At 69.5% G+C, this 112,166-nt stretch carries 109 protein-coding genes, 2 tRNA genes and 1 pseudogene (2 of these 112 only partly in view); 40 read left to right on the top strand and 72 right to left on the bottom strand.

Annotated elements, in window-relative coordinates:
- The 8 genes in view from E4191_RS01555 to E4191_RS01520 are tightly spaced (at most 10 nt apart) and all read right to left on the bottom strand, a layout consistent with a single transcriptional unit that may run on beyond the window.
- Window positions 1-340 carry the start of an acyl-CoA dehydrogenase family protein gene (locus E4191_RS01555; RefSeq protein ID WP_135818114.1) on the bottom strand. 659 nt of this gene lie to the left of the window's left edge, so the window shows 340 of its 999 coding nt (coding positions 1-340); it begins with the start codon at window positions 338-340; its stop codon lies beyond the left edge, outside the window.
- 4 nt (window positions 341-344) lie between these two features.
- Window positions 345-1,526: an acyl-CoA dehydrogenase family protein gene (locus E4191_RS01550; RefSeq protein ID WP_135311847.1), complete on the bottom strand. Its 1,182-nt coding sequence runs from the start codon at window positions 1,524-1,526 to the stop codon at window positions 345-347.
- On the bottom strand, window positions 1,526-2,701 hold the full coding sequence (locus tag E4191_RS01545) for an acetyl-CoA C-acyltransferase (protein ID WP_135311846.1): 1,176 nt from the start codon (window positions 2,699-2,701) through the stop codon (window positions 1,526-1,528). The genes E4191_RS01550 and E4191_RS01545 overlap by 1 nt, the downstream gene beginning before the upstream one ends.
- Window positions 2,698-4,782 (bottom strand): FAD-dependent oxidoreductase, encoded by a 2,085-nt coding sequence (locus tag E4191_RS01540; protein WP_135311845.1) that lies wholly within the window; start codon window positions 4,780-4,782, stop codon window positions 2,698-2,700. The genes E4191_RS01545 and E4191_RS01540 overlap by 4 nt, the downstream gene beginning before the upstream one ends.
- Before the next feature lie 10 nt (window positions 4,783-4,792).
- Window positions 4,793-5,617 carry an IclR family transcriptional regulator gene (locus tag E4191_RS01535; protein WP_135311844.1) on the bottom strand — a complete coding sequence of 275 codons (825 nt, stop codon included), beginning with the start codon at window positions 5,615-5,617 and terminating at the stop codon, window positions 4,793-4,795.
- Entirely contained in the window at window positions 5,617-6,945 is a 1,329-nt protein-coding gene (locus E4191_RS01530; RefSeq protein WP_135311843.1) for a TRAP transporter large permease, read from the bottom strand. The genes E4191_RS01535 and E4191_RS01530 overlap by 1 nt, the downstream gene beginning before the upstream one ends.
- Entirely contained in the window at window positions 6,945-7,451 is a 507-nt protein-coding gene (locus tag E4191_RS01525; RefSeq protein ID WP_135311842.1) for a TRAP transporter small permease, read from the bottom strand. Before E4191_RS01525 ends, E4191_RS01530 begins: the two co-directional genes overlap by 1 nt.
- Before the next feature lie 4 nt (window positions 7,452-7,455).
- Window positions 7,456-8,511: a C4-dicarboxylate TRAP transporter substrate-binding protein gene (locus E4191_RS01520; RefSeq protein WP_228461446.1), complete on the bottom strand. Its 1,056-nt coding sequence runs from the start codon at window positions 8,509-8,511 to the stop codon at window positions 7,456-7,458.
- A gap of 146 nt (window positions 8,512-8,657) precedes the next feature.
- Here E4191_RS01520 and E4191_RS01515 point away from each other — a divergent pair, with 146 nt between their 5' ends.
- On the top strand, window positions 8,658-9,980 hold the full coding sequence (locus E4191_RS01515; RefSeq protein WP_228461444.1) for a L,D-transpeptidase family protein: 1,323 nt from the start codon (window positions 8,658-8,660) through the stop codon (window positions 9,978-9,980).
- Window positions 9,977-10,921: an extensin-like domain-containing protein gene (locus tag E4191_RS01510; RefSeq protein ID WP_135311841.1), complete on the top strand. Its 945-nt coding sequence runs from the start codon at window positions 9,977-9,979 to the stop codon at window positions 10,919-10,921. Before E4191_RS01515 ends, E4191_RS01510 begins: the two co-directional genes overlap by 4 nt.
- Window positions 10,922-10,928: 7 nt before the next feature.
- On the opposite strand, the gene E4191_RS01505 is transcribed toward E4191_RS01510, so the two are convergent.
- Both E4191_RS01505 and E4191_RS01500 read right to left on the bottom strand, forming a co-directional pair.
- Window positions 10,929-11,597, bottom strand: coding sequence for a Crp/Fnr family transcriptional regulator (locus tag E4191_RS01505; protein ID WP_228461442.1), 669 nt, complete (start codon window positions 11,595-11,597; stop codon window positions 10,929-10,931).
- Window positions 11,598-11,790: 193 nt separating this feature from the next.
- Window positions 11,791-13,113, bottom strand: coding sequence for a FliI/YscN family ATPase (locus tag E4191_RS01500; protein ID WP_135311839.1), 1,323 nt, complete (start codon window positions 13,111-13,113; stop codon window positions 11,791-11,793).
- A gap of 98 nt (window positions 13,114-13,211) precedes the next feature.
- Here E4191_RS01500 and E4191_RS01495 point away from each other — a divergent pair, with 98 nt between their 5' ends.
- From E4191_RS01495 to E4191_RS01450, 10 genes are all read left to right on the top strand, one after another.
- On the top strand, window positions 13,212-13,601 hold the full coding sequence (locus E4191_RS01495; RefSeq protein WP_135311838.1) for a FlgB family protein: 390 nt from the start codon (window positions 13,212-13,214) through the stop codon (window positions 13,599-13,601).
- Between the two features lie 12 nt (window positions 13,602-13,613).
- Complete coding sequence (flgC, locus tag E4191_RS01490; RefSeq protein WP_135311837.1) at window positions 13,614-14,006, top strand: flagellar basal body rod protein FlgC; 393 nt, start codon at window positions 13,614-13,616, stop codon at window positions 14,004-14,006.
- 12 nt (window positions 14,007-14,018) lie between these two features.
- Entirely contained in the window at window positions 14,019-14,309 is a 291-nt protein-coding gene (locus E4191_RS01485) for a flagellar hook-basal body complex protein FliE (RefSeq protein ID WP_135311836.1), read from the top strand.
- Window positions 14,309-14,575, top strand: a complete 267-nt coding sequence (locus E4191_RS01480) for a flagellar biosynthetic protein FliQ (protein ID WP_135311835.1) — start codon at window positions 14,309-14,311, stop codon at window positions 14,573-14,575. The genes E4191_RS01485 and E4191_RS01480 overlap by 1 nt, the downstream gene beginning before the upstream one ends.
- Window position 14,576: 1 nt before the next feature.
- Window positions 14,577-15,293: a flagellar hook-basal body complex protein gene (locus E4191_RS01475; protein ID WP_135311834.1), complete on the top strand. Its 717-nt coding sequence runs from the start codon at window positions 14,577-14,579 to the stop codon at window positions 15,291-15,293.
- A gap of 9 nt (window positions 15,294-15,302) precedes the next feature.
- The gene (gene flgG, locus E4191_RS01470) at window positions 15,303-16,088 is read left to right on the top strand and encodes a flagellar basal-body rod protein FlgG (protein WP_135311833.1); all 786 of its coding nucleotides are present in this window, start codon (window positions 15,303-15,305) and stop codon (window positions 16,086-16,088) included.
- Window positions 16,088-16,501, top strand: a complete 414-nt coding sequence (gene flgA, locus E4191_RS01465; RefSeq protein WP_135311832.1) for a flagellar basal body P-ring formation chaperone FlgA — start codon at window positions 16,088-16,090, stop codon at window positions 16,499-16,501. Before flgG ends, flgA begins: the two co-directional genes overlap by 1 nt.
- An 11-nt stretch (window positions 16,502-16,512) precedes the next feature.
- Entirely contained in the window at window positions 16,513-17,238 is a 726-nt protein-coding gene (gene flgH / locus E4191_RS01460; protein WP_135311831.1) for a flagellar basal body L-ring protein FlgH, read from the top strand.
- Window positions 17,239-17,247: 9 nt separating this feature from the next.
- Window positions 17,248-17,757 (top strand): hypothetical protein, encoded by a 510-nt coding sequence (locus tag E4191_RS01455; RefSeq protein ID WP_135311830.1) that lies wholly within the window; start codon window positions 17,248-17,250, stop codon window positions 17,755-17,757.
- Between the two features lie 98 nt (window positions 17,758-17,855).
- Window positions 17,856-18,782, top strand: coding sequence for a glycosyltransferase (locus E4191_RS01450; protein ID WP_135311829.1), 927 nt, complete (start codon window positions 17,856-17,858; stop codon window positions 18,780-18,782).
- A 3-nt stretch (window positions 18,783-18,785) separates the two neighbouring features.
- Here the strand turns inward: E4191_RS01450 and E4191_RS01445 are convergent, their stop codons facing one another.
- The 12 genes from E4191_RS01445 to E4191_RS01390 form a co-directional block, all read right to left on the bottom strand.
- Entirely contained in the window at window positions 18,786-19,886 is a 1,101-nt protein-coding gene (locus tag E4191_RS01445; RefSeq protein WP_135311828.1) for a flagellar basal body P-ring protein FlgI, read from the bottom strand.
- On the bottom strand, window positions 19,883-20,899 hold the full coding sequence (locus tag E4191_RS01440) for a hypothetical protein (RefSeq protein ID WP_135311827.1): 1,017 nt from the start codon (window positions 20,897-20,899) through the stop codon (window positions 19,883-19,885). The genes E4191_RS01445 and E4191_RS01440 overlap by 4 nt, the downstream gene beginning before the upstream one ends.
- Window positions 20,900-20,902: 3 nt before the next feature.
- The gene (flgK, locus tag E4191_RS01435; RefSeq protein ID WP_135311826.1) at window positions 20,903-22,348 is read right to left on the bottom strand and encodes a flagellar hook-associated protein FlgK; all 1,446 of its coding nucleotides are present in this window, start codon (window positions 22,346-22,348) and stop codon (window positions 20,903-20,905) included.
- Between the two features lie 37 nt (window positions 22,349-22,385).
- Window positions 22,386-23,687 (bottom strand): flagellar hook protein FlgE, encoded by a 1,302-nt coding sequence (locus E4191_RS01430; protein WP_135311825.1) that lies wholly within the window; start codon window positions 23,685-23,687, stop codon window positions 22,386-22,388.
- A gap of 76 nt (window positions 23,688-23,763) precedes the next feature.
- Window positions 23,764-24,540: a flagellar motor protein MotB gene (locus tag E4191_RS01425; RefSeq protein WP_228461441.1), complete on the bottom strand. Its 777-nt coding sequence runs from the start codon at window positions 24,538-24,540 to the stop codon at window positions 23,764-23,766.
- A gap of 90 nt (window positions 24,541-24,630) precedes the next feature.
- Window positions 24,631-25,845 (bottom strand): phenylacetate--CoA ligase family protein, encoded by a 1,215-nt coding sequence (locus E4191_RS01420; RefSeq protein WP_135311824.1) that lies wholly within the window; start codon window positions 25,843-25,845, stop codon window positions 24,631-24,633.
- A gap of 10 nt (window positions 25,846-25,855) precedes the next feature.
- Window positions 25,856-26,677: an ABC transporter ATP-binding protein gene (locus tag E4191_RS01415; protein ID WP_135311823.1), complete on the bottom strand. Its 822-nt coding sequence runs from the start codon at window positions 26,675-26,677 to the stop codon at window positions 25,856-25,858.
- A gap of 58 nt (window positions 26,678-26,735) precedes the next feature.
- The gene (locus E4191_RS01410) at window positions 26,736-28,019 is read right to left on the bottom strand and encodes an ABC transporter substrate-binding protein (protein ID WP_135311822.1); all 1,284 of its coding nucleotides are present in this window, start codon (window positions 28,017-28,019) and stop codon (window positions 26,736-26,738) included.
- 55 nt (window positions 28,020-28,074) lie between these two features.
- Window positions 28,075-29,151, bottom strand: coding sequence for a branched-chain amino acid ABC transporter permease (locus tag E4191_RS01405; protein WP_135311821.1), 1,077 nt, complete (start codon window positions 29,149-29,151; stop codon window positions 28,075-28,077).
- Window positions 29,152-29,284: 133 nt separating this feature from the next.
- On the bottom strand, window positions 29,285-30,271 hold the full coding sequence (locus E4191_RS01400; RefSeq protein WP_176562729.1) for a branched-chain amino acid ABC transporter permease: 987 nt from the start codon (window positions 30,269-30,271) through the stop codon (window positions 29,285-29,287).
- A gap of 21 nt (window positions 30,272-30,292) precedes the next feature.
- Entirely contained in the window at window positions 30,293-31,105 is an 813-nt protein-coding gene (locus tag E4191_RS01395; protein ID WP_135311819.1) for an ABC transporter ATP-binding protein, read from the bottom strand.
- A complete protein-coding gene (locus E4191_RS01390) occupies window positions 31,102-33,078 on the bottom strand; it encodes an AMP-binding protein (RefSeq protein ID WP_135311818.1) in 1,977 nt (658 codons plus the stop codon). Before E4191_RS01390 ends, E4191_RS01395 begins: the two co-directional genes overlap by 4 nt.
- Before the next feature lie 192 nt (window positions 33,079-33,270).
- On the opposite strand from E4191_RS01390, the gene E4191_RS01385 reads away from it, so the two are divergent.
- Both E4191_RS01385 and E4191_RS01380 read left to right on the top strand, forming a co-directional pair.
- A complete protein-coding gene (locus tag E4191_RS01385) occupies window positions 33,271-35,187 on the top strand; it encodes a PAS-domain containing protein (RefSeq protein ID WP_135311817.1) in 1,917 nt (638 codons plus the stop codon).
- Window positions 35,184-35,885, top strand: coding sequence for a response regulator transcription factor (locus E4191_RS01380; protein ID WP_135311816.1), 702 nt, complete (start codon window positions 35,184-35,186; stop codon window positions 35,883-35,885). Before E4191_RS01385 ends, E4191_RS01380 begins: the two co-directional genes overlap by 4 nt.
- 214 nt (window positions 35,886-36,099) lie before the next feature.
- Here the strand turns inward: E4191_RS01380 and E4191_RS01375 are convergent, their stop codons facing one another.
- Window positions 36,100-37,551: an aldehyde dehydrogenase family protein gene (locus E4191_RS01375; RefSeq protein WP_135311815.1), complete on the bottom strand. Its 1,452-nt coding sequence runs from the start codon at window positions 37,549-37,551 to the stop codon at window positions 36,100-36,102.
- A gap of 146 nt (window positions 37,552-37,697) precedes the next feature.
- Here E4191_RS01375 and E4191_RS01370 point away from each other — a divergent pair, with 146 nt between their 5' ends.
- Window positions 37,698-38,354 carry a peroxiredoxin gene (locus tag E4191_RS01370; RefSeq protein ID WP_135311814.1) on the top strand — a complete coding sequence of 219 codons (657 nt, stop codon included), beginning with the start codon at window positions 37,698-37,700 and terminating at the stop codon, window positions 38,352-38,354.
- Between the two features lie 18 nt (window positions 38,355-38,372).
- On the opposite strand, the gene E4191_RS01365 is transcribed toward E4191_RS01370, so the two are convergent.
- The 9 genes from E4191_RS01365 to E4191_RS01325 form a co-directional block, all read right to left on the bottom strand.
- Complete coding sequence (locus E4191_RS01365) at window positions 38,373-39,194, bottom strand: glycosyltransferase family 2 protein (protein WP_135311813.1); 822 nt, start codon at window positions 39,192-39,194, stop codon at window positions 38,373-38,375.
- A complete protein-coding gene (locus tag E4191_RS01360) occupies window positions 39,191-39,970 on the bottom strand; it encodes a hypothetical protein (protein WP_135311812.1) in 780 nt (259 codons plus the stop codon). The genes E4191_RS01365 and E4191_RS01360 overlap by 4 nt, the downstream gene beginning before the upstream one ends.
- Entirely contained in the window at window positions 39,967-41,112 is a 1,146-nt protein-coding gene (locus tag E4191_RS01355) for a rhamnan synthesis F family protein (RefSeq protein WP_176562610.1), read from the bottom strand. The genes E4191_RS01360 and E4191_RS01355 overlap by 4 nt, the downstream gene beginning before the upstream one ends.
- 102 nt (window positions 41,113-41,214) lie before the next feature.
- Complete coding sequence (gene pnp / locus E4191_RS01350) at window positions 41,215-43,359, bottom strand: polyribonucleotide nucleotidyltransferase (protein ID WP_135311810.1); 2,145 nt, start codon at window positions 43,357-43,359, stop codon at window positions 41,215-41,217.
- A 218-nt stretch (window positions 43,360-43,577) separates the two neighbouring features.
- Entirely contained in the window at window positions 43,578-44,015 is a 438-nt protein-coding gene (locus E4191_RS01345; protein WP_135311809.1) for an NUDIX hydrolase, read from the bottom strand.
- Window positions 44,016-44,131: 116 nt separating this feature from the next.
- A complete protein-coding gene (gene rpsO, locus E4191_RS01340; RefSeq protein WP_135311808.1) occupies window positions 44,132-44,401 on the bottom strand; it encodes a 30S ribosomal protein S15 in 270 nt (89 codons plus the stop codon).
- 136 nt (window positions 44,402-44,537) lie between these two features.
- The gene (locus tag E4191_RS01335; protein WP_135311807.1) at window positions 44,538-45,509 is read right to left on the bottom strand and encodes a calcium-binding protein; all 972 of its coding nucleotides are present in this window, start codon (window positions 45,507-45,509) and stop codon (window positions 44,538-44,540) included.
- A gap of 202 nt (window positions 45,510-45,711) precedes the next feature.
- Window positions 45,712-45,837 (bottom strand): type B 50S ribosomal protein L36, encoded by a 126-nt coding sequence (ykgO, locus tag E4191_RS01330; RefSeq protein WP_119747228.1) that lies wholly within the window; start codon window positions 45,835-45,837, stop codon window positions 45,712-45,714.
- 81 nt (window positions 45,838-45,918) lie between these two features.
- Window positions 45,919-45,993 (bottom strand) — tRNA-Val (locus E4191_RS01325).
- A 156-nt stretch (window positions 45,994-46,149) separates the two neighbouring features.
- Here E4191_RS01325 and E4191_RS01320 point away from each other — a divergent pair.
- Window positions 46,150-47,025: an N-formylglutamate amidohydrolase gene (locus tag E4191_RS01320; protein ID WP_228461439.1), complete on the top strand. Its 876-nt coding sequence runs from the start codon at window positions 46,150-46,152 to the stop codon at window positions 47,023-47,025.
- A gap of 5 nt (window positions 47,026-47,030) precedes the next feature.
- Window positions 47,031-47,441: an NUDIX hydrolase gene (locus tag E4191_RS01315; protein WP_228461437.1), complete on the top strand. Its 411-nt coding sequence runs from the start codon at window positions 47,031-47,033 to the stop codon at window positions 47,439-47,441.
- On the opposite strand, the gene E4191_RS01310 is transcribed toward E4191_RS01315, so the two are convergent.
- Together E4191_RS01310 and pyrF are read right to left on the bottom strand one after the other, a co-directional pair.
- Window positions 47,413-48,126, bottom strand: coding sequence for a DUF998 domain-containing protein (locus tag E4191_RS01310; protein WP_135311804.1), 714 nt, complete (start codon window positions 48,124-48,126; stop codon window positions 47,413-47,415). The genes E4191_RS01315 and E4191_RS01310 overlap by 29 nt on opposite strands.
- Before the next feature lie 101 nt (window positions 48,127-48,227).
- Window positions 48,228-48,908 (bottom strand): orotidine-5'-phosphate decarboxylase, encoded by a 681-nt coding sequence (gene pyrF / locus E4191_RS01305; protein WP_135311803.1) that lies wholly within the window; start codon window positions 48,906-48,908, stop codon window positions 48,228-48,230.
- A 157-nt stretch (window positions 48,909-49,065) separates the two neighbouring features.
- Here pyrF and clpB point away from each other — a divergent pair, with 157 nt between their 5' ends.
- Window positions 49,066-51,702: an ATP-dependent chaperone ClpB gene (gene clpB / locus E4191_RS01300; protein ID WP_135311802.1), complete on the top strand. Its 2,637-nt coding sequence runs from the start codon at window positions 49,066-49,068 to the stop codon at window positions 51,700-51,702.
- A gap of 46 nt (window positions 51,703-51,748) precedes the next feature.
- On the opposite strand, the gene mtnN is transcribed toward clpB, so the two are convergent.
- Window positions 51,749-52,657, bottom strand: a complete 909-nt coding sequence (gene mtnN, locus E4191_RS01295; protein ID WP_135311801.1) for a 5'-methylthioadenosine/S-adenosylhomocysteine nucleosidase — start codon at window positions 52,655-52,657, stop codon at window positions 51,749-51,751.
- Between the two features lie 146 nt (window positions 52,658-52,803).
- Between mtnN and E4191_RS01290 the strand changes: the two genes are divergently transcribed.
- From E4191_RS01290 to msrA, 3 genes are all read left to right on the top strand, one after another.
- The gene (locus E4191_RS01290) at window positions 52,804-53,772 is read left to right on the top strand and encodes an NAD(P)H-dependent flavin oxidoreductase (protein ID WP_135311800.1); all 969 of its coding nucleotides are present in this window, start codon (window positions 52,804-52,806) and stop codon (window positions 53,770-53,772) included.
- A 64-nt stretch (window positions 53,773-53,836) separates the two neighbouring features.
- On the top strand, window positions 53,837-54,286 hold the full coding sequence (msrB, locus tag E4191_RS01285) for a peptide-methionine (R)-S-oxide reductase MsrB (protein ID WP_135311799.1): 450 nt from the start codon (window positions 53,837-53,839) through the stop codon (window positions 54,284-54,286).
- The gene (gene msrA / locus E4191_RS01280; RefSeq protein WP_135311798.1) at window positions 54,279-54,785 is read left to right on the top strand and encodes a peptide-methionine (S)-S-oxide reductase MsrA; all 507 of its coding nucleotides are present in this window, start codon (window positions 54,279-54,281) and stop codon (window positions 54,783-54,785) included. Before msrB ends, msrA begins: the two co-directional genes overlap by 8 nt.
- A gap of 51 nt (window positions 54,786-54,836) precedes the next feature.
- Here the strand turns inward: msrA and E4191_RS01275 are convergent, their stop codons facing one another.
- From E4191_RS01275 to kynU, 4 genes are all read right to left on the bottom strand, one after another.
- Window positions 54,837-57,896, bottom strand: coding sequence for an efflux RND transporter permease subunit (locus E4191_RS01275; RefSeq protein WP_135311797.1), 3,060 nt, complete (start codon window positions 57,894-57,896; stop codon window positions 54,837-54,839).
- A complete protein-coding gene (locus E4191_RS01270) occupies window positions 57,893-58,993 on the bottom strand; it encodes an efflux RND transporter periplasmic adaptor subunit (protein WP_135311796.1) in 1,101 nt (366 codons plus the stop codon). Before E4191_RS01270 ends, E4191_RS01275 begins: the two co-directional genes overlap by 4 nt.
- Window positions 58,990-60,060, bottom strand: coding sequence for an efflux RND transporter periplasmic adaptor subunit (locus E4191_RS01265; RefSeq protein ID WP_135311795.1), 1,071 nt, complete (start codon window positions 60,058-60,060; stop codon window positions 58,990-58,992). Before E4191_RS01265 ends, E4191_RS01270 begins: the two co-directional genes overlap by 4 nt.
- A 70-nt stretch (window positions 60,061-60,130) precedes the next feature.
- Window positions 60,131-61,318, bottom strand: coding sequence for a kynureninase (kynU, locus tag E4191_RS01260; RefSeq protein WP_135311794.1), 1,188 nt, complete (start codon window positions 61,316-61,318; stop codon window positions 60,131-60,133).
- A gap of 61 nt (window positions 61,319-61,379) precedes the next feature.
- Here kynU and E4191_RS01255 point away from each other — a divergent pair, with 61 nt between their 5' ends.
- On the top strand, window positions 61,380-62,174 hold the full coding sequence (locus E4191_RS01255) for an alpha/beta hydrolase (protein ID WP_135311793.1): 795 nt from the start codon (window positions 61,380-61,382) through the stop codon (window positions 62,172-62,174).
- Here E4191_RS01255 and E4191_RS01250 read toward each other — a convergent pair.
- A complete protein-coding gene (locus tag E4191_RS01250; protein WP_228461435.1) occupies window positions 62,162-63,013 on the bottom strand; it encodes an aldo/keto reductase in 852 nt (283 codons plus the stop codon). The genes E4191_RS01255 and E4191_RS01250 overlap by 13 nt on opposite strands.
- A gap of 233 nt (window positions 63,014-63,246) precedes the next feature.
- Between E4191_RS01250 and E4191_RS01245 the strand changes: the two genes are divergently transcribed.
- The 4 genes from E4191_RS01245 to bluB all read left to right on the top strand — a co-directional run bounded on the left by E4191_RS01245 (window position 63,247) and on the right by bluB (window position 66,501).
- Entirely contained in the window at window positions 63,247-63,987 is a 741-nt protein-coding gene (locus tag E4191_RS01245) for a YetF domain-containing protein (protein ID WP_135311792.1), read from the top strand.
- 3 nt (window positions 63,988-63,990) lie between these two features.
- A complete protein-coding gene (locus tag E4191_RS01240; RefSeq protein ID WP_135311791.1) occupies window positions 63,991-64,323 on the top strand; it encodes a hypothetical protein in 333 nt (110 codons plus the stop codon).
- A 226-nt stretch (window positions 64,324-64,549) separates the two neighbouring features.
- The gene (locus E4191_RS01235) at window positions 64,550-65,818 is read left to right on the top strand and encodes a lytic murein transglycosylase (protein ID WP_135311790.1); all 1,269 of its coding nucleotides are present in this window, start codon (window positions 64,550-64,552) and stop codon (window positions 65,816-65,818) included.
- Entirely contained in the window at window positions 65,815-66,501 is a 687-nt protein-coding gene (gene bluB / locus E4191_RS01230) for a 5,6-dimethylbenzimidazole synthase (RefSeq protein ID WP_135311789.1), read from the top strand. The genes E4191_RS01235 and bluB overlap by 4 nt, the downstream gene beginning before the upstream one ends.
- A gap of 60 nt (window positions 66,502-66,561) precedes the next feature.
- On the opposite strand, the gene E4191_RS01225 is transcribed toward bluB, so the two are convergent.
- The 6 genes from E4191_RS01225 to rsfS form a co-directional block, all read right to left on the bottom strand.
- Window positions 66,562-67,077 carry an RNA pyrophosphohydrolase gene (locus E4191_RS01225; RefSeq protein ID WP_135311788.1) on the bottom strand — a complete coding sequence of 172 codons (516 nt, stop codon included), beginning with the start codon at window positions 67,075-67,077 and terminating at the stop codon, window positions 66,562-66,564.
- On the bottom strand, window positions 67,055-68,470 hold the full coding sequence (locus E4191_RS01220; RefSeq protein ID WP_135311787.1) for a S41 family peptidase: 1,416 nt from the start codon (window positions 68,468-68,470) through the stop codon (window positions 67,055-67,057). Before E4191_RS01220 ends, E4191_RS01225 begins: the two co-directional genes overlap by 23 nt.
- A gap of 15 nt (window positions 68,471-68,485) precedes the next feature.
- Window positions 68,486-69,673: a murein hydrolase activator EnvC family protein gene (locus E4191_RS01215; RefSeq protein ID WP_135311786.1), complete on the bottom strand. Its 1,188-nt coding sequence runs from the start codon at window positions 69,671-69,673 to the stop codon at window positions 68,486-68,488.
- Entirely contained in the window at window positions 69,670-71,184 is a 1,515-nt protein-coding gene (gene gpmI, locus E4191_RS01210; RefSeq protein ID WP_135311785.1) for a 2,3-bisphosphoglycerate-independent phosphoglycerate mutase, read from the bottom strand. The genes E4191_RS01215 and gpmI overlap by 4 nt, the downstream gene beginning before the upstream one ends.
- Before the next feature lie 209 nt (window positions 71,185-71,393).
- On the bottom strand, window positions 71,394-71,861 hold the full coding sequence (gene rlmH, locus E4191_RS01205) for a 23S rRNA (pseudouridine(1915)-N(3))-methyltransferase RlmH (RefSeq protein WP_135311784.1): 468 nt from the start codon (window positions 71,859-71,861) through the stop codon (window positions 71,394-71,396).
- A 13-nt stretch (window positions 71,862-71,874) separates the two neighbouring features.
- Entirely contained in the window at window positions 71,875-72,369 is a 495-nt protein-coding gene (gene rsfS, locus E4191_RS01200; protein WP_135311783.1) for a ribosome silencing factor, read from the bottom strand.
- 248 nt (window positions 72,370-72,617) lie between these two features.
- On the opposite strand from rsfS, the gene leuC reads away from it, so the two are divergent.
- Window positions 72,618-74,051 carry a 3-isopropylmalate dehydratase large subunit gene (gene leuC, locus E4191_RS01195; protein ID WP_135311782.1) on the top strand — a complete coding sequence of 478 codons (1,434 nt, stop codon included), beginning with the start codon at window positions 72,618-72,620 and terminating at the stop codon, window positions 74,049-74,051.
- 29 nt (window positions 74,052-74,080) lie between these two features.
- Here leuC and E4191_RS01190 read toward each other — a convergent pair whose 3' ends face one another.
- Window positions 74,081-74,665: a hypothetical protein gene (locus E4191_RS01190; RefSeq protein WP_135311781.1), complete on the bottom strand. Its 585-nt coding sequence runs from the start codon at window positions 74,663-74,665 to the stop codon at window positions 74,081-74,083.
- Window positions 74,666-74,729: 64 nt separating this feature from the next.
- On the opposite strand from E4191_RS01190, the gene leuD reads away from it, so the two are divergent.
- Together leuD and E4191_RS01180 are read left to right on the top strand one after the other, a co-directional pair.
- Window positions 74,730-75,335 carry a 3-isopropylmalate dehydratase small subunit gene (gene leuD / locus E4191_RS01185; RefSeq protein ID WP_135311780.1) on the top strand — a complete coding sequence of 202 codons (606 nt, stop codon included), beginning with the start codon at window positions 74,730-74,732 and terminating at the stop codon, window positions 75,333-75,335.
- Window positions 75,326-76,339 carry an endonuclease/exonuclease/phosphatase family protein gene (locus E4191_RS01180; RefSeq protein WP_228461433.1) on the top strand — a complete coding sequence of 338 codons (1,014 nt, stop codon included), beginning with the start codon at window positions 75,326-75,328 and terminating at the stop codon, window positions 76,337-76,339. Before leuD ends, E4191_RS01180 begins: the two co-directional genes overlap by 10 nt.
- Here E4191_RS01180 and E4191_RS01175 read toward each other — a convergent pair.
- The 14 genes from E4191_RS01175 to E4191_RS01115 form a co-directional block, all read right to left on the bottom strand.
- Window positions 76,325-77,560 (bottom strand): adenosylmethionine--8-amino-7-oxononanoate transaminase, encoded by a 1,236-nt coding sequence (locus E4191_RS01175; protein WP_135311779.1) that lies wholly within the window; start codon window positions 77,558-77,560, stop codon window positions 76,325-76,327. The genes E4191_RS01180 and E4191_RS01175 overlap by 15 nt on opposite strands.
- Window positions 77,557-78,273, bottom strand: coding sequence for an ATP-dependent dethiobiotin synthetase BioD (gene bioD, locus E4191_RS23605; protein ID WP_176562609.1), 717 nt, complete (start codon window positions 78,271-78,273; stop codon window positions 77,557-77,559). Before bioD ends, E4191_RS01175 begins: the two co-directional genes overlap by 4 nt.
- A complete protein-coding gene (locus tag E4191_RS24680) occupies window positions 78,258-78,764 on the bottom strand; it encodes an aminotransferase class I/II-fold pyridoxal phosphate-dependent enzyme (RefSeq protein WP_331459616.1) in 507 nt (168 codons plus the stop codon). Before E4191_RS24680 ends, bioD begins: the two co-directional genes overlap by 16 nt.
- On the bottom strand, window positions 78,728-79,414 hold the full coding sequence (locus tag E4191_RS24675; RefSeq protein ID WP_331459615.1) for an aminotransferase class I/II-fold pyridoxal phosphate-dependent enzyme: 687 nt from the start codon (window positions 79,412-79,414) through the stop codon (window positions 78,728-78,730). Before E4191_RS24675 ends, E4191_RS24680 begins: the two co-directional genes overlap by 37 nt.
- A gap of 40 nt (window positions 79,415-79,454) precedes the next feature.
- Complete coding sequence (bioB, locus tag E4191_RS01160) at window positions 79,455-80,483, bottom strand: biotin synthase BioB (protein ID WP_135311776.1); 1,029 nt, start codon at window positions 80,481-80,483, stop codon at window positions 79,455-79,457.
- A 70-nt stretch (window positions 80,484-80,553) separates the two neighbouring features.
- A complete protein-coding gene (locus E4191_RS01155; RefSeq protein ID WP_135311775.1) occupies window positions 80,554-80,925 on the bottom strand; it encodes a hypothetical protein in 372 nt (123 codons plus the stop codon).
- Window positions 80,919-81,977: a flagellar type III secretion system protein FlhB gene (gene flhB / locus E4191_RS01150; RefSeq protein ID WP_135311774.1), complete on the bottom strand. Its 1,059-nt coding sequence runs from the start codon at window positions 81,975-81,977 to the stop codon at window positions 80,919-80,921. The genes E4191_RS01155 and flhB overlap by 7 nt, the downstream gene beginning before the upstream one ends.
- A 10-nt stretch (window positions 81,978-81,987) precedes the next feature.
- Entirely contained in the window at window positions 81,988-82,746 is a 759-nt protein-coding gene (locus E4191_RS01145; protein WP_135311773.1) for a flagellar biosynthetic protein FliR, read from the bottom strand.
- Window positions 82,743-84,842 carry a flagellar biosynthesis protein FlhA gene (locus E4191_RS01140; protein ID WP_135311772.1) on the bottom strand — a complete coding sequence of 700 codons (2,100 nt, stop codon included), beginning with the start codon at window positions 84,840-84,842 and terminating at the stop codon, window positions 82,743-82,745. Before E4191_RS01140 ends, E4191_RS01145 begins: the two co-directional genes overlap by 4 nt.
- Window positions 84,839-85,114 carry a hypothetical protein gene (locus tag E4191_RS01135; RefSeq protein ID WP_135311771.1) on the bottom strand — a complete coding sequence of 92 codons (276 nt, stop codon included), beginning with the start codon at window positions 85,112-85,114 and terminating at the stop codon, window positions 84,839-84,841. Before E4191_RS01135 ends, E4191_RS01140 begins: the two co-directional genes overlap by 4 nt.
- Window positions 85,114-85,980 carry a flagellar motor stator protein MotA gene (gene motA, locus E4191_RS01130; RefSeq protein WP_135311770.1) on the bottom strand — a complete coding sequence of 289 codons (867 nt, stop codon included), beginning with the start codon at window positions 85,978-85,980 and terminating at the stop codon, window positions 85,114-85,116. The genes E4191_RS01135 and motA overlap by 1 nt, the downstream gene beginning before the upstream one ends.
- An 11-nt stretch (window positions 85,981-85,991) precedes the next feature.
- Window positions 85,992-86,540, bottom strand: a complete 549-nt coding sequence (locus E4191_RS01125) for a MotE family protein (protein ID WP_135311769.1) — start codon at window positions 86,538-86,540, stop codon at window positions 85,992-85,994.
- Window positions 86,533-86,886, bottom strand: a complete 354-nt coding sequence (locus tag E4191_RS01120) for a hypothetical protein (RefSeq protein ID WP_135311768.1) — start codon at window positions 86,884-86,886, stop codon at window positions 86,533-86,535. The genes E4191_RS01125 and E4191_RS01120 overlap by 8 nt, the downstream gene beginning before the upstream one ends.
- Window positions 86,883-87,359, bottom strand: a complete 477-nt coding sequence (locus E4191_RS01115; protein WP_135311767.1) for a flagellar basal body-associated FliL family protein — start codon at window positions 87,357-87,359, stop codon at window positions 86,883-86,885. Before E4191_RS01115 ends, E4191_RS01120 begins: the two co-directional genes overlap by 4 nt.
- Before the next feature lie 117 nt (window positions 87,360-87,476).
- Between E4191_RS01115 and fliF the strand changes: the two genes are divergently transcribed.
- From fliF to fliP, 4 genes are read left to right on the top strand one after another with little or no spacing between them, the layout of a single operon-like run.
- Window positions 87,477-89,090, top strand: coding sequence for a flagellar basal-body MS-ring/collar protein FliF (fliF, locus tag E4191_RS01110; RefSeq protein WP_135311766.1), 1,614 nt, complete (start codon window positions 87,477-87,479; stop codon window positions 89,088-89,090).
- Window positions 89,091-89,098: 8 nt separating this feature from the next.
- Window positions 89,099-89,662, top strand: a complete 564-nt coding sequence (locus E4191_RS01105; RefSeq protein WP_135311765.1) for a hypothetical protein — start codon at window positions 89,099-89,101, stop codon at window positions 89,660-89,662.
- Window positions 89,650-89,907, top strand: coding sequence for a FliM/FliN family flagellar motor switch protein (locus E4191_RS01100; protein ID WP_135311764.1), 258 nt, complete (start codon window positions 89,650-89,652; stop codon window positions 89,905-89,907). Before E4191_RS01105 ends, E4191_RS01100 begins: the two co-directional genes overlap by 13 nt.
- A gap of 29 nt (window positions 89,908-89,936) precedes the next feature.
- Window positions 89,937-90,605, top strand: a complete 669-nt coding sequence (gene fliP / locus E4191_RS01095; RefSeq protein WP_135314260.1) for a flagellar type III secretion system pore protein FliP — start codon at window positions 89,937-89,939, stop codon at window positions 90,603-90,605.
- A gap of 34 nt (window positions 90,606-90,639) precedes the next feature.
- Here fliP and dxs read toward each other — a convergent pair whose 3' ends face one another.
- The 6 genes from dxs to dapF form a co-directional block, all read right to left on the bottom strand.
- Window positions 90,640-92,556 carry a 1-deoxy-D-xylulose-5-phosphate synthase gene (gene dxs / locus E4191_RS01090; protein ID WP_135311763.1) on the bottom strand — a complete coding sequence of 639 codons (1,917 nt, stop codon included), beginning with the start codon at window positions 92,554-92,556 and terminating at the stop codon, window positions 90,640-90,642.
- Window positions 92,557-92,583: 27 nt separating this feature from the next.
- Window positions 92,584-93,447, bottom strand: a complete 864-nt coding sequence (locus E4191_RS01085; protein ID WP_135311762.1) for a polyprenyl synthetase family protein — start codon at window positions 93,445-93,447, stop codon at window positions 92,584-92,586.
- A complete protein-coding gene (locus tag E4191_RS01080) occupies window positions 93,447-93,683 on the bottom strand; it encodes an exodeoxyribonuclease VII small subunit (protein ID WP_135311761.1) in 237 nt (78 codons plus the stop codon). The genes E4191_RS01085 and E4191_RS01080 overlap by 1 nt, the downstream gene beginning before the upstream one ends.
- Window positions 93,680-94,600 carry a histone deacetylase family protein gene (locus tag E4191_RS01075; protein WP_135311760.1) on the bottom strand — a complete coding sequence of 307 codons (921 nt, stop codon included), beginning with the start codon at window positions 94,598-94,600 and terminating at the stop codon, window positions 93,680-93,682. Before E4191_RS01075 ends, E4191_RS01080 begins: the two co-directional genes overlap by 4 nt.
- A 180-nt stretch (window positions 94,601-94,780) precedes the next feature.
- Entirely contained in the window at window positions 94,781-96,034 is a 1,254-nt protein-coding gene (gene mtaB / locus E4191_RS01070) for a tRNA (N(6)-L-threonylcarbamoyladenosine(37)-C(2))-methylthiotransferase MtaB (RefSeq protein WP_135311759.1), read from the bottom strand.
- Complete coding sequence (dapF, locus tag E4191_RS01065; protein ID WP_135311758.1) at window positions 96,031-96,858, bottom strand: diaminopimelate epimerase; 828 nt, start codon at window positions 96,856-96,858, stop codon at window positions 96,031-96,033. Before dapF ends, mtaB begins: the two co-directional genes overlap by 4 nt.
- Before the next feature lie 96 nt (window positions 96,859-96,954).
- Here dapF and E4191_RS01060 point away from each other — a divergent pair.
- From E4191_RS01060 to E4191_RS24795, 7 genes and pseudogenes are all read left to right on the top strand, one after another.
- Window positions 96,955-97,030: transfer RNA gene (locus tag E4191_RS01060), tRNA-Lys, on the top strand.
- Window positions 97,031-97,186: 156 nt separating this feature from the next.
- Window positions 97,187-98,413: a glutathionylspermidine synthase family protein gene (locus E4191_RS01055; protein ID WP_135314259.1), complete on the top strand. Its 1,227-nt coding sequence runs from the start codon at window positions 97,187-97,189 to the stop codon at window positions 98,411-98,413.
- A gap of 21 nt (window positions 98,414-98,434) precedes the next feature.
- Window positions 98,435-99,022, top strand: coding sequence for a DUF1190 domain-containing protein (locus tag E4191_RS01050; RefSeq protein WP_135311757.1), 588 nt, complete (start codon window positions 98,435-98,437; stop codon window positions 99,020-99,022).
- Between the two features lie 215 nt (window positions 99,023-99,237).
- Window positions 99,238-100,143 (top strand): glycine betaine ABC transporter substrate-binding protein OsmF, encoded by a 906-nt coding sequence (gene osmF / locus E4191_RS01045; protein WP_135311756.1) that lies wholly within the window; start codon window positions 99,238-99,240, stop codon window positions 100,141-100,143.
- Complete coding sequence (locus E4191_RS01040; RefSeq protein ID WP_135311755.1) at window positions 100,143-101,300, top strand: ABC transporter permease; 1,158 nt, start codon at window positions 100,143-100,145, stop codon at window positions 101,298-101,300. The genes osmF and E4191_RS01040 overlap by 1 nt, the downstream gene beginning before the upstream one ends.
- A 1-nt stretch (window position 101,301) precedes the next feature.
- Window positions 101,302-102,237, top strand: coding sequence for an ABC transporter ATP-binding protein (locus E4191_RS01035; RefSeq protein ID WP_135311754.1), 936 nt, complete (start codon window positions 101,302-101,304; stop codon window positions 102,235-102,237).
- Window positions 102,132-102,970 (top strand): annotated as a pseudogene (locus E4191_RS24795) (ABC transporter permease). Before E4191_RS01035 ends, E4191_RS24795 begins: the two are co-directional and overlap by 106 nt.
- A 55-nt stretch (window positions 102,971-103,025) precedes the next feature.
- Here E4191_RS24795 and E4191_RS01025 read toward each other — a convergent pair.
- From E4191_RS01025 to glgB, 5 genes are all read right to left on the bottom strand, one after another.
- Window positions 103,026-105,413 carry a glycogen/starch/alpha-glucan phosphorylase gene (locus tag E4191_RS01025; protein ID WP_228461429.1) on the bottom strand — a complete coding sequence of 796 codons (2,388 nt, stop codon included), beginning with the start codon at window positions 105,411-105,413 and terminating at the stop codon, window positions 103,026-103,028.
- 179 nt (window positions 105,414-105,592) lie between these two features.
- Window positions 105,593-107,680: a glycogen debranching protein GlgX gene (glgX, locus tag E4191_RS01020; RefSeq protein ID WP_135311753.1), complete on the bottom strand. Its 2,088-nt coding sequence runs from the start codon at window positions 107,678-107,680 to the stop codon at window positions 105,593-105,595.
- Window positions 107,681-107,768: 88 nt separating this feature from the next.
- Window positions 107,769-109,193 carry a glycogen synthase GlgA gene (gene glgA, locus E4191_RS01015; protein ID WP_135311752.1) on the bottom strand — a complete coding sequence of 475 codons (1,425 nt, stop codon included), beginning with the start codon at window positions 109,191-109,193 and terminating at the stop codon, window positions 107,769-107,771.
- Window positions 109,193-110,452: a glucose-1-phosphate adenylyltransferase gene (gene glgC / locus E4191_RS01010; protein WP_135311751.1), complete on the bottom strand. Its 1,260-nt coding sequence runs from the start codon at window positions 110,450-110,452 to the stop codon at window positions 109,193-109,195. The genes glgA and glgC overlap by 1 nt, the downstream gene beginning before the upstream one ends.
- A 22-nt stretch (window positions 110,453-110,474) precedes the next feature.
- A protein-coding gene (gene glgB / locus E4191_RS01005; RefSeq protein WP_135311750.1) for a 1,4-alpha-glucan branching protein GlgB crosses the window boundary here: on the bottom strand, window positions 110,475-112,166 show its 3' portion. It continues 492 nt past the right edge of the window; only the last 1,692 of its 2,184 coding nucleotides appear in the window; its start codon lies beyond the right edge, outside the window — the gene reads right to left on this strand; it ends in the stop codon at window positions 110,475-110,477.

Below are 112,166 nucleotides of genomic sequence, written 5' to 3'. Positions count from 1 at the left end.
CCGAGATCGCGACGCCCCGGTCATGCCGCGTGCCGGGCTCGGCATCGGCGAAGGCCAGGGCCGCGCCGTCTTCGGCGGGCTGGCCCGCCTGCGCGAAGGCGGCGGCGGCGATCATGGCCGGGATCAGCGGCAGGGCCACCCCGGCCCGGCCCAGTTCCTGAAAGATCAGCGCGATGGCCGCGCCCGATCCGTCGAAGCCGCCCTCGTCCTCGGTCAGCAGGGCCGCCGGCACGCCGGCCTCGACCAGCGCGGGCCAGAGCGCCTCGCCGGTATGGCGGGTCAGGATGCCGCGCAGGCTGTCCTGCAGCATGCGGTGGTCGTCGGAAAGCTGGAAATCCACGGGATCATCCTTTCGCCAGGGCGCCGGCAATGATGCTGCGCTGGATCTCGTTCGAGCCGCCATAGATGGACAGCTTGCGGTTGTTCAGCCAGGTGGCCGTGGCCGACAGGGCCTCGTCGGCGCCGTCCGGGCCCTCGTTGCCGAGCGTCGGCAGGGCCGAAGCCTGGCCGCCATAGGCGCGGCGGGTCAGGGCATCCAGCCGCTGGCGGATCTGGGTACCCTTGATCTTGAGCATGCTGCTTTCGATGCCGGGCGCCTGCCCCTGCGCCGCTTGGGACAGCATCCGCAGGTTGGTCGTGGACATGGCCATCAGCTCGATCTCGACCTCGGCCAGCTGCGCGGCGAACAGGGGGTCCTGCGACAAAGGCTGGCCGCGATGGACCTGCGCGCGGGCCACGCGCTGCAGGTTGTCCAGCGCGGCGGTGGCAAAGCCCACGCCTGCGATGTTGGTGCGCTCGTGGGTCAGCAGGTACTTGGCATAGGTCCAGCCCTGGTTCTCCTCGCCCACCAGATTGGCCACGGGCACGCGGACCTCGTCGAACCAGACCTCGTTCACCTCGGCGGTGCCGTCCAGAAGGACGATGGGGCGGACGGTGACGCCGGGGCTGTCCATGTCGATCAGCAGGAAGCTGATCCCCTCCTGCTTCTTGCCCTCGGTCGAGGTGCGCACGAGGCAGAAGATCATGTTGGCGTGCTGGCCGAGCGTGGTCCAGGTCTTCTGCCCGGTCACGACGTAATGGTCGCCCTGCCGCACGGCGGCGCAGCGCAGGCCGGCCAGATCGGACCCGGCGCCGGGTTCGGAATAGCCCTGGCACCACCAGTCGTCGCCGTTCAGGATGCGCGGCAGCCAGTGGTCCTGCTGCTCTTTTGAGCCGAACTTCTGCAGGACCGGGCCCAGCATGGCGATGCCGAAGGGCACGATGCGCGGGGCATGGGCGCGGGCGGATTCCTCCTCGAAGATATGGCGCTGGATGGGGGTCCAGCCTGCGCCGCCGAATTCGGTGGGCCAGTTGCCGGCCAGCCAGCCGCGCGCCTGCAGCTTGGCGTGCCAGCCCTCCATCTCGGCCTTGGTCAGCTCGTCGTGCAGGCGGACCTTGCGGGCGAGGCCCGGGTCCAGCTCGGCCTTAAGGAAGGCGCGGACCTCGTCGCGGAAGGCCAGCTCGTCGGGGGTGAAACGCATGTCCATCAGAAGATCTCCAGAAGTCCGGCGGCACCCTGGCCGCCACCCACGCACATGGTGACGACGCCCCAATGGGCGCCCCTGCGGCGGCCTTCGCGCAGGATGTGGCCGGCGGTGCGGGCGCCGGTCATGCCGAAGGGATGGCCGATCGAGATCGCGCCGCCATTGACGTTGTATTTTTCCGGGTCGATGCCGAGCGTGTCGCGGCAATAGAGGCACTGGCTGGCGAAGGCCTCGTTCAGCTCCCACAGGTCGATGTCCTGGACCGTCAGCCCGTGGCGTTCCAACAGGCGCGGCACGGCATGGATCGGGCCGATGCCCATCTCGTCGGGCGCGCAGCCCGCGACGGCGAAGCCGTGAAAGGCGCCCAGGGGCTCGAGGTTCAGCGAGGCGGCCAGGGCGGCGTCCATCACCAAAAGGGCCGCGGCCCCGTCCGAGAGCTGCGAGGCGTTGCCCGCGGTGACGAACTGGCCCGCGCCGCGCACGGGCTCCAGCTTGGCCAAGGCCTCCAGCGCGGTGCCGGGGCGGTTGCCCTCGTCGGCGGTGATGGTCACCTGACGGTCGCTGCTCTCGCCGGTGGCCTTGTCGGTGACCGACATGGTGACGGTCATCGGAATGATCTCGTCGTCGAAGATCCCGGCGGCCTGGGCTGCGGCGGTGCGGGCCTGGGACTGGACGGCGTATGCGTCCTGCGCCGCGCGCGTGATGCCATAGCGGGCGGCCACGATGTCGGCGGTCTCGATCATCGGCATGTAGAGGTCGGGGCGGTTGGCCTCGATCCAGGCCTCGCGGGAATGGCGGACGGGGGGCTGGATCAGCGAGATGCTTTCCACGCCGCCCACCAGCACGGCGCGGGCGCCTTCCTGGACGACCATCTGCGCGCCCATGGCCAGCGCCTGCAGGCCCGAGGCGCAGAAGCGGTTGACCGTCGTGCCCGCCACGCTGTCGGGCAGGCCCGCGCGGATCACCGCCTGCCGGGCGATGTTGCCGCCGGTGACGTATTCGGGATAGCCGCAGCCCCAGATGCTGTCCTCGACCAGCGCGGGGTCGATGCCCGCGCGGTCGATGACGGCGCGGGCGGTGGCCCCTGCCAGCACCGCGCCATGGGTGCGGTTGAAGGCGCCGCGCCCGGCCCGGCCGATGGCGGTGCGGGCGGTCGAGACGATGACGGGTCGGTTCATGGCTTGGGTCCTTCGTTCAGCTCGGCCAGGCGGCGCCCTTCGGCCACCAGATCGCGCAACAGGGGCGCGGCCTGCCAGAAATGGTCATCCTCGGCGGCGAGGGCGTCGATCTGCGCCAGGATCTGGGGCAGGCCCTGCGCATCGGCCCAGTGCATCGGCCCGCCGCGCCAGCGCGGAAAGCCGTAGCCGTTCAGCATGACCACATCGACATCCAAGGGCCGCAGCGCGGTGCCGTCGGCGACGGTGCGGACGGCCTCGTTCACCAGCGCGGCCATCGTCCGGTCGACGATCTGGGCGTCGGTGAAGTCGCGCGGGGCGATGCCCAGATCGGCGCGGACCTGCGCCAGCAGGGGCTCCAGCTCGGGGTCGGGCTGCGGCTTGCCGCCGTCATAGAGGTAATAGCCGCGCCCGGACTTGCGCCCCAGGCGGCCCAGTTCATACAGGCGGTCGGCAAAGACCGGCACGCGGTCGCGGGGGTGGCGGGTGGCCGCCTTGCGCTGCCGGGTCATCCAGCCGATGTCCAAGCCCGCCAGGTCGCTGACCGCATAGGGGCCCATCGCGAAGCCGAAGCCGGTCAGCGCGCGGTCCACCTGATAGGGCGAGGCTCCGTCCAGCACCATCGCATCCACCGCCGCGCGATAATGCGACAGGATGCGGTTGCCGATGAAGCCGTCGCAGACGCCCGCGCGCACGGCGATCTTCTTCAGCCGCTTCGCCAGCGCGAAGCCGGTCGCGGTGACCTCGGGCGCGGTGCGGTCGGCCACGACCACCTCCAGCAGGCGCATGACATGGGCGGGCGAGAAGAAATGCAGCCCGATCACGTCCGCCGGGCGCGAGGTCGCGGCGGCGATGGCGTCCACGTCCAGATAGGAGGTGTTGGTGGCCAGCACCGCGCCGGGCCTGGCCACGCGGTCCAGTTCGGCAAAGACCTGGTGCTTGACCTCCATCGTCTCGAAAACCGCCTCGATGATCAGGTCGGCGTCGCTCAGCGCCGCATAGTCGGTGGCGGTGCGGAAGGTGTCGGCAAGGATCGCGTCGCGCGCGGGGGCGGCCAGCTTGCCGCGCGTCACGGCGCCGTCCAGCAGCTTGGCGACGGTGGCGCGGGCGGTGTCGGCGGCGGCCGCGTCGCGTTCGATCAGGGTCACGTCCAGCCCGGCCAGCAGGCAGGCCGCCGCGATCCCCGCCCCCATCGTGCCGCCGCCGATCACGCCGATGCGGTCGAGCGCGCGCGGATCGACGCCCCTGATCTGCGGCAGGTGGGCCACGGCGCGTTCTGCGAAGAAGGCATGGATCAGCGCGGCGCGCTGCGGGCTGTCCATCAGGGCGCGGAAGGCGGCACGCTCGACCTCCATCCCGTCCGCGAAGGGCAGGGCCAGCCCTTCGGTCGCGGCATCGACGGCGGCGCGTTGGGCGATCTGGCCGGGCAGCTTGGCCGCCAGCGTCGCAGTCAGCGCCTCGGTGGCCGCGGGATCGGCGGGCGGGGCGGGCAGATCGCAGGTGCGGCGCGGGGGCTGGCCTGCCAGGCGCTCGGCCATCTGCATCGCGGCATCGGTCAGATCATCCGGCGCCACGGCGTCGATCAGGCCCAGGTCGCGCGCCTCGGCGGCGCCCATCTGCCGGGCCGAGGTGATCATGTCCAGCGCGGGCATCAGCCCGATCAGGCGCGGCAGGCGCTGCGTGCCGCCCGCGCCGGGCAGCAGGCCCAACGTCACCTCGGGCAGGCCCATGCGGGCGCCGGGGGCGGCGATGCGGGCATGGCAGCCAAGCGCCAGCTCCAGCCCGCCGCCAAGCGCCGTGCCGTGGATCGCGGCCACGACGGGCTTTTCCAGCGCCTCGATGGCGGCAATGACGTCGGGCAGCGACGGATCCTGCGGGGGCTTGCCGAATTCCGAGATGTCGGCCCCCGCGACCCAGGTGCGGCCCGCGCAGAGGATCACGGCGGCCCGTGCGCCCTCGTCGGCGGCGAAGGCGCGGGCGGCTTCGATCAGCCCCGCGCGCACCGCCTGTCCGGTCGCGTTGACCGGCGGGTTGTCGATGGTGATGACGCCGGTGGCGCCGCTGCGGTGATAGGTGACGGGCATGGAATGTCCTTCAGTCGGTGGGCGTGCCGGGCCAGGCGGGGCTGCCTTGGGTGCCCACGAGGCGTTGCAGGCGGGCGACGGTGTCGCGCAGGGCGGGGCCGACCTCGGCCGTGATGCGGTCGTCGGGCAGCACGTCGTCCAGCGCCCCGCAGGAAAAGGCCACCGGCCCCGCTAGCCGGGGCGAGCGGAAGGGCACCGACACGGCCGAGATGGTGCGGGTGTGGCGCAGGTCGCGCCGCACCACGGTGTAGCCCTGCCCGACCAGCTGGGCGCGCGCCTCGAGCCGCAGGTCCTGCAGGGTGCCGCCGTCCAGGGGGTTCTCGGGGCGGTCCTCCAGCAGGCCCGCGAATTCGGCCTGCGTGGTGGCGCCCAGCACCGCAAGGCCCGAGGACGAGCCGCCCACCGGCAGGCGGTGCCCGACCTCCAGCCAGATCGAGGCCACGCGCTGCGGGCGCCAGGTGCGCATCAAGGCCACCTTGTCGCGGTCGCGCACGGCGAAGAGGACCAGCGTGCCGGTGCGGTCGGCCAGGGCCTGCATCATCTCTTGCGCGGGATCGAGGAAGGCCAGCGAGGCCGCCGCCACATGGCCCATCGCCAGAAGCGTGGGGCCGGGGCGATAGCGGTCGGCGCGCTGCGGCTGCGTCAGGTAGCCCAGGCAGCCCAGCGTGAAGGTCAGCCGCGAAACGGTGGATTTCGGCAGGCCCGTGCGTTCCGCGATCTGGGCATTGGTCAGCCCGTCATCCCCCGCCCGGAAGGCACGCAGCACCGACAGGCCCCGCGCCAGCGTGCTGGCGAAGGCGCGGTCCTGCTCGTAGGCCGGGCGGGGGTCGGACATCACATCGATCCGGGGATCAGAAGCGAGATCACGGGGAAGAGGATCAGCAGCACCAGGACCAGCATGTCGATGGCCAGGAAGCGCGTCACCCCCGCGAAGATCTTGTCGATCCCCACGGACTTGGTGACGTTGCTGACCACAAAGACGTTGAGGCCCACGGGCGGGGTGATCAGCCCGATCTCGAGCAGCTTGACGACGATGACGCCGAACCAGATCAGGTTCAGGCCATAGCCCTCGACCAGCGGGACCATGAAGGGCAGCGTCAGGACCATGATGCCGATCGGGTCCAGGAACATGCCCAGGACCAGATAGATCACCACCACCACGACCATCAGCATGGCGAAGGACAGTTCCGCATCCGCGACCCAGCCCACGACCGCGCCGGCCATGCCGGTCAGGGCCACGAAGCTGACGAAGATCTTGGCCGCCCCCGCGATCAGGAAGATCGCCGCCGTCTGCGTCAGGCTTTCGCGGATCGCGCGCCAGAAGACGTCCAGCGTCAGGCGGCGCTGCGCGAAGCCGATGATCGTGGTCAGCACGACGCTGACGGCGGCGGCCTCGGTCGCGGTGAAGATGCCGCCATAGATGCCGCCCACGATGACGACGAACAGCAGGACGGCGGGCCAGGCGGCCAGCGCGGCCTCCAGCCGGCTGGCATCGCTGGCCTCGCCGCGCGGGGCGGCGGCGGGGTCGCGGGCGACCCACCAGGCGATGACCAGCAGCATCCCCGCCAGCGACAGCAGCCCGGGCAGGATGCCCGCCAGGAACAGCTGCGCGATCGAGGTCTCGGTGAAGATGCCGTAGAGGATGAAGAGGACGGAGGGCGGGATCAGCGAGCCGAGCGTGCCGCCCACCGCCACCGAGGACGTGGCCAGGCGCGGGTCATAGCCCATGCGCAGCATCTCGGGCACGCAGATGCGGCCCATGGTCGAGGCGCAGGCGATGGACGAGCCCGAGATGGCCGAGAAGCCGCCGCAGCCCAGGACCGAGGCCATCGCCACGCCGCCGGGCAGCTGCCGCAGCCAGACGGCGGCGGCGTCGTAGATGCGCGTGGTGATGCCCGCGTAGAAGGCGATGTTGCCCAGGGCCACGAACAGCGGCACCATCGACAGGTCGTAGGAATGGACCAGGTCGAAGAAGTTCGAGAACAGGACCGAGCTAGTCGGGTTCAGCGCCCGGTCGGGCATCCAGCCGCCCGCGCGGGTGGCATAGATCAGGAAGGTGCCGACCCCCGCAACGCCCGCCAGGGCGAAGGCGATGGGGACGCGCGCGGCCAGCAGCACCAGGACCGCCGCCATCGCGACAAGTCCGATCGTCATGGCATCCATCAGATCACCTCGTTTCCGTCAGAGTCGAGGATCGCGTCGCCGCGCCGCAACTGGGCCAGGTCGCCCGCCAGCAGGATCGCCAGCCGCACCCAGGTCAGCACCAGCCCCGTCAGGAACAGGGCCACGCCGGGCCAGCGCAGCAGGTTCAGGTCGCCATAGTAGAACTCGCCCGAGCCGTAGGTCTGCGCCGTCACGCGCCACGAGGCGTAGATCAGCGGCGCCAGCGCCAGCAGGCCCACCACATGGCCCAGCACAATCAGCTGCGACCGGCGGCGCACGGGCAGCCGGTCGCTGACGAAGGTGACGGCGACGTGGCTGCGCGCCGCCGTCGCCGCCGCCACGGGCAGGATGATGGCCGCGACCATCAGCTCCCGCACGATGATGATCGCGTCGGGCACGCTGGAGCCCAGCACCGCGCGCATCGCCACATTGGCGAAGATCACCACGCCCAGGGCGATCAGGGCCAGGACGGCCAGGTCCAGCAGAGTCCGCTCGATCAGGCGCATGGGATCAGCCGCGATCCCAGGGATAGCCCTGGCTTTCCAGCTCTTCGGAATATTGCGCGATCAGGCCGCGATATTCCTCGAGCAGGGCGGCACCGTCCAGGCCCGCCGCATCGGCGCGGGCGGTCCAGTCGTCCAGATAGGGCTGGGCGGCCTCGGTCAGGCGGGCGCGGTCCTCGTCCGAGAAGCTGACGATCTCCTTGCCGGCCTCTTCCAGCATGGCGATCGATTCGGCGTTCGCCTCGCCGATGATGCGGCCAAACTCGTCCGCCAGGCCCTCGCCCGCGGTCATCACGACCTGCTGCTGTTCGGGCGACAGGTTGTCGTACATCGACTTGTTCATGACGATGCCCAGGGCGCCGACCTGGCCCCAGTCGATGAAGGTGTAGCTGTCGAAGACCTCGTCGAACTTCAGCGCCGCGACCAGATAGGAATAGGTCTGCGTGCAGTCGATCAGCCCGTTCTCGAGCCCCTGGTAGGCCTCGTAGACGGTCATGTCGACCAGCGTGGCGCCGAGGTCGCGGAAGGTCTGGCCATAGGCGCCCACGCCGCGGACCTTCTTGCCCGCCAGCTGGTCGACCGAGGTGACCGCCGGTCCCTTGCAGCCCATCTGCACCGCCGAGGTGGTGTAGGTGCCCACATAGACCAGGTTCTGCGCGGCCAGATTGGCCTGGATCTGCTCGTTGTTGCGCATCAGCGCGTCGGTGGCCTTCATGCCGACCCAGGGGTCGGGATTGTCCAGCGGCAGGTCGGCGATGCCATAGGCCACCAGGTCCTGCGGGAAATAGACACCGATGACGCTGCCCAGATCGGCCACCCCGTCGCGCAGCGACTGCACGGCGGCGCGTTCGGAAAACAGCGCGCCCCCCCAGGTGATGTCCAGGCGCAGGTCGCCCGCAGACTGTTCGGCCACCTGATCGGCGAACCATTGCGTGGCCTCGGCCCGCGCGCCCCGGTTGGGACCCGGCTCGCCATAGATGAGGACGGTTTCGGCGGCGGCGGACGTGGCCAGCGCGGCCATCAGCCCGCCCGCCATCAACGCCGTGAAAGACGGTGCAGTCATGGTGAAAACTCCTCCCAGTTCCACCATGCAGGCTGCCATTCCGCAGAGCGGAACGCAACATCCAATTGACCGAAACGTGAGGGATGGTTCATCTGGCGGATATCCGCCATATGCCCGATGCTGTCCTCCAGACAAATGGAGCTTTCATGACCTCCCCCTTCGCCCCCCGGTTCGCGCTGGCCGTGTGTCTTGCGCTCGGCTTCACCCTTCCCGCGGCGGCCCAGCAGGACCTGCCCTTCAGCGCCGACGACATCGAGGCGGCGCAATATGGCGGGGGCGACCTGCCCGGCGGACGCTCGGCGCTGACGGCCAAGGTGCAGCTGCTGCTGGACCGCTCGGGCACCTCGCCCGGGGTCATCGACGGGTTCAAGGGCGGCATGAGCCAGAGCGCGATCAAGGCGTTCGAGCGGCGCACCGGCCTGCCGCAGGACGGGGTGATGGACCCCCATGTCTGGAACCTGCTGCAGTCCTATGCGACGCGGCCCGTCACCCAGACCTACGTGATCACGCCCGAGGATGCGGCGGGGCTGGTCGCCGCGATCCCCACCGACTATGCCGAGAAGGCGCTGATGGCCGAGCTGTCCCATACCAGCGTGGCCGAGCGTCTGGGCGAGCGGTTCCACATGGACGAGCGCTTCATCGCCTTCCTGAACCCGGGCACGCCGCTGGCCCCCGGCGCGACGATCCGGGTCATGGCCCCCAACCCGCCGCTCCGCGGGTCGGTGGCGCGGATCATCATCGACAAGGACAACCGCCGCGTCGCGGGCTATGACGCGCGCGGGCAGATGGTGGTGGATTATCCCGCGACCATCGGCTCGACCGCGACGCCCTCGCCCGCGGGGACGCATCAGGTGCGCAACGTGGCGATCAACCCCAACTATACCTACAACCCGGACGTGAACTTCCGGCAGGAGGGCAACGACAGGCCGCTGGTCATCCCGCCCGGGCCGAACGGGCCGGTGGGATCCGTCTGGATCGGCCTGACCAAGCCCACCTACGGCATCCACGGCACGCCCACGCCCTCGCAGCTGTTCCACAACGCCTCGAATGGCTGCGTGCGGCTGACGAACTGGGATGCCGAGGAGCTGGCGCGCATGGTCGCGATCGGCGGGACCACGGTCGAGTTCCTCGATTCGGGCGTCACCATCGCCGAGGTCACCGGGGCGGGCCGCGCCACCACGCCGCCGGTCGCGGCCATCGCCCTGCCCGAGGGCACGGTGCAGACCGCCACCCCCGATCCGCAGCAGCCGCTGGCCCTGCCCGACCCGATGGCCCCGCCCGCGGCGGTGGCGCCTGCGGCCGCCAACCCCGCCACGGTCCTGCTGGACGGGCTGGAGACCCCGACCGAGCCCGCCGCGCCGGTGACGCCCGTCCCGGGCGATCCCGCCGCCGATCCGCTGAGCGAGGCGCTGACCGGCGCGCTGCCCGAGGGCTTCGTGGTCCCGCTGCCGGACGAGGCGCAGCCGTGAGCGCCGCCCGGCATCTGGCGCTGATCCTGGCGCTGGCCGTGGCCCTGCCCGCCGCCGCGCAGGACCGCCCGCCCGCCGAGGCGGCGGAGGTCCTGCCCGACGGCGACCGCCCGCCCGAGCGACCGTTAGAGCTGGGGCCGGAGGATGCCGGGGCGGAGGCCGAGGGGGGTGCCGAGGCGCCGGCCGATGTCACGGCCGCCGATCCGACGCCTCCCGAAGAGGGCGCCCCTGACGATGGGGCCGCCGAGGGCCGCACCGCCGCGGAGGTCGCCGGGGACGACGGCCCCGCCGACGACACCGCGCCCGAGACCGCCGCAATCGGCGAGCCTTTCGGCCCCCCGCCCCCGCCCGTCTGGTTCACCCTGGCGGAAAGCGATGGCGAGACCACCGCCTGCCGGATGGCGCTGAGCGTGCTGGGCACCCGCTTCACCCCCGAGCCGCCGGTCACCGATCCCGACCTGCGCGATTGCGGCATCGCCCGGCCGATCCGCGTGACAGAGATCCTGCCGGGGGTCGAGCTGACCGGCAGCCCGGTCATGCGCTGCGCCACGGCGCGGTCGCTGGCGCTGTGGGTGCAGGGTTTCCTGCGCCCGGCGGCGGCCGCCCTGCCCGAGGGCGGGCGGCTGGTCGCGCTGCAGACCGGCCCCGCCTATCAGTGCCGCGACCGGGTGGGCACGGGCGCGGCCGATCCCAAGCCCTCGGAACACGGCTACGGCAATGCGGTGGACGTGATGGGCTTCGTCTTCGAGGGGGCGGACCCGGTGCCGGTGCAGCCCCGGGTCGGCGACGGCAATCCCGAGGAGAGCTTTCTGGCGGCGGCGCGCGGCACGGCCTGCCTGATGTTCTCGACCGTGCTGGGGCCGGGATCGAACGCGGCCCATGACGACCACCTGCATCTGGACATCGCCGCCCGCAACGGCGGGTGGCGGCTGTGCGAATAGGGCCGCGTCAGCGGCTCTGCCGCTCCATGTCCAGATAGGTCGGGTCGAACCGCGCCAGCATCGCCAAGCCCTTCCAGTCGAGGATCCGGATGTCGGCCCCCGACCAGCGGATCAGCCCCCGGTCGCGCAGATCGCGCACCGCCCGGTTCACGTGGATGGGCGAATAGCCCAGGATGTCGGCCAGCTCGCGCTGCAGAAGCGGCAGCGAGAAGCGGTGATCGGCGGACGCCCCGACCGCGTTCAGGCGGCTGTAAAGCTCGCACAGAAGATGCGCCAGATGCGCGCTGGAGCGCAGCGAGGCGGCCGCGACCAGCCATTGCCGGTGCACCGCCGCGTCGATCAGCGTCGCCATCCACAGGAGCCGCGTCAGGTGGGGGAAGTTCTCGGTGATCTCGGTCAGCTCCTCGTGGTCGATGAACTCGACCTCGGCGGGGCCCACGGCGACCACGGCATGCTCCAGGCCGGCAAGCACGAATCCGTGCAGGTCCACGAAGTCGCCGGGCACGTGCAGGGCCGTGATCACGCGCTCGTCGGGGCGGCCCACCAGCCGGTGGGACCGGGCCGACATGCCGCGCAGCATCATGCAGCTGCGATGCGCCAGCCGGTCGGCGGGGACGATCACCTCTCCGGGGGCAAAGCTTACATGCTCGGTTCGCAGGGATCTCAGGCGGGCCAAGTCGCGCTCTGGCAGGGTGTCTCGCCGTTGAAGAAACCGAACAAAATACTCAGTAATTGCCATTCCGCCCCTACTTTCTCGGCAACCGGACAGTTGCAAATCGGGATTCCGGGCGCAATGCCCGGTGGAGGAATTCTAACATTCATTAGTCCTTCAAACGCGCCGAAATTCAAGTTGGTTTCATGGACAGGGCTCAGGCCCGCGACCGCACCGGCAGGCGCAAGGCCGCCTCCAGCGCGGCGAAACTGTCGGCGACCGAACCGCAGCGGCGGGTCACGAAATCGTCCAGCTGGGGAAACAGCCGCACCGCCTCGTCCAGCTTGGCATCCGATCCGGGCGCGTAGAGGCCCGCGCGGATCATCAGCTCCGACTCGGCATAGGCGCCCAGGGCGACGCGGGCGCGGGCGATCAGCGCATTCTCGACCGCGCTGGCGGCGTCGGGCAGAGAGCGGGACACCGACCGCACCACGTCCACCGCCGGATAGCGCCCGCGTTCGGCGATGGCGCGGTCCAGCACCACATGGCCGTCCAGCGTGCCGCGCAGGATGTCGGCCACCGGCTCGTCCATGTCCGACCCCGCCACCAGTACGCTGAAGATCCCGGTGATGTCCCCCGCCCCCTCGGGCCCCGGCCCGGCACGTTCCGCCAAGCCCATGATCAGGTTCGACACCGAGGGCGGAAAGCCGCGATAGCTGGGCGGCTCGCCCGCCGCCAGGGCGATCTCGCGATGCGCCTCGGCAAAGCGGGTGATCGAATCGGCCAGGAACAGCACGTGGCGGCCCTGGTCGCGGAAATGCTCGGCCACGGTCATCGCGGCCCAGGCACAGCGCCGCCGCACCAGGGGCGAGCGGTCCGAGGTCGCGGTGACGATCACCGCCCGCGCCATCCCCTCGGGGCCCAGGGTCTTGTCGACGAACTCGCGCAGCTCCCTCCCCCGCTCGCCGATCATGGCGATGACCACCACATCGGCCTGCACGCCGCGCGCCATCTGCGACAGAAGCGACGATTTCCCCACGCCCGAGCCCGCGAACAGCCCGATCCGCTGCCCCGCGACGACCGGCAGCAGCGTGTCGAAGACCGCCATCCCCGTGGCCAGCCGCCCCCCCAGCCGCCGGCGGGTGACGGCATCGGGCGCCTCGCTGCGAAAGCCGCGCGCGACCGGGCCGGGGCGCAGCGGGCGCCCGTCCAGCGGCTGGCCCAGCGGGTCGATGATCCGCCCGATCCAGTCGTCCGAGGGGGCGATTCGCGGCGCGAAGAGCAGCTCGACCGCGGCGCCGACCGACAGGCCCTCGATCGTGCCCTCGGGCAGGACCTGCGCGCTGCGCGGGGTCAGGCCCACGATCTCGCCGCCCAGATCGCCCCCGGCCAGCGCGATGCGCACCCGGTCGCCCACCGAGGCGCGGTCGTTGAGCCCCTCGACGCTGATCAGCCCTGCGCGGATCGACTGGACGCGGCCGTGATAGGTGACCAGCCGCAGCTGCGACAGGCGGCGGGCGATCGAGTCAAGTTTATCCATCGGGCGGTCCTTTTCGGGCGATGCGGGCGGCATCCTCGAAACGATTTCTAAACCTCTGCAGGTTAAGACCGGGTTTAGCGGAATTGAGGAGAAGCCTCATGTTTGACCAGATCGAGATGATGCGGATGGCCCGGGCGATGGGGCTGCACGTGCAGCAGCGCCATGTCGAGGTGGCGCGCAACATCGCCAATGCCGACACGCCCGGCTACCGGGCCACCGACCTGCAGGACTTTGCCCAGACCTATCGGCGCGACGACGGGTCGGGGCCGCTGAAGGTCAGCCATCCCCGCCATCTGGCCAGCCCGGACTGGTCGCCCGCCGAGGCGCGGGTGATCCAGGTCGCGGGTCCCGTCTCGCCCAACGGCAACTCGGTCTCGCTGGAGGAGGAGATGGTCCGCGCCGCCGAGGTCAAGCGCCATCACGACCTGTCGCTGGCCGTCTACCGCTCGGGGCTGGACCTGATGCGGGCCAGCCTGGGCCGCAGGTAGGGAGGGACGCCGATGACCGATCCGATCTCGCCCCTCAGGATGGCCGCCTCGGGCATGCGCGCGCAGACCGAACGCCTGCGCCACACGGCCGAGAACATCGCCAATGCCGACACGCCCGGCTATCGCCGCAAGATGGTCACCTTCGAGGAGGCGGTGCGTTTCGGCCGCCCGACCGGAGAGGTGGCGGCGGGGCGGATGCGGCTGGACCAGACGGTGCTGCCGCGCATCCACGACCCTGCCCATCCGATGGCCGACCCGGACGGGTATTACGACGGGTCCAACGTCGATCTGGTGATCGAGCTGGCCGACAGCCGCGAGGCGGGCCGCAGCTACGAGGCCAACCTGCGCATGTTCGAACAGACCCGCCAGATGGGCGCGTCGCTTCTTGATCTTCTTCGCCGCTAGAAAGGTGCCGCCATGCTGTCCGGACTGAACGCCGCCACTGCCTATTCCGCCGCCCGCCAGGCCGTCGCCCCCGAACCCGGGACCGGCGCGCGCACCTTGGAACGGGTGGGCCAGGCCGCCGAGGATTTCGCCGCCCAGATGGCGATGGTCGACGAGGTCTCGACCGGGGCGATGACCGGCAAGGTCACCACCCAGCAGCTGGTCCAGACCATCGCCGAGGCCGAACTGACGCTGAACACCGTCGTCGCCATCCGCGACAAGGTGGTCGAGGCCTATCAGGACATCCTGCGGATGCCCGTGTGATGGGCGAGACGGTCCTCTTCGACATGCTGCGCCAGGCGCTGCTGATCTCGGTCCGCATCTCGGCCCCGATGCTGGGCGTGGCGCTGGTCGCGGGCGTGGTGATCGGCCTCTTCCAGGCGCTGACCTCGGTGCAGGAGATGACGCTGACCTTCGTGCCCAAGGTGGGGCTGATGCTGGTCGTCTTCTGGGTCTCGATGAGCTTCATGACCACCGCCCTGTCGGATTTCTACCTGGGCGAGATCATTCCCCTGATCGCGGGCAGCTGACATGGACAACGCCGTCTATGCCAGCCTGTCCCGCCAGTCCGGCCTGATGGCCGAGATGCGCGTCGTGGCCAACAACATCGCCAACGCCAACACCGCGGGGTTCCGCCGCGAGGGCGTGATCTTCGCCGAGCATCTGGCCGCGCTGGACCGCCGGGGCGACACGCTGTCCATGGCCCATGCCCGCGGCCGCCTGCTGGACCTGACCCAGGGCGTGCTGACCCAGACGAACAACACCCTGGACCTGGCGATCGAGGGCGCCGGATTTTTCCTGGTCGAGGCGCCGGACGGCCTGCGCCTGACCCGCGCCGGCGCCTTCACCCCCTCGCCCGAGGGCGAGCTGATGACCTCGGAGGGCCACCGCCTGCTGGACGAGGGGCAGGGCCCGATCATCCTGCCGGCAGGCGCCGGCACGGTGGCGGTCGGGCCTGACGGGACCCTGTCCTCGAACGGGCTGCCCTTCGGGCGCATCGGCCTCTTCGCGCCCCCCGAGGGGGTCGACCTGACCCGGCAGGGCGGCACCGCCTTCACCCTTGAGGGCGAGCCCGAGCCGGTCCCCGACGGCCGCATCCGCCAGGGATTTCTGGAGGAGTCGAACGTCGACCCGGTCTTCGAGATCACCCGCATGATCGAGGTCCAGCGCGCCTACGAGCTGGGCCAGAGTTTCCTGGATCGCGAGGATCAGCGGATCCGCGGCGCGATCACCGCCATGACCCGATAAGGAGCCCCCATGAGAGCCCTGCAGATCGCCGCCACCGGCATGAGCGCCCAGCAGACCCGCGTCGAGGTCATCTCGAACAACCTCGCCAACATGTCCACCACCGGCTACAACGCCCGGCGCGCCGAATTCGCCGACCTGCATTACCAGCAGGCCGCCCGCCCCGGCAGCGTGACCGCCGCCGATGGCACCGTCATCCCGGCGGGCGTCCAGCTGGGCCTGGGCGTGCGCCCCACCGCCGTCAGCGTGAACCTGCAGCAGGGCGCCCTGACCCAGACCGGCGGCGATCTGGACCTGGCCATCGAGGGCGACGGCTATCTGGAGGTGACGCTGCCCTCCGGCATCTCGGGCTATACGCGCGACGGGGGGCTCAAACGCTCGGCCGAGGGGCAGGTCGTGACCTCGGACGGCTATCCGGTGGTGCCCGACATCACCATCCCCGACGATGCCCGCACCATCACGATCAGCGCGGGCGGCGAGGTCTATGCCTATTTCAGCGACCGGGTCGAGCCCGAGATGCTGGGCCAGTTGACCCTGGCCGGCTTTGCCAACGAGAAAGGGCTGGAGGCGATCGGATCGAACCTGTTCATCGAGACCGCCGCCTCGGGCGGGGCGCAGGTCGTGGCGCCGGGCCAGGACGGTCTGGGCACCCTGCGGCAGGGCTATCTGGAGGAAAGCTCGGTCGATGCCGTGCGCGAGATCACCGAACTGATCAAGGCGCAGCGCGGCTACGAGCTGAACGCCAAGGTCATCACCGCCGCCGACCAGATGCTCGGCGCCACCGCGCAGGTGCGGTGATGCGGGCCCTGATCCTGGCCTTGGCGCTGCTGCCCGGCGCGGTCGCCGCCGGCGGACTGGGCGCGGCACGGACCCTACCCGCCGGCAGTGTCATCGCCGCGGCCGACCTGACCGTCATCGACACTGACCGCCCTAGCCTGACCGACCCGTCCGCCGCCATCGGCATGCAGACCCGCATCACCGTCTACGAGGGCCGCCCGCTGCATGCCAACATGCTGCGACCGCCGCGGCTGATCACCCGCAACCAGATCGTCCGCCTGTCCTTCCAACGCGGCGCGCTGCGCATCGACACCGAGGGCCGGGCCCTGTCCGACGGCGCCGCCGGAGAGCTGATCCGGGTGATGAACATGGGCTCGCGCAGTACCGTCAGCGCGCAGGTGATGTCCGACGGCACGCTGGCGGTGACCCCGTGAAAGGAAGACCGATGAGACCCCTGCATCTGCTGTGCCTCGCCCTTGCCGTCTCGGGCTGCGCCCGCGCCGCCCATGTCGGCCGCCCGCCCGAGCTGAGCTCGCCGCGCGAGACCGAGGAGTTCTTGGCGATGACCAATCCGCCGCTGCACCTGCCGCTGGATTCGGGGCGTCCCGAGGCTGCCGCCTCGCTTTGGGCCGGAACGCAATCCTCGCTGATCAGCGACCGCCGGGCGGCCATCCGGGGCGACATCCTGACCGTGGTGATCGAGATCGACGACAGCGCCAATATTTCGAACAGCTCGGGCCGCAACCGGACCTCGGGGGAAAGCCTGTCAATCCCGCAGATGGTCGGCATCCCGCAACGCCTGTCCGACAAGCTGCCCGAAGGCGCCAGCTTCGACAATCTGGCCGATGCGTCGTCCTCGTCCTCGTATCGGGGCAACGGCACCATCACCCGCCGGGACGAGCTGACCCTGCGCGTGGCCGCGACGGTCGTCGACACCCTGCCCAACGGCACGCTGCAGATCGAGGGCACCCAGGAGGTCCGGGTGAACTTCGAGATCCGCGAGCTGACGGTCAGCGGCTTCGTGCGGCCCGCCGACATCGATCGCAGCAACGAGATCGCCTATGACCGCATCGCCGGGGCCCGCATCTCCTATGGCGGGCGCGGCCAGATCACCGATGTGCAGCAGCCGCGCTATGGCCAGCAGATCGCCGACATCATCCTGCCCTATTGAGGTGCGCCCGTGATCCGCAAACTCATCCCCCTCGCCCTGCCGGTCCTGGCCCTTGTCGGGGGCGCCTTCGGCGGCGACATGCTGCGCGGCCCCGCCCCGGTCGATGAGACCGGCGTGGATGCCGCCGCGGCGGGCGAGGACCCGGCCACCGGCGACCATGCGGCGGCCGGTGACGATGATCACGCCGTTCCCGCCGAGGCCGGCTGGTTCACCTTTCCGACCCAGTTCTTCGTGCCGCTGGTGCGCCAGGGGGACATGCGCGACATCATGATCCTGACGCTGACGCTGCAGACCGACGCCGCCAGCGCGCCCGCCCTTGCCAAGAAAGAGCACGCCCTGCGCGACGCCCTGCTGCGGGCCCTGATGATCCATGCCAATACCGGCGGGTTCGACGGCAACTATACGGCCGACCGGAACCTGGCCCTGCTGCGCGAAAGCCTGCGCGCGGCAGGCCAGGCGGTCACCGATCTGCCGCTGACCGCCGTCCTGATCGAGGATATCGCCCTGCAGCCCGGCTGACCCGTCTTGCCCTTGCCGGCCCGAGGGGCCAGAACCTGTCCGATCCCGGAGGCGCCCCGCCGCCTCCGGGTTTCGGCGTCGCCACGAAAGGGACCGTCATGCCGCAGCCCCATGTCGTGATCCTGCTGGCCAGCTATCAAGGCGCCCAACATCTGCAGGTGCAGCTGGACAGCATCGCGGCCCAGAGCCATGAGGCGTGGTCGCTGGTCGTGTCCGATGACGGCTCGACCGACGGGACGCTGGAGATCGTGCAACGCTTTGCCGCGGGCGGGGCAGCGGGTCGCGTCACCTTGGTCGAGGGTCCCCGGCGTGGCGCCACGCAGAATTTCCTGTCGCTGCTGAGCCACGTTCCCCCGAGGGCGCTGGCCGCCTTCTGCGATCAGGATGATCGGTGGCATCCCGACAAGCTGTCCCGCGCTGTCGAGGCCTTAGCGGCGACGAGTGGCCCGGTGCATTATGCCGCCCGCACGATCATCACCGATGCCGCCCTGCGTCCGATCGCCGGATCGCGCCACTTTCACCGCCCCCTGGGGTTCCGCAATGCCGTGGTGCAGGCCTGCATGGCGGGCAATACCTCGGTCTACAATCCGGCGGCTGTCCAACTGTTGCGGCAGGCCGCGCCGTATGCCCGGCGCGCCGAGGTTGTCGCCCATGACTGGTGGGCCTATCAGGTGACATCGGCCTTTGGCGCAAGGATGATCCACGACCCCCGACCCGCGCTGCTCTATCGTCAGCATCCCCGCAGCGAGGTCGGACGCAACGACACCCTGCCCGCCCTGACCGCCCGTCTGCGCAAGCTGCTGGCCGGAGATTTCGGGACCTGGCTGCAGGCCAACCATGCCAGCCTGGCCCCTCTGGACCTGCCCCCGGACAGCCGTGCCAGCCTGAACCATCTCCACCGCATGCTGACATGCCCGGGGCCGCAGGCATTGAGAGCCATGCGGCAGGGGCGCTTCTATCGGCAGACCAAGGCGGGAACGGCGGCCCTGGCCCTGTCGGCAGTGTCGGGCGCGCTGCGCGCCTGACCGTCACTCGACGATCAGGTCCGCATGCAGCGCCCCGGCCGAATGGATCGATTTCAGGATGTCGATCATGTCGCGCGGCCGCACCCCCAAGGCATTCAGCCCCTCGACCAGATCGCTCAGGCTGGTTTCCCCGGCCACCTCGACGAAACCGATCCCCGGCTCCTGGCGCAGTTCCACATCGGTGCGCGGCACCGTCACCGTCTCTCCCTCGGAAAAGGGATTGGGCTGGGCCACCACCGGCGCCTCGGCCACCCGCAGGGTCAGGTTGCCCTGAGACACCGCGACCCGAGAGATCCGCACCCGCTCTCCGACGACAATGGTGCCCGACTTGTGGTCGATCACGACCTTGGCGCGATCCTCCGGCTCGATCAGCAGGTTCTCAATCCGGCCCACGACGCGGGCGGGGTTCACGTCGCCCAAGCCGCGAAAGTTCACCACGACCGTGCCGCTGTCCAGGGTTACGGCCAGCTGGCGGTCGAAGTCGCGATTGATCGCATCCTCGACCCGCGTCGCGGTGGTGAAATCCGCGTTGCGCAGCGCGATCCGGATATTGTCGATGCCGGCGAAGTCGAACTCCACCTCGCGTTCGACCCGGGCGCCGACGGGGATGGTGCCGGTGGTGGGCACGCCCTCGACCACGCGGGCGGCGTCGCCTTGGGCGGCCGCACCGCCCGCGATGATCGACCCCTGCGCCACCGCATAAATATTGCCGTCCGCCGCTTTCAGGGGCGTCATGACCAAGGTGCCGCCCAGCAGGCTTTGCGCATCCCCGATGGCCGAGACATTCACGCCGATCCGGCTGCCCGACCGCGCGAAGGGCGGCAGCGCCGCCGTGACGATCACCGCGGCCACATTCTTGGACCGCAGGGCATCGTCGGTGACATTCACCCCGAGGCGTTCCAGCAGGCCGGCCAGCATTTCCTCGGTGAAGGGAGCGTTTCGCATGCCGTCTCCGGTACCATCCAAGCCAACCACGAGGCCGTAGCCCACCAGATCGTTGCCCCGGACGCCATCGAAATCGGCCAGATCCTTGATGCGCACCGGCACCGCGCCGGCCGAGATGCCGAAGGCCAGCCACAGGGCGAAAGCCAGCATCACCCTCATCGCAGGAACTCCGTCAGCCGCAGCTTGGACAGGCGCGCGGTCACGGCATAGATCGCCTCGAGCTGGTACTGGACCTCGGTCAATGCGGCGGTGGTTTCCATCGGATCGGCGCGCAGCAGGTCGCCGCGCCCCCGCTCCAGCGTGGTCAGGCTGGCACCGTTGACGACCAACGCCCGCTCGACCGTCTGCTGGGCCTGACCGACGCGGCCCATCTCGCCCAGCATGGCCGTGTCGGCCGAAACCATCACATTACCTCCCATGGCCAGCAGCTGGCGGCGCTGGTCGGGCGCCCCGTCCAGCACACCCCGCGCGACGATCGCGGTCGTGGCCAACCCCTTGAGAAGATCGCGGATGGCGGGAGAGGCGGCCGTCGTGGCCATCTCGACCGCGATGGTGTCGCTGACCGCGACGCGCTGCGCAGGCCCCAGGGTTCCGTGATAGGCCTCGTCCAGAAAGCCGCCCGCGCCTGCCGGGGCATCGAACCAGTCCGAGATGACCTGCGCGACGTCTGCCGCCGTCGTCAGGCCGGCGGTCAGCACCTCGAGCCTGTCCAGCATAGCTGCGGGCGAGGACAGGGGCACCGTGTCGGCGGCCTCGCCAGCCATCAGATAGCGGCTGCTGTTCATGCCGTTCAGGCGCCGGACCACCGCGTCCAGGGCGTTCGCCACGTCGGAGGCGCGGGTGTCGGGCAGCAGCGGATCCCCCAGGAAGGGGTCGGTGGCCAGGGCGATCCCGAGGTCCCTCGTTTCCGCGCGGATGCCCTCGAACATGTCCTGCACGGCCTGCAGGCGGATGTCGGCCTCGCGCCCGTTCTGGGACAGCTGATGGGTCATGGCGATCCGGTTCTTGATCTCGTTCAGGGCGCGGGTATTGCCGTCGAGGCGCTGGCCCAGATCGGCCACCTGCCCGGTCGCCAGTTCCTCGGTCAGCGTCGCCAGCGTCGTCCTGGTGCGGGTCGAGGCGGTCTGCAGCGCGTAGGCGCGGGCTTGATCGCCGATACTGTTCAGGGTCACGGGCTACATCCTCAGGATCTGGTTGATCATTTCGTCCACGGCGACCAGCACGCGGGCATTGGCGGCATAGGATTGTTCGTATTGCAGCAGGCGCTGCATCTCGGCGTCGCTGTCCACGCCCTCGGCCATCATGCTGGCGGTGATGGTCAAGTGGCGGCTGCTGCGCACGGCCATGTCGGCCAGCGCCTCGACCCGCCGCGACGAGACCTGCGATTCGATCAGCCCGAAGCGCGAGGACAAGCTGGTGCTGCCCGAGAACCCGCTGCCCGGCTGCCCGGGGCGGGCTCCGTCCAGCGCCTCGGCCAGCGCGACCAGGATCGCCGACTGGCCGACCGGGTCCGGCGCCGCGGCCTGCAGCCCGGCGCGCAGGCGCCAGGACTGGCCACCCTCTGCCGGATCGACGGCCGCGTTCAGGGCGATCCGGCCCGCCAGCCCGACCAGGCCCGCGGCATCGGCCCGCATCCCGGCATCGGTGAACAGGCCGGCATCACCCGCCCCCAGGCTGGGATCGACAAGGGGATCGGCCAGCCGCTGATGCAGATCGAAGGCCAGATGGTCCAGTTCGGACTGCATCCGGGGGGCAAGGTCGTCGCGGATCTTGAAGTTCGCGGACAGCGAGCCGCCGCCGAACAGCCGCATCTGACCGGCGGTCAGGGCAGTCCCGTTCAGCGCCAGCAGCTCAAGTGGTGCGCCCACGACCTGCCCCGCGACGACCTGATCGGCGCCGGCGAATTCCAGCCTTGCAGGCACGCTGCCATCCAGCAGCATCGCGCCCTCGGTCGTGAACAGCGCGACCCGGCCCGCCTCGCGCGTGACCTCCTGCAGGGGGACGATTTTGGCGATGCGGTCGATCAAGCGCTGGCGTTCGTCCATCAGGGGCGTGGAGTCCTTGCCGTCCGCGTCCAGGATCGAGATCCGCGTGTTCAGCTGCGCCACCCGGCCGAGCGACTGGTTCATCACCGCCACATCCGCCACGATCGCGCGTTGCGCGGTGCTGCGCGTGGCCTCGACCGCCTTTGATGCGTCGTTCAGCCGCGTGGCCAGCCGGTCGGCGGCGCCGACGACCTGGGCCAGGCGGATCTCGTCATCCGGGCGGGTGGCGGCGGAGCTGAGCGCGGTCTGCAGGTCGGTGAGCGCGGTCGACAGCGCCAGTGCCCCGCCGGGCAGGCCCACGACCTCTTCCATCCGCTCGTGGAAGGCGGCGCGCGTCCCGGCATCGCCCACCGCCGCCGTGGCAAGCCGCGATTCCGACACCAGGCTGGCATTGACGATTCGGGCGATCCCGTCGACCCGGACCCCGCCGCCCAAGGCATTGGCAACCACGACCGTGTCGCGCCGGGCATAGCCCGGCGTCATGGCATTGGCGAGGTTCGAGGCCACCGTCTCGGTCCCCCGCGCGGTCGCGCCCAGGCCCGACATGGCGTTCGATATCGCCTTGGCAATGCTCATGTCCGGCCTCCTTCAGGCGGGCTTCGGGGGATGCGGTTCAGCGCTTGATGTTGGTGGTTTCCTGCAGCATCTCGTCGACCGTCTGGATGATCTTGGCATTGGACGAATAGGCCCGCTGCGTGGTGATCAGATGGGTCAGCTCCTGCGCGATGTCTGTGGTGGAGGCCTCGCGGGAATAGCCCGCGATCTCGCCCGTGGGGCCGCTGCCGGCATCCCACAGGAAGAAGCTGCCCGATTCGCGCGACGGCTTGAAGGCCTGGCCCTCGATCGCCTCGAGGCCGTTGGGATTGGACACGTCGACGACCGGGATGCGGTAGAGCGTCTTGATGAAGCCCGTGTCATAGGTGGCGTTCACCTGGCCCTGGCCGTCGATCTCGACCGTGACCAGCTGGCCCGCCGGGGCGCCGTTGCGAATGATGCTGGAGGGCGAGAAGGGCGCGGCCAGCTGCTTCAGCCCGGTGGCCCCGCCCGGCACGCCGACGAACAGCTCGATCTCGCCGCCGCCCACATCCAGCGTGATGGTGCCGCTGGCCGCGTCATAGGGTTCGCCTGTCAGCGCGGCGACCCCGGCGATGGTGCCGCCCAGGGCCTGGGTGTCGTCGAAGGTCACCCGGAAGCTGGACACCATCGCGTCCGCCGAGGCGCTGTCGCGCACCTCGACCAGCCAGCTGTTGGACAGCCCCACAGGGTTGGTCTGTTCGGGGTTGAAGCTGATGTTGAGCGATTCGAGCGTGCCCAGATTGCCGAAATACTGCACCTGCACCGGCACCGCATCGCCGCTGCCGGTGGGCGCGGTCTCGGTCGCGGGCAGGTTCGCCCCGATCTCGACCCGGGTCGTGGGGTCGCCGACCGGGCGGTTCGATTCGATCACGATGGGGCGCAGGGCGGCGGGCGTGTCGCGCGGCACCAGCGGGATGGTGCCATCCGCCGCGGTGGGCCAGCCCATCAGCACCAGCCCGCCCGAGGTGCGCAGGATCCCGTCAGCGTCGGGGCGGAAGGATCCGGTGCGCGTCATCAGCAGCGTCGGCTCGACGCCGTTCTTGACGTCCATCAGGCTGGTCACCGGCAGCATGCCCCGCCCGGTCATCGCCAGGTCCAGCGGATGGGAGGTGGTCACGACCGCCCCGTCCTGGGTCACCACCCGCTGCGTCGAGGTGCGCACGCCGCCGGCCGTGTACAGCCCGCGGCCCTGGCCCACGATCATCGTCTCAAACTCGGCCTCGGCGCGCTTGTAGCCGAAGGTCGAGGCGTTCGCGATATTGTCCGAGATCGTGCCGAGCCGCGAGGAATTGGCCGACAGCCCGGCGACACCGGCATTCATCGCAGAGGAGATGGACATGGACGACACCCTTCATGTTGCGCTCTTGTCCGTCACCTTGGCCGACAACCTTTAAGATAAGGCTAACCCGCCCGTCCTAGCGCAGCAGAATCAGCTCGATCCGGTTGTTCTGCGGGTCCATCGGGTTGCCCCGGCGGTTCTTGCGGTCGGCATAGCCCGACACGCGCTGGATGCGGGCGGCATCGAAGCCCTCGGCCTCCAGCAGGTTGCGCACGGCATGGGCGCGGGCATCCGACAGCGGCCAGACCGGCGAGGCGACCAGCGTCTCGGGATAGGCGCGCACATGGCCCGAGATGGCTACATCGTTGCGCACGTGATGGGTCACGCGGGCGATGATGCCCATCAGGTCGGCCAGCGCGGGCTGGGGCTGGGCGGTATCCTCGACGAAGAGCGGTGCGGCGGTCAGATCGCTCAGCTCGATCACCAGCCCCTCGTCGGTCATGCGGGTGACGACATGCTGCAGCAGGTTGGTCAGCTGTGCCGATTCGCCCCCCGTCCCGGTCAGGCTGTCCTGCACGGCCTGGGCGACCTCGTCGAAATCGCCGGCGCTGTCGCTGTCGGGCAGCGGCGCCTCGATCGCGTGGCGCACGCCCTCGTCCGGGCCGTCGCCCGCGCCGCTCTGCTCGGCCGAGGGGGTCTGGACGATGGTCGGCGCGAAATAGTCGGCCAGCCCGTGGCGCTGTTCCTCGGTCGTGGCGCTCAGCAGCCACATCATCAGGAAGAAGGCCATCATCGCGGTCACGAAATCCGCATAGGCGACCTTCCAGGCCCCGCCGTGATGCCCGCCCTCGCCGGACGCCTCGGTCCGCCGGATGATGATCATCGGCTTGTTCAGTCCCTTGGTCGCGGCCATCTCAGACACCCCTTGTTCCGGTCTGTCGTCAATCTCGGCTCAACGAAGGTTTCAAACAAGTTAACGGGTCAAATGCCCGGCATTCGGTCCTCAGTCATAGCTGCGGCGGTCCTCGATGACCTTGCCGTCATTGGGCAGGCTGCCGGGCGCCACCAGCACCACGTCGCCGCGCAGCTTCAGCGTGTCGAGGACCGAGGCGGCGTAGTCGCCCCCCTGCCCCGCGGTCTCCAGCTGGACGGTCATCACGTCCATCTCGCCCTGCCGGTCGGCGATGACGCGGGCGCGGGCGATGTCGGGATGGCGCGCGACCAGTGCCGCGACCTGCTCGGGGCGCACGAACATGCCCTTGATCTTGGTCGTCTGGTCGGCGCGGCCCATCCATCCCTTGATGCGCATGTTCGTGCGGCCACAAGGACTGGTGCCCGCCAGCACGGCGGACAGGTCGCCCGTGGCAAAGCGCACCAGCGGATAGTCGGGGTTCAGCGTGGTCACCAGCACCTCGCCCACCTCGCCCTCGGGCACCGGATCGCCGGTGCCGGGGCGCACGATCTCGACGATGACGCCCTCGTCGACGATCATCCCCTCGACCGCCTCGGATTCGTAGGCGATGTTGCCCAGATCGGCGGTGGCATAGCATTGCCGCGTCACGATCCCCCGGTCAGCGTAAAGCTGGCGCAGCGAGGGAAACAGCGCGCCGCCGCCCACCACGGCGCGGGTGAAGGCCAGCGCCACGCCCATCTGGTCGGCCCGGTCCAGGATCACCTTGAGGAAATCGGGCGTGCCCGCATAGCAGGTCGAGCCGATATCGGCGGCCGCGCGCACCTGCAGGTCGGTCTGGCCCGTGCCCGCGGGCAGCACGGCGGCATCGACGGCCCGCGCACCGGATTCGAACATCATCCCCGCGGGCGTCAGGTGATAGCCGAAGCAGTTCTGCACGATGTCCCCGCGCCCCACGCCCGAGGCGTGCAGGAACCGCCCCAACCGCCACCAGTCGCCCTCGCGCCGCCCGGGCTCGTAGATCGGGCCGGGGCTCTGGAAGATGTGGTCGAACTCGGCGGCGCGGCGGGTGGTGAAGCCGCCGAAGGGAGGGTGCTTGGCCTGCGCCTCGGACAGCTCGGCCTTGCGGATCACCGGCAGCCGGGCCAGCGCGGCGCGGTCGGTCACCGCCTCGGGGTCCACGTCGCGCAGAAGCCGCGCCAGCGCAGGCGCCGTCCGGGCGCGGGCGATGGCCAGAGGCAGGGCGCGCGCCAGCGCCTCGTCGCGGTCCGCCGCCTCGCGGGTTTCCAGATCGTCATAGAATGTCATGATCGCCCCCTCAGGCCAGCCAGCGCTTGCGGCGGCGATAGCTGCGCACGTCGCGAAAGGATTTGCGGCCCGCATCCGACATGCCCAGGTAGAATTCCTTGACGTCGGGGTTCTCGCGCAGCTGGGCGGCGGGCCCCTCCATCACCACGCGACCGTTTTCCAGGATATAGCCCTGATGGGCAAAGCGCAGGGCGACGTTGGTGTTCTGCTCGGCCAAGAGGAAGGTCACGCCCTCGCCCTCGTTCACGGCTTTCACGATCTGGAAGATCTGTTCGACCAGCTGCGGGGCCAGCCCCATCGACGGCTCGTCCAGCAGGATCATCTGCGGCCGGCTCATCAGCGCGCGGCCCATCGCGGTCATCTGCTGCTCGCCGCCCGAGGTATAGCCCGCCTGGCTCTTCCGCCGCTCGCGCAGGCGCGGGAAATAGTCGTAGACCATCTCCAGGTCGCGCTTGATCGCGGCCGTGCCGTCGCGGCGGGTATAGGCGCCGGTCAAGAGGTTCTCCTCGACCGTCAGATGCTCGAAGCAGTGCCGACCCTCCATCACCTGGATGACGCCGCGGCGCACCAGCGCCGCCGGATCCAGCGCGGTGATGTCTTGGCCCTGATAGGTGATCGCCCCCTTGGTCACCTCGCCCCGTTCGGACGCCAGCAGGTTCGAGATCGCCTTCAGCGTCGTCGTCTTGCCCGCCCCGTTGCCGCCCAGCAGCGCGGTGATGCCGCCCTTGGGCACGGTCAGGCTGACGCCCTTCAGGACCAGGATGACATGGTTGTAGATCACCTCGATATTGTTGACGTCCAGCAGCGTCTCTTTGGTCTCGGCATCGAACATGGGCGGCCCCCTGTGGCGGGTGGGTCCCGGCGACGGGTGGTGCCGCCGGGACAGGATGTCAGCAGTCGCGCGGAGTGATCCCGGCCTCGGCGGCATAGGCGGCGCTGTCCTCCTCGATCAGTGCGCTCAGCACCTCCTGATCGGGCTCGGTGAACTCGGTGATCAGGTTCCACTGGCCGGCGGTGGCGTCCCATTGCTGCAGGCGGGCCATGCCGCTGCCGCCGTGGTTCTCGCAGCTCATCGCGATCTCGGGGCCGAAATCGGGCAGGCCGATCTCTTCCAGCCGCTCGGGCGTGATCGACAGGTTCTCGAACCCGTCGCGCAGCTGCTCGGGGGTGATCTCGTCGGTGCCGGACATCTCCTGAGCGGTGCGGATCGCCTCGGCGATGACCACGGCGGCGTACATGCCCCGCGAATAGACGGCCGAGCCCACATGCTGCCCGCCCTGGCTGGCCTTGCCCGGATCGATCACATGCGTCTGCAGGTCGTCATAGAGCGGATAGTCCATGCCCACGCCGTTGAAGGTCAGCGACTTGTAGCCGTCCGCCGCCGCCCCCGCGGGCTGCACGTCGATCTCCGATCCGGCCCACCAGATGCCGATGAAGTTCTCCATCGGGAAGCGGATGTTGGCGGCCTCCTGGATGGCGACCTGGTTCATCACGCCCCAGCCATACATGATGACGTAATCGGGCTGCTCGCGGCGGATCTGCAGCCATTGGCTCTTCTGCTCCTGGCCCGGCGCCTCGACGGGCAGCTCGGTCAGCGAGAAGCCGTGCTTCTCGCCCAGCTCCTGCAGGGTGCGGATCGGCTCCTTGCCATAGGCGCTGTTGTGATAGACCAGCGCGATGGTCTTGCCCTCCAGGCTGCCCTCGTTCTGGTCCAGCAGGTACTTGACCGCGACCGAGGCCCCGTCCCAGTAGTTCGCGGGCGCGTTGAAGACCCATTCGAAGACCCGCCCGTTCTTGGCCGAGGTCCGCCCGTAGCCCGGCGTGTAGAGCACCTTCTTGTCCACCGCGACCTTGGGGATCAGCTGATAGGTGATGCCGGTGGACAGCGGATTGTAGATCAGCGCGCCGGTGTCCTTGGTCGCCTCGTAGCACTCGACGCCCTTCTCGGTGTTGTAGGCCGTCTCGCATTCGGGGACCTGCACGATCTGCCCGCCGATGCCGCCGTCGCGTTCATTGAGCAGCGTGAAGTAGTCGTTGAACCCGTCGGCATATTGCGTGCCGTTGGCGCCGTAGGGCCCGGTCCGATAGCTGAGGTTCGGCACGACCAGATCGGCCAGAACCGGACCCGCGGCCATGACGGCGGCGGCGACGAGGGCGGGGAAAGTCAGTTTCATTGCAGGGTCTCCTCCCAGAGATGATGTGCCGGTTGCCCGGGTCGGGGCCGTGAACTCAGTGCGGGAACGGCCACAGCCGCAGTTTTTCCTTGGTCAGGCGCCACAGGCGGGCCAGCCCGTGCGGCTCGACGATCAGGAAGGTCACGATCAGCGCGCCCACGATCATCAGCTCGATATGGGCGGCCAAATCGGTGGGCCAGCCGAGGTTGCCGACCAGCACGTTCTTGAGCAGCACCGGCAGCAGGACCATGAAGGCCGCGCCCGCGAAGCTGCCGAAGATGCTGCCGAGGCCCCCGATGATGATCATGAAGAGGACGAGGAAGCTCTTGTTGATGCCAAAGGCCTCGCCCACCTCGGCCGCCCCCAGATAGACCGCGAACAGAAGCGCCCCCGCGATCCCGATGAAGAAGCTGCTGACCGCGAAGGCCGAAAGTTTGGCGCGCAGGGGGTCGACGCCGATGATCTCGGCGGCGATGTCCATATCGCGGATCGCCATCCACTTGCGCCCGATCGAGCCGCGCGTCAGGTTGCGCGCCACCCAAGCCAGAAGGAAGGCCAGGACCAGGCAGACCAGATACTTGGCCGGCGCGCTGGTCGTGGGGCCGGTGACGGCAAAGCCCAGGATCTCGCGCGTGGGCGCGGTGATCTGGCCCGAGGCGGAATAGTTGTAGAACCACGGCACCTTGTTGAAGAGCCAGACCAGGAAGAACTGCGCCGCCAGCGTCGCCACCGCCAGGTAGAACCCCTTGATGCGCAGGCTGGGCAGGCCGAACAGCACCCCCACCCCCGCCGTGATCCCCCCGGCCAGCAGGATGTGGATCAGGATGCTGACACCGGGAAACGAGGTCATCAGCTTGTAGACCGCATAGGCACCCACCGCCATGAAGCCCCCGGTCCCCAGGCTGACCTGCCCCGCATAGCCGGTCAGGATGTTCAGCCCCAGGGCCGCGATCGCATAGATCAGGAAGGGCACCAGCACCGCATTGGCCCAGTAGTCGTTGATGACGAAGGGAATGATCCCGAAGGCCACCGCCAGCACCGTGTAATAGCCCCACCGTTCCAGCCGGATCGGAAAGGTCTGGCCGTCCGCGCGGTAGCTGGTCTTGAAATCGCCCGCCTCACGATAGATCATCGCGTCTCTCCCTTCCGTGCCGTCGCAGCGGGGGCCAGCCCCCGCACCCCCGGGATATTTGTGCCAAGATGAAGACCAGCCGTGTTCATCTTGGCTGAAATATCCCCGCCGGAGGCATTCATGCCATCCATCGTCAGACCCTCTCGATGATGCGTTCGCCGAACAGGCCCTGGGGCCGGAAGACGAGGAAGATCAGGGCCAGGACATAGGCGAACCAGGTCTCGGTCGCGCCGCCGACCATGGGGCCGATGGTGAATTCGAACAGCTTCTCGCCCACGCCGATGATCAGCCCGCCGACGATGGCGCCGGGGATCGAGGTGAAGCCGCCCAGCATCAGGACCGGCAGCGCCTTGAGCGCGATGAGCGACAGGCTGAACTGCACCCCCGACTTCGTGCCCCACATGATGCCCGCGACCAGCGCCACGAAGCCCGCGATCGACCAGACCATCACCCAGATGAAGCGCAGCGAGATGCCGACCGACAGCGCCGCCTGATGGTCGTCGGCCACCGCCCGCATCGCGCGGCCCTGCTTGGTGTATTGCGCGAAGGCCACCAGCGCCGCGACCAGCACCACCGCGATCAGCGTGGCCCACAGGTCCAGCCGGTCGATGAAGAAGCCGTAGCCGAACCACTGGGCCGTCGCCGCCTCGATCCCGTCCGAGATGCCCTGCGGCAGGCCCACGTCCAGCGTCTTGATGTCGGCGCCCCACATCACGTCGCCCAAGCCCTCCAGGAAATAGGCCAGCCCGATGGTCGCCATGAAGAGGATGATCGGCTCCTGTCCCACCAGATGCTGCAGCACCAACTTCTCGATCAGGAAGGCCAGGCCCACCATCACCAGCGCGGTCAGCGCGATGGCCAGGGCCGCGGGCACCGTCCAGCCGAAATGGTGGATCTGCGTGCCGAGCGCCGCGTTGATCAGATGGGCGAAGGGCACCTGGCCGTTCTGGATCGACACCAGCGTCATCGCCGCGAACAGCGCCAGCACCCCCTGGGCATAGTTGAACACGCCCGAGGCCTTGAAGATCAGCACGAAGCCCAAGGCCACCAGCGCATACATCACGCCCGTCATCAGCCCGTTCAGCACCACCTCGGCGGCAAAGACAAACTGGTCCATCAGCGGCCCTCCCAAAGATCGCGATCAATCATGGGCCACCCCCAGATAGGCGTCGATCACCGCCTGGTTGCCGCGCACCTCGGCGGGGGTGCCGTCGCCGATCTTGCGGCCGTAATCCATCACCACCACCCGGTCGCTGAGGTCCATGACCACGCCCATGTCATGCTCGATCAGGCAGATCGTCGTGCCGAACTCGTCGTTCACGTCCAGGATGAAGCGGGACATGTCCTCCTTCTCCTCGACATTCATGCCGGCCATCGGCTCGTCCAGCAGCAGAAGCTGCGGCTCGGCGGCCAGGGCCCGGGCCAGCTCGACCCGCTTCTTCAGGCCGTAGGGCAGGCGCCCGACCGGGGTCTTGCGGATGTTCTGGATTTCCAGAAAGTCGATGATGCGCTCGACGGCGGCGCGGTTCTCGGTCTCCTCGCGCTCGGCCCTGCCCCACCACAGGGCCTGGGACAGGAACCCCGCCTTCATGCGGTTCAGCCGGCCGGTCATGATGTTGTCCAGCACCGTCATCCCCTCGAACAGGGCGATGTTCTGGAAGGTGCGGGCGATGCCGAGACGCGCCACCTGGAAGGGCTTCATCGGGCCGCGCGGGGCGCCCTTGAAGATCACCTCGCCCTCCTGCGGGTGATAGAAGCCCGAGATGACGTTCAGCATCGAGGACTTGCCCGCGCCGTTCGGGCCGATGATCGCGCGGATCTCGCCCTGCCGGATGTCGAAGCTGATGTCCTTGATCGCCACCACGCCGCCGAAGCGCAGGGTGATGTTCTTCAGCTCCATCACCACGGGGCCGATCTGCCGCGCGCCAGCTGCCAGGTTGTCCTGCATCATCATTCCGCCGCCGCCTTCCGGGCGCCCGCATCGCCGAAGACGCGCACGTCCTCGATCCGCAGGGTCGCGCTGATATGGCCCTTGCGGCCGTCCTCGTAGGTCACCTCGGTCCGGGTGTGGATGCTGGAGGCGCCGTCATAGAGCGCCGCCACCAGATCGTGGAACTTCTCGCCGATGACGGCGCGGCGGACCTTGCGGGTGCGCGTCATCTCTCCGTCGTCGGGGTCCAGCTCCTTGTGCAGCACCAGGAAGCGGTGGATCTGGCAGCCCGACAGCATCGGATCCTCGGCGACCGAGGCATTCACCGCCTCCACATGGTCGCGGATCTGGGCGTAGACCTGAGGGTGGCCCGCCAGCTCCTGATAGCTGCCATAGGCGATGTTGTTGCGCTCGGCCCAGTTGCCCACGGCCGTCAGGTCGATGTTGATCATCGCGGTGCAGAAGTCGCGGCCATTGCCCAGCACCACGGCCTCCAGGATGTTGGGATAGAACTTCAGCTTGTTCTCGACATATTTGGGCGCGAACATCGACCCGTCGGCCATCTTGCCCACGTCCTTGGCGCGGTCGATGATGCGCAGATGGCCCGTCTCGGGCTCGAAGAAGCCCGCGTCGCCCGTGGCCACCCAGCCCTCGGCATCCTTGGTGGAGGCGGTGCTGTCAGCGTTCTTGTAGTATTCGACGAAGGTGCCGGGGCTGCGGTAATAGACCTCGCCGTTCTCGCCGATGCGGACCTCGACCCCGGGGCTGGGCACGCCCACCGTGTCCGAGCGCACCTGCCCGTCGGGCTGCTGGGTGATGAAGACCGAGGCCTCGGTCTGGCCGTAGAGCTGCTTGAGGTTGATCCCGAGCGACCGGTAGAAGTCGAAGATCTCGGGCCCGATCGCCTCGCCCGCCGTATAGCCCACACGCACGCGGCTGAGGCCCAGGGTGTTCTTCAGCGGGCCGAAGACGAACAGCTTGCCGAAGGCATAGGCCAGCCGGTCGGCCATCCCCACGGGCTTGCCGTCCAGCAGCGCCGGGCCCGCGCGATGCGCGACCGCCATGCCGCGCCGGAACAGCCAGCGCTTGAGGCGCCCGGCATCCTCCATGCGGATCATCACGGATGTCAGCTGCCCCTCGAAGACGCGGGGCGGGGCGAAGAAATAGGTGGGCCCGATCTCGCGCATGTCGGTCATCATCGTATGCGCACCCTCGGGGCAGTTGACGGTGAAGCCCGACCACATCGCCTGCCCCACCGAGAAGATGAAATCGCCGACCCAGGCCATCGGCAGATAGGCCACGATCTCTTCGGCCTCGGTCAGGTGGTCGAACTGGGCGGTGTTCTTCGCCGTCTCGATGATGTTGCGGTTGGACAGCACGACGCCCTTGGGCTTGCCCGTGGTGCCGCTGGTGTACAGCATCACGCAGGTGCTGTCGTAATCCAGGCCCGCCACTATGGCATCCAGCCGGGGGCCAAGCTGGCCCGCCCCGGCGCGGCCCTGCGCCTGCACCTCGGCCAGCGAGGCCATGCGCGCGGCGTCATAGCTGCGCAGCCCGCGCGGGTCGGTATAGATGATGCGGGCCTCGGCCCCGGTCGTCTCCTCGACCTCGCGGACCTTGTCGACCTGCTCCTGATCGCCGCAGATGACGAAGCGGGCGCCGCAATGCTCCAGCACATAGGCCATCTCGGCGGCGACGGCGTCCTGATACAGCGGCACCGGGATCGCGCCGCACATCTGCGCGGCGATCATCGCCCAGTAATGCGCCGGACGGTTGCGCCCGATGATCGCCAGATGGTCGCCCGGCCCCAGCCCCTGCGCCATCAGCCCCATGGCCAGCGCCCGGATCTCGTCGGCGGCCTCGGCCCAGGTCCAGCTTTGCCAGATCCCGTATTCCTTCTCGCGATAGGCGGGCCTGCCGCCGAACCGCGCCACGTTGCGCGCCAGCAGCGCAGGCACGGATCGCAGATCGCCCGGGGGCGTCGTTGGCTGCGTCATCTTCCCTCTCCTCCCGACGCGCCCGGTCCCCGAAGGCCCCAAGGCGCGTGATCAGCCGGGACCTCCTCCGCCCCGGTGACCGCTTCACCATTGGCGCCAATCCTTGCGCCAGTTTTGCCCGAATCCAACAAAATGTTACGGCGCTTGCGCAGATCGTCCCCGATGCTACTGCTGAGACCCGGAGGACCACCCATGCACCAGCCCGAGGCCGATCCCGTCACCCGGGCCGAGATCCGCGCCGACCTGACCCGGTCGGGGCTGAACCTGATCGGTCAGGCGCTGTCGATCTTCGACGCCGACCTGCGGCTGGCCCTGTCGAACCGGCAGTATCAGGCGATGTTCGACCTGCCCGACGCGCTGACCCGGCCCGGCACCAGCTTCGACGACACCATCCGCTATCTGGTCCTGCGCGGCGAATACGGCACGCAGGACGACCCCGAGGCGGCGGTCGCCTTCCGCGTGGCGCAGGCCCGCACCTTCCAGCCCCATTACTTCGAACGCGAGCGGGCCGATGGCCGGTGGGTCGCGGTCGAGGGCGCGCCTCTGTCGCAGGGGGGCTGGGTCACCGTCTACACCGACATCACCGACATCAAGCGGCAGGAGGCGCTGCTGCGCGCCCGCTCGGACGCGCTGTCCCAGCAGGTGCTGCTGAACGCCGAACGCCTGGCCGCCGCCAACCGCAAGCTGGCCGCCACCAACGCCGCCCTCTCCGAGGCGCAGCGCATCCTGACCCGGACCGAGGCCCGCACCCGGCAGGTGACCGAGATGGTGCCCGCCCATATCGCCCATATGGATGCGCAGTACCGCTATACCTTCTCGAACCGCCGCCTGCCGGTGATCTTTCCGGGCGCGGCCGGCGACATCGTCGGCCTGACGCTGGAACAGGCCCTGGGCGCGGCCACCGCCCGCACCCTGCGCCCCTATATGGAGCGCGCGCTGGCGGGCGATCCGCAGGTGTTCGAGATCACACACCCGACCTCGGGCCGGCGCATCCGCATCGCTCTGACGCCCGACCGCGACGGCCAGGGCGTCTACATCCTGTCCACCGATGTCAGCGCCGAGGTGCAGTCGCGCGAGGCCCTGGCCCATGCCGCACGCCGCAATCTGGCCGCAAGGCTGACCTCGGGGATGGCGCATGATTTCGGCAACCTGCTGACGATCATCCTCGGCCTGCAGGGACGGCTGGCCGCCCGCGACCTGCCCCCCGAGGCCGCCGAGGACGTGCAGGCGACGCTGGCCGCCGCCCGGCGCGGCGCCGCGCTGCTGGACCGGCTGGCGCGGATCACCGGCGCGCGCGACCCGGCGCTGGAGCCGGTGGACCTGCCCGCCCTGCTGGCCGATCTGGCCACCCTGTCGCGCCCCTCGCTGGCCGAGGGCACGCGGCTGGACCTGGCGGTGGCCCTGCCGCCGGGGCAGCTGCTGCTGGACCCGGGCGCGCTGCAGGATTCGCTGCTGAACCTGGTCCTGAACGCCAATGCCGCGATCACCCCGCCCGGCCGCATCACGCTGAAGGCGCGCCGCAACGGCGACTGGCTGGAGCTGACCGTCGGCGATACCGGCCCCGGCTTCACGCCCGAGGCCCTGTCCCGCGCGACCGAGCCCTTCTTCACCACCAAGAAGGGCCAGGGCTCGGGCCTGGGGCTGTCGATGGTCTATGACCAGACCAAGATGGTCGGCGGCACGCTGCGCCTGTCCAACGGCCCGCGCGGCGCGCAGGTGGTGCTGCGCCTGCCCTGGCGCCCGGTCGCGCGCCGGATGGTGCTGCTGGTCGAGGATGACGATCTGATCCGCGCGCAGGTCCGCGACCAGCTGACGGGTCTGGGCCATGCGGTGATCGAGGCCGCCAGCCTGACCGAGGCCCGCGCCCTGACCGACCTGCCGGGGCTGGGACTGATCCTGTCCGACATCCAGCTGGGCGACGGGCTGGGCCCGGATCTGGCCGATGCCGTGCCCTCGGGTCCGGTGCCGCTGATCCTGATGACCTCGCTGCCGCAGGGCCACCCGCTGCGCGCCCGCGCGCCCGGCCCGGTGCTGACCAAGCCCTTCACCCAAGGTCGCCTCGCCGCCGTTCTGGCCACGGCTCTGGCGCCCCCCAAGGATCCCGCATGACCGATGCCCCTCTGATCGCCATCCTGGACGACGAGCCCCAGATCCGCCGCCTGCTGTCCCACGCGCTGGAACAGGCGGGGTTCCGCACCCAGTCCTTCGCCCGCGCCACGGAATTCGAGGCCGCCCTGCGCCGCATCACCCCGGATGCCTGCCTGATCGACCTGGGCCTGCCCGACCGAGACGGGCTGGCGCTGGTCCACCGGCTGGCCTCCGAATCCGGCGCGGTGATCATCATCGTCTCGGGCCGCGCGCAGGTGCAGGACCGGGTGACGGGGCTGGAGCTGGGCGCCGACGACTACATCACCAAGCCCTTCGAGCCCGCCGAGGTCGTGGCCCGCATCCGCGCCCGCCTGCGCCGCCCGGCCCAAGGCGCGGCCAGCCGCCCCCGGACCCTGCGCTTCGCCGGGTGGAGCGCCGATTTCGACCGCTACCTGCTGACCGCCCCCGACGGGACGGAAACTCCCCTCAGCCACGCCGAGGCCGAGGTGCTGCGCCTCTTCACCGACAACCCCCGCCGCCTGATCACCCGCGCCCAGATGCTGGAGACCCTGGGCGGCACGGCGGGCGACAGCTTCGACCGCGCGATGGATGTGCGCATCTCGCGCCTGCGCACGAAACTGGGCGAGGATCCCAAGAACCCCCGCCTGATCAAGACGATCTACGGCGCCGGCTACATCTTCCTGGCCGAGATCACCTGACCCCCCCGCACCCCCAAAGCCTTCCGGGCGACAGCGGCGAAAGCCGCCCCCCATCGAGGGGGCCGCCTTCCGCGCGGGCCCGTCGCCCCGCCGCAACATCGCGCCGGATGACCCCCGGGCCTTGCCAGCTTCGGTCCTCAAATATCCCGCAGGGGGGTCCGGGGGGACGTGACGTCCCCCCGACTGCCGCCTGCCCCCAGGGGCAGGCAGGATCTCAGGCCCCGCGATCCCATCCGCTGATGGCCTTGCTGTCCATGAACTCCTCCAGCCCCATCACGCCGCCCTCGCGCGCCCGGCCGGATTTCTTGACCCCGCCGAAGGGCGCCCCGGCGCCGCGCGACTCGCCGTTCATCTCGACCATGCCCGCCTGCAGCTGCCGGGCCAGGCGGTTGCGCCGCGCGCCGTCCTGCGACTGGACATAGTTCGTCAGCCCGTAGGGCGTGTCGTTGGCGATGGCCACCGCCTCGTCCTCGCTGTCGAAGGGGATGATCGCCAGCACCGGGCCGAAGACCTCCTGCTGCGCGATGGTCATGTCGTTGGTCACGTCGGCAAAGACCGTGGGCCGCACGAAATAGCCCCGGTTCACGCCCTCGGGCAGGCCGGTGCCGCCCGCGACCAGCCGCGCGCCCTCGTCGATGCCCGCCTGGATCAGCCCCTGGATCTTCTCCCACTGGGCCTTGGACACGACCGGCCCGATATGCCGGCCCGGACCATGGGCGCTGGCCACCGCCGTCTCCTGCGCCACCCTGGCCGCCACCTCGACCGCCCGCTCATAGGCCGAGCGTTCGACCAGCATCCGCGTCGGCGCGTTGCAGGACTGGCCGCTGTTGTAGAAGCAATGCCGCGCCCCGCGCACCACCGCCTTCTCGTCGGCATCGGCAAAAACCAGGTTGGCGCCCTTGCCGCCCAGCTCCAGGCAGACCTTCTTCAGGCTGTCGGCGGCCGCCTTGCTGATCGCGATGCCCGCGCGGCTGGAGCCGGTGAAGCTGATCATCTCGACATCGGGATGCACCGACATCTGGCTGCCCACGCCCGGCCCGTCGCCATTGACCAGGTTGAAGACCCCCGCCGGCACCCCGGCCTCGTCCAGGATCTCGGCGAAGACCATCGAGGACAGGGGCGCGATCTCGGAGGGTTTCAGCACGCAGGTATCGCCCGCCAGCAGCGCCGGGATCACCTTCAGCGTCACCTGGTTCATCGGCCAGTTCCAGGGCGTGATCAGGCCCACCACGCCCACCGGCTCCCATGCGATCATGGTGGTGGGGGCGTGATCGCCCAGGGGGCGGATGAACTCGAAGTTCCGGAACGCCGCGATGAAGTTGCGGGTGTGCCAGGCCCCGGCCTCGGCCTGATCCTCCAGCGCCATGTCCTGCGGCGCGCCCATCTCCAGGCTCATGGCGCGGGCCAGATCGAGCATGCGCCGCTCATAGACCGACAGGATCCTCTCGACCACCGCCAGCCGCTCGGCGGGGGGCGTCGCGGCCCAGGCCGGGAAGGCCCGCTTGGCCGCCGCCACCGCAGCATCCGTATCAGCCTGATCGCCAAGCGAGATCACCGCCACCGGTTCCTCGGTCGAGGGATCGATCACCTCCAGGTCGCGCGTCCCGGCAGGCGCGACCCACGCGCCGTCGATGTAGAATTTCCGCTGATCCAGCAAATCGGCCATCTCGCCCTCCTAGGTCGTCATCTGGGCCAAAGCCTGTCACCGCCGTCCGCGCTTCGCAAGACCCCCCTCATCTGGCAGGGGGCACTGGCAATCCGCCGCGGGCCGCTTATGTTTCCCCCTGAACCAACCCATCCGAAAGGACCCCCATGTCCCTGCGCATCAACGACATCGCCCCCGACTTCACCGCCAATTCCACCGAGGGGCAGATCAATTTCCACGACTGGCTGGGCGACAGCTATGCCGTCATCTTCAGCCATCCGCGCGACTTCACCCCGGTCTGCACGACCGAGTTCGGCGCCGTCGCGCAGCTGGTCCCCGAATTCGAGAAGCGCGGCACCAAGGTGCTGGGCGTGTCCGTGGACAGCGTGGACGATCACCAGAAATGGAAGGCCGATATCGGCAAGCTGGCGGGCGTTCCGGCCGATTTCGCCATGATCGACGACAGCGACCTGACGGTGGCCAAGGCCTATGACATGCTGCCCGCCGACTACTACCTGCCGACCGAGGGGCGCACGCCCGCCCATTCGGCGACCGTGCGCACGGTCTTCATCATCGGCCCCGACAGGAAGGTGCGCCTGACGATGACCTATCCCATGTCCGTGGGCCGCAACTTCGCCGAGATCCTGCGGGCGCTGGACGCGGTGCAGAAGACCGACGGCGTGCCCATCGCCACCCCCGCCAACTGGGTGCCGGGCCAGGACGTGATCGTCGCCCTGTCGCTGGACGACAAGGCGGCCGAGGACCGGTTCGGGCCCTTGGACATCAAGCTGCCCTATCTGCGCTATGCCAAGGATCCGGCGTAGTCGGCGCGCGGCCCGGCCTCAGCCGGGCCAGCCGTACTGCGCCAGCAGCGCGGCGATCGCCCGGTCGTTGCCCTGCCCCTGCCGGTTGGCGGCGCGCAGGGTGACGGCCTGGCTGCCCTGCCATTCGAAGATCCGGGCGCGGCCGCCGATCTTGCGCGGCTGCGATCCCGCCATCCGGTGCATCCAGTACAGCCAGACATCGTCCGCGCTCGGCGCCAGTCGGGTGAACAGATCCTCCCGCGTCACGTCAGGATGGAAGACCCCGGGCGCATAGATCACCCCGCTGACGCCCGTCGGAAAGACCGCAGGCCCCGCCTCGGGCGCGCGCAGGTTGTGATCCCAGTCCTCGTAGGGCGCGGGCCGGTCCGGGCCCGCCATCGCCACCCGATGCGCCCGCAGGCAGGCGATGCCGCCCCCCTTTCCCAGCCCCGCGACCAGCCGCTCCAGCCAGTCGGCGGGGTAATGCACGTCGTCATCCGCCGTCGCCAGATGCGCCTCCGGGTGGGCCAGCAGCACGGGGATGATCTTCTTGTAGGACCGCCAGTCCGGGCAGGTCCGGATCTCCAGCCCCGCCATGTCTTGGATGGCAGGTGGCAGGTGGGCGGCGTCGCCCTCGGCCAGCCACAGGATCACCCGGTCGGGCTGCACCGTCTGGCGCAGCAGCGATCGCAGCGTCGGCGCCAGCGTCGCGAAGCGCGGCGGATGGCTGGTCACCGACACGATCAGCGCTGAGGGCAGGCCATGCGCCCGCCCCGGTCCGGCGGGCCGCGCCTCGGTCTCGGCCAGGGCGTGCTTCAGGCGGCGGCGATGCTTGAAGCGGCGGAAGGCGTCGCGGATCACGGCTGCTGCCAGGCGCGGCGCAGCCAGCCGATATCGCCGATGCGGCGGTACCACTTGTGCCCGCGCCCGGCAAAGACGTCCTCCATCTTGGGCGCCCCCGCGAACAGCACGATCTTCGCCCCCGCCGGCAGCGAGGGGTCGCGCAGATAGCTGGCCAGATGGCGCGGCACGCAGTCGTTCTTGAAGCTGACGCACCAGCCCTTGGGCCAGTAATGCAGGTGCCCCGCCTTGGCCAGCTGCGCCGACTGGAACTGCTGGCTGATCTCATATCCCGCCGTCGCTGCCGCCGGATCGGACAGATAGGCGTCCAGCACATAGGCATGCGCCCCCACGCGATAGCGGAAGACGCTGGAATTGCCGACGCTGTGCAGGAACCGGTCACGCCCGGGATTGACCCGGCGCAGCGGCTTGGCGCGGAAGAGGTCGTCGTCGCGGATGATGAAGAAATCGCCCGGCAGATCGAAGAAGGGCGCCAGGTCGTCCACCACGACCAGATCCAGGTCCAGAAACAGCGCCGTCCCGCTGAGGCCGCCCAGATCGCGCCGGAACAGCGCCAGCTTGCGCCAGCGCGTGTCGGAATGCCCCTGGGGCAGGCCCAGCTCGGGCAGAGGCATCGCCTCGACACCCTCCTCCAGGCCCGCCGCATCGTCGGTGAAGCAGATGAACCGGTGCGGCCGGTCCAGATGCCGCCGCACCTGCGCCGCCAGCCGGTTGACATCGGCACTGCTGTAGAGCGTGCCCCATTTCATGGTGAGGATCAGAAGGGGGTCGCTCATGGCCGGGCATCCCCGCGGAACTCGGCATCCCATGTCTCGACCTCGCGCGCGATCGGGTCGGGGAAGTCATGATGCAGGCCGCTCTCGATGATCTTCGCGCGCTTGCCCACCATCATGGGAACCCTCTGCTTCTTGAGGAACGGAAACCCCAGGGCCGTCATGACCGCCGGGTGCAGCGCGGTCGAAAAGACCAGAATGTTCGTCCTGGAGATCTGGTCCCTCAGGGCATCCCGGACGTCCAGCGCGGACAGCCCGTCCTCGTGCAGAAGCGGCTCGATGACCGCGGCATCCTTGCGATTGACCTGGCATTGATGCCGCAGGATCTGACCCATGGTGTCCTCGTCGTCCAGTGTCAGCAGATAGTGGACCACCTGCTTCCAGCTGTGCAAGCCGCCCACGCGATAGCCCCTTTCCGCGAAATGCCGGGCCAGCCGCAATTCGCGCAGCTGGATGACGATCCGCTTCGAGCTGACCAGCGACATCTTGGTCCAGTACCGCCAGAACTCCGGATCCTCCAGAAGCCGCTGCGAGAAGCGGAAGAAATAGGACTGGATATGGGAGCCGTCCAGATTGCCGATCGTCCGTTGCCGCCAGTCCAGATCGACGAACAGCCCCCAGACATCCTCGGGGGCGGCGCGGCTGCGGTCCAGGATGTCCGAATCCTCGGACAGCGGGAACCACATGCTGTCGTTCATCACATAGAGGGCGCGGGGGCGGATGCCCCGCTCCGACAGCTGCAGGATCCCCTCGCGGTAGCCGCCGAAATCATATCCGACATTGGGCCGCTCGACCACCAGATGGGCGATGCCCGCCAGCGTCTGCCGATCATCGTCGCTCAGGGGGGCGTTCGAGACGACCACGGCGGCCACCCCCCGGGCGGCCATCCAGCGGATCTGCCAACGCGTCGATTCCAGCAGCCCCGCAGGCTGATAGATCACCAGCACCGAGATCTCGTCCAGCGCAGCCTGCGCGCCATCGGTCACGTGGACCGACCGGGCGCGGCGCCGATCATAGGCCACGCGCGCGACATGGCCCCAGGACGGCAGGACCAGCCCGGCCACCTGGCGGCCAAGCCGGCGGGTCTCCCGTGCCAGCTTCTGCGAGAGGGTCAGCTTTGGCGGCATGAAGGACTTTTGCGTCACGAAAGGACCTTGATGCAGAAGTCGCGCGACTGTCGGCATGACAACCTGCGCAACGGATGAGGGGGCGGTTGGCCCGCCCCCCGTCCAGAAAGTGCAGTCGGATCAGCCTTCGGCCGATTCCTGCTGCTTCTCGTCGATCTCGGCGCCGGTTTCCTGGTCGACCATCTTCATGCCAAGGCGGACCTTGCCACGGTCGTCGAAGCCCAGCAGCTTGACCTTGACCTCTTGACCCTCTTTGAGGATCTCGTTCGGGTGGGACAGGCGGCGGCCCGCGATCTGGCTGACATGGACCAGCCCGTCGCGCTTGCCGAAGAAGTTGACGAAGGCGCCGAAGTCGACCAGCTTGACGACCTTGCCGACATAGACCTTGCCCTCTTCCGGCTCGGCCACGATCGAATAGATCATGTCATAGGCCTTCTTGATGGACTCGGAATTGGCCGAGGCGATCTTGATGACGCCCTCGTCGTTGATGTCGACCTTGGCACCCGAGACCTCGACGATCTCGCGGATGACCTTGCCGCCCGAGCCGATGACCTCCCGGATCTTGTCGGTCGGGATCTGCATCGTCTCGATGCGCGGCGCATGCGCGCTGAACTCGCTGCGACCCTGGGTCAGGGCGTTGGCCATCTCGGCCAGGATGTGCAGACGACCGTCCTTGGCCTGGGCCAGGGCCTGCTCCATGATCTCGGGCGTGATGCCCGCGACCTTGATGTCCATCTGCAGCGAGGTGATCCCGTTCTGGGTGCCCGCCACCTTGAAGTCCATGTCGCCCAGGTGATCCTCGTCGCCCAGGATGTCGGTCAGCACCGCATAGCGGCCGTCGTCTTCCAGGATCAGGCCCATGGCCACACCCGCGACCGGCGCCTTCAGCGGCACGCCCGCATCCATCATCGACAGCGAGCCGCCGCAGACCGAGGCCATGCTGGACGAGCCGTTCGATTCCGTGATCTCGGACACGACGCGGATGGTGTAGGGGAAGTCGGTCGGTGCGGGCAGGACCGCCTGCAGCGCGCGCCATGCCAGCTTGCCATGGCCGATCTCGCGACGGCCGGGGCCCGCGACGCGGCCGACCTCGCCCACCGAATAGGGGGGGAAGTTGTAGTGCAGCAGGAAGTTCGAGCGCGAGTTGCCGTGCAGCGCGTCGATGATCTGCTCGTCATCGCCGGTGCCCAGCGTGGTCACGACCAGCGCCTGCGTCTCGCCGCGGGTGAACAGGGCCGAGCCGTGCGTGCGCGGCAGGATGCCCACTTCGGACACGATCGAGCGCACCGTCTTGGTGTCGCGACCGTCGATCCGGGCGCCGCCGCTGATGATGTCGCCGCGCAGGATGCCGGATTCCAGCTTTTTCAGCGCCGAACCCAGGTTGGCATCGGCCAGCTCGTCCTCGGACAGCTGCTCCTTCACCTTGGTCTTGGCCGCCGAGACGGCGTCCTGACGCTCGGCCTTGTCGCGGATCGCGTAGGCGGCGCGCATGTCGGCCTCGCCCAGGGTCTTCACGCGGGTGTAGAGCGCGCTGTAGTCGGGAGCCTGATAGTCGAAGGGCTCCTTGGCGGCGTCCTCGGCCAGCTCGATGATCAGGTCGATCACCGGCTTCAGCGCGTCATGGCCGAATTTCACGGCGCCCAGCATTTCCTCTTCGGTCAGCTCGTAGGCTTCCGATTCCACCATCATCACGGCGTCGCGGGTGCCGGCGACGACCAGATCCAGGCGCTGCTCGGGGTTCATGCGCAGCTTGTCCATGTCCTGAACTTCCGGGTTCAGCACATATTCGCCGTTCGAGAAGCCGACGCGGGCGGCCGCGATCGGGCCCATGAAGGGCACGCCCGAGATGGTCAGCGCGGCGCTCGTCGCGATCATCGCGACCATGTCGGGATCGTTGACCAGGTCGTGGCTCAGCACCGTGCACATCACCAGCACTTCATGCTTGAAGCCGGGGGCGAACAGCGGGCGGATCGGCCGGTCGATCAGGCGCGCGGTCAGCGTCTCCTTTTCCGACGGGCGCGCCTCGCGCTTGAAGAAACCGCCCGGGACCTTGCCGGCGGCATAGTATTTTTCCTGGTAATGCACCGTCAGCGGGAAGAAGTCCTGGCCCGGCTTCGGCGACTTGGCGAAGGTGACGTTGGCCATCACGCTGGTCTCGCCCAGGGTGGCGATGACGCTGCCGTCGGCCTGGCGGGCAACCTTGCCCGTTTCCAGAGTGAGGGTTTCCTGGCCCCACTGGATCGATTTCTTCACTTCATCAAACATCTGATTTCCTCAAAGGGTGCACCGGCCCTCCGGCCACCCATGTCATGTATCGCGGCCCCATTGCCGCCGCCCCTAATCCTTTGCATGTGCCCCGGGGCCGGGCCGCACGTCACAGATGTCAGGGGCAATACAGGAAATCCCCCCATTTGGGAAGTGTCGTGGCACCGGCCCGCAACCGCGGCCGCGACGGCCTCGGGACCCATCGCCGCAGGCCACGATCAGGGCGCCTCGGGCAGCCCCGCCGCCATCCCCGCCAGCGCAGCGACGTCGCGGCTGAGCCGCCGCCCGCAGGCCAGCCCCGCCAGCGGCACCCAGGCCGCGTCCAGCGCATCGTCGGCAGCACGGGGCTCGCCCGATTGCCAATGGCACAGCACCGCGACCAGCACGAAATGGTGGCGCAGTTCGCCCGTCCCGTCGCGGTCCAGCGCATCGAGGGCGGTCAGCACCCGGTCGGCGCGGGCGATGACGCCTGTCTCCTCGCGCAGCTCGCGTTCGGCGGCGGCCAGCAGGGTCTCTCCGGCGTCGACCTTGCCGCCGGGAAAGCCCCAGAACCCGGCATCGGGCGGATTGGCCCGTTGCACCAGCAGCGCATGGCCGTCGCGCAGGACGACGGCCAGAACGGCGACCACGGGTCTGTGCGGGGAAACGGGGGTCATCCCTCCGTTCTAGCGGTGGCCGCGCCGGGTGCAAGCCGGGGCCATCGCGGCGGCAGAACGCAAGACGCCCGCGACAGGGTCGCGGGCGGTGCGGCATCACGCCAAGGCGCGCAGGCTCAGCGACGCAGGCCCAGCTTGCCGATGAGGGCGGTGTAGCGCGCCTCTTCCTTGTTCTTCAGATAGTCCAGCAGCTTGCGGCGCTGCGCGACCATCATCAGAAGGCCACGACGCGAGTGGTTGTCCTTCTTGTGCGACTTGAAGTGCTCGGTCAGGGTGACGATGCGCGAGGTCAGGATCGCGACCTGCACCTCGGGCGAACCGGTATCGCCTTCCTTTGTGCCGAATTCCTTGATGACGCGGGCTTTTTCTTCGACGGTGATCGACATCGGGATCTCCTTTGGAAACAGGGGTGGGGGCGCAGGCCGGGATGTCGTCCAGCAAGGTCCATAGGATGCACCGCACGGGCCGGATGCCCGGCGGATGCGCGCGTCTAGCCGAACGGCGCGCGAAAGGAAAGCCCGTTCAGGCCGGGACCGGCTCGATGCGCACATCCTCCAGCCGCAGCCCGCCGCCGCCCAGGAAGCGGCCCACCGGGTCGCCGTTCATCTCCAGCAGATAGGTGCCGTCGCCGTCCTCGCGCAGGGTCAGCAGTGCGCCCTCGGCCAGATCGGCCCGCACATGCAGGGTGATCTGGTCCTCGGCGGCGTCGTAATCGGCGATGGTGGGGAAACCCTCGGGAACGTGGCGCAGCACGAAGGTATCGGCCCCCGCATTCCCCGAGGCGAAGTCGTGGGCGCCGGGCATCAGCACGTCGTCGCCCTCGCCGCCGTTCATCCAGACCGTCTCGGGGCCGTCATGGCCGATCAGCACGTCGTTGCCGCGCCCGCCGTCCAGATCGTCCGACCCTTGGGTCGAGACCAGCAGGTCGTCGCCGTCATGACCCGAAAGGATGTCGTTGCCCGCCCCGCCGAACAGCGAATCATTGCCCGCGCCGCCCAGCAGCGTGTCGTCGCCCGGATCGCCGAACAGCAGGTCGTCGCCGCCCTGCCCGGCCAGGACGTCGTCGCCCGCCCCGCCATGGATCACGTCGTCCCCGCCAAGCCCGTAATCGGCGTCGCCCTGGATCCAGTCGTTGCCGTCGCCGCCATGGATCGTGTCGTCGCCCAGACCGCCGCGCAGGTCGTCGCCCCCGCCGCCTCCGCGAATCATGTCGTGGCCGGTCGAGCCCATGATGAAGTCCAGATCGTCCGACCCGTCGAAGGCGCCGCCGGGCGCATCGTCCTCGGCCTCGGACTCGGTCTGCGGGGGGTCCTCGGGCCCGGGCATCACGGAATCGTCGGGCCCGGGCATGATGGGCGGCAGCGCCTCCTCCTCGGGTTCGGGGGCGTCTTGGTCGTTGTCCTCGTCCTCGGCCTTGGTGCCCGCGACCATCCCCGATCCGTCGACCAGCAGCCCCGCCATCAGCACGCCCAGTAGTCCGCCCAGAATCATCATTCGCCCGTTCCCGCACCCGCGAGGCCCACTGCCTGCAGCGCGATCATAGCGTTTCGGGCGTTCAACCCACAGGAGAAAGTTGACAATAGCTTAACGGCTGCCGGGCGCGAGAGACCCGGCCATGAAAAAACCCGCCCCTTGCGGGGCGGGTGATGCTGTCGTTTCCCGTGACCTGCCGGAAGCCCGGCCAAGTCCCCGCGGATCAGCCCTGACGGGCCTTGAAGCGGCGGTTGGTCTTGTTGATCACGTAGACGCGGCCCTTGCGGCGCACGACCTGGCAGTCGCGGTGCCGGCTCTTGAGCGAGCGGAGCGAATTGCGAACCTTCATCGGTTGTCTCCATCGTCGCGGCGCTGCGCTGCCGCCAGGAAAACGAAATGCCCCCGGTTGTGGCCGGGGGCGGCGAAATATTGGTGGGCGGTACTGGGATCGAACCAGTGGCCACTACGATGTCAACGTAGTGCTCTACCGCTGAGCTAACCGCCCGTTCCTCGGTGATTCCATCACGTTTCCTTGCGAAAACCCTTTGGGACCCCCTCGGTTCGCGTGTCTATAACGAGGGTCTCGGGGGTATTCAAGACCTATCGGCAACCAGGATTTCAGGTTTATATGCGCCATCGCAACGGATGCCGAGGACTGTCCTTGTCCCAGCCTGACCTGTCTCCCGACCTGTCATACGTGCTGACACGCCCGGACGCCTGGCTGTCCGGCGTGATCTTTGCCTCGCCCCATTCGGGACGCGACTATCCCGACTGGTTCCTGCGCGAGACGCGCCTGCCGGTGGCCGCCCTGCGCTCGTCCGAGGATGCCTTCATCGACCGCCTGATCGCGCCCGCCATCCGGCATGGCGCGGTGACGCTGGCCGCGCGCATTCCGCGCTGCATCGTGGACCTGAACCGGGGCGCGGACGAGATCGACCCGCTGGTCGTGCGCGGCGTGCCGCGCCATCCGCTGAACCAGCGCACCCTGGCAGGGCTGGGGGTAATTCCCCGCGTCGTGTCGCAGGGCCGCGCGATCCACGACCGCCAGATCGACCGGGCCGAGGCCGACCGCCGCATCGACAGCTGCTGGCGCCCCTATCATGCCGCCCTGTCGGGGCTGATCTCGCAGGCCCGCGCCCGCTTCGGGCAGGCGATCCTGATCGACATGCACTCCATGCCCCATGACGCGCTCGGCCATCTGCAGGGCACGCGCCCGGACATGGTGCTGGGCAACCGCCACGGGCTGTCGGCGGCGGCGCGCGTCTCGGACGCGGTCTGCGGCGCCATCGAGGCCGAGGGCTGGACGGTGCGGCGCAACTCTCCCTTCTCGGGGGCCTACATCTGCTCGGCCTATGGCCGGCCCGCGCAGCATGTCCATGTCGTGCAGCTGGAGATCGACCGCTCCCTCTACATGCACGAGGCGACGCTGACGCCGCGCGCCGACTTCGACGACTTCGCCGCGCGGATCGACCGGATGATGGGGCGCCTGACCAGCCTGCTGGCCGATCCGGCGGGCGGCCGGATCGCCGCCGAATAGCCGCAGTGGACTTTCACGGCGCCAAGCTGCTGCTGACCCGGGACGGGCGGATGCTGACCTATCTGCGCGACGACCGCGCGGGCCTGCCCTTCCCCGGCCATTGGGACCTGCCCGGCGGCGGCCGCGAGGGGTCCGAGACGCCCCTGGACTGCGCGCTGCGCGAACTGCACGAGGAATTCGGCCTGCGCCTGCCCCCCGACCGCCTGCGGGGCCGGACCTTTCCGTCCCATGCCGCGCCGCCGATGATCTCGTGGCTGTTCGCGGGCACCCTGACGGCGGCCGAGATTGCGGCGATCCGCTTTGGCGACGAGGGGCAGCACTGGCGGATGATGCCCGTCGCGGAGTATCTGGCCCATCCCCGCGCCGTGCCGTATTTCTGCGCCTGGATCAGGGCGAGCTGGCCTGCACCGCCATGACGCGGCGCACCAGCGGGCGCAGGCTGTCGCCCTTGACCGCCCAGCTGGTGGCGAAGGCGAAGCTGGCCGCCGTCTCCAGCCAGAAGACCGGGCGCAGCGGCGCCAGCACCTGATCCAGCCCGGTCGCGAACAGCAGCCCGATGGTCCCGATGCTGCCGATGATCGTCCAGCCGCAGACCCGATAGATCCGGTTCGAGGCGCGCTTTTCCGGCCCGTCCTCGACCCCCTTCACGAACAGCACCAGGCAGAACACCGCCAGCGCCCCGAAGAACAGCCCCGCCGCAAGGGTGTGGATCAGCGCCGACGGCCCCGCGCCCAGCAGGCATTGCAGCGCGGTGCAGGGGGACGGGGGCCCAGTGGTCGGCAGCAGCGCCACCAGCGCGACCGACAGGGCGGCCAGCCGCGCCATGCGCTTGTCGGTAATGATCTCGCCCGCGTCGGGGCGGAACCCCTCATAGCTCCACAGGAACACCGCCTGCGCGATCAGGGTGCCCACGAAGATCTCGCGCATGGGGGAATGGTAATAGGCCGACAGGCTGGTCCGCAGCCCGCCCGGCTCGACCAGCGAGGCCGCCAGCAGCGCCAGCGGCAGGAAGAAGCCAAGCGCCCCGATCGCTCGCCGCACGGACAGGAAGGACAGGACCAGCTCGTTCTGGGCTTTCTGCCGAATGCCGTCGCCCGCCATTTCCGCCCCCTTGCCATGCCAGGCGATGGTGGCCCGGGGGCGGGCATCCGGTCAATGCGGTTCCCGCCCGGGCGGGGCTTGCAGCAAGCAGATCAGACCGTTCAGACCATTTGCGACAGGATCGACTGCGCCGCCGCGCGCGGGTCGGCGGCCTGCCAGATCGGGCGGCCCACCACGATGTGATCGGCCCCCGCCGCCAGCGCGTCGCCCGGCGTCTCGACCCGCTTCTGGTCGCCGCGTGCCGCGCCCACCGGCCGCACCCCCGGCGTCACGATCAGCCGCGACCCCGGCAGGGCGCGAATCGCCGCGGCCTCCTGCGGGGAACAGATGACGCCGTCGGCGCCCGCCTCATAGGCCCGGGCGGCGCGTTCGACGGTGATCTCGTGCAGATCGCCCGCCCGGATCATCCCCGCATCCATGTCGGCGCGGTCCAGCGAGGTCAGGACGGTGACCGCCAGGATCTTCATGTCCGACCCTGCCGCACCCTGCATCGCGGCGGCCACGACATGCGGATCGCCATGCACGGTCAGGAAATCCAGCTCGAACTGCGCCAGGCCCCGCACGGCGGCCTCGACGGTGGCGCCGATGTCGAACAGCTTCATGTCCAGGAAGATGCGCTTGCCATGCTCCTGCTTCAGCTCGTTGGCCAACCCCAGGCCGCCGCCGGTCAGCATGCCCAGCCCGATCTTGTAGAAGCCCACGGCGTCGCCCAGCTGCTCGGCCAGCTTCAGCCCCGCCAGCGCGTTCGGCACATCCAGCGCCACGATCAGCCGGTCATCCATCCTGCATCCCCTTTTGCGTGATGCGCGCCTTATGGCACGGGGGCGGGACGCTTGAAAGCGTCGCCACTGCCCCCCAAATCAGCACAAGACCCGGACCCGGGCGTGCCGCATCAGGGCGTCTGACAGACCGGGGGCTTTTGACAAAGGAGAATGCCCGATGAACATGGAGAAGTTCACGGAACGGTCGCGCGGCTTCCTGCAATCGGCCCAGACCATCGCGATCCGCGAGAACCAGCAGCGCGTCATGCCCGAGCATCTGCTGAAAGCCCTGATGGACGACGACCAGGGGCTGGCCAGCAACCTGATCACCCGCGCGGGCGGCGACGCCAAGCGCGTGCGCGACGCGGTCGACCAGGCCGTGGCCCGGCTGCCCAAGGTCTCGGGCACCGGCAGCGGTCAGGTCTATGTCGACCCGACCCTGGTCCGCGTGCTGGACGAGGCGGAGACCGTCGCCAAGAAATCCGGCGACAGTTTCGTGCCGGCCGAGCGCGTGCTGATGGCGCTGGCGCTGGTCAACACCCATGCCCGCGACGCGCTGACGGCGGGCGCGGTGAACGCGCAGGCGCTCAATGCCGCCATCTCGGACATCCGCAAGGGCCGCACCGCCGACACGGCCTCGGCCGAGGACAGCTACGAGGCGCTGGAGAAATACGCCCGCGACCTGACGCAGGCCGCCCGCGACGGCAAGATCGACCCGATCATCGGCCGCGACGAGGAGATCCGCCGCGCCATGCAGGTCCTGTCGCGCCGCACCAAGAACAACCCCGTGCTGATCGGCGAACCCGGCGTCGGCAAGACCGCCATCGCCGAGGGGCTGGCGCTCCGCATCATCGACGGCGACGTGCCGGAATCCCTGCGCAACAAGCGGCTGATGGCGCTGGACATGGGCGCCCTGATCGCGGGCGCCAAATATCGCGGCGACTTCGAGGAGCGGCTGAAATCCATCCTGAAGGAGATCGAGACCGCCGCCGGCGAGATCATCCTCTTCATCGACGAGATGCATGTTCTGGTCGGCGCGGGCAAGGGCGACGGCGCCATGGATGCCGCCAACCTCATCAAGCCCGCGCTTGCGCGCGGAGAGCTGCACTGCGTCGGCGCCACCACGCTGGACGAATACCGCAAGTATATCGAGAAGGACGCCGCCCTGGCCCGCCGCTTCCAGCCCGTGCTGGTCGAGGAGCCGACCGTCGAGGATACGATCAGCATCCTGCGCGGCATCAAGGAGAAATACGAGCTGCATCACGGCGTGCGCATCAGCGATGCCGCACTGGTCGCGGCGGCGACCCTGTCGCATCGCTACATCACCGACCGCTTCCTGCCCGACAAGGCCATCGACCTGATGGACGAGGCCGCCTCGCGCCTGCGGATGGAGGTCGACAGCAAGCCCGAGGAACTGGATCAGCTGGACCGCCAGATCCTGCAATTGCAGATCGAGGCCGAGGCGCTGAAGAAGGAAGACGACACCGCAAGCCGCGACCGGCTGGAGCGTTTGGAGAAGGATCTGTCCGGCCTGCAGGAGCGCAGCGCCGAGATGACTGCCCGCTGGCAGGCCGAACGCGACCAGTTGCAGGGGTCCAGAAACCTCAAGGAACAGCTGGAACGCGCCCGCGCCGATCTGGAACAGGCCAAGCGAGAGGGCAACCTGGCCCGCGCGGGTGAACTGTCCTATGGCGTAATCCCCGGTCTGGAAAAGCAGTTGGCCGAATCCGAGACCGGCGACGGGCGGATGGTGGAAGAGGCCGTGCGCCCCGAACAGATCGCCGAGGTGGTGGAACGCTGGACCGGCATCCCGACCAGCAAGATGCTGGAAGGCCAGCGCGACAAGCTGCTGAAGATGGAGGAACAGATCGGCAAGCGCGTCATCGGTCAGGCCGAGGCGGTCACCGCCGTCTCCAATGCCGTGCGCCGCGCGCGGGCGGGGCTGAACGACGAGAACCGCCCCCTGGGCTCGTTCCTGTTCCTGGGCCCCACCGGCGTCGGCAAGACCGAACTGACCAAGGCGCTGGCCGAATACATGTTCGACGATGATTCAGCGATGGTCCGCATCGACATGTCCGAGTTCATGGAAAAACATTCCGTGGCCCGGCTGATCGGCGCCCCTCCGGGCTATGTCGGCTATGACGAGGGGGGCGTGCTGACCGAGGCCGTCCGCCGCCGCCCCTATCAGGTGATCCTGTTCGACGAGGTCGAGAAGGCGCATCCGGATGTCTTCAACGTGCTCTTGCAGGTGCTGGACGATGGCGTCCTGACCGACGGTCAGGGCCGGACGGTGGATTTCAAGCAGACGCTGATCATCCTGACCTCGAACCTCGGCAGCCAGGCCCTGTCGCATCTGCCCGAGGAGGCCGACGCCTCGGACGCCCGCCATCAGGTGATGGAGGCGGTGCGCGGCCATTTCCGGCCCGAGTTCCTGAACCGCCTGGACGAGATCATCATCTTCCGCAGGCTCTCGCGGACGAACATGGACGGGATCGTCAAGGTGCAGATGGGCCGGCTGGAACGGCGGCTGGCGGCGCGCAAGATCGTGCTGGACGTGGACGATGCCGCGCGCATGTGGCTGGGCGATCAGGGCTATGACCCGGTCTTCGGCGCCCGCCCGCTGAAACGCGTGATCCAGCGCGCGCTGCAGGATCCTCTGGCGGAGCTGCTGCTGTCCGGCGAGGTGCTGGACGGCGCGACGGTCAAGGTCAGCGCCAGCCCCGACGGGCTGCTGGTCGGCAACCGCGTGGGCCAGGCCGGCCCCCGCCTCGGCGCCATCGGCGAGGGACCGCGCCCGACCGTGCCGGTTCACTGAGCCCCTCTGGAGCAAGAGGCCCCGGAGCGATCCGGGGCCTTTTCGGTCAGGGCATCTCGGCCAGGAAGGCCTTGACCAGCGTGGCCGAGTTCTCGGAGGCCAGCGACATGAAGACGCCCATCTCGTTCTCGCCCTCGCCGCCGCCCGCCAGGTCCGACAGCGACCGGAAGGCGATGAACGGCACCTGATTGGCCCAGGCCACCTGCGCGACGGCGGCCGATTCCATGTCCACCACCTGCGCCTCGAAGGTGCCCGCCAGCCAGTCGCGCAGCTGCGCGTTGTCCATGAAGGACGACCCCGACACGCCGTTCCCGCCGACGCGGATCTGCGGCGGCTCGGTCAGGCAGGCGTTATCCGCGTTGCAGGCGGCCAGGTCGGTCTCCTCGGCCACGCGGCCCGCGACCTCCAGCAGGGCCGGATCGGCGGGGAACCAGAACCGCCGCTCGGGCGCGCCGCGATCCGAGGCGACGGTCGTCTCGCGGGTAAAGATCATCCCCTCGTTCGCAAAGGGCGAGTCCAGAAAGCCCGGCAGCTCGAACGCCTCGCCCACCTGCCGCGCCATGACCGTCTCCAGCCACTGGCCCCATTCGGCGGCCACCACCACGTCGCCGATGTTCAGCGAGGGATCGACGCCGCCCGCGATGCCGGAAAAGACGATCGCCTCGATGTCGAACCGCTCCAGCGCCATCTGCGTGGTCATCGCGGCATTCACCATCGACACGCCCGACAGGAACAGCACCACCTCCTGCCCCGACAGGGTGCCGGTGATGAATTCGGTGCCGTTGATGGTCTGCGTCTCGGCCCCCTCCAGATCGGCCTGCAGACTGATCCATTCCGGCTCGAAGGCGGACATGACCGCGATGCGCCCGGTCTGGTCATGGGGGGTCTGGTCATCCGGGCTGTGGGCGGCCAGCGGCGCGGCACTCAGCAGCAGGGCAAGGGCGGGACGGATCATGGGGCGGGCCTTTCACGATGTGCAATTTCCGCCCCCGGCTTAGGCCGCCCCACCTGCGATGGCCAGAGCCCGCACCCTGTCGCCGCGTCACGGCTTGCCCACTGCCCAAACGCGCGGCATCGTGGCCGCACTCAAGGGAGGACCCCATGCTGCCACTGATCCTGCAGAACCTGCGCATCCCCGTCATCGCCTCGCCCATGTTCATCGTCTCGGGCCCAGATCTGGTCATCGCGCAATGCAAGGCGGGCATCGTCGGCAGCTTTCCCGCGCTGAACGCCCGCGAGAAGGACGGCGAACCGTGCCTGCTGGACGCCTGGCTGACCCGGATCGAGGAGGAGCTGGACCGCCACAACCAAGCGAACCCCGACCACCCGGCGGCGCCCTTCGCCGTGAACCAGATCGTGCATCGCAGCAATGCCCGGCTGGAGCGCGACATCGAGATCTGCCACCGCCACAAGGTGCCGATCTGGATCACCTCGCTTGGCGCGCGGGTCGAGGTGAACCAGGCCGCCCATGACTGCGGCGGCATCGCGCTGCATGACGTGATCAACAATGTCTTCGCGAAAAAGGCCGTCGAGAAGGGCGCCGACGGGCTGATCGCGGTGGCCGCCGGCGCTGGCGGCCATGCCGGCCCGCAATCGCCCTTCGCGCTGATCCAGGAGATCCGCGACTGGTTCGACGGTCCGCTGCTGCTGTCGGGCTCCATCGCCACGGGCCGCGCGGTGCTGGCGGCGCAGGTGATGGGAGCGGATCTGGCCTATATCGGCAGCCCCTTCATCGCCACGACCGAGGCCCAGGCCGAGCCCGCCTACAAGCAGATGATCGTCGACAGCGGGGCGGGCGACATCGTCACCTCGTCGCTGTTTACCGGGGTGTCGGGCAACTATCTGGCGCCCTCGATCCGCAAGGCAGGCTTGGACCCGGACGCGCTGGAGGGCGCGGATGCCAGCGCGATGAACTTTGCCGACGGGTCCAGCAAGCCCAAGGCCTGGAGCACGATCTGGGGCGCGGGCCAGGGGATCGGCGCGGTCCGCGACATCATGCCCGCCGCCGCCCGCATCGACCGGCTTGCGGCGGAATATCACGCCGCGCGGGACGCGGTTTCGCGATCCTGACCTTTGCGGATCGGCCCTCCGCTTCCCATATAGAGGGCGGACGGCACCATTCCCGGAGGACAGAGTGGCCTATCAGAAAACCCAGGATGCGATCGACCGGCTGACCCCGGACCAGTATCGCGTCACGCAGGAGAACGGCACCGAACGGGCCTTCACCGGCGAATACGACCATCATTTCGACGCCGGCATCTATGTAGACATTGTCTCGGGCGAGCCGCTGTTCGTCAGTTCGACGAAATACAACTCGGGCTGCGGCTGGCCGGCCTTCACCAAGCCCATCGCGGACAACGTGACCGAGCATCGCGATGTCAGCCACGGCATGGTCCGGATCGAGGTCCGCTCGAAGCACGGCGACAGCCATCTGGGCCATGTCTTCCCCGACGGTCCGCAGGACCAGGGGGGCCTGCGCTACTGCATCAACTCGGCCTCGCTGCGCTTCGTGCCCAAGGACCGGATGGAGGCCGAGGGCTATGGCGACTATCTGACCCAGGTCGAGGAGGCCCATCATGACTGAGCGCGCAATCCTGGCCGGCGGCTGCTTCTGGGGCATGCAGGACCTGATCCGGCGCCTGCCCGGCGTCGTGTCGACCCGCGTCGGCTATTCCGGCGGCGACATCCCCAACGCCACCTATCGCAACCACGGCACCCATGCCGAGGCCATCGAGATCACCTTCGATCCCGACCTGATGAGCTATCGCCGGCTGCTGGAGTTCTTCTTCCAGATCCACGATCCCAGCACGCCGAACCGCCAGGGCAACGACATCGGCCCGGGCTATCGGTCCGGGATCTACTATGCCGACGAGGCCCAGAAGCAGGTGGCCCTGGACACGATCGCGGATGTGGACGCCTCGGGCATCTGGCCCGGCCGCGTCGTCACCGAACTGGCGCCCGCCGGCGATTTCTGGGAGGCCGAGCCCGAGCACCAGGATTACCTGGAACGCTTTCCCAACGGCTATACCTGCCACTTCCCCCGGCCCGATTGGGTCCTGCCGAAGCGCGCGGCAGCGGAATAGATCGCAAGGACCGGGGGGCTTCGCGCCCCCCGGACCCCCTGCGGGATATTTTCATGAAGAAGAAGGCGTTTCGGGTTTCGGGGGGCTGACGCGGAAGACGGCGCAGTAGAGCGCGGGGACGAAGACCAGCGTGATCAGCGTGCCGGCGACGATGCCGCCCATCATGGCGAAGGCCATCGGGCCCCAGAAGACCTGCCGCGAGATCGGGATCAGCGCCAGCGAGGCGGCCGCCGCCGTCAGCAGGATCGGGCGGGCACGGCTGTCCGAGGCCTCGAACACCGCCTGCCACTGCGTCCGGCCCTTGTGCAGCAGCTCCTGGATCTCGTGCACCAGGATGACCGAGTTGCGGATCAGGATGCCGATCAGCGCCAGGATCCCCAGGATCGCCACGAAGCCCAAAGGCACGCCGAAGGGCACCAGCACCGCGACCACGCCGATCAGCCCCAGGGGGGCGGCGGCGAAGACGACCAGCGCCACGCGGAACCCCTGCATCTGCGCCATCACCAGCACCGCCATTATCAGCAGCATCACCGGCACCACCGCCGCGATCGGCGCCTGGCTGTCGGCCGAGCTTTCGACCGAGCCGCCGACCTCGACCCGCACCTCGGCGGGCAGGCCGGCCTGATACTCGGCCACCCGCCCGGCCAGCGCCGTCACCAGCGTCGCGGGCTGGTCGATGGTGGCGATGGCCGCCTTGACGGTCACCGTGGGCAGCCCGTTCCTCTGCAGGATCAGCGGCTGCTCGGAGCCGTATTCCAGCGTCACCAGCGCCGAGAGGGGCACGTTCGGCCCCTCCGTCAGGTTCAGCTGCAGGTTGCGGATCGAGGCCAGGGACTGCCGGTCGGTCGCCGCCCCCCGCGCCACCACGTCGATCAGGAAGATGTCGTCGCGCAGCTGCGTGACGCCCGCCCCGCTGAACAGCGCCGACAGCGCCTGCGCGATGTCGCCGCTGGTCACGCCCAGCCTGCGGGCCTGGTCCTGGTCGACGACCAGCCGCACCATGCGCGCGGGCTCGTTCCAGTCCAGCGCGATGTCGCGCAGGCGCGGCTCGGTCGCCAGCACGCTGGCCAGACCCCGCGCCGCATCGCGGGCCGCATCGGCATCGGGCGCGGTCACGCGATACTGCACGGGCTTGCCCACCGGCGGTCCGATCTCGAGGTTCTTGACATAGATGTCGGTGCCGGCGAATTCCTCGGCGGCCAGCAGGTTCAGCTGCGCCTTGACGCGGTCGCGCGCGGCCAGGTCCGGGGTCTGGATGACGATCTGGCCCATATGCGGCCCCGCCGTCGGCACGTCCATCGACAGCACGAAGCGCGGCGCCCCCGACCCCACATAGGAGGTCCAGAACAGCACGTCGTCATTGTCCGAAAGGCTGGCCTCCAGCCGGTCCATGTCGGCGCGGGTGCGCCCGATCGAGACGTTCTGGCGTCCGGTGATGTCGACCAGCACCTCGGTCCGGTCCGAGGTCGGGAAGAACTGCTGTTCGACGAAGCGCATCCCCCAGACCGAGGTCGCGAAGATCGCCAGCGTCACCGCGATGGTCAGCCACTTCCAGCGCATCGCGCCCCGCAGCAGCCGATGGAACCCGCGCCGCAGCCGCCCCGGCCCCTTGGCGTGATGGCCCATGTCGGCGCGCAGGAAGGTCACGCCCAGCAGCGGCGCGAACAGCACCGCCACGATCCAGGACACGACCAGCGACACCGCGATCACCACGAACAGCGAGAAGGTGAACTCGCCTGCCGCCGAGCTGTTCAGCCCGATCGGGATGAAGCCCGCCACCGTGACCAGCGTGCCCGTCAGCATCGGGAAGGCGATCGAGGTCCAGGCATAGCTGGCCGCATCGGTCAGGCTTTCGCCGATCTCGAGCCGCGAGATCATCGTCTCGATGGCGATCATCGCGTCGTCGACCAACAGGCCCAGGGCGATGATCAGCGCGCCGAGCGAGATCCGCTGCAGGGTGATGCCGTAGAGATCCAGGATCACGAAGGTGATGGCGAGGCACAGCGGGATGGTCAGCGTCACCACCAGCCCGGCGCGCAGGCCCAGGCTGATAAAGCTGACGACCAGCACGATCGCCACGGCCTCTGCCAGGGCGGTGACGAAATGGCCCACCGCCTCCTCGACCACATGGGGCTGGTCGGCGATCTTGGCCATCTCGATGCCGATGGGCAGGTCGGCGGCGATGCGGTCCATCAGCGCCTCCAGCTCGGCGCCGAAATCCAGGATGTTGTCGCCCTGCCGCATGCCGATCTGCAGCCCGATGGCCGGCTGGCCGTTGTAGCGAAACAGCGACGAGGGCGGATCCTGATAGCCGCGCGTGACCGTCGCCACGTCGCCCAGGTTGAAGAAGCGCTGGCCCACGCGCAGGTTCACCGCCTCGATCGCGTCGGCGGTGTCGAACTGCCCGCCCACCCGCACCAGGATGCGTTCGGGCCCCGCCTCGATCACGCCCGAGGGGGCAATGGCGTTCTGCTGGGCCAGCGTGGCGATCACCTGCGCCTGGTTCAGCCCCAGGGCCGCCAGCCGGGCGACCGAGAATTCCAGGAAGATCTGCTCGTCCTGCACGCCCAGCAGCTCGGTCTTGCCGGCGGCGTCCAGCGCCGCGACCTGGCGGCGGATCGCCTCGACCCGGTCGCGCAGCTCACGCGGGGTGAAGCCGTCGCTGGTGAAGGCATAGATGTTGCCGAACACGTCGCCGAAATTGTCGTTGAACTGGAAGCCCGCGAATTCCTGCGGGAAATCCGGGCGGATGTCGCCCATCATCTCGCGCACGCGCTTCCAGACCTCGGGGACGGCGGGGCCGCGGATGGTGGGGTCCAGCTCCACATAGACCACCGCCTGCCCCGGCATGGTGACCGAGCGGGTGAAGTCCAGCTCGTCCAGCTCCTCCAGCTTGGTCTCGATCCGGGTGGTGACCTGCTTGAGCGTCTCGTCGATGGTGGCGCCGGGCAGAGCCGCGCCGATGATCATCGTCTTGATGGTGAAGTCGGGATCCTCCTCGCGCCCGAGGTTCAGATAGCTGATCGTGCCCGCGATCATCGACACGATCAGCAGGAACCAGACAAAGCTGCGATGCTTCAGCGCCCAGTCCGACAGGTTGAATTTCGTCACGGCTCCAGCCTCCGGCCGACTTGCTGGCCGGGGGCCAGGGATGAGACGCCGCGAATGACGATCTCGTCGCCGGTCCGCAAGCCCGAGGTGACGGACACGCGGCCCCGGAAGGGCGCGGCGGCCTCGACCGGGACCGGTTCGACATGCGCCATCTCGCCGTCTCGGGTGACGCGCCAGACGGCGCTGCCATCGTCGGTCGTGACCAGCGCCTCGGCGGGCAGCGACAGCGAGGGCGCGTCGCGCGTGCCAAAGCGCACCCGCACCAGCGCGCCCAGCCGGAAGGGCGCGTCGGGCGGCAGGGTCAGGTACAGCCGCCGGGTACGCGTGGCGCTGTCGGCGATGGGATCGATGCGGTCCAGCGTGGCCGGGATCTGCGTGTCGGGATCGTTGCGGTGCCAGACGGTGAAGCCCGCCCCGGTCTCCAGCCCCAGAAGCGCCGGCTCGGGCAGGTCGATGACCACCTCGGGCGTATCCTCGGCCGACAGCTGCAGGACCGGCGCCCCGGCCCCCACCACCGCGCCCGGCGCCTCATAGATGGCGCTGATCACCCCGTCGAAGGGGGCGGTCATCCGGGCGAAGCCCTCGGCATCCTCGGCCTGCGCCAGTTCCGACCGCGCCTGTTCCACCGCCGCTTGCGCCGCGCTGGCGGCCTGCTGCGCCTGTTCCAGCTGCGCATTCGAGGCGACGTTGCGCTCGGCCAGCGCCTGCGTGCGCTCCAGCGTGGCGCGGGCGGTGCGGTCGGCCACCTCGGCGGTGTCCAAGGCCGCGCGGGCGGCGCGGGTGCTGGCCACCAGATCGTCGGTCGACAGCTGCGCCAGCAGCTGGCCCTGCGCGACCTTGTCGCCCAGATCGGCGGGGCGGGCGATCATCCGCCCCAACGCCTGGAAGCCCAGCTGCACCTGGCTGCGCGCCTCGACGATGCCCGGGATGCCCCGCGCCTCGGTGTCGCGGTCGGCCAGGATCACGCTGACCACCGGGCGCGGCGGCCCGGGAGTTTCTTCGGCATGCAGGCCGAAATCCAGCCAGTCGGGCAGGCCAAGCGCCGCCCCCGGGCCCGAGGCCACCGACAGCAGCGCCGCCAGGACCAGCACCCTCACGGCGCCACCCCGGCCGCCTGCACGCGGCGCCCCGGGTAAAGCAGCTGCGAGCCGTCCCCCACCACGCGCTGCCCCTCGGCCAGCCCCTCGGCCACATAGATCGTGCCATCCCCGAAATGCGCGATCCGCACCGGGGTCAGCGCCACGCGGTCCTCCGCGTCCACCGTCCAGACCGCCGATCCGTGGCCCTGCCGCATCAGCGCGGTCCAAGGCACGACCACCCCGTCATCGCGCGCCACCTGCAGATGCCCGCGCACCGAGGCGCCCAGCAGCCCCGTCGCCTGCGCCTGCGTCTCGATGCGCGCGCGCACCGTGACGGTCCCCGTCTCGGGATCGACCAGAGGAGAGACCTCGGTCACCGTCCCGGTCATGTCGGGGCGGTCGATGTCCAGCGTCTCCAGCCGGATCCGGCGGCCCGGGATCTCGCGCAGGGCGGGATCGTCGGCCGCCTGGAACACCGCCTCCAGCCCCGACAGCGCCGCCAGCTCGATCACGGGCTGGGCGGCGGCCACGACCTGCCCCGGCGTCACGGATTTCGCGGTCACCACCGCCTCGGCAGGCGCGCGCAGCACCGCGTCGTCCAGTGCGCGGCGGGCCTGCTCGACGGCGGTCTCGGCGCGCTCCTGCGCGCCCACGGCCTGGGACAGCGCCTGTTCGGCCTGATCCGCCGCCGCCCGCGTGCCCACGCCGCGCGTCAGCAGCGCATCGGCGCGGTCGCGCGCCTGGCGCGCCTGCTCGGCCCCGGCGCGCGCGGCGGCCAGCCCGGCCTCGGCCACGTTCAGCGCCTGATCCTGCTGCACCGCGTTCAGCCGGGCCAGCGCCTGCCCCGCCGCCACCCGGTCGCCCTCGGCCACCAGCACCTCGGTCACGCGCCCGCCCTGGCGAAAGCCCAGATCCAGCGTGTCCACGGCCTCGATCTGGCCGGACAGCTGCACGTCGAGGGCAAGGGGTTCGGTCCGGGCGATCACGATCTGCACGCGCAGGTCGGGGATGTCCTGGGCCCGGGCCCCGGGCGCCAACGCCGACAGGACCGCCAGGCACAGGCCCGCGGAAGACAGCTTGAACATCCCGGGGACCCTCCGACTCGGTACCCCCGATATGTCATCCCTTTCGCGGGGGTTGAAAAGCCCCCTGACTTCAGGTCACCGCTGCCTTGCGGTGATAATCGTCATGATCCCAGCTGCCATCGCGCAAGATTCGGGCAAGAATCGAAACCGCTCGGTTCACATCTTCCAGATCGTTGTAGAGCGGCGCGAAGCCGAAGCGCAGCACGTCGGGCGCGCGAAAGTCGCCCACGACCCCGGCGGCGATCAGCGCCTGCATCACCGCAAAGCCCTGCGGGTGGCAAAACCCCACCTGTGATCCGCGCCGCGCGGGATCGCGCGGGCTGTTCAGGACCAGTCCTTGGCATTCGGCCTCGACGCCCGCGATGAAGGCCTGCGTCAGTTCGATCGAGCGCGCGCGCAGGTCGCTCAGCGACACCCCCTCCCAGACATCCAGCGCGGCCTCCAGCGCGGTCATGGCGATGACCGGGGGCGTGCCCACCCGCATCCGCTCGATCCCCGGGGCGGGGCGGTACTCGGGGTCGAAGGCGAAGGGGGCGGCATGGCCCATCCAGCCCTGCAGGATCGGCTGCGCATCGTCCGCATGGCGCGGATGGGTCCAGATGAAGGCCGGCGCGCCGGGCCCGCCATTGAGATACTTGTAGGTGCAGCCCACCGCGAAATCCGCATCCGCCCCGGTCAGGTCCACGTCCACCGCCCCCGCCGAATGCGCCAGATCCCAGATGGCCAGCGCCCCGGCCGCATGCGCCCGCGCGGTCAGCGCCGCCATGTCGTGCAGCCGCCCGGTGCGGTAATCCACCTCGGTCAGCATCATCACGGCCACGCTGTCGTCCAGCGCGGCCTCGACCTCCTCGGGGGCCACGACGCGCAGGGTCGCGCCCATCGCCCGCGCCAGCCCCTGCGCCACGTACAGGTCCGAAGGGAAGTTGCCGCTGTCCGACAGGATCACCCGCCGGTCGGGCCGCAGCGCCAGCGCCGCGCTCAGCGCCTGGAAGACCTTGATGGACAGCGTGTCGCCCATCACCACCTCGCCCGGGCCCGCCCCGATCAGCCGCGCCACGCGGTCGCCCACATGCCGGGGCTGGGCATACCAGCCGGCCTTGTTCCAGCCGCCGATCAGCATCTCGGACCATTCCGCGGCCATCATCCCGGCCACCCGGCCCTGGGCCGCGACCGGCATGGGACCCAGGGAATTGCCGTCCAGATAGGTGACGCCCCGGGGCAGGTGAAAGGCGGCGCGGGTCTTGATAAAATCGGACATTTTAGGCTCCCTCTTGACCTGACGCTAGCAGCGCGCTTGGCTGCCGGAAAGAGGGGCCGCCATGCTGTACCAGATCACCGATTGGGACGACGCCTACGCCAATGGCGCCCATATCCCCGAGGCCGAGGCCTTCCTGCCGCGCTGGACCGCGGCGGCGGCGGCCTTCCGCGCCGCCCACCGCCCGCTGCCCCTGGGGCGCGGCCACCTGTTCCTGCCGGCCAGCACGCCCAAGGGGCTGCTGGTCTTCGTCCATGGCGGCTACTGGATGCGCTTCGATCCCAGCACCTGGTCGCATCTGGCGGCGGGCGCGATCGCCCTGGGCTGGGCCTGCGCGATCCCCGCCTATCGCCTGGCGCCCCGCGTCCGGATCGCGCAGATGACCTCGGACATCGCGCGCGCCGTGGCCAAGGCCGCCTTCAACGTCGCGGGCCCGGTGGTGCTGACCGGCCATTCCGCCGGCGGCCACCTCGCCGCCCGCATGGTCTGCGAGGGGGTGCTGCCCGACCGCCTGGCGGCACGGATCACGGCCTGCGTGCCCATCTCGCCGCTGAGCGACCTGCGCCCGCTGCTGCGCACCGCGATGAACCAGAAGCTGCGCCTGGATCCCGAGGAGGCGCTTTCCGAAAGCCCGGCGCTGCTGACGCCGCGCATGGGCATCCCCGTCACCACCTGGGTCGGCGCGGCCGAACGGCCTGAATTCATCCGCCAAGCCCGGCTTCTGGCCGATGCCTGGGCGGGGCTGGGGGTGGCCACCGAATGCGTCATCGCCCCGGGCCGCCACCATTTCGACGTGATCGACGGGCTGACCGACCCGGCCAGCCCGCTGATGCGCCGCCTGCTGGATCACAAGGACTGACGGTAATCGAAGGTGTCGGGATCGGGCCCGGTGCGATGGCCCCGGTCCAGCGCGTCGATGGCCGCCATCTCGTCCTCGGTCAGCCGGATGTCCAGCGCGGCGAGGTTCTCGGCCAGCCGCTCGGGGTTCTCGGATTTCGGAATGACCGACAGCCCGTGCTGAATATGCCAGCGCAGGATCACCTGCGCCGGGCTGCAGCCGATCCGCGCTGCCGCCCCGGTCACCGCAGGCGCCGCGAAGCTGTCGCCCCGCCCCAGGGGCGTCCAGCTCTGCGTGACCACGCCCAATTTCGCATTCACCGCCCGCAGCGGCGCCTGCGTCAGCGAGGGATGCAGCTCGATCTGGTTCAGCGCCGGCACGACCCCGGTCTCGTCGATCAGCCGCGCCAGATGCGCCTCGTGGAAGTTCGCCACCCCGATCGAGCGCACGCGCCCCTCGTCGCGCAGCCGGATCAGCGCCCGCCAGGTGTCGACATAGGCGTCCATCAGGGGCAGCGGCCAGTGGATCAGGTACAGGTCCAGATGGTCCAGCCCGACCCGCGCCATCGTCGCGTCGAAGGCCCGCAGCGCCGCGTCATGGCCCTGCGCGTCGTTCCACAGCTTCGAGGTGACGAAGACCTCGTCCCGTGCCACGTCGCTGTCGCGGATCCCCTGCCCCAGCCCGCGCTCGTTGCCATAGGCCGCCGCGCCGTCGATCAGCCGATAGCCCAGCTCCAGCGCCCGCGCGACCACCCCTGGCGTCGCCTCGTCGGAAATCTGCCAGATCCCGGTGCCCATCTGCGGCATCCGGCGACCATCGTTCAATGTCATCATCGGTTGGGTCATCATCGGTTGGGTCATCACGACCTCCCTGTTCCTGCCCGCCCCCAACGCCCCACGGGCCCCCCGGTTCACCCCGCCCCCGACCCCCCTCCCGCCCCCGCCCTTTCATCTTGGCCCAAATATCCCGGGGGGAGTCCGCAGGACGGGGGGCAGCGCCCCCCTCCTCGCCCCCCCTGACCCACGACCGCCCCCCGGCGGAACCCCGCCCCCGCCCTGCCGTTGAGCGGCGCATTCCCCAGCCCGAGGCGCCCATGGACCAGCCGGTCATCCCCTTCGATCTCGCCCGCATGTTCATCGGCGACCACCCGCCCCTCTTCTATGCCGAGATCCTGGTCCGCACGCTCCTGATCTACGTCTACGCGCTCCTGATGATCCGCTGGATCGGCGGGCGCGGCGTGGCGCAGCTGTCCATGGTCGAGTTCCTGCTGGTCATCGCGCTCGGCTCGGCGGTGGGCGACGCGATGTTCTATCCCGACGTGCCGATCCTGGCGGCGATGGCGGTCATCACCATCGTGGTGCTGGTCAACAAGATCCTCGACCGGCTGATCGTGCGCTTCGACCGCGCCAAGGACCTGATCGACGGGCGCCCGATCATGCTGGTCCGCGACGGCACCATCCTGCACGACGGCGCCACGCAGCGCGACCTGGGCCTGGCCGAGATCAAGGCGATGCTGCGCCTGGCCGGCATTGCCAATCTGGGCGAGGTGCGCGCCGCCTATCTCGAGGCCGGCGGCGGGCTCTCGGTCTTCCGCCGCAGCGAGGCCGCCCCCGGCCTGTCGCTCCTGCCCCCCGCCCATCTGATCAATGGCGGCCCCGAACCCGACAAGGCGCTTGCGATGGACGGCCGGACATGCTGTTCCCAATGCGGCGCCGAGGCCCCGACCCGGGCCGATCCGGCCCCCTGCCCCCGCTGCGGAAGCCGCGACTGGCAGGCCCCCGAATGGCCCGAGGGCGCGCCGCGCACCGAAGGCAGTGCAAAGCCGATGGAGTGACGCATGAAGGTCTACACGCTGGTCGTCGAACTGGGCCGTCGCACGGGCGACGGCCTGCCCAAGGGCGCCACCGGGGCGGGCCTCGTCTGCTATGCCGCCGGCCATGACGAGGGCGAGGCCGTGCGCGAGACGGTGGCCATCCTCAAGCAGGCCGACATGGCGCCCCTGGACGTCTCGGGCTACGGCACGCTGGACGAGCGGCTGGCCGAGGGCCACGAGATCGACGAGACCGAACGCGCCCTGATGGACCGCGCGCTGGCCGAGAACTCGGTCATCATCGCGCAGATGGTGCCGTGGTTCGGCGGCGAGGCCGATCCGGATTCGCTGATGAACTGACCGGCGAGCATGGCGCGCGCGTGGTCGGACGCGCAGGGGGGCGCTGCCCCCCGTCCCGTTCCGGGACTCCCCCCGGGATATTTGTGCCAAGATGAAACGCGACGGCCGCGCCTGTCGCGGCCTATCCAAGTCCGATCCGTTCGGCTAGGGTTGTGTCAATCAACCAGTCCGGGCGCTTGCGACCCGGCATCAAGAAACCACGGCAGTCACGAACAGGCATTTCCCCATGAGCATTTCCCGCATCTTCCTGTCCACCACCCTGATCGGCGCGCTGGCGGCCTGCGCCTCGCCCATGTCGCGGATGCCCTCCGGCATGCCCGTCGCGCCGCAGGCCTCGGTGACCCCCACCCCGATCCCCGCCGCATCGCCGGGCGACGAGGCCGGGCTGCAGACCTTCGTCCAGCAGTTCCGCCCCCGCGCGCTGTCCTCGGGCATCTCGGCTTCGACCTATGACCGCGCCATGGCCCTGGCCCGCTACAACCCCGAGGTGATCCGTCTGGACCGCCGCCAGGCCGAGTTCTCGCGCCCGGTCTGGCTGTACCTGGACAGCGCCGTGTCCGATGTCCGCATCACCACCGGCCGCCAGAAGCTGGCGCAGCTGAACCCGACCCTGGCCCGGATCGAGGCGCAATACGGCGTCCCGCGCGAGGTCGTGCTGGCGGTCTGGGGCATGGAATCCAACTTCGGCGCCAATCGCGGCCGGATGCAGATCATCCCCTCGCTGACGACGCTGGCCTATGACGGCCGCCGCGGAGAGTTCTTCCAGAGCCAGCTGATCGCCGCCCTGCAGATCCTGCAGGCGGGCGACACCGACCCGGCCAACATGCTGGGCAGCTGGGCCGGCGCGATGGGCCACACGCAGTTCATGCCGACCTCCTATCTGGAATATGCCGTCGACTTCACCGGCGACGGCCGCCGCGACATCTGGTCCGAGGATCCGACGGATTCGCTGGCCTCGACCGCCGCCTATCTGGCCCGCAGCGGCTGGCAGCGCGGCGCGCCCTGGGGGGCCGAGGTGCAGCTGCCTTCGAACTTCAACATGAGCCTGATCGGGAAAGGCACCCGCCGCTCGGCCAGCGACTGGTCGGCGCAGGGCGTGCGGACCATGGGCGGCGGCGGGCTGCCCGGCGGGTCGGGCTCGATCATCATGCCCGCCGGCGCGCGCGGCCCGGCCTTCTTCATCAGCGACAACTTCCGCGCCATCCTGCGCTACAACAACTCGGACAACTACGCGCTCGGCGTGGCCTATCTGGCCGAACGCATCGCGGGCCGGTCCGGCATCCAGGGGGCCTGGCCGCGCAACGACCGCGCCCTGTCGACCGGCGAGCGCGAGGAGATCCAGCGCCGCCTGGCGCAGCGCGGGCTGTATCAGGGCGAGATCGACGGCCTCTTCGGCTCGGCCACGATGGAGTCGGTCCAGGCCTTCCAGCGCTCGATCGGCGTGGCGCCCGACGGCTACCCGACCTCGATCCTGCTGGACCAGCTGCGCCGGTGACCGACGCGGCCGACGGCCTCGCCCCGGCGGGGCCGTTCCCGCCGGCCGACCGGGCGGCGGTCTATCGCGCGATCCGCGAGCGCCGCGACGTGCGCGGCCAGTTCCGCCCCGATCCGATCGATCCGGCCACCCTGCGCCGCCTGCTGCAGGCCGCGCATGACGCGCCCTCGGTCGGGCTGTCGCAGCCGTGGAACTTCATCCTGCTGCGCGACCCGGCCCTGCGGGCCCGCCTGCATGCCGCCTTCCAGACCGCCAATGCCGAAGCCGCGGCCCGCTTCCCCGACCGCGCCGCGCTCTATTCCGCGCTCAAGCTGGAGGGGATCCTGCAGGCGCCCCTGAACCTCTGCATCACCTGCGACCGTAGCCGGGGCGGAGACCATGTCCTGGGCCGCACCCACGACCCGGCCACCGATCTCTACTCCACCGCCTGCGCCGCGCAGAACCTGGCGCTGGCCGCCCGGGCCGAGGGCATCGGCGTGGGCTGGGTCAGCATCTTCCGCCAGGACGACCTGCGCCGCATCCTGCGCCTGCCCGACCACGTGGTGCCGGTGGCCTATCTCTGCCTCGGCCATGTCACCGAACTCTACCGCCAGCCCGAACTGCAGGCGCGGGGCTGGGCCAAGCGCCTGCCCCTCGAAGACCTGATCCTTGAGGACGGCTGGAAGACCCCGCCCCCCGCCTGATTTCATCTTGGCGAAAATATCCCGGGGGAGTCCGACAGGACGGGGGCAGCGCCCCCCTCCTCAGGCCAGATGGTCGCGAAAGGCGTCCAGAACCTCGGCATAGACCGCGCGCTTGAAGGGCACGATGTTCTCCAGCAGATCGCCGGCGCGCATCCATTGCCAGCGGTCGAATTCGGGATGGGCGGTCTCGATGTCCACATCCCCGTCTGCGCCAAGAAAGCGCAGCAACAGCCATTTCTGCCGCTGCCCGCCGAAGCGGCCCTTCCAGACGCGGCCCAGCATGTCGGGCGGCAGGTCGTAGAAGACCCAGCCCGGCGTCTCGGCCAGCACCTCGACCAGATCCGGGGCCACGCCCGTCTCCTCGGTCAGTTCGCGCAGCGCGGCCGCGCGCGGGGTCTCGTCCCCGTCGATCCCGCCCTGCGGCATCTGCCAGGCGCCGGGCATGTCCAGCCGGTGGCCCGCAAAGACCAGGCCGTCGCGGTTGATCAGCACCACCCCCGCGCAGGGCCGGTAGGGCAAGCCCCCCGGTCCCGTCCGGTCGGGCGCCTGGGCCTCAGCCCCGGTCGGCCGCGTCATCGTCGCCCCCCGCGCCCTCGCCCGTCACGGCGGGCGTCTCGGCGGCGGGCACCTGGTCGGCGCGGAAGTTCACCGCCGCCAGGCCCTTCAGGACATCGACCGCATAGGCCAGCTGATAATCCTCGTCGCGCAGCGCGGCGGTGGCCTCCAGCTCGGCGGCCTCCTCCTCCATCTGCTGGCGCAATTCGTCGCTGACATCGTTGCCAAGCGCGCCGCGCAGATCCGCCTCGGACCGGCTGAAGCTGCTCTCGCTGCGGGGCTCGTCCTCGTCATCGGTCGGCACGGGCCGGGGCTGGGCCACCAGGATGTCTGGCTGGATGCCCAGGGCCTGGATCGACCGGCCCGAGGGCGTGAAGTACCGCGCCGTGGTCAGCCGGATGGCGCTGTCGGCGGTCACCGGCATCACCGTCTGGACCGAGCCCTTGCCGAAGGACTTCTCGCCCACCACGATGGCGCGGCGATGGTCCTGCAGCGCGCCCGCGACGATCTCGGACGCGCTGGCCGATCCGCCGTTCACCAGCACGACCATCGGCTTGCCCTGCGCCAGATCGCCGGTCTCGGCGTTCCAGCGCTCGCTCTCATCGGAACTGCGGCCCCGCGTGCTGACGATCTCGCCGGCGTCCAGGAAGGCGTCCGAGACGCTGATCGCCTGGTTCAGCAGCCCGCCCGGATTGTTGCGCAGGTCCAGCACGAAGCCGGTGACCCGGTCGATCCCGCCGGCCTCCTCGACCGCGCTTTCCAGCTCGGCCAGCAGCGTGTCATAGGTCTCGTCGTTGAAGGTCGAGACCCGCAGCACGACCGCATGGCCCTCGACGCGGCTGCGCACGACGGTCAGCTTGATCGTGTCCCGCGCCATGGACAGATCGAACGGCTCGGTCTCGCCCTCGCGCAGGATGGTGATGGTGATCTCGGACCCGATGGGGCCGCGCATCATGTCCACCGCCTGATCCAGCGTCAGGCCCAGCAGCGATTCGCCGTTCACATGGGTAATGAAATCGCCCGGCTCGACGCCCGCATTGGCGGCGGGCGTGTCGTCGATGGGGGCCACGACCTTGACCATGCCCTCTTCCTGGCTGACCTCGATCCCCAGGCCGCCGAAGCTGCCGCGCGTCTGCGTCTGCATGTCGGAATAGTCGTCCGCCGACAGGAAGCCCGAATGCGGATCCAGCGAGGTCAGCATGCCGTTGATGGCCGCCTCGATCAGCTCCTTGTCGTCGGGCGCCTCGACATAGTCGGCGCGGATCCGCTCGAAGACGTTGCCGAACAGTTCAAGCTGCTCGTAGATGGGCGCGCTGCGCCCGGTTTCCTGGGCCAGCAGCGGACCTGCCAACTGCGTTGTGACCAGAGCCCCGGCCAGAACGCCCCCCAGTCCCGCGATCAGATAATGTTTCATGGCGGCCTTTCTGCCTCAGTCCTCTTGCGGCCCGACGACGGGATTGAGCACAAACCAGTCGGCCGGGTCCAGCGTTTCGTTGCCACGGCGCAGTTCCAGATACAGCGTCTCGCTGCGCCCGGCCTCGGCCCCGCGGGCCGCGTCCGAGACGAATTGCGACCCGAATTCCTGGGCGGGGGCCTCGGTGCCCCCCATCAGCCCTATCGGATCGCCTGCCTTCAGCACATCGCCCACCTCTCCGAACACCTGAGAGAGGCCCGCGAAGATCAACAGATACCCCCGCGCGGGCTCGGCGATCATCACATTGCCGTAATCCAGGAAGGGACCGCGGTAGCGGATCGTCGCAGGCCAAGGCGTCTGCACCAAGGCGGCGGGCGCCGTGGCGATCACCCAGCCCGGGCGGCTGACGCCCGCGGCGTCGGGTTCGTCATAGGGGCGCAGGATCGTGCCGACCACCGGCAGGGGCAGGCTGCCCTGCGCACCCTCGAAATCCTCCATCGGCGGACCCACGTCCTTTTCCATGCTGGAGATGCCGGTGGCGAACTGGTTCAGGCTTTCGGCGGCGGCGCGCAGCTCCTGCAGCTCCTGCGGATCCTCGGCAAAGCGCGTGGGCATGGAACTGCGATCGCCCGCCGCGCTGGCCAGCAGACGCCGCGCCTCCTGCACCGAATCCAGCCCCGACCCCAGCATGCCGGCGGCATTGGCCTGCAGCTCGCGCACGGTGGCGATCTCGTCCAGATCGGCCTGCAGCGCCTCGGCCTCGGCCCGCAGCCCCGGGGTGATGCCCGACAGGATCATCCCGGTGCGCGCATTGGCCAGGGCGCCCGCCGGATGCAGCAGCATCGTCGATTCGGGGCTCTGCTGCAGCGCGGTCATCGCGCCCAGCACGCGGCTCAGCTGGCCGCGCTGCGCCTCGAAGCGGTCGCGCAGCTCGGCCTCGCGGGCGCTGGCCTGCCGCAACCCGTCGCGCAGCGCCGACAGGCCCAGCTCATAGCCGCGGATCACCTCGGTCAGGGCCACGACCTGATCGTCGGCGCTGACGGCCTGGGCCAGCTGTCCGATCGCCGCGCGCAGCAGGGCGGCGGCGGCCTCGGCGTCTGCAACGGCCTGGTTGGCGGGGCTGGTCTGCGCGACGGCCGGCGGGGCCAGGACGGCAGGGGCGGCACAGGCGGCGCAGAGCGCCAGGACAAGGCGCATCCTCATCGGGTGATCAGACTTGTGCCGGTCATCTCGGCGGGCTTTTCCAGCCCCATCAGCTCCAACACCGTGGGCGCCAGATCAGCCAGCCGCCCGTCGCGCAGATGGATGCCCGGCGGGCCGCCGTAGACGATGACCGGCACCGGGTTCAGCGTGTGGGCGGTGTGCGGCCCGCCCGTCTCGGGATCGATCATCTGCTCGCAATTGCCGTGATCGGCGCAGATGACGGCGACGCCGCCCACCCGGTCCAGCGCCTCCAGCATCCGCCCCAGCCCCCGGTCCACCGCCTCGCAGGCCCGCGCGGCGGCGGAGAGGCTGCCAGTATGGCCCACCATGTCGGGATTGGCGAAATTCACCACGATCAGGTCGTAGTCCTGCCCGATCACCTCGACCAGGATGTCGGCGACCTCCTCGGCGGCCATCTCGGGCGCCAGGTCATAGGTCGCGACCTTGGGGCTTTGCGGCATGTGGCGATCCTCGCCCGGCTCGGGGGTCTCCTTCCCGCCATTGAGGAAGAAGGTCACATGCGGGTATTTCTCGGTCTCGGCCAGCCGGAACTGGCGCAGCCCCTGCGCGGCCACCCAGGCCCCCAGGGTATTGCTGACCTGCTGCTTGGGATAGGCGGCGGTCATGAAGGTGCCGTGGCGGGTCGAATAGTCGACCATGCCCAGCATCCCCGCCCAGTCCGGGCGCGGGCCGGTCTCGAACCCCTCGAAGACCGGATCGCCCAGGGCCGACAGGATCTCGCGCGCCCGGTCGGCGCGGAAGTTCAGGCAGAACACCCCGTCCCCATCCCGCGCACCCGCATAGCCGCCGATGACGAAGGGCGGCACGAACTCGTCCGTCTCGCCCCGCGCATGGGCGGTCGCGATGGCGCTGGCGGCATCCGGCGCGGCCTCGCCCCGGCCTTCGATGATGGCGCGATAGGCCCGCTCGACCCGCTCCCACCGGTTGTCGCGGTCCAAGGCGAAATAGCGCCCGATGACCGTGCCGATGCGCGCGCCCGCGGGCAGCCCGTCCTGCAGCTGCGCCAGGAACCCCGCCGCGGAGGAGGGCGCCACATCCCGCCCGTCGGTGATCGCATGGATGACGACCGGCACCCCCGCCCCCGCCACGGCCCGCGCCGCCGCCAGGACATGCGTCAGATGGCCATGCACGCCCCCGTCCGAGATCACGCCGATCAGATGCGCCGTCCCACCCGAGGCCGTCAGCCGCGCCATGAAGTCCTGCAGCGCCGGGTTGCGCCCGAAGCTGCCCTCCTCGATGGCCAGATCGATCGCGCCCAGATCCATGGCCACGACCCGGCCCGCGCCGATATTGGTATGGCCCACCTCGGAATTGCCCATCTGTCCGCGCGGCAGGCCCACGTCGGGCCCGTAGGTCAGCAGCCGGGCGTTCGGGCTCTCCCGCATCAGCCGGTCGAACTGCGGCGTCGCCGCCTGGTCGGGGGCGCTCTGCTCGGGACGCTCGGACAGGCCCCAGCCATCGAGAATGCACAGGATCACGGGTTTGGTCATGACGGCCTCGCGGTTTTGGCAGTCATACGCAAAGCGGGCGCCAGCAGCAACCGACGGACCGGGGGCCAGCCCCCGGACCCCCGGGATATTTCCGTGAAGAAGAAAGGGGCCCACGCGTCCGAGACTCGCGTTTCTTCTTCACGAAAATATCCTCGGGGGAGTCGCCGGAACGGCGACGGGGGGCAGACGGCCCCCCTGCTGCGGCAGCGTCACGCGCGATGATAGGGGGAACCCGCGAGGATCGTCGCCGCGCGATAGAGCTGTTCGGCCAGCATCACCCGCACCAGCAGATGCGGCCAGACCATGCGGCCCAGGCTGATCTGCCAGTCGGCCCGGGCGCGCAAAGCGGGATCCAGCCCGTCCGCCCCGCCGATGACGAAGCAGACGTCGCGGGCCTGGTCGCGCCAGCCCGCCAGGCGCGCGGCGAAGTCCACGGATGTCGGCTGATCGCCGCGCTCGTCCATCATCACGACGGAAGCGCCGGGCGGGATCGCGCGCGACAGCAGTTCGGCCTCGGCGGCCATGGTGCCCGCGCGCCGGTCCTCGACCTCGTGGACCTGCACGGGCGGCAGGCCGAGGCCCCGGCCCGTCCTGGCGAAGCGGTCGAGGTAATCCGCGACCAGCGCCGCCTCGGGGCCGGTCTTCAGCCGCCCCACGGCGGCGATGTCGATCCGCATCCGGGCGCCCGGATCAGTCCTGGGGCTGGTAGGCCGAGGGCTGGGCAGGCTCACGCACGCGGGCCAGCGCGTCGGCGGGCATCCACATCTTCTCCAGCTGGTAGAAATCGCGGACTTCGGGGCGGAAGACATGCACGATCACGTCGTCCGTGTCGATCAGCACCCAATCGCCGGCATCCTTGCCCTCGATCCGCGGAGAGCGGCCGGTGGCCTGCTTGACCCGCTCGGCCAGCTTCTCGGCGATCGCCCCCACCTGGCGCGAGCTGCGGCCCGAGGCGATCACCATGTGATCGGCGATGGCCGTGCGACCGCGCAGGTCGATGGTGATGACCTCCTCGGCCTTGTCGTCATCCAGAGAGGTCAGGACCAGCGACAGGATCTCGTCGCTGCTGGGTCCTGGATTCGGGGCAGTCGGCCGATTGGCCGACGGGACGTCTTGTGACAGGGTTTCATCCTCCGGTCCGCGCGCCGATAGCCCCCGGCGCCGGGGTTCCCTCCAACATAGCATCTTTTCGGCCCATCTCAATCGGCTGCGCCAATTTCCTTGCCCGAACGCCCCGGGATGACTTGATCGGCGGGCGCGGCTGGCCTAATCTTGGCCGATGATGCGTTATTTCGACATCCATGACCGCGCGCGCCTGCCGCAGCGCTTCTATGGCGAAACGCTCTGCGTGACCGCGCGGGGGTGACGGCACGCGGGCATCCGCATGCCCGGCCCCTCCCTGCACCCTGCATCACAGCCGAAAGACCTCAGCCATGACCATTCCCGCAGCCCACGCGCCGCGCACGCTTTACGACAAGATCTGGGACGCCCATGTGGTGGACCGCCAGGACGACGGCACCTGCCTTCTCTACATCGACCGCCACCTGGTCCACGAGGTGACCAGCCCGCAGGCCTTCGAGGGGCTGCGCATGACCGGCCGCACCGTCCGCGCGCCCGAGCGCACGATCGCCGTGCCCGATCACAACGTCCCCACCACGCTGGACCGCCAGCAGGGCATCGACAACGAAGAAAGCCGTATTCAGGTCGACGCGCTGGACCGCAATGCCCGCGAGTTCGGGGTGGTCTACTACCCCGTGAACGACGTGCGCCAAGGCATCGTGCATATCGTCGGCCCCGAACAGGGCTGGACCCTGCCCGGCATGACCGTCGTCTGCGGCGACAGCCACACCGCCACGCATGGCGCCTTCGGCGCGCTGGCCCACGGCATCGGCACCTCCGAGGTCGAGCATGTGCTGGCCACCCAGACCCTGATCCAGGGCAAGTCGAAGAACATGAAGGTCGAGATCACCGGCCGCCTCGCCCCCGGCGTGACCGCCAAGGACATCGTCCTGCGCATCATCGCCGAGACGGGCACCGCGGGCGGCACCGGCCATGTCATCGAATATTGCGGCGAGGCGATCCGCAACCTGTCGATGGAAGGCCGCATGACCATCTGCAACATGGCGATCGAGGGCGGCGCCCGCGCCGGCCTGATCGCGCCCGACGAGGTGACCTTCGCCTATGTCCAAGGCCGCCCCCATGCCCCGAAGGGCGCCCAGTGGGAGGCCGCGGTCGCCTGGTGGAAGACGCTGTTCTCGGACGACGGCGCGCAGTTCGACAAGGTCCTGACCATCCGCGCCGAGGACATCGCCCCCACCGTCACCTGGGGCACCTCGCCCGAAGACGCGCTGCCCATCACCGCGACGGTCCCCGCCCCCGAAAGCTTCGCGGGCGGCAAGGTCGATGCCGCGCGGCGCAGCCTTGACTACATGGGCCTGACGGCGGGCATGCCCCTGACCGACATCGCCATCGATGCGGTCTTTATCGGCAGCTGCACCAATGGCCGGATCGAGGATCTGCGCGCCGCCGCCGACGTGCTGCGCGGCCGCCGTCTGGCCCCGGGCGTGCGGGGCATGGTCGTGCCCGGCTCGGGCCTGGTGCGCGCCCAGGCCGAGGAGGAGGGGCTGGACACGGTCTTCCTGGAGGCGGGCTTCGAATGGCGGCTGGCCGGCTGCTCGATGTGTCTGGGCATGAACCCCGACCAGCTGAAGCCGGGCGAGCGTTGCGCCGCGACCTCGAACCGCAACTTCGAGGGGCGGCAGGGCTACAAGGGCCGCACCCATCTGATGAGCCCCGCGATGGCGGCGGCGGCGGGCGTCACGGGGCGGCTGACCGACATCCGCGCATTCGCCCGCGAGCCCGCCTGATCATGGCGCGCGCGCGGACAGCTGCGGCCTCAGCGAGGCCGCAGGCGGCCATGCGGGCGCCGCAGCAGCCACAGCGCGTTCAGCGCGATCAGCACCAGCCCGGCATTCTCCAGCAGGAAGTTGTTCGACAGGCCCAGGCTGGCGCCGCCGAGGATCTGGTCGACGTTATGGATGCTGACCGCGCGCAGCATCACGAAGCCCAGCACCAGGATCAGCCCCGCCAGCGCCAGCGCGTTCTGCGCGATCCGGCCGCGCAGCACCGCCATCAGCACGCCCATGGCCATCAGCAGCACGATCAGCAGCGTGCCGATGAAGGCCACCTGCACCACGCGGCGGTCGTCGTACCAGCCCTGCGCCCGGGACAGGCACTTGCCCGCCTCGGTCAGGACGGTCTGCAGGTCCAGCTGCTTGTTCACCGCCAGGAAGGCCAGCAGCACGACCAGCACGCCCCAGAAGATCCGCAGCGGATCGTCCGCAAGGCGGCGCCAGACCAGCCCCGACAGCAGCGCCGCCACCGCATAGGCCAGCACCGTGACCCATCCGGTCAGCTCCGGATCGCCAATCTGCGGGCTCCACTGGCGGGCCACGCAGGACCGAAGCTCGAACACCGTCACGCCGTCACCCCCCGATTTTCACACGGGTCAGTTTAGCCCGAATGCAATCCAGACACGAGGACCCATGGAAAAATTCACCCGCCTGACCGGAATCGCGGCCCCCATGCCGCTGGTCAATATCGACACCGACATGATCATCCCCAAGCAGTTCCTGAAGACCATCAAGCGCTCGGGCCTGGGCGTGAACCTGTTCGACGAGATGCGCTATGACCGCGCGGGCGCCGAGATCCCCGATTTCGTGCTGAACAAGCCCGCCTGGCGCGACGCGCAGATCCTGATCGCGGGCGACAATTTCGGCTGCGGATCGTCGCGCGAGCACGCCCCCTGGGCGCTTCTGGACTTCGGCATCCGCTGCGTGATCTCGACCAGCTTCGCCGACATCTTCTTCAACAACTGCTTCAAGAACGGCATTCTTCCTGTGGTGCTGCCGCAGGAGGCGGTCGATGCGCTGATGGAGGATGCCGAACGCGGCGCCAATGCCCGCATCACCGTCGATCTGGAGACGCAGACCGTCACCGCCTCGGACGGCACCAGCTACGGCTTCGACGTCGACGCCTTCCGCAAGCACTGCCTGATGAACGGGTTGGACGACATCGGCCTGACGATGGAAAAGGCCCCCGCCATCGACCGGTTCGAGGACGGGATGGCCCAGGCCCGCCCTTGGATCTGAGGGCGCTTGCCCTTGCCCTGATGCTGGCCGCCCCGGCCCAGGGCCAGACCCTGCGCCTGGCCACTTGGGATCCCGGCCTGACCCGCGACGGGCCGGGGCTGCTTCTGCGCGACATCGCCCGCGACGACCCGCAGGTGTTGGCGGCTGCCCGGGTCATCGCGGCGATGCGCCCCGACGCGATCCTGCTCACCGGCCTGGACTGGGATCTGGACGGCCGCGCGCTGGCGGCCTTTGCCGATCTGCTGGCGGACCAGGGCCACCCCCTGCCCCACCGCCATGCCGGCCCCCCGAACCGAGGGGTCCAGACCGGCCGCGACCTGGATGGCGACGGGCGCGCGGGCCAGCCCCGCGACGCTCAGGGCTATGGCGCCTTCACCGGGCAGTCGGGGTTGGCGCTCCTGTCGCGCCTGCCCATCGCCAGCGTCACCGACCACACAACGACGCTCTGGCGCGACATGCCCGGCCACCGGATGCCCGACGGCCCCCATGGGGATGTGCAGCGCCTGTCCTCGTCCGCGCATTGGGACATCGCCCTCACCACGCCCGCGGGCCCGCTGCACCTGCTGGCCATGGCCGCCACCCCCCCGGCCTTCGAGCCCCGCAACATCGCCCGCAACCATGACGAGGCCGCCTTCTGGCTGGACCACCTGCCGGGCGCCCCCTTCGCGGTGATCGGCAACCTGAACCTCGATCCCGTGGATGGCGACGGCGATCCCGCAGCGCTTGCGGCCCTGCTTGCGGTGACACAGGACCCCGAACCGCGCGGCGCGTGGCAGCCGCCCCAGACCGGTCCCAATGCCGACCATCAGGGCGATCCGGCGCTGGACACGGCGGAATACGACCGCCCCCCCGGCAACCTGCGCTTGGACTACATCCTGCCCGCGCAGGGCCTGCGCGTCATCGATGCGGGCGTCCTCTGGCCCGCCCCGGGCGACCCGCTGGCGGGATCCGTGGCGCTGGCCTCGCATCGCAAGCTGGTCTGGGTCGATCTAGACCTCGAATGAGGCCACGGCCCCCCAAGCCAGATCCAGATCCGCCCCGGTCACGCCATAGGGCGGCAGCACATAGACCGTGTTGCCCAAGGGCCGCAGCAGCACCCCCTCGGCCATGACATGCGCCCGCATCCGCGGCCCGACCTCGGACAGATAGCCGCCCTCGGGCACCACCAGATCCAGCGCCGCGATGGTCCCGCAGCGACGCGGATTGGTGAAGCGCGCGTCCCCGGCCAGCGCCGCCAGCCGCTCGGCCTGCATCGCGCCCAGGGCCTCCAGCCGTGCCTGCATGGGGCTGGCCTGCCACAGCCGCACCTGCGCCAGCGCCGCCGCGCAGGCGATCGGGTTCGCCGTGTAGCTGGAGGAATGATAGAACGTCCGCCGCCGGTCCACCGAGCGATGCGCCTCGAAGATCCGCGCCGTCGCCAGCGTCGCGGCCAAGGGCATCACCCCCCCGGTCAACCCCTTCGAGGTGCACAGGATATCGGGCGCCACCCCCGCATGATCGCAGGCCCACAGCCGCCCCGTGCGGCCCCATCCGGTCATCACCTCGTCGGCGATCATCAGCACGTCATGCCGGTCGCAGATCGCCCGCAGCCCGGCCAGGACCTCGGGGCGATACATCCGCATCCCCCCCGCGCCCAGCACCAGAGGCTCCAGGATCAGCGCCGCCATCCGCCCCGACGCGGCCAGATCCTCGAAGGCCGCCAGCGCCGCCGCCCCGTCGCCCGAGGGGAAGGGCAGCCGATCCACTGCGAACATCAGCGGATCATAGGCGGCGTTGAACACCCCCCGCTCACCCATGCTCATCGTGCCGATGGTGTCGCCGTGATAGCTGTCCATCATCACCGCGATCCGGTGTCGCCCGTCGCCCTCGTGGCGCCAGTATCCAAGCGCCATCTTCAGCGCGACCTCGACGGCGGTGGACCCGCTGTCGCTGTAGAAGACGTGCTTCAGCCCCGCAGGCGCCATCTCGATCAAGGCCTCGGCCAGTTCCTCGGCAGGCGCATGGGTCAGCCCGGCGAAGATCACCTGATCCAGGGTCCCCGCCGTCTCGCGGATCGCCTCGACGATCTCGGGCTGGTTGTGGCCATGCGTGACCACCCACCAGCTGCTGATCGCATCCAGCAGCGGGCCCCGGTCGGTCTGGATATAGGCGCCCCGCGACCCCGTGGCCCGGGGCGGCGCAGGCTCGGTCGCATGCTGGAAGAAGGGATGCCACACCGCACTCATGCGAAATCCTCCGCCCGGAAATTGTCACGCATCGCCTGCGCCAGCGCGGCCCGGTCCAGCCGCGCCAGATGCGGCAGCCGCCCCAGCACGCGGACCCGGCCGATCTGCCCGATGGTCGCCATGTTGTCAGCGTTCGGATCACCCGCGAAGGCCACCCCGTGGATCGGCACGCCCCGCGCCCGCAGCGCCTCGATCGCGCTCAGGCTGTGGCTGATCGTGCCCAGCCCGGTGGCGCAGACCAGCACCACCGGGATCTGCCAGCGCGCGAACAGGTCCGCGAACAGCACCTTCCGGGTCACCGGCACCAGGACACCCCCCGCCCCCTCGATCACCAGCCGGTCGCCGGGCGGCGGGGTCAGCGCATCGGCGTCGATCGCCACCCCCTCCAGCTCGGCGGCCCGGTGCGGCGACAGGGGCTCGCGCAGCATCACCGCCTCGGGATGGGTCGGCGCGCCCGACAGCCGTTCGACTTCGGCCCGGTCGCTGCCCGGCTGCGCAACATCCGTCAATCGACCGCGCGTTGTCGGTGTACGCCCTGTGCACGTGCCGTGCTGCCCCGGTGCATCCCCGGTGAGGGCCGCATTCGGCACATTCCCTGCCAGCCCGGACTGCACAGGCTTCCAGTAGGCCGCGCCGGTCAGGCCGCACAGACCGGCCGCGAAGACCGTCTTGCCGACATCCGTCCCGGTGCCTGTGATCACAAATCGGGCCATAGCTCCTCCAGCACCTCGGCCAGGCGGATCACCTCCGCCTCCGAGGCATTCAGCGTCAACGACACCCGCAAGCGCGAGGTCCCCTCGGGCACGGTCGGCGGCCGGATCCCCCGCACATCCAGGCCCCGCGCCTGCACCTGCGCCGCCAGCGCCATCGTCGCGGCGTCGGGTCCCACGATCAGCGGCACGATCTGGCTGCCGCTCAAGGGCACCTGCGGCAGGCGCCGCCCCATCTCGGCCCCGAACAGGGCCACGCGCTCCTGCAGCGCCGCCTGCCGCCACGGCTCGTCCTCGAGGATCGCCAGCGCCTCCTGCCCCGCCACCGCCATCAGGGGCGAGGGGGCGGTCGCGAAAATGAAGGGCCGACACCGGTTTACCAGGAAATCGATCAGCACCCGTGCGCCGCAGATCAGCGCGCCCGACCCGCCCAGAGCCTTGCCCAGGGTATGCAGCGTCACGACATTGTCGCGCCCCTCCAGGTGATGCGCCAAGCCCCGGCCCCGGGGCCGAAGACGCCCGTCGCATGCGCCTCGTCCACCATCAGGAACCCATGCGCATCCGCCAGACCCATCAGATCGTCCAAAGGCGCGCGGTCGCCATCCATGCTGTACAGGCTCTCGACCGCGATCCACACCGCCCCGGTCCCGCCGCCGCGCCGCCAGGTCGTGATCACATCCTCCGCATGCCCCGCATCGCCATGCCGGAAGGTCGCCACCTGAGCCCGTCCCGCCCGCGCGCCCTCATGGGTGCTGGCATGCGACAGGGCATCCATCAGCAGCAGATCCCCCCGTTGCGGCAGCGTTGTGATCACAGCGAAGTTGGCGACATATCCCCCGCCGAACCCCAGCGTCGCCTCGGCCCCGAAGAACCCCGCCGCCGCCGCCTCGAACGCCGCCTGATCCTCGGTCTCCCCCCGCAACAGCCGCGATCCCGCAGCCCCCACCGGCACCCCCCGCTCCAGCGCCCCGGCGACAGCCGCCCGCAACCGCGCGGACTGCGCCAAGCCAAGGTAATCGTTGGACGAAAAATCCACACCCCGCCGGGGGATCAGCCCCCGCAGCCGCGCCGCAGCCGCCAGCGCGCCCAGATCCTGCCGATAGAACGCCAGCCGGTCCACGATGCCCTGCCCCTTCTTCTTCACCGAAATATCCTGGGGGTCCGGGGGTGAAACCCCCGGTCGCTCAGCGCAGGATCGGAACTGCCGGATCCCGCGCCGCCTTGGGCGCCGGCTGATGCTCATGCGCCTGCATCGGCTGGATTCCCAGCTTGGCGAACAGCCGCATGTCGCTGTCCTCCGAAGGGTTGTCCTTGGTCAGCAGAGTGTCCCCCACGAAGATCGAGTTGGCTCCCGCCAAAAAGCACATCGCCTGCAATTCCTCGGACATCGCCGTGCGTCCCGCCGACAGCCGCACATGGCTCTGCGGCATCATGATCCGCGCGGCGGCGATGGTGCGCACGAAATCGATCGGATCGACCGGAGCGGCATCGGCCATCGGCGTCCCCTCGACCGGAATCAGCATGTTGATGGGCACGCTGTCGGGCGGCTCGGGCAGGTTGGCCAGCGTCACCAGCATGTCGACGCGGTCCTGCGTCCCCTCGCCCAGTCCCAGGATCCCGCCCGAGCAGACCTTGATGCCCGCCTCGCGCACGCGGGCCAGCGTCTCCAGCCGGTCAGCGAAGGTGCGCGTTGTGATCACATTGCCGTAATGCGCCTCGGAGGTGTCGATATTGTGGTTGTAGTAATCCAGCCCGGCCTCGGCCAGCTGACGCGACTGATGGCCGTCCAGCATGCCAAGCGTCATGCAGGTCTCCATCCCCAGGGCGCGCACGCCCTCGATCATGGCCACGATCTGCGGCATGTCCCGTTCCTTCGGACTGCGCCAGGCGGCTCCCATGCAATAGCGCGTGGCCCCGGCATCCCGCGCGCGGCGCGCCTCGGTCAGCACCCGCTCGACCTCCAGCAGCTTCGAGGCCGACAGGCCCGAAGCGTGGCGGGCCGACTGGCTGCAATAGGAACAATCCTCGGGGCAGCCGCCGGTCTTGATCGACAGAAGCCGGCTCATCTGCACGCGGTTGGGGTCGAAATGCTGCCGATGCACCGTCTGCGCCTGATACAGCAGGTCCATCAGCGGCTGGTCGAACAGCCGGCGCGCGGCCTCGGCGGTCCAGATGTCGCGGGGCGTTTCGGTGGTCGGATCGCTGTGCAGCATGGCTTCCCTCGGTGACTGGCCGTTCTGCCTAGCATTCCCGCACGAGGCTGTCCAACCGCCCGGCGCGATTCTACCCTCCGCCCTGCCCGCGGCGCTGCACCATGTCCTGCCGCAGGCCTGCCAGCACCTCCGCCCGCCCGAATTCCCGGGCGGCCTGCTGACGCGCGACCTCGAATTTCGGAGCCAGACGCTGCAGTTCCTGATCCGCATGGCGCAGCTCGCGCGCGGCCCGCCCGGCCTGGGCATTGGCCAGCCGCGCCTCGGGCAGGGTCAGTGGCGCGGTGCTGTCATAGCTTTGCGCCAAGGCCATCCGCAATCCGTCCGCGTGCTGGCGGGCGCGGATCATATGCGCGTTGAAGGCGGCAAAGCTTTTCAGCTCTCGCTCGGCCCTCAGCCGGGCGATCCGCTCCAGCTGCTGCAACTGGGCGATCCGGTCTACCATCCCGCCCTCGCCTTCTGGCGCATCCTCTCGGCAAAGCGGATCGCGGCGGCGGCGGCGGCGAAATGGTCGCGCCGGATCTCCTGCCCGACCTTGACTTGGGCATGGATCGCACGGGCGCAGGGCGGATCGGACCAGATGGGCACCCCCTCCTTGACCGCCCGGGCGCGGATGCGGGCCGCGACCTCGTCCGTGCCCTTGGCCACGCAGACCGGCGCCCGCCCGGACCCGCGCTTCCATTGCAGGGCGACCGCATAATGCGTCGGGTTCACGATCACCACATCCGCCCCCGCCACGTCGGTCAGCATCTGCTTCATCGCCAGGTCCACGGCACGCTGGCGCCGCGCGGCCTTCAGATGCGGATCGCCTTCGGAATCCTTGTGCTCGTCCTGCATCTCCCTGTGGCTCATGCGGTTCTTGCGACGATGGTCGACCCATTTCCACAGCATGTCCGGCAGCGTGAACAGGATCGAGATCGCCAGCCCCAGCACCAGCACCTGGCCCAGGATCGTGACAAGTCCCGCGACCCACTGCCCCTCGGCCATGGCCGAGGCACCGATCCGGTCCAGCAGCGACATGAACAGCATCCAGCCGCCCAGACAGACCAGCCCCGCCTTTCCCAAGGACAGCGCAAAGGTGACCAGCCCGTTCGCCCCGAACTTCTGGCCCGCATTCTTGACGATGTTGATGCGCTTGAAGTCCGGTGTCAGCTTCTGCGGCGAAAAGATCAGGCCGCGGGTCGCCACCAGCCCCAGCAGGATGGCGACGACAAGGATCATCGCCAGCGCCACGGTCGCCAGCGCCGCATAGCCCCCCAAGGCGCGGGCCAGCGGGGCGGTCCCCCCGGGGCTCCAACCCTCGGCACCCATGGCGCGGGCGGCCAGGGACATCCACTGCCGGATGGCCAGTGCTACAGCCAACATTCCGGCCAGTGCCGCACCCAGATACATCATGGCGGCGTTCAGTTCGGTCGAGCGGGGGATGTCCCCCTTGTCGCGGGCCTGCCGCAGTTTCTGCTCGGTCGCCTCGAAGGGCTTGTCGCTGTTCTCGCTCATTGGATCGGACCTACGGGATCGGCGGCAGCATGAAGCCCAGCACCGCATCCGCCCAGATGCCCAGCAGCAGGGGCGCCAGGACCACCAGTGCCGCCAGTGCCAGCAGGATCGAGGCTGGCGCCCCGATGAAGACCACCGGCAGCGCCGGCATCACCCGGTTGATGACCGCCGACAGCGACTGATACAGGAACCCGCCCAGGGTGAAGGGTGCCGCCAGCAGCATCGCCAGCCAGAAGCTGTCGGCGACGATCCGCACCACGGCCATCGCCAGCCCGTCTGCCGCCGGCAGGCTTGCAGGGGGCCAGAGGGTCAGGCTGTCGGCCATCAGCTCGACCAGCATCACCGGCAGGCCAAGCGCCATCAGGATGGCGATCCCCGCCAGATGCAGCATGTTCCCGATCGGATGGGGCGACATCTCGTTCTGGACGCCCATGATCTGCGACAGCGAGGCCGTCGCCGCGATGGCCGTGGTGGCAATGTCGATGGCCAGGGCCAGAAGCCGCAGCATGGTCCCGGCGGCCAGTCCCAGAAGCATCTCGATGCCCACCTGCCGAACCAGCCCGAGCGGCTGCAGCGGGATCTGGATCGCCGGTGCCAGTCCCGACAGAAGCGGCGTCAGCGCCAGGGCCACCGCGACCTTGACGCGGCCGGTGATCACCCGCTCCCCCAACCCGGGCAAGACCAGGATGCAGGCCTGCAGGCGGACATAGACCAGCACCAGCGACCATTCCAGCCCCGGAAAGATGGCCTGAAGCTGGTCCCACATCATGCCGCCTCGACCGTGCCCAGCAAGCGCAGTTCGGCCGAGGGGTCGACCTCTTCCAGACCCAGGACGGGGACCGCCATGCCGTTGGCGCCCAGCACGGCACGGATCATGCGACGGCGATGGTCGGGCGTCAAAAGCACGGTGCGCGCGGCAGGCTCGGCCAGGGACAGCGACTTGCGCACGGCATCGACCAGCCTGCGCGACATGGCGGGGGTCATCGCCCCGCCGCCCGGCCGACCCGTCTCGCCATCGGCGCGGACGAACTCGGCCTCCCATGAGGGATGCAGCTGCAGGGCCGCCAAGCGGCCCAGATCGTCGGCATATTGCTGGGTGATCTGCCCGCGCAGGCGCTTGCGCACCAGCTCATAGATCGCCTCGGGCTGTTCGATGCCGCGGAACTCGCAGATCGCGTCCACGATCAGCGGCAGGTTGCGGATCGAGATCCGCTCCTCCAGCAAAGCCCTCAGGATCGCCAGCAGGGTTTCAGGGGTCACCTTGTCGGGGACCATGCTGTCGAAATATTTGCGATAGCGGTCGGCGCGACCCGTGTCCGACAGGGTCTTCAGCTCTTCGATCTGGCGCTGCATGGCGCCCAGGGTCAGCAGGGCGGGAAGGTTGGCCTTGACCACCTCCATCAGGTGGGTCGACAGAACCTCCATCGGCGTGACGACGGTGGCGCCCATGGTCGCCGCATCCTCCTGGTCGTCGGGCTGGATCCACTTGGCGGGGCTGGCATAGACGGGCTCTCGCACGGAAATGCCCCGCAACTCGGCCAGCACCGCATCCGGCCCAAGCGCCAGGATCTCGGCCGGACGCAGGGTGCCGCGTCCGCGGATGACGCCCTGGATCCGGATCTGGTAATCGCCCGGCGCCAGATCGTCGGTATCGGTGATGCGCACATCCGGCAGGATCAGGCCGAAGCTGCGCGCGATATGGATCCGCAGGTTGCTGATCCGGCTGCCCAGGCCCCGCGCCTGATCCAGTGCGGTCACGATCAGGTCGGACCCGATCTCGACGCTGATATCATCCGTGTCCAGCACGTCCCCGATCCGGGCGGCAGGCTTGGCGCCGACATCCCCGGCGGCCAGATCCGGCAGGGCCTCTGCGGCGGCCCGCATGTGGCGCGCGATCTTCCACGCCAAGGTGGCCATACCCGCCGCGATCCCCAGAAACAGCGCCTTCGGCATGCCCGGTACAAGCGAGATGATCACCATCGCCGCCGCCACCATCGCCGCCGGTTGCCAGCTGCGGCTGAACTCGCTCGACAGAAGGCCCGCCGTCGTCTCGGTGGCGCCCCCGCGCGACAGCAGCAGGGCGGCCGCCATCGAGGTGATCAGCGCGGGGATCTGGCTGACCAGCCCGTCACCGACGGTGAGGTGGGAATAGGTCGAGACCGCCTCTCCCAGGGGCATGCCGTGGACGGTGATGCCGACGGCCAAGCCGACGCAGAGGTTGATCAGGGTGATGACGATCCCCGCCACTGCGTCGCCCTTGACGAATTTTGAGGCCCCGTCCAGCGAACCGAAGAAGCTGATCTCGCGCTGTTCCTGGATGCGGCGGCGCTTGGCCTCCTGATGGTCGATGGCGCCGGCATTCAGGTCGCCATCGATGGCCAGCTGCTTGCCGGGCAGCGAATCCAGCGCGAACCGCGCCGCAACTTCGGCCATCCGGCCCGAGCCCTTAGTGATGACCATGAAGTTCACCACCGAGATCACCGCAAAGACCGTGATCCCCACCAGGATCGAGCCCCCGGCGACGAAGTTGGCAAATCCGTTGATGACCTGCCCTGCCGCCTCGGTCCCGTTCTGCCCGTCCGTCAGGATCAGCCGGGTCGAGGACACGTTCAGCGACAGCCGGATCACCAGACTGACCAGCAGCAGGACGGGAAAGGCCTGGAAGTCGGTCGGTTTCTCGACCAGCGAGGCCATGACCAGGATCAGCACTGCCGATGCGATCGAGATGGCGATGCCGAAATCCAGCACCCCGGCCGGCAGGGGGATCACCAGCGAAATGACGACCAGGACCAGCCCGCCGGTGACCAGCAGGGGAGCGTCCAGAAACCTGCCCGACTTGCCCGCCACGGCGCCGATGGGGGTCATTTTGCAAGCTCCGTTTGGGGCTGGGCGGGACGAAGAACGTCCTCGACCGTCCAGGGTCGATCCGTCAGCAGCCCGACGCGGCGAAGAAAGGCGATGGCCAGCAACCGGTCCGCGCTGTCCATCTGCAACAAAAGGACGCGGTAGTCGCGGGGCAGCCCCTGCCCCGACAGCAGCCAGTCCGACGCGTCGCGGGCTAACTGCTCGGCATCCGTGGCGGCGGCGGATCCGGCGGCCAGCGACATTGCCACAAGATAGGGGGCTGCCCGTCTCATCAGGCGGCCTTTTTCAGCTCGCGCAGCGCGCCTTCCAGCGTGTCGAAGCTGGGCCGGACATGTTCCGGGACGCTCTGGCGGCCGACCTCGACGCAGAGCGTCGTGGCATGCTGGTGCAGCCCGGCGACCAGGACCGACTTGACGACCTCGTAGAAACCCAGATCCTGCTTGACGACCGACCCGAGCCGGTTGGCCAGCGGCGCGACGAAGCCGTAGGAGAGGAACACCCCCAGGAACGTCCCCACCAGCGCCCCGCCGATCATCTTCCCCAGGACCGCCGGCGGCTGGTCGATCGCGCTCATCGTCTTGATGATTCCCAGCACCGCCGCGACGATCCCCAGTGCGGGCAAAGCGTCGGCCATGGTCTGCAGGGCGTGGGGGACGTGCATCTCCTCCTCCCGCAGGGTGGCGATGCGGCGCGAGAGCATGTCCTCCACCTGGTAGGGATCGTCATAGTTCAGGCTGGCCGACCGCAGCGTGTCCGAGATCAGCGAGACGACGTGATGATCCGCCGCCAGGCGCGGATAGGCGGTGAAGATGGGCGATTCGCCGGGATTCTCGATATGCTGTTCCAGCGCGACGGGGTTCTCGCGCGCGATCTTGAGCAGCTGGAACATCAGGCACAGCACGTCCTGATGGTCCTGCGCCGTCCAGCGAGGGCCCTTGAACGCCCGCATGAGCCCGCCCAGGGTCGCCTTCAGCACATCGGTGCTGTTGCCCAGGAAATAGGACCCGACGGCGGCGCCCATGATCATCATCATCTCGAAGGGCAGCGCGTGAAGGATCACGCCCATCTTGCCGCCGGCTAGAAGATAGCCCCCGAACACCATGGCCAGCGTAACGAAGATTCCGACGAAACCGAACATGATGCTTGTCCTTATGGGGTGCGGACGCTGCGCGCGCCCATCTGGGCGGTCAGCAGCGCGGCTTGGCGGGGATCGACGGCGGCGATGATGCGGGCGCCGGCTTCGGGCTGGACGCGCATCAGGATCTCGGCCGCGAAATCGGCGGGAAGGTTGGTCAGGATGGCGGCGGCCTCGGCCGGCTTCATCTGGTCGTAGAGGGCGATCAGCCGGTCGATATCGGTCCGCACGGCCTGGGTCGCGCCGTCGCGATCGGCGTTCGTGCGGCCTTTCTGCGCCCGCAGGTCGCCCAGATGGTCGCGCAGGCTTGCCTCGGCCTCGGCGATCTCGGCCTTCTTGGCGTCCAGCGACGCCATGTAGCGTTCGATGCGGAGGGCCCGGTCGCGCAGCTCCTCAGCCAGGGCCACGGCCTCGGGGACATCGCCACAGCCGTCCAGCAGGTCGGCGGGGGCCGCAACGGCGACGGTCGAGAAGAGGCGCGACAGATCGGCCCCCTGCCACAGCATGGCCCCGGCGGGCAGCGCGAAGAGCAGCGTCAGCGCCGGCAACAGGGGCCTAGCCATGGGTCACCTCGGACCGCTTGCGCAACCGGCGTTGAGCGGACGCGGGCGGTGGCGCCTCGGCAGCAGCGGCGCCGATCCGCTGGCGCAGGTCCCAGATCGCGCGTTCACGCCGCGCGGTCTCGATCTCGTCGGCCAGACGGCTGCTGGCCTCCATCGCCTCGTCACGGGCCGAGCGGATCGCCCGTTCCAGCCGGTCGACCTCGGCGGCCATCACGGCGATCGCGCCGCCCAGGCCGGTTTCCAGATCGTTCAGCTTGCGCAGGCGGCGGGCCAGCGTCAGGCAGAACAGCCCCAGTCCCAGGCAGGCCAGCAGCAGCATCCCCTGCATCAGTTGGTCCATCGTCATTTGAATCGAAACTCCGTGATCAGAAGGTCCTTGACCGGCTCTTCGCCCAGGACGAAGCGCGAGCGGGTGACCAGTTCGGCGCGGATCACCTCCAGCACCCCGCGCTTGTCATAGGCGGCGGGATCGACGCCCGAGAGGAAGGTCGTGAAGGCATCCGAGACCCGGGGCATCAGATGCGTGACCTGGCCCTTGTGGTGGCTGTCCGTCTCGATCGTGGCCGACATGACCATGCTGCGGGCGCGCCCCCCGGGCACGATGATCTCGATCGTGGGCACCTCGACGAACTCGACGCTCAGATGTGCGCCGGAGGGCGGCGGCTCGGCCGGGCCGGACAGCATCGCGCCGGGCGACCAGAACCCCAGGAAGGTCGAGACGAACCCGGCCCCGCCCAGAAGAGCGGTCGCCAGGATCACCATCAGCAACCCCTTCTTTCCGCGCTTCTTTTCGGCCGGCAGGGCCGCGGGTTCGGTCATCGTGATTCTCCGTCCTGACAGGATGGAGATACCAGCTTGCGACTAACCAAATCTTAACACCGGCCATGGCATTTGAAGGTCAGACGACCCCGACGCGCTGATTCGAAAGGAACGGTTTTGCAAAAACTGCAGGACTACTGGAACGAGCGAAGCTCTCAACAGCGGGTGATCCTGGGGGCGGCCTTTCTGGGCGCATTTCTGGTGATCGCGCTGTTCGGCTGGCTGGCCAGCCGGCCCAGCATGGCCCTGATCTATGGGGGGCTCGACTCTGCCCAGGCCGGTGAGGTGATCGCCGGGATCGAGCGGGTCGGCGTTCCCTACGAGGTGCGCGGCGATGCCATCTGGGTGGCGGTCGACCAGCGCGACCGGCTGCGCATGGACCTGGCGGCGCAGGGACTGCCCGCGGCCGGCAGCACCGGATACGAGCTGCTGGACGGCATGTCGGGATTCGGCACCACCTCGCAGATGTTCGACGCCGCCTATTGGCGTGCCAAGGAGGGCGAGCTGGCGCGCACGATCCTGGCCCTGCCCAACGTCCAGACGGCGCGCGTGCATCTGGCGCTGGACACCGGGCGCGGCTATCGGCGCGACCGGAACGGCAGCGCCTCGGTCACGCTGACCACGAACGGCCAGCCGATCAGCCGCGATCAGGCGGCCTCGCTGAAATACCTGATCTCGTCCGGAGTGCCGGGGATGCAGCCGGACCGCGTGACCGTGATCGATTCGCAGCGCGGCATCGTCGCCTCGACCGAGGATCAGACCGGGGCCGACCGCGCGGCCGAGATGAAGCGCAATGTCGAACGCATCCTTGAGCCGCATGTCGGGGTCGGCAATGCCATCGTCGAGCTGAACCTGGACCTGATGACGGAAACCGAACTGCTGACCGAACAGCGCTTCGACCCCGAGCAGCGGGCGCTGATCTCGACCGTCACCGAAGAGACCACGGACGAGAGCAATTCGACCGGCACCGGGGCCGTCACGGCGGCCTCGAACCTGCCCGATGCCGAGGAGCAGCCGGGCGACAGCAGCCAGAGCGCACGGGCCGAAAACCGCAGCCAGGCCAATTACGAGGTCAGCCGCACCACCCGCGAGGTGCAACGTCAACCCGGCGCGACCCGGCGCCTGACGGTCGCGGTGCTGGTCAACGGCGTGCCCCAGACCGATGCCGAGGGTCAGACGACGTTGGCCCCCCGCCCGGATGCCGAACTGGAGACTCTGCGCGAACTGGTCGCCTCGGCGGTAGGTTTTGACGCGGCGCGGGGCGACCTGATCACCGTCAAGTCGCTGCCCTTCGCCAGCCTGGGCGAGGGCGGCACGCTGGCGGCGCCCGGTTTCCTGGACCGGCTGGCTTTGAACGATCTGGCACGGATCGCGCTGATCGGGATCTTTGCGCTGGCCATCATCTTGGCGGTCCTGCGCCCGATGCTGCGCAGCCGGTCCCAGCCAGCGGCCCCGATGCTGGATGACAGCCTGCCGCCGATGCCCCCGATGGCGATGATGGCACCGATGATGTCGCCGATGTCCGGTGGGCTGGACGGCTTCATCAACGAGGACTTTTCCACCTCGCCCGATCACCCCCGGATCGCGCCCTTCGATTTCGCAGGAGTCGAGCCCCTCGCCCTGCCCTCGGCCGATCCCGTGGCCCGCCTCAAGGCGATGATGAAGGAGCGTCATGAGGGAAGCGTCAAGATCCTGTCGGGCTGGATCGACAACAAGGAGAGCGTGAATTGAGCCTTGCGATGTTTAAATTAGAATCCTTTTCCGATGCGGTGGCCAGGCGGCCGGTCGAGGTGACCTTCAGCCGCGCGGATCTGGATCAGGCCTTCGCCAACGGCCAGTCGGCTGCGCAGGCCGAGGCCGAGGATGCGGGGCTGCGGGCGCTGCAGGACAGCCTGCATCGGCTGGCCGACAGCCTGGCTGAGGACGAGGCCCGCCGCCACAGGTTGCGGCAGGAGGCCGTCGAGGCCTTGTCCCCGCTTCTGCATCAGATCCTGGACCTGATGGCGCCGCCCCGGTCCTCGCGCCGCCTGGAAGAGGCGTTGCAGGCCGAACTGCTGCGCCTGTCGCAACGCGCGGACCCGTTAAGTGCCCGGATCGCCTGCGGCAGCGGGCTGCGCCCGATGGTTCAGCACTGCATGGATGTGGCCGGTCTGGACGGCATCGTCCTTGACGAGATCGCCTTGGACCGCATCTCCGTCACGCTGCAGGGCGGCCGTATCGAGCTTGCCCCCCAGGACATCGCCGACAGCATCCGCGCCCTGATCGCAGAAATCACCGAGGAGGACGGGACATGGACGCCCTGAAGCATCTGATCGACACCGACACGATCCAGGTCGAGGTGACCATCCGCCTCGGCCGCACGCGACAGACCGTTTCACAATTGTCGGCGCTGCGTCCCGACGATGTGCTGGTGCTGGATCAGGCCATCGAGGACGGGGTCGAGATCTGCATCGGAGACAAGGTCATCGCGCGCGGCGAACTGACCGGCGATGGCGGAACCGAGGACCGGCTGTGCGTGCGGGTGGTGGCGGCGTCGGGGACGCCGTGATCCGTCTGGCCCTTCTGCTGACTTGGGTGATGCTGCCCACGACCGCCGCCGGGCAGGGGCTGGGCGAGGCGCTCGGTCCCGGCCTGGGCGAGAACGCGGTGACGCTGGTCCTGCTGCTGACGGCCCTATCGCTGGCTCCCGGCATCGCCATCATGGTGACGGCCTTTCCGTTCATCGTCACGGTCCTGTCGATCCTGCGCCAGTCCATCGGGCTGCAGCAGTCGCCTCCGAACATGCTGATCATCAGCCTGGCGCTCTTTCTGACGTGGTTCATCATGGATCCCGTCTTGCGCGAAGCCTGGCAGGTGGCGGGCCTGCCCTTGCAGCAGGGTCAGATCGACATCGCCGAGGCCTTCCAGCGAGGAATCCAGCCGTTCCAAGGCTTCATGGCAGCCCGCACCGATCCGGGCACCTTGGCGAACCTGGCCGAAATCGCGCCCGGGGCCGGGCCCCCGGATCGGCTGTCGGTGCTGATCCCTTCGTTCATGCTGTCCGAGATCCAGCGCGCCTTCGAGATCGGCTTCCTGATCGCCCTGCCCTTCCTGATCATCGATCTGGTCGTGGCAGCGGTGCTGATGTCGATGGGCATGATGATGCTGCCGCCGGTGGTTGTCTCGCTGCCCTTCAAGCTGGCCTTCTTCGTCGTCGTCGACGGGTGGGGCATGATCGCGGGGGCGCTGGTGCGCAGCTATGGATAGGGGCGGGGTCCAAGCCGCCGGGGCCTGCCCGGGGTCAAGCGCGGCGCGTGTCAAGCGAGCCGACGCCCAGAACCGACAGCACCTTCGCCTCGATATGGCGGGCGTTCAGGGCCGAGGTATCGTACATCGCCTGCGGGGCGTCATGGTCCACGAAGGCATCGGGCAGGACCATCGACCGGAAGCGCAAACCGCTGTCGAAGACCCCCTCCTCGGCCAGAAGCTGGGCCACATGGCTGCCGAAGCCGCCGACGGCGCCCTCCTCGATGGTGATCAGCGCCTCGTGATCGCGGGCCAGACGCAGGATCAGGTCACGGTCCAGGGGCTTGGCGAAGCGCGCATCCGCCACGGTCGGCGTGATGCCGCGGGCCATCAGCGCCTCGCGGGCGGCCATCACCTCGGACAGGCGGGTGCCGAAGGACAGGATGGCGACCGTCTTGCCCTCGGCGATCATGCGGCCCTTGCCGATGGGCAGGACCTGCCCGCGCTCGGGCATCTCCACCCCGGTGCCCTCGCCGCGTGGAAAGCGGAAGGCGATGGGTCCGCTGTCATGGGCGGCGGCGGTGGCCACCATATGGACCAGTTCCGCCTCGTCGGCGGCGGCCATCACCACGAAGCCCGGCAGGTTGGCCAGAAAGGCGATGTCATAGGCGCCCGAATGGGTCGGGCCGTCCTGGCCCACCAGCCCCGCACGGTCGATGGCGAAGCGCACCGGAAGGTTCTGGACCGCCACGTCATGGACGACCTGATCATAGCCGCGCTGCAGGAAGGTCGAATAGATCGCGCAGAAGGGCTTCATCCCCCCCGCCGCCAGCCCGGCGGAGAAGGTCACCGCATGTTGTTCGGCGATTCCCACGTCGAAGCAGCGGCGCGGAAAGCGCTGCGCGAACTGCTTGAGCCCCGTCCCGTCCGGCATGGCCGCCGTGACACCCAGGATGCGGTCGTCGCGGGCGGCCTCGTCGATAAGCGCCTGCGCGAAGACGGCGGTATAGCTTGGCGCGTTGGATTTCGCCTTGGCCTGAACGCCCGTCACCACGTCGAATTTGCCCGTCGCATGGCCCCGGTCGGCCGCCGCCTCGGCCGGGGCATAGCCTTTGCCCTTCTTGGTGACGACATGGATCAGGACCGGCCCGTCCGCCCGCGCCCGCAAGGTGCGCAGCAGCGGCAGCAACTGTTCCATGTCATGCCCGTCAACCGGACCGATATAGGAAAAGCCCAGCTCCTCGAACAGGGTGCCGCCGACCGTCATGCCCTTGAGCATCTCCTTGGCCCGGCGCGCGCCTTCCTGCAGCGCGTCGGGCAGCATGCCCACAGCCCCCTTGGCCACGGCCTTCAGCTCCTGAAAGGGTCCACCGGCATAAAGCCGCGTCAGATACGAGGACATCGCGCCAACCGGCGGAGCGATCGACATCTCATTGTCGTTCAGGATCACGAACAGCCGCTTGCCCTCGTGGCCCGCATTGTTCAGCGCCTCATAGGCCATGCCCGCGCTCATCGCGCCGTCGCCGATGACGGCGATCGCATCTCCCGGGTCGCCGCCCAACTCGCGAGCCATGGCAAAGCCCAGGGCCGCGCTGATCGAGGTCGAGGAATGGCCCGCCCCGAACGGATCGTAGGGGCTTTCCGCCCGCTTGGTGAAGCCCGCCAGCCCGCCGCCCATGCGCAGCGTGCGGATGCGGTCGCGCCGCCCGGTCAGGATCTTGTGGGGATAGCACTGGTGGCCGACATCCCAGATCAGCTTGTCGCGCGGCGTGTCGAAGACGGCATGCAGCGCCACGGTCAGCTCGACCACGCCCAGACCCGCGCCCAGATGGCCGCCGGTCGCGCTGACGGCACTGATCGTCTCGGACCGCAGCTCGTCGGCCAGATGGCGCAATTCGACATCGCTCAACGATTTGAGGTCGGACGGCAGCGACACACGGTCGAGCAGGGGCGTCTTGGGTCGGTCGGTCATGGGCTGGCCCTCCTCCGGGACGGGCGATCAGGTATCGCGCTCGATAACGAAACGCGACAGGGCGCGCAAGTTTCCGGCGGCTGCGCCATAATCACGCAGCGCCGCGTCCGCGACACCCACCAGGCGCCGCGCCTCGGCCTGCGCGCCGGGCAGGCCCAGCAGCGAGACGAACGTCGCCTTGCCGGCCCCCGCATCCTTGCCCACGCGCTTGCCGGTCGCGGCCTCGCTGCCGGTCACGTCCAGGATGTCGTCGGCGATCTGGAAGGCCAGGCCAAGCGCATCGGCATAGCGGTCCAAGGCCGCCGGATCGTCCCCCGCGATCAGCGGTCCGGCGGTCGCGGCAAAGCGGATCAGCGCACCGGTCTTGCCGCCCTGCAGCCGGGTGATGGCCTCCAGGTCCAGCGGCGTGCCGGCGGTCTCGGCCGCGATGTCCAGCGCCTGCCCCCAGACCATCCCCCGCGCGCCCGAGGCCCGGGCCAGCGCCGCCACCAGCCGCAGCCGGGCATCGGCCGTACCGATGCGGGCATCCGCCAGCAGCTCGAAGGCCAGCGTCTGCAGCGCGTCGCCCGCCAGGATCGCGGTCGCCTCTGACCAGCGGACATGCACGGTCGGCTGGCCCCGGCGCAGGTCGTCGTCATCCATCGCAGGCAGGTCGTCATGGACCAGGCTGTAGGCATGCAGCGCCTCGACCGCCGCCGCCACCGGCAGGGCGGCATCGTCAGGCACCCCGTGCAGGCGCGCCGATTCCATCACCAGGAAGGCCCGCAGCCGCTTGCCCCCCTGCACGGCATAGCGCATGGCCCGGGACAGATCGCCGTCCGGCAGGGTGCCGGTCGCGCGATCCAGCTCGGCCTGCACATCGGCCCGGACCCGGGCCAGACGGTCCTGCATCACAGGCCCTCGACCGGCTCGGCGCCCGCAGGCTGGCCGTTCGCCGCCAGGGTGATCTTCTCGACCCGCTCCTCGGCCTCGCGCAGGCGGGCCTCGCAATGTGCGCGCAGGGCCGCACCCCGCTCGTACAGCGCGATGGATTCCTCCAGCGTCGCCTCGCCGGTCTCCAGCTTGCCGACCGTGGCCTCCAGCTCGCGCATGGCCTCCTCGAACGAGAGGGTGGTGATATCGCTCATTCCGTGGCCTCCAACAGCACCGTCACATGGGCCCGGACCGAACGTTCCAAGGCCGCAAGATCATAGCCGCCTTCCAGACAGGATACCACGGGGGCGCCGCAGTCGGCCGCCGCCCTGCAGATCGCGCGGGTCAGCGCGGCGAAGTCCGCGTCCTCCCAGTCCAGCTGGGCCAGCGGATCGTCGCGATGCGCGTCGAACCCGGCCGAGACGATGACCAGCTGCGGCGCGAACGCGACCATGCGCCGCAGCGCGCCCGCCCATTCCGCCTGCGCCAGAGCCCCGTCCGAGCCCGGCGGCAGCGGCAGGTTCAGCACCTGCCCCTGCGCGCCCGTCTCGGACGCCGCGCCGCTGCCCGGATACAGCGGCATCTGGTGGCTGGACACGAACAAGGCCCGCCCCTCGTCCCACAGCAGATCCTGCGTGCCGTTGCCGTGATGCACGTCGAAGTCCAGCACCGCCACGCGGTCCAGCCCGTGGTGATCCAGCGCCCGCTTGGCGGCGATGGCCACGGTGCCGAACAGGCAGAACCCCATCGCGGTCGCCGTCTCGGCATGGTGGCCCGGCGGGCGCATGGCCACAAAGGCCGCCCCCGCCTCGCCCGCCAGCACCGCGTCCACCGCCGCGCAGGCGCCGCCGACCGCGCGCAGGGCGGGCTCCAGGCCGCCCGGCGACAGGTAGGTGTCGGCATCGATCTGGCGCACGCCGTCCGAGGGAACGGCCGCCCGCAACCCTTCCAGATAGGCGGCGGGATGACAGCGCAGCACCTCGGCATCCTCCGCCACGGGGGCCGCGCGGCGATCCAGCGCCAGCCCCTCCAGCCCGGCCATGACCGCGCCATGGCGCGCCACCTGCTCGGGATGCCCCTCCGGGGTCGCATGCGCCGCCGCGCTGTCATGGGAATACAAGATCACGCTCATCAGGCCCTCCTGCCCTTTGACCCGACGCTAGAAGCCCGCGCCACAGGCCACAACCCCAAGCCGGGCGTTCATCCCGGCGGAAATATCCCGGGGCTGAGCCGCGCCCGAAAAAGGTCCGGGGGACCTTTTCAGCGGCGAAGGCGCAGGACGGGGGCAGCGCCCCCCCTCTGTCGCCGCCGCTCAGACCGTCAGCCGCTGCCCGTCATGCCCGGCCACGCGCAGCGCCATCAGCGCGCCCTCGGGCTGATCCTCGGCAAAGCGCACTTCGGTGAACTGTTCGGTCCGTCCAAGGCGCGGCCCCTCGGTCAGCACCCGGTGCAGGACCCCCCGCTGCGCCTCCAGATGCAGGCGCAGCGCCGCGTCGCCCGCCGCCCGCAGCCGGGCGGCGCGGTCGCGGATGGCGGGCCCCGCGACGGCGGGCATCCGGGCGGCGGGCGTGCCCTTGCGCGCCGAATAGGGAAAGACATGCAGGAAGGTCAGCCCGCACTCGGCCACCAGCCGCACCGAATTCTGGAACATCGCCTCGGTCTCGGTCGGAAAGCCCGCGATGATGTCGGCGCCAAAGACCATGTCGGGCCGCAGGCGCCGCGCCTCCTCGCAGAATGCGATGGCATCGTCGCGCAGATGGCGGCGCTTCATGCGCTTGAGGATCATGTCGTCGCCCGCCTGCAGCGACAGGTGCAGATGCGGCATCAGCCGCGGTTCGGAGGCGATGGCCAGCATCAGGTTCTCGTCCGCCTCGATCGAATCGATCGAGCTGATCCGCAGCCGCGCCAGATCCGGCACCAGCCGCAGGATGCGCATCACCAGATCGCCCAAGCGCGGCGTGCCCGGCAGATCGGCGCCCCAGCTGGTCAGGTCGACCCCGGTCAGCACGACCTCGTGAAAGCCGCGCCCGACCAGCCGCTTGATCTGCTCGATCACCACTCCCGCCGGAACCGAGCGCGAATTGCCCCGGCCAAAGGGGATGATGCAGAAGGTGCAGCGGTGATCGCAGCCGTTCTGGACCTGCACATAGGCGCGGTGGCGCCCGAAGCCGTCGATCAGGTGCCCCGCCGTCTCGCGCACCGACATGATGTCGTCGACGACGACCTTCTCGGTGTCGCCGATCAGGTCGGGCGCGCGCAGCCCCGCCCAGGTCGCGGGCTGCATCTTCTCGTGATTGCCGATGACCTTGGTCACCTCGGGCATGGCGGCGAAGGTCTCGGGCTCGGTCTGGGCGGCGCAGCCGGTGACGATGACCGGCACGCCGGGGTTCTCGCGCGACAGGCGGCGGATCTCCTGGCGGGCCTTGCGCACGGCCTCGGCGGTGACGGCGCAGGTGTTCACGACGACCGCGCCCGACAGGCCCGCGGCCTCGGCCATCTCGCGCATGGCCTCGGTCTCGTAGGCGTTCAGCCGGCAGCCGAGCGTGGAGAAGACCGGCGCGCTCATGCCAGCCACGCGGGCGTCAGGACCCCCTCGAAGACCACAGCCGTCGGGCCCTCCATCCAGACGCCGTCGTCGCGCCAGTCGATCAGCAGCCGTCCGCCCGGCACATGGACCGTCACGCGGCGGTCCGTCAGGCCCCGCCGCACCGCCGCCACCACCGCCGCGCAGGAGCACGACCCCGAGGCCAGCGTCGCCCCCGTCCCCCGTTCCCAGATGCGCAGCAGGATCTCGGTCCGCGACAGGATCTGCACGACCTCGACATTGGTGCGCTGCGGATAGAGCGGGTGATGCTCGTGTTCGGGGCCGAAGCGGTCCAGCTCGACCGCGCCCGCGTCCGGCACGAAGAAGGTCAGGTGCGGATTGCCCATGCCGGTGGCCACCGGATCGCCCGCGATGGGCAGGTGATCCGGATCGACCTCGCGGGCCAGCGGGATCGCGCGCCAGTCCAGCACCGGCGCGCCCATGTTGATCCGCGTGATCCCCCCGCCCGCATCCTCGGCCAGCAGCATTCCGTGATCGGTCCGCAGCCGCAGCGCGGTCGCGCCCGTGCGGTCCATCAGCCAGCGCGCGATGCAGCGGGTGGCGTTGCCGCAGGCCGCCGACAGCGATCCGTCGGCGTTCCAGAAGACCAGCCGCGCATCGGCATCCTCGCAGGGCTCGAGGGCGGCCAGCTGGTCGAAGCCCACCCCGCGATGGCGGTCGGCGATGCGCGCGACCAGACCCGCGTCGGGACGCGGTGTCCCGTCGCGCAGATCCAGGACCACGAAATCGTTGCCCAGCCCGTGCATCTTGAGGAACGGGAGGCCGGTCGAAGGTGCATGCGTCATGCGGCGCGATATAGGCCCCCCGGATCGATTCCGCCAGCGCGTTTCATTTTTCCGCTTGACCCCACCGGCCACCCCCCCTAGGAACCGCCTCGTGATGGGCCCATAGCTCAGTTGGTAGAGCAACTGACTTTTAATCAGTGGGTCACAGGTTCGAATCCTGTTGGGCTCACCACTGTATCCTCCTGCTTCCGCTGGCGAAACGTGTCCCGCGCTCAGGCGACGGATGCGACGCATCCCGGGCCGGTCCGCCGGGTCTTGTCATGGATATCATCCCCGCGCGACCACCTGACCTCTGGCCCTTGGGGGCCCAAGCCCTTACATCATGCCTATGCGCAAGATCACCCTTCCCGAACGCCCCGACCTGGCCGCCAAGGCGGCCGAAGTCGGCTTCACCTTCGCCCATATGCATGGCGAGCCCTATTGGGACGAGACCTCGGCCTATCGCTTCACCCTGGCCCAGATCGAAACCGATCTGGAGGGTCCGGCAACCGAGCTGCATGCGATGACCCGCGAGGCGGTCGGCCGGATCGTGGCCGATCCCGCGCTGATGGACAGGCTGGGCATCCCGCAGGCGCATCAGGCGCTGGTGGCCGACAGTTGGGCGCGGCGCGAGCCCGAGATCTATGGCCGCATGGATCTGGCCTATGACGGCACCGGGCCGGCCAAGCTGCTGGAATACAATGCCGACACGCCGACATCCCTCTATGAAAGCGCGGCCTTCCAGTGGCAGTGGCTGGAGGACCAGATGGCCGCCGGCCACTTGCCCGAGGGCGCCGACCAGTTCAACGGCATCCACGAGGCGCTGGTCGAGCGCTATCGCGAACTGTTCCCGCCCAATACCGACATCCACTTCACCGCCGTCGCCGACAATGCCGAGGATTACGCCACCGTCGAGGCGATGGCCTGGGCCGCGCGCGAGGCGGGCATGGGCGCGCATTACAGCGACCTGGACAAGCTGGCGGTCAGCAAGGACGGCCAGTTCCTGGATGCGGACGACCGCGTGATCGGCACGCTGTTCAAGCTGTATCCGTGGGAGGATCTGCTGACCGACGACTTCGCCCGCCATATCGCCAAGTCGGGCTGCATGTTGCTGGAACCTGCGTGGAAGGCCGTCGTGTCGAACAAGGGGCTGCTGCCGGTCCTGTGGCAGATGTTCCCCGGCCATCCGAACCTGCTGCCCAGCTTCTTCGCCGATGACGTGGCCGATGCGCTGGTCGCGGGCGGGCAGCCGGTTCCCGACGTGGCCCAGGCCTTCGCGCCGGTGGCCGAGCAGTTCCGCGCGGCCCATGTCGTCAAGCCGATCTTCTCGCGCGAGGGCGCGGGCGTCGTCATCGTCGAGGGCGGCGAGGTCACCGAGGCCTCGGACAACCGCGATTACGACGGCCATGCGCGCATCGTGCAGGCCTATCACGTGCTGCCCGAATTTGACGGGTTCCGCCCGGTGATCGGCGCCTGGATCGTGGGCCATGCCTGCGCCGGCATCGGCATCCGGGAGGACCGGGCCCGCATCACGCAGGACCTGTCGCGGTTCAAGCCGCATTTCATTGCGGAGTGATCCGCTGCCCAAGGAGGGGATATGAGGAAACGTTCCAGAACCGTCGCGCTGACCATCCTCGGCGCCGCCGCCTTCACCGTCGCCGGCTGCCGCGAGGAACAGGTCGAGGCGCAGGCCTTCCCCGATCTGGCCAGCTGCCAGGCCGCCGCCAGTGACGGCGGGCTGGTCACCGCCACCGAATGCAGCCAGGCCTTTGCCGAGGCCGAGGCCCTGCATGTCGAGGCCGCCCCCCGCTATGACAGCCTTGCCGTCTGCGAGGAGCAGCATGGCGCGGGCAATTGCGGGTCCGAAGAACAGCAGGTCAGCAATGGCGGGTCGGGCGGCATCTTCATGCCGCTCTTGGCAGGCTATCTGATCGGCAGCATGCTGGGCCGCGCGGGCGGCGGCATGGCGGCCTCGCAGCCGATGTACCGCAATGCCACGGGCGGGTTCACCAATGCCTCGGGCACCACGAACTTCGGCAGCAATGCGGGCCGCGCGCAGATGGGCGCGCAAAGCTTCGCCCGCCCCGCCGCCACGGCAGGCCGGGCACCGATGACCAGCGCCACGGCCGCCTCGCGCGGCGGGTTCGGCAGCGCGGGCGCGGCGCGGGGCGGCTTCGGAGGCTGACGCAGCGGGCACGGGGTCTGGGGGACCGGACCCCGCGCGCCGCCGCATCGGCAGCCAGTCATCGCCCGGGGTCCGGGCGGGGCCAGGGGCACGGACCTGCGACGGCAGGGGTCGGAACCAATTTGTCGCACGGGCATTTCGCCTGTTGACCGTGGCCGCCCCGGATGGCCCGATCCACAGGTATTCGACGCCCCCGCGCGACAGGAGAGACGACCATGAAAGCCATCACCCCCCTTGCCGCCCTGCTGATCGGACTGGGATCGAGCGTCTCGGCGCAGGACATTACCGTCTCGTCCAAGATCGACACCGAAGGCGGGCTTCTGGGCAACATGATCCTGATGGCACTGCAGGCCGCCGACCTGCCCGTGCAGGACCGCCTGCAGCTGGGCGGCACGCCGATCATGCGCGATGCGATCACCTCGGGGCAGATCGACATCTATCCCGAATACACCGCCAACGGCGCCTTCTTCTTCAACGAGGGCGACAGCGAGGTCTGGAAGGACCCGCAGGCGGGCTTCGATCGCGTGTCCGAGCTGGACATGGAGCAGAACCAGATCGTCTGGCTGACCCCCTCGCCCGCCAACAACACCTGGGCCATCGCGCTGCGTCAGGACGTGGCGACCGAGAACGGGCTGGAGACGATGTCGCAGATGGGCGAATGGATCGCGGGCGGGGGCGAGGTCAAGCTGGCGGCATCGACCGAGTTCGTGACCTCGGCGGCGGCGCTTCCAGCGTTCCAAGAGACCTACGGCTTCGCGCTGACCCCCGACCAGCTGGTGCAGCTGTCGGGCGGCGATACGGCGGCGACCATCGCGGCGGCGGCGCAGCAGACCTCGGGCGTCAACGCGGCGATGGTCTATGGCACCGATGGCGGCATCGCGCCCGCCGGGCTGGTGGTGATGACCGATGACGCGGGCGTGCAGCCCGTCTATCAGCCCGCCCCCATCATCCGGTCCGAGGTGCTGCAGGCCTATCCGCAGGTTCGCGACATCCTGGCCCCGATCTTCGAGTCGCTGGACCTGGAGACGCTGCAGGAGCTGAACGGCCGCATCCAGATCGGCGGAGAGCCCGCCGCCGCCGTCGCCGAGGATTACATGACCACCGCGGGCTTCCTGGACTGATGTCCTTGCGGCTGGACCGGCCCGGCCTGCTGTTCGCCGCGGTCGGGCTGGCCGGGCTGGCGCTGCCCCTTGTGCAGTTCAAGCCGAACCGCATCGTCCCGGGCGAGGGGCTGAGCCTGCCCGCCGCCCTGCCCTTGGGCCTGCCACTGCTGCTGGGCCTGGGTGCGGTCCTGCTGGCGGGCTGCCTGCGCTGGCCCCCTGCCCTGCGGCTCCTGGCGGCGGCTGCGGGACTGGCGGCGGTGCTGCTGGCACTTGGGGGGGCCGCAACCTCGCTGACGCCCCCCGACGACACGCTGGTCCGCGTCGCGCCGGCCAGCGGCTTCTGGCTGCTGGCACTGGCCTTCGCGCTGATGCTGACCGACGCCTTGACGCGCCTGCGCCCCGCCTTGTGGCTGCGCGGGCTGCTGCTGATCGGCGCGATCGCCGCGCTGGCGGCGCTGCTGGACTCGGGCCTTCTGGACGGCGTGTCGGTCATGCGCGAATACGCGGCGCGTCAGGACATGTTCTTGCGCGAGGCGCAGGCGCATCTGGTGCTGGCCTTCGGATCGCTCGGGCTGGCGCTGCTGGTCGGGCTGCCACTTGGCGTGGCGCTCTATCAGGCGCGGGCGATGCGGGGGCCGGTCCTGTCGGTGCTGAACATCCTGCAGACCATCCCCTCGCTGGCGCTGTTCGGCGTGATGATCCCGATCTTCGGATGGATCGCGGCGAACGTGCCCGGCGCCGCGCAGGCGGGCGTGGCGGGGATCGGCCTCTTTCCGGCGCTGGTGGCCCTGTTTCTCTATTCGCTGCTGCCCGTGGTGTCGAACACGCTGACCGGCCTTGCGGGCGTGAACCCCGCCACCCGAGAGGCCGCGATCGGCTTGGGCCTGACGCGGGTGCAGCTGCTGACCTGGGTACTGGTGCCCTTGGCCCTGCCGGTGCTGCTGGCCGCCGTGCGCATCGTGCTGGTCCAGAACATCGGGCTGGCCGTCATTGCCGGGCTGATCGGCGGCGGGGGCTTTGGCACCTTCGTCTTCCAGGGGCTGAACCAGACGGCCATGGACCTGGTCCTTCTGGGCGCCCTGCCCACCATCGCGCTGGCCCTGGTCGCGGGCATCGCGCTGGACCTGGCGGCCGAGGCCGCCGACCGCCCCGCCACCTCCCGGCAAGGAGCCTGAGATGATCGAGATCCGCGCCCTCACCAAGATCTACGACGGCACGCCCGCGGTCGAGGATGTCACCCTGACGGTCGAGCCGGGCCAGATCGCGGCGCTGGTCGGCACCTCGGGCTCGGGCAAGACGACGCTGCTGCGCATGATCAACCGGCTGGTCGAGCCGAGCTCGGGCCAGGTGCTGATCGACGGGCGGGACACCCGCGAGGGGCCGGCCCATCTGCTGCGCCGCCGCATCGGCTATGCGATCCAGGGGCACGGCCTGTTCCCGCATCGCACCGTGGCGCAGAACATCGGTACCGTCCCGCGCCTTCTGGGCTGGCCTGCGGACAAGATCCGCGATCGGGTGGACGAGCTGCTGTCGCTGTTCCAGATGGAGCCCGACGCCTTCCGCGACCGCATGCCCTTCGACCTGTCGGGGGGCCAGCAGCAGCGCGTGGGCGTGGCCCGCGCCCTGGCGGCCAAGCCCGACCTGCTCTTGATGGACGAGCCCTTCGGGGCGCTGGACCCGGTGATCCGCGCCAAGGCGCAGGCCGATCTGCGCGACATCCAGCGCCGCTTGGGCACGACGCTGATTCTGGTCACCCATGACATGGAAGAGGCGGTGTCCCTGGGCGACCGCATCGCCGTCATGGACAAGGGGCGCCTGGTCCAGTACGCGCCCCCGTCCGAGATCCTGACCGCCCCCGCCACCCCCTTCGTGCGCGACCTGATCGGATCGGACCAGCGGCCCTTCCACCTGCTGTCCCTGACCCCGGCCTTCGCGCTGGCGGCCGAGGGCCATGCCGCGGGCCCGGCCATCCCCCGCGACGCCAGCCTGCGCGACGCACTGGCCGAATGCCTGTGGAGCGGGCGCGACGCCCTGCCGGTCGAGGGCGGCGGCGTCATCACCTTGGCGGCGCTGCGGGCGCAGGCGGCGCCTCCGGCGCGGGCGGCGGAATGACGGGGCGGATCCTGCTGGGGGCGGCGCTGCTGGTCCTGCTGGCCTTCCTGGCTCGTCCCGAAAGCTTCGCGCCGCTGTTCGACCCCTTCACCCGCAACGACGCGCCCGCGATCTACGTGCAGACGCCGCTCTGGTCGCTGACCCTGTCGCATCTGGCGCTGGTGGGGATCGCGGTGTTGGCCTCGACGGCGGTGGCCCTGGTGCTGGCGGTGCTGGTCACCCGCCCCTCGGGGCGCGAGTTCCTGCCGCTGGCGCGCACGATCACCAGCGTGGGCCAGACCTTCCCGCCCGTCGCGGTGCTGGCGCTGGCCGTCCCGATCATGGGCTTCGGCGCGGGTCCGACGCTGGTCGCGCTGTTCCTCTATGGCCTGCTGCCGGTGTTCGAGAACACGCTGGCGGGCCTGACCGGCCAGCCGCCGAACGTGGCCGAGGCCGCGCGCGGCATGGGCCTGACCCCCGGCAGCGGCTGATGCAGGTCGACCTGCCGCTGGCCCTGCCGGTGATCCTGGGGGGGATGCGGCTGACGGCGGTGATCTCGCTCGGCACGGCGACCATCGGCTCGACCGTCGCGGCGCGGACCCTGGGCGAGGTCATCATCGCCGGGCTTCTGTCCGCCAACACCGCCTTCGTGCTGCAGGGGGGCATGGTCGTGGGCATCATCGCCGTGCTGATCCATGCGGGCTTCCAGGGGCTGGAGCGCCGCGCCGCGGCCCGCATCGGGCTGGCCCGCTAGCGCGGCACCCTCAGCGCCGCCGACAGCGCCCCCGCCACGGCGGGGGCGCTGTCCGTCACGCCGGCGTGACCGGCTCGGCATGCCAGATGTCGCGCATGTAGCCCCGGATCGTGCGGTCGGACGAGAAGAACCCCGACCGCGCGATGTTCAGGGCCGCCATGCGGTCCCAGTCCGCCCGGTCGGCATAGGCCCGGTCCACCGCCCGCTGCGCCGTGAAATAGGCGTCGAAATCGGACGCCACCAGGAAGGGATCGTCGTTCCAGGTCCGGTCCAGCAGCGCATAGCAGCTTTCCGCGCGCCCGAACCGCCCCTCGGCGATCAGCTGCAGGGCGATCTTCATGTCCTCGCTGGCCTCGATGGCGGCGCGGGCATGGCCCGGGCGGGCCTTCTCGATCGCGGCCTCGTCGGCGGTCAGGCCGAAGAGGAAGAAATTCTCGGGCCCCACATGCTCGCGGATCTCGACATTGGCGCCGTCCAGCGTGCCGATGGTCAGCGCGCCGTTCATGGTGAACTTCATGTTGCCGGTGCCCGAGGCCTCCTTCCCCGCCGTGCTGATCTGCTCGGACAGGTCGGCGGCGGGGATCAGATCCTCGGCCATCGAGACGTTGTAGTTGGGCGGATAGGCGATCTGCAGCAGGTCGCGCGTGACCGGATCGGTGTTGATCGTCGCGGCCACGTCGTTGATCAGGTGGATCACCGATTTCGCCAGCCAGTAGCCCGGCGCGGCCTTGCCGCCGAAGATCTTGACGCGCGGGGTCCAGTTGGCGTTGGGCGACTCGTGGATGCGGTGCCACAGCGCGATCGCCTCCAGCACATTGAGCAGCTGGCGCTTGTATTCGTGCATGCGCTTGACCTGCACGTCGAAGATCGCGTCGGGATCGGCGCGCACGCCCAGACCCGCCAGCAGCCCGTCCGACAGCGCGACCTTGTTGGCGCGCTTTGCCGCGTGCAGCCGGTCCAGGAAGGCCCCGTCCCCGGCATGCGCCTCCAGCCCCGACAACTGGTCCAGATCCTTGGTCCAGCCGGTGCCGATGGTCTCGTCCAGCAGCGCGGTCAGGCCCGGGTTGGCCATGCGCAGCCAGCGGCGCGGGGTGACGCCGTTGGTCTGGTTCACGATCCGGTCGGGATGCAGCTTGTGCAGGTCGGCAAAGACCGTGTCCTTGACCAGCTCGGTATGCAGCGCCGAGACGCCGTTCACGCGGCTGGCCATGATGAAGGCCAGCTCGCCCATATGGACCTGATCCCCCTGCACGATGCCGACCTGCGCGGGGCGGCCCGAGGTGACGCGGTGATCCTCGTCGATCATCTGGATAATCTGCATGTGGCGGGGCAGGACGCGGCCCATCAGCCATGTGGACCAGCGTTCCAGCGCCTCGGGCAGCAGGGTGTGGTTGGTATAGTTCAGCGTGCGCCGCGCCAGATCCTGCGCGCGCTCGAACGGCAGGCCGTGATCGTCCATCAGCAGGCGGATCAGCTCCGGCCCGGCGATGGCGGGATGCGTGTCGTTCAGCTGGATGGCCACCTTCTCGGGCAGCATCTCCAGATCGCCATGTTCGGCCAAGAACCGCGCCATGATGTCCTGCAACGCTGCCGAGGTCAGGAAATATTCCTGCTTCAGCCGCAGTTCCTTGCCCGATTCCGTCGTGTCGTCGGGATAGAGGACGCGCGACAGCGTCCGGGCCAGCGCCTCGGGTTCGGCCGCCGCCGTGTGGTCGCCCGCATTGAAGCGCTTGAGATCCAGAAGCGTCGTCGGCAGCGCCCCCCACAGGCGCAGGCTGTTGGCCCAGTGCCCCTGCCAGCCGATGACCGGCGTGTCATGGGCGCGCGCGATCACGCTTTCACCCGGCTGCCAGACGGCGCGGCCGTCCACCGTCTCGACATGGCCCTTGAAGCCGATGGTGTAGCTGTAGTTGATGCGCACGAATTCCCACGGATGGGGCTGGTTCAGCCAATCCTCGGGCGTCTCGACCTGCTGGCCGCCCTCGAAGCGCTGGCGGAACAGCCCGTGCTCGTAGCGGATGCCATAGCCGAAGGCCGGGCAATTGAGCGAGGACAGCGATTCCATGAAGCAGGCCGCCAGCCGCCCCAGGCCCCCGTTGCCAAGCGCGGCGTCGGGTTCGTCGTCCAGGATCACCTGCTCGTCCAGGCCCAGCAGGGTCAGCGCCCGGCCCATCGCGGGCTCCAGCTCCAGGTTCACGATGGCGTCGCCCAGGATGCGGCCGATCAGGAATTCCATCGACAGGTAGTAGACCCGTTTGGCGCCCTGATCGCGGGCCGCACGGATGGCGCCGACCCAGGGGCCGACCATCAGGTCGCGCACCGTATAGCTGACCGCCAGCCGCCAGTCGAAGACGGTCGCGAATTCCGGGCCACGCCCTTGAGTATGGGTCAGGTGATGCAGGATCTGGTCGCGCAGATCCTCTGCCGTCAGAACTTGGGTCACATTCGGCCTTTCGCATGTCCGTCACGCCGTGCGGCGCGATCATTTGCCGTGAACGTGGTGACAGCTTTCGGCAAAGTTGAAAAGCCCCGGTTTGCTTCCCGTCCCGGGCAGCGGGTTTGCGCGCCCGGCAGGGCTTTGCCCGCCCGGAACTGCCCAAGGGACGGGCGGCGGCGAAACGATCACGCCGGATCGTCGGGAACCGCCAGCACGAAGGCCGCCACGCTGTCGGCAGAGATCAGCGCGGACAGCCCGCCCGGATCGTCCACCGCATCGTCGCGCGCGCTGTCCAGACGGCGGCGCCACGCGCCCTGCGCGGCCTCGGGCAGGACCACCTGCGCCTTGGGGCCGTTGTTAAAGACCAGAAAGACCGCGCCGGGCAGCGCCGCATAGGCGGGCGTCCCCGAGGCCATGCGCATCTCGGCCGCCAGCAGGCGGCGGTCGGGGTCGTTCCAGTCGGCGGTCGTCATGGGCGCCCCGTCGGCGCGGCGCCAGAAGAGGTCGGGCAGCCCGTCCTGCGCCCGCGGCTGGCTGTGCAGGAAGCGCCGCTGCCGCAGGATCGGATGGGCGGCGCGAAAGGCGATGACCCGCCGCACGAAGCCCAGGAAGGCGGGATCGGCAGCGTCCCAATCGACCCAGCCCGTGGGATTGTCCTGGGCATAGGCGTTGTTGTTGCCGCCCTGCGAATTGCCCAGCTCGTCGCCCGCCAGCAGCATCGGCGTGCCCTGCGACAGCATCAGCGTGGCGATCAGGTTGCGGCGGCGGCGGTCGCGGCGGGCCAGGATGGCGGGATCGTCCGTCGGCCCCTCGACCCCCATGTTGTCGGACAGGTTGTGGTTATGGCCGTCGCGGTTCTCCTCGCCATTGGCCTCGTTGTGCTTGTCGGCATAGCTGACCGTGTCCATCAGCGTGAAGCCGTCATGGGCCGCCACGAAGTTGACCGAGCTTGTCGCCGCCCGGCCGTCATGGTCGAAGCGCGCCGCCGATCCCGCCACGCGCTTGGCCAGCTTGCCGATCCGCCCCGGATCGCCCCGCCAGAAGCTGCGCACCTGGTCGCGGAAGCGGTCGTTCCATTCCGCGAAGGGCGCGGGATAGGCGCCCAGCTGATAGCCGCCGGGACCGATGTCCCAAGGCTCGGAGATCAGCTTGACGCGGTTCAGCACCGGATCCTGCCGGATCGCCCGGAACAGCGGCGCGTCGCGGTCGAAGACCCCGCGCGTGCGCCCCAGGACCGAGGCCAGGTCGAAGCGGAAGCCGTCGACATGCATCACCTCGACCCAATAGCGCAGGCTGTCCATTACCAGCCGCAGCGTGAAGGGGCTGTCCAGGTCCAGCACGTTGCCGGTGCCCGCGTCGTTGACGTAGAAGCGCGGATCCTCGGCCAGCCGGTAGTAGGCGGCATTGTCCAGCCCCCGGAAGGACAGGGTCGGGCCCAGCTCGTTGCCCTCGGCGGTGTGGTTGTAGACCACGTCCAGGATCACCTCGATCCCCGCCGTGTGAAAGCGCGCGACCATCTGCTGGAACTCGGCGATCTCGCCCGTCTGCATGTAGCGCGGCTCGGGCGCGAAGAAGGCGCAGCTCATGTAGCCCCAGTAGTTCGTCAGCCCCTTGTCGGTCAGGAAGCGGTCGTCGGCGAAGGCGTGGACGGGCATCAGCTCGATCGCGGTGACGCCTAGCCGCGTCAGATGTTCCAGCATCGGGTCCGAGGCCATGGCCAGGTAGCTGCCGCGATGGGGAATGTCGGGGCGCCCGGCGGTCAGGCCCTTCACATGCGCCTCGTAGATGACCGTCTCGGACAGGGGGCGGCGCAGGGGGCGGTCCTCGCCCCAGGCAAAGCTGGGATCCACGACCACCGACCGGGGCATGTGGGGGGCGCTGTCGCGGCGGTCGAAGGTCAGGTCGGCGTCGGGCCGCCCCGCGCGATAGCCGAACAGCGCGTCATGGGCGGCGGGCCTGCCGGTCAGCCGCTTGGCATAGGGGTCGATGAGCAGCTTGTTGGGGTTGAAGCGGTGCCCCTCGGCCGGCAGGTAGGGGCCGTGGACCCGGTAGCCATAGCGCTGCCCCGGCGCCAGCCCGGCGATGTGGCCGTGCCAGACATGGCCGTCGCGTTCGGGCAGGTCGACCCGGGTTTCGCGGTTCCGCTCGTCGAAGAGGCACAGCACCACCCGCTCGGCATGTTGCGAGAACAGGGCGAAGTTCACCCCCGCCCCGTCGAAGGTCGCGCCCAGGGGGGCCGATCGCCCGGCGGTCATCGCATATCCGTGGATCATTCGCATCCCGTCGTCAAAGGGCCGTCATCCGGGCCAAGTCCCGCAGCCTGCCGTCGATGCATCGTCGGATCGGTCGCCGGGCGCAAGCCTATCCCCGATGGGTGAGGGTTGCGTAAAGATCGGCATAGGCCTGGGCCGACCTGCTCCAGCCGACGGGCTGGGCCATGGCGTTCCGCTGCAGGCGGGACCATGTGTCGGGATCGCGGTACAGCGTGCCGAGCCGCGCCAGCGCGCTGCGCAGCGCGCCGGCCGTGACCGGGGCGAACTGGATGCCCGTCGCCACCCCCTGCGCCAGCGCGGCGGGAGAGGCCGGGATGACCGTGTCGGCCAGCCCTCCGGTCAGCGCCACGACCGGCACCGTGCCATAGCGCAGCCCGTACATCTGCGTCAGGCCGCAGGGCTCGAACCGCGAGGGGACCAGGATCGCATCCCCGCCCGCGATCAGCCGGTGCGAGAAGGCCTCGTCATAGCCGATGCGGACCGCCACGTTCGGATCCCGCGCGGCCTGCCGGAACGCCTCCTCCAGCCCCGGATCGCCCGAGCCCAGCACCGCCAGCTGCCCGCCCTGCCCCAGCAGTTCGGGCAGCGTCTCCAGCACCAGGTCCAGCCCCTTCTGATGGGTCATGCGCGAGACGATCACGCAGAGCGGCCCCGCCGCCTGCGGCAGGCCCAGTTCGGTCTGCAGGGCGGCCTTGGCGTGGCGCTTGTCCGCCGGGTCGTCATAGCGGATGATCGCGGGATCGGTGGCAGGGTTCCACATCGCGTCGTCGATGCCGTTCAGGATGCCGGTCAGCGCGCCCTGCCGGCGGCGCATCACCCCGTCCAGCCCCATGCCGAACTCGGGGGTCATCAGCTCCTCGGCATAGCTGGGCGAGACCGTGGTCAGCGCATCCGCCCCCATCAGCCCCGCCTTGAGCGCCGAGACGGCGCCGTAAAACTCATAGCCCTCGGGGTGGAAGCGCCAGGGATCCAGCCGCAGCGCGTCGATCCGGGTGCGGTCGGTCGCGCCGGTGAAGGCGATGTTGTGGATGGTCAGGACGGTGCGCACGTCGCCCGCCCCGAAGCCGCGCAGGTATTCGGTCATGAACCCCGCCTGCCAGTCATGCCCGTGCAGCACCTGCGGCCGCCAGCCGCCCGCCCCGTGGGCCGCGACATGCGCGCCCACCCATGACAGGGCGGCGAAGCGTTCGGGATTGTCGGGCCAGTCGCGCCCGTCCGGCCCGGAATAGGGATTGCCCGGCCGCCCGTACAGATGCGGCGCGTCGATCACCAGCAGGTCCAGCCCCTTGGCATGCGCCTCGAACAGGGTCGCCGGTCCGCCGAAGAGGTCGTCGAAATGCTCCACGGCCACCGGGTCCTGCAGCGCGGGCATCACCGCCGCATAGCCCGGCAGCAGCGTGCGCATCCGCACGCCCGCACCCTTCAGCGCGCCGGGCAGCGCGCCCGTGACATCGGCCAGCCCCCCGGTCTTGACCAGGGGCGCGCATTCCGAGGCGACCGACAGGACCTGCATCACAGGCCCGCCGCCCGGCGGTCCAGCATGTCCTGGGTGATCAGGGTGATGCCGCCCTCGCTGACGCGGAACCACTTGGCGTCCTCCTCCGGGTCCTCGCCCACGACCAGCCCCTCGGGAATGATGACGCGGCTGTCGATCACCACGTTCTTCAGCCGCGCATGGCGCTGGACGGTGACATGGGGCAGCACCACCGCATGGTCCAGGATGGCGTAGCTGTTGGTATGGACCTGCGTGAACAGCAGCGAGTTGCGGATCTCGGTCCCCGAGATGATGCAGCCCCCCGACACCATCGAGGACACGGCCACGCCCCGGCGGTCGGCCTCGTCATGGATGAACTTGGCGGGCGGGGTGCTTTCGGAATAGGTCCAGATCGGCCAGTCGCGGTCCCACAGGTCCAGTTCGGGGGTGAAGTCCGTCAGGTCGATATTGGCCTGCCAGAAGGCATCGACCGTGCCCACGTCCTTCCAGTAGGCCGGCGCCCCGGGCTCGCGCACGCAGGAGGTGTCGAAGCGATGCGCCATCGCCTTGCCGTTCCTGACGATGCCGGGGATCAGGTCGGTGCCGAAATCATGGCTGGAATTCGTGTCCTCGGCATCGCGCACCAGCAGGTCCCGCAGGAACGCCCAGCTGAAGACATAGATCCCCATCGAGGCCAGAGCCTTGTCGGGCTGACCCGGCATGGCGGGCGGATCGGCGGGTTTTTCTAGGAAGGACACGATCCGCCCCGTCTCGTCCACGTCCATGACGCCGAAGGCGCTGGCCTCCAGCCGCGGCACGGTCAGGCAGCCGACGGTCACGTCCGCGCCGCTTTTCACATGCTCGCGCAGCATGATCTCGTAATCCATCTTGTAGATGTGGTCGCCCGCCAGGATCACGATGTAGTCGACGTCGTAATCGTCCACGATGTCGATGTTCTGCGTCACCGCGTCGGCGGTGCCGCGATACCAGTGATTTTCGGACGTGCGCTGGCTGGCAGGCAGGATGTCCAGGAACTCGTTGCGTTCCGGGCTGAAGAAGTTCCAGCCGCGCTGGCAATGCCGGATCAGGCTGTGCGCCTTGTACTGCGTCGCCACCGCGATCTTGCGGATGCCGGAGTTCATCGCGTTCGACAGCGCGAAATCGATGATCCGGGTCTTGCCGCCGAAGAACACGGCGGGCTTCACCCGCCGGTCCGTCAGCTCCCTCAGCCGGCTGCCCCGGCCCCCTGCCAGCACGAATGCCATTGCGCGGCGCGTCAACCGTTGCGTTTCCACCATTGGGCTCCCCCCCATCAGAATTTCAGTCTTCGGCCACGAAGATCACCACCGACAACGGCGGCAACGTCACTGCCATCGAAACCGGCTGGCCGTCCCGAGGTTCCCCATCTGCCACGACCCCGCCCAGATTGCCGCTGCCGCTGCCGCCATAGACCGCGGCATCGGTGTTCACCGCCTCGCGCCAGCGGCCGCCCTGCGGCACGCCGATCCGGAAGCCGGGGCGCGGCACGGGGGTGAAGTTGCACGCCACCACCACCGGCGCGTCGCCGTCGTTCCCGCGCCGGATCCAGGCGAAGGTCGACTGCGCGGAATCCGTGGCGATCCACTGGAACCCCTCGGGATCGGCGTCCTTCGCGTGCAGGGCGGGCGTGGCGGCATAGAGATGGTTCAGGTCGCGCACCAGCGCCTGCACCCCTTGGTGCATCGGTTGGCCGGCGGCCTGCCAGTTCAGCTCTCCGTTGTGGTTCCATTCCTCGGGCTGGCCGAACTCGCAGCCCATGAACAGCAGCTTCTTGCCCGGATGGCCCCACATGAAGCCGTAGAAGGCGCGCAGGTTGGCGAAGCGCTGCCAGTCGTCGCCCGGCATCTTGTGCAGCAGGCTGCCCTTGCCGTGGACGACCTCGTCATGGCTGATCGGCAGGATGAAATTCTCGCTGAACGCATAGGTCAGGCCGAAGGTCAGCAGATCGTGGTGATGGCGCCGATGGACCGGATCGCGGCTCATGTAGCGCAGCACGTCGTTCATCCAGCCCATGTTCCACTTGAACCCGAAGCCCAGGCCCCCCGCATCGACCGGGGCCGAGACCCCGGGATAGGAGGTGCTTTCCTCGGCCATGGTCATGATGCCCGGCGCCTCGCCATAGGCGGTGACGTTCATGGCCTGCAGAAACGCGATCGCCTCGTAGTTCTCGCGCCCGCCATCCCGGTTGGGCACCCATTCGCCGTCCCTGCGCGAGTAGTCCCGGTAGAGCATGGATGCCACCGCATCCACGCGCAGCCCGTCGACATGGTATTCCTGCAGCCAGTAGACCGCATTGGCGATCAGGAAATTGCGCACCTCGACCCGGCCGTAATTGTAGATCAGGGTGTTCCAGTCCTGATGGAACCCCTCGCGCGGGTCGGCATGTTCGTAAAGTTCGGTGCCGTCGAAGCGCGCCAGCCCATGGGCATCGGTCGGGAAATGCCCGGGCACCCAGTCCAGCAGCACCCCCAGCCCAGCCTGATGCGCAGCGTCCACCAGATCGCGGAACTCGTGCGGCGGGCCGAAGCGGATGGTCGGCGCAAACAGCCCCACCGGCTGATAGCCCCAGGACCCGTCGAAGGGAAACTCGCTGACCGGCATCAGCTCCAGATGCGTGAAGCCCATGTCGCGGGCATAGGCGACCAGCTCGCGCGCCATCTCCTGATAGGACAGGGGCCGCCCGCCATCGTCCTGCCGCCGCCGCCAGCTGCCCGGATGCACCTCGTAGATGCTGATCGGCGCGCCGCGATCCTGCAGCGCCGCCCGGCCCGCCATCCAAGGTCCGTCCTTCCAGCCATAGCCGGTGATGTCGCGGACCACGCTGGCCTTCTCGGGCGGGTGCTGGCTGCCGAAGCCCACCGGATCGGCCTTCTGCAGCACGCCCCCCTGCGCATCCAGGATCTCGTACTTGTAGAGCGCGCCCTCGGCCAGGCCGGGCAGGAAGATCTCCCAGACCCCCTGGCCCACGCGGCG

This window comes from Paracoccus liaowanqingii (assembly GCF_004683865.2).
GTDB lineage: Bacteria > Pseudomonadota > Alphaproteobacteria > Rhodobacterales > Rhodobacteraceae > Paracoccus > Paracoccus liaowanqingii.
Note: the sequence above shows the minus strand (reverse complement) of the source record. Positions and strands in the feature narration are given on the sequence as shown.

Excerpts from the sequence above, each read along its gene's own strand:
- E4191_RS01135 (WP_135311771.1), bottom strand. The coding sequence starts at position 85,114 with ATGAGACGGGCAGCCCCCTATCTTGTGGCAATGTCGCTGGCCGCCGGA.
- E4191_RS01225 (WP_135311788.1), bottom strand. The coding sequence starts at position 67,077 with ATGACGCGGCCGACCGGGGCTGAGGCCCAGGCGCCCGACCGGACGGGA.
- E4191_RS01390 (WP_135311818.1), bottom strand. The coding sequence starts at position 33,078 with ATGACGCAGCCAACGACGCCCCCGGGCGATCTGCGATCCGTGCCTGCG.
- E4191_RS01345 (WP_135311809.1), bottom strand. The coding sequence starts at position 44,015 with ATGACCCCCGTTTCCCCGCACAGACCCGTGGTCGCCGTTCTGGCCGTC.
- E4191_RS01370 (WP_135311814.1), top strand. The coding sequence starts at position 37,698 with ATGTCCCTGCGCATCAACGACATCGCCCCCGACTTCACCGCCAATTCC.
- E4191_RS01145 (WP_135311773.1), bottom strand. The coding sequence starts at position 82,746 with ATGATGTGGGACCAGCTTCAGGCCATCTTTCCGGGGCTGGAATGGTCG.
- E4191_RS01240 (WP_135311791.1), top strand. The coding sequence starts at position 63,991 with ATGAAGGTCTACACGCTGGTCGTCGAACTGGGCCGTCGCACGGGCGAC.
- E4191_RS01385 (WP_135311817.1), top strand. The coding sequence starts at position 33,271 with ATGCACCAGCCCGAGGCCGATCCCGTCACCCGGGCCGAGATCCGCGCC.
- E4191_RS01430 (WP_135311825.1), bottom strand. The coding sequence starts at position 23,687 with ATGTCCATCTCCTCTGCGATGAATGCCGGTGTCGCCGGGCTGTCGGCC.
- bioD (WP_176562609.1), bottom strand. The coding sequence starts at position 78,273 with ATGGCCCGATTTGTGATCACAGGCACCGGGACGGATGTCGGCAAGACG.
- E4191_RS01220 (WP_135311787.1), bottom strand. The coding sequence starts at position 68,470 with ATGAAACATTATCTGATCGCGGGACTGGGGGGCGTTCTGGCCGGGGCT.
- leuD (WP_135311780.1), top strand. The coding sequence starts at position 74,730 with ATGGAAAAATTCACCCGCCTGACCGGAATCGCGGCCCCCATGCCGCTG.
- gpmI (WP_135311785.1), bottom strand. The coding sequence starts at position 71,184 with ATGACCAAACCCGTGATCCTGTGCATTCTCGATGGCTGGGGCCTGTCC.
- E4191_RS01395 (WP_135311819.1), bottom strand. The coding sequence starts at position 31,105 with ATGATGATGCAGGACAACCTGGCAGCTGGCGCGCGGCAGATCGGCCCC.
- msrA (WP_135311798.1), top strand. The coding sequence starts at position 54,279 with ATGACTGAGCGCGCAATCCTGGCCGGCGGCTGCTTCTGGGGCATGCAG.
- E4191_RS01520 (WP_228461446.1), bottom strand. The coding sequence starts at position 8,511 with ATGACTGCACCGTCTTTCACGGCGTTGATGGCGGGCGGGCTGATGGCC.
- E4191_RS01175 (WP_135311779.1), bottom strand. The coding sequence starts at position 77,560 with ATGAGTGCGGTGTGGCATCCCTTCTTCCAGCATGCGACCGAGCCTGCG.
- E4191_RS01415 (WP_135311823.1), bottom strand. The coding sequence starts at position 26,677 with ATGTTCGATGCCGAGACCAAAGAGACGCTGCTGGACGTCAACAATATC.
- osmF (WP_135311756.1), top strand. The coding sequence starts at position 99,238 with ATGAAAGCCATCACCCCCCTTGCCGCCCTGCTGATCGGACTGGGATCG.
- E4191_RS01310 (WP_135311804.1), bottom strand. The coding sequence starts at position 48,126 with ATGGCGGGCGACGGCATTCGGCAGAAAGCCCAGAACGAGCTGGTCCTG.
- E4191_RS01255 (WP_135311793.1), top strand. The coding sequence starts at position 61,380 with ATGCTGTACCAGATCACCGATTGGGACGACGCCTACGCCAATGGCGCC.
- rlmH (WP_135311784.1), bottom strand. The coding sequence starts at position 71,861 with ATGCGGATCGACATCGCCGCCGTGGGGCGGCTGAAGACCGGCCCCGAG.
- E4191_RS01420 (WP_135311824.1), bottom strand. The coding sequence starts at position 25,845 with ATGACATTCTATGACGATCTGGAAACCCGCGAGGCGGCGGACCGCGAC.
- E4191_RS01485 (WP_135311836.1), top strand. The coding sequence starts at position 14,019 with ATGCTGTCCGGACTGAACGCCGCCACTGCCTATTCCGCCGCCCGCCAG.
- E4191_RS01500 (WP_135311839.1), bottom strand. The coding sequence starts at position 13,113 with ATGGATAAACTTGACTCGATCGCCCGCCGCCTGTCGCAGCTGCGGCTG.
- ykgO (WP_119747228.1), bottom strand. The coding sequence starts at position 45,837 with ATGAAGGTTCGCAATTCGCTCCGCTCGCTCAAGAGCCGGCACCGCGAC.
- E4191_RS01050 (WP_135311757.1), top strand. The coding sequence starts at position 98,435 with ATGAGGAAACGTTCCAGAACCGTCGCGCTGACCATCCTCGGCGCCGCC.
- E4191_RS01055 (WP_135314259.1), top strand. The coding sequence starts at position 97,187 with ATGCGCAAGATCACCCTTCCCGAACGCCCCGACCTGGCCGCCAAGGCG.
- flgC (WP_135311837.1), top strand. The coding sequence starts at position 13,614 with ATGACCGATCCGATCTCGCCCCTCAGGATGGCCGCCTCGGGCATGCGC.
- E4191_RS01125 (WP_135311769.1), bottom strand. The coding sequence starts at position 86,540 with ATGGCTAGGCCCCTGTTGCCGGCGCTGACGCTGCTCTTCGCGCTGCCC.
- E4191_RS01245 (WP_135311792.1), top strand. The coding sequence starts at position 63,247 with ATGGACCAGCCGGTCATCCCCTTCGATCTCGCCCGCATGTTCATCGGC.
- E4191_RS01450 (WP_135311829.1), top strand. The coding sequence starts at position 17,856 with ATGCCGCAGCCCCATGTCGTGATCCTGCTGGCCAGCTATCAAGGCGCC.
- E4191_RS01215 (WP_135311786.1), bottom strand. The coding sequence starts at position 69,673 with ATGAGGATGCGCCTTGTCCTGGCGCTCTGCGCCGCCTGTGCCGCCCCT.
- E4191_RS01265 (WP_135311795.1), bottom strand. The coding sequence starts at position 60,060 with ATGTTCAAGCTGTCTTCCGCGGGCCTGTGCCTGGCGGTCCTGTCGGCG.
- E4191_RS01155 (WP_135311775.1), bottom strand. The coding sequence starts at position 80,925 with ATGGTAGACCGGATCGCCCAGTTGCAGCAGCTGGAGCGGATCGCCCGG.
- mtaB (WP_135311759.1), bottom strand. The coding sequence starts at position 96,034 with ATGAGCGCGCCGGTCTTCTCCACGCTCGGCTGCCGGCTGAACGCCTAC.
- pyrF (WP_135311803.1), bottom strand. The coding sequence starts at position 48,908 with ATGGATGACCGGCTGATCGTGGCGCTGGATGTGCCGAACGCGCTGGCG.
- E4191_RS01495 (WP_135311838.1), top strand. The coding sequence starts at position 13,212 with ATGTTTGACCAGATCGAGATGATGCGGATGGCCCGGGCGATGGGGCTG.
- E4191_RS01480 (WP_135311835.1), top strand. The coding sequence starts at position 14,309 with ATGGGCGAGACGGTCCTCTTCGACATGCTGCGCCAGGCGCTGCTGATC.
- flgG (WP_135311833.1), top strand. The coding sequence starts at position 15,303 with ATGAGAGCCCTGCAGATCGCCGCCACCGGCATGAGCGCCCAGCAGACC.
- E4191_RS01380 (WP_135311816.1), top strand. The coding sequence starts at position 35,184 with ATGACCGATGCCCCTCTGATCGCCATCCTGGACGACGAGCCCCAGATC.
- fliP (WP_135314260.1), top strand. The coding sequence starts at position 89,937 with ATGCTGCCCACGACCGCCGCCGGGCAGGGGCTGGGCGAGGCGCTCGGT.
- E4191_RS01445 (WP_135311828.1), bottom strand. The coding sequence starts at position 19,886 with ATGAGGGTGATGCTGGCTTTCGCCCTGTGGCTGGCCTTCGGCATCTCG.
- E4191_RS01100 (WP_135311764.1), top strand. The coding sequence starts at position 89,650 with ATGGACGCCCTGAAGCATCTGATCGACACCGACACGATCCAGGTCGAG.
- clpB (WP_135311802.1), top strand. The coding sequence starts at position 49,066 with ATGAACATGGAGAAGTTCACGGAACGGTCGCGCGGCTTCCTGCAATCG.
- E4191_RS01235 (WP_135311790.1), top strand. The coding sequence starts at position 64,550 with ATGAGCATTTCCCGCATCTTCCTGTCCACCACCCTGATCGGCGCGCTG.
- E4191_RS01250 (WP_228461435.1), bottom strand. The coding sequence starts at position 63,013 with ATGACCCAACCGATGATGACCCAACCGATGATGACATTGAACGATGGT.
- rpsO (WP_135311808.1), bottom strand. The coding sequence starts at position 44,401 with ATGTCGATCACCGTCGAAGAAAAAGCCCGCGTCATCAAGGAATTCGGC.
- pnp (WP_135311810.1), bottom strand. The coding sequence starts at position 43,359 with ATGTTTGATGAAGTGAAGAAATCGATCCAGTGGGGCCAGGAAACCCTC.
- E4191_RS01360 (WP_135311812.1), bottom strand. The coding sequence starts at position 39,970 with ATGAGCGACCCCCTTCTGATCCTCACCATGAAATGGGGCACGCTCTAC.
- mtnN (WP_135311801.1), bottom strand. The coding sequence starts at position 52,657 with ATGATCCGTCCCGCCCTTGCCCTGCTGCTGAGTGCCGCGCCGCTGGCC.
- E4191_RS01545 (WP_135311846.1), bottom strand. The coding sequence starts at position 2,701 with ATGAACCGACCCGTCATCGTCTCGACCGCCCGCACCGCCATCGGCCGG.
- E4191_RS01085 (WP_135311762.1), bottom strand. The coding sequence starts at position 93,447 with ATGCAGGACCGTCTGGCCCGGGTCCGGGCCGATGTGCAGGCCGAGCTG.
- motA (WP_135311770.1), bottom strand. The coding sequence starts at position 85,980 with ATGTTCGGTTTCGTCGGAATCTTCGTTACGCTGGCCATGGTGTTCGGG.
- leuC (WP_135311782.1), top strand. The coding sequence starts at position 72,618 with ATGACCATTCCCGCAGCCCACGCGCCGCGCACGCTTTACGACAAGATC.
- E4191_RS01405 (WP_135311821.1), bottom strand. The coding sequence starts at position 29,151 with ATGATCTATCGTGAGGCGGGCGATTTCAAGACCAGCTACCGCGCGGAC.
- flgH (WP_135311831.1), top strand. The coding sequence starts at position 16,513 with ATGAGACCCCTGCATCTGCTGTGCCTCGCCCTTGCCGTCTCGGGCTGC.
- E4191_RS01035 (WP_135311754.1), top strand. The coding sequence starts at position 101,302 with ATGATCGAGATCCGCGCCCTCACCAAGATCTACGACGGCACGCCCGCG.
- E4191_RS01080 (WP_135311761.1), bottom strand. The coding sequence starts at position 93,683 with ATGAGCGATATCACCACCCTCTCGTTCGAGGAGGCCATGCGCGAGCTG.
- E4191_RS01525 (WP_135311842.1), bottom strand. The coding sequence starts at position 7,451 with ATGCGCCTGATCGAGCGGACTCTGCTGGACCTGGCCGTCCTGGCCCTG.
- E4191_RS01550 (WP_135311847.1), bottom strand. The coding sequence starts at position 1,526 with ATGGACATGCGTTTCACCCCCGACGAGCTGGCCTTCCGCGACGAGGTC.
- E4191_RS01375 (WP_135311815.1), bottom strand. The coding sequence starts at position 37,551 with ATGGCCGATTTGCTGGATCAGCGGAAATTCTACATCGACGGCGCGTGG.
- E4191_RS01040 (WP_135311755.1), top strand. The coding sequence starts at position 100,143 with ATGTCCTTGCGGCTGGACCGGCCCGGCCTGCTGTTCGCCGCGGTCGGG.
- E4191_RS01105 (WP_135311765.1), top strand. The coding sequence starts at position 89,099 with ATGTTTAAATTAGAATCCTTTTCCGATGCGGTGGCCAGGCGGCCGGTC.
- E4191_RS01335 (WP_135311807.1), bottom strand. The coding sequence starts at position 45,509 with ATGATGATTCTGGGCGGACTACTGGGCGTGCTGATGGCGGGGCTGCTG.
- E4191_RS01530 (WP_135311843.1), bottom strand. The coding sequence starts at position 6,945 with ATGGATGCCATGACGATCGGACTTGTCGCGATGGCGGCGGTCCTGGTG.
- glgX (WP_135311753.1), bottom strand. The coding sequence starts at position 107,680 with ATGATCCACGGATATGCGATGACCGCCGGGCGATCGGCCCCCCTGGGC.
- E4191_RS01290 (WP_135311800.1), top strand. The coding sequence starts at position 52,804 with ATGCTGCCACTGATCCTGCAGAACCTGCGCATCCCCGTCATCGCCTCG.
- E4191_RS01515 (WP_228461444.1), top strand. The coding sequence starts at position 8,658 with ATGACCTCCCCCTTCGCCCCCCGGTTCGCGCTGGCCGTGTGTCTTGCG.
- flgA (WP_135311832.1), top strand. The coding sequence starts at position 16,088 with ATGCGGGCCCTGATCCTGGCCTTGGCGCTGCTGCCCGGCGCGGTCGCC.
- glgA (WP_135311752.1), bottom strand. The coding sequence starts at position 109,193 with ATGCAGGTCCTGTCGGTCGCCTCGGAATGCGCGCCCCTGGTCAAGACC.
- flgK (WP_135311826.1), bottom strand. The coding sequence starts at position 22,348 with ATGAGCATTGCCAAGGCGATATCGAACGCCATGTCGGGCCTGGGCGCG.
- E4191_RS01410 (WP_135311822.1), bottom strand. The coding sequence starts at position 28,019 with ATGAAACTGACTTTCCCCGCCCTCGTCGCCGCCGCCGTCATGGCCGCG.
- bioB (WP_135311776.1), bottom strand. The coding sequence starts at position 80,483 with ATGCTGCACAGCGATCCGACCACCGAAACGCCCCGCGACATCTGGACC.
- glgC (WP_135311751.1), bottom strand. The coding sequence starts at position 110,452 with ATGGTGGAAACGCAACGGTTGACGCGCCGCGCAATGGCATTCGTGCTG.
- E4191_RS01120 (WP_135311768.1), bottom strand. The coding sequence starts at position 86,886 with ATGACGATGGACCAACTGATGCAGGGGATGCTGCTGCTGGCCTGCCTG.
- E4191_RS01140 (WP_135311772.1), bottom strand. The coding sequence starts at position 84,842 with ATGACCCCCATCGGCGCCGTGGCGGGCAAGTCGGGCAGGTTTCTGGAC.
- rsfS (WP_135311783.1), bottom strand. The coding sequence starts at position 72,369 with ATGCTATGTTGGAGGGAACCCCGGCGCCGGGGGCTATCGGCGCGCGGA.
- E4191_RS01475 (WP_135311834.1), top strand. The coding sequence starts at position 14,577 with ATGGACAACGCCGTCTATGCCAGCCTGTCCCGCCAGTCCGGCCTGATG.
- flhB (WP_135311774.1), bottom strand. The coding sequence starts at position 81,977 with ATGAGCGAGAACAGCGACAAGCCCTTCGAGGCGACCGAGCAGAAACTG.
- kynU (WP_135311794.1), bottom strand. The coding sequence starts at position 61,318 with ATGTCCGATTTTATCAAGACCCGCGCCGCCTTTCACCTGCCCCGGGGC.
- E4191_RS01535 (WP_135311844.1), bottom strand. The coding sequence starts at position 5,617 with ATGTCCGACCCCCGCCCGGCCTACGAGCAGGACCGCGCCTTCGCCAGC.
- E4191_RS01115 (WP_135311767.1), bottom strand. The coding sequence starts at position 87,359 with ATGACCGAACCCGCGGCCCTGCCGGCCGAAAAGAAGCGCGGAAAGAAG.
- E4191_RS01075 (WP_135311760.1), bottom strand. The coding sequence starts at position 94,600 with ATGAGCGTGATCTTGTATTCCCATGACAGCGCGGCGGCGCATGCGACC.
- E4191_RS01425 (WP_228461441.1), bottom strand. The coding sequence starts at position 24,540 with ATGGCCGCGACCAAGGGACTGAACAAGCCGATGATCATCATCCGGCGG.
- E4191_RS01540 (WP_135311845.1), bottom strand. The coding sequence starts at position 4,782 with ATGCCCGTCACCTATCACCGCAGCGGCGCCACCGGCGTCATCACCATC.
- dxs (WP_135311763.1), bottom strand. The coding sequence starts at position 92,556 with ATGACCGACCGACCCAAGACGCCCCTGCTCGACCGTGTGTCGCTGCCG.
- dapF (WP_135311758.1), bottom strand. The coding sequence starts at position 96,858 with ATGACGCATGCACCTTCGACCGGCCTCCCGTTCCTCAAGATGCACGGG.